We start from the raw sequence: 111,828 nt of genomic DNA on the forward strand, positions 1-111,828 counted from the left end.
CCTTCTGGTTGCCGGCCTGCGCCGAGCCTCCAAACAGCAAGCCGGCGGCAAGCAGCGCGCTCGCCACCCACGGGAACAACATCACCGGGTTCACTTGCCCAGCTTGCCCTTGATGAAGGCGACCATGCCGTCGACCGGCACGCTGGTGGCGGCTTCGTCGCGGCGGCCCTGGTATTCCAGGTTGCCTTCCTTGAGGCCACGCTCGCCGATCACGACACGGTGCGGCACGCCGATCAGTTCCCAGTCGGCGAACATCGCGCCCGGACGCAGGCCACGGTCGTCGACGATCACGTCCACGCCGGCCGCCTGCAGCTCGGCGTACAGCTTCTCGGTCTGTTCCTTGACCATCTCGCTGCGGTCCAGGCCCATCGGGCACAGCACCAGCTCGAAGGGAGCGATCGAATCCGGCCAGATGATGCCCTTGTCGTCGTAGTTCTGCTCGATCGCCGCGCCCAGGATGCGGGTCACGCCGATGCCGTAGCAGCCCATCTGCAGCGGGGCCGGCTTGCCGGCTTCGTCGAGGAAGGTGGCGCCCATCGCTTCCGAGTAGGCGGTACCGAGCTGGAACACGTGGCCCACTTCGATGCCGCGCTCGATCGCCAGCACGCCCTTGCCGTCCGGCGAAGCGTCGCCTTCGACCACGTTGCGCAGGTCGGCAACGAGCGGCTCGGCGCAGTCGCGGCCCCAGTTGGCGCCCGTGTAGTGATAATCCGCTTCGTTGGCGCCACAGACGAAATCGGCCATGTTGGCGACGCTGCGGTCGGCCACGACGGTGACCGGGAGCTTGGTGCCGACCGGACCGAGGTAGCCCGGCACGGTGCCATACACCTCCTGGATCTCCGCTTCGGTCGAGAAGCGGAATTCCTTCAGGCCCGGCACCTTGTTGACCTTGATCTCGTTCAGTTCATGGTCGGCGCGCAGCAGCAGCAGGAAGTAAGTCTTCTTGCCTTCGTTCTCGACGGTCAGGGCGATGCTCTTGACGTGCTGCTGCAGCGGAATGCTCAGGAGTTCGGCCACGGCTTCACACTTGGTCTTGCCGGGCGTGGAGGTCTTGGTCAGCTGCTGGGTCGCCGCGCCACGCTCGCCGCCGGCCAGCGCTTCGGCCGCTTCGATGTTGGCCGCGTAATCCGAGGTCGGGCAGTACACCAGCGCGTCTTCGCCGGTGCTGGCGATGACGTGGAATTCATGCGAGCCGGTGCCGCCGATGGCGCCGTTGTCGGCCGCCACCGCGCGAAACTTCAGGCCGAAGCGGGTGAAGATCTTGGTGTAGGCGTCGAACATGGTCGCGTAGGACTTCTGCATGCCTTCGACGTCGCGGTCGAAGGAATACGCATCCTTCATGGTGAACTCGCGGCCGCGCATCAGGCCGAAGCGCGGACGGCGCTCGTCGCGGAACTTGGTCTGGATGTGATAGAAGTTGATCGGCAACTGGCGGTAGGACTTCAGCTCGCTGCGCACGACGTCGGTCACGACTTCTTCGGACGTCGGCTGGATGGCGAACTCACGGCCATGACGGTCTTTGACGCGCATCAACTCCGGGCCCATCTTGTCCCAGCGGCCCGTCTCTTGCCACAGCTCTGCCGGCTGCACCAGCGGCATCAGCAGTTCGATCGCGCCCGCCTTATTCATTTCTTCGCGGATGATGTTCTCGACCTTGCGGATGATCCGCAGGCCGGTCGGCATGTAGGTGTAGATGCCCGAACCGAGGCGTTTGATCATCCCGGCGCGCATCATCAGCTGGTGGCTGACGATTTCGGCGTCGGAAGGCGCTTCTTTAAGCGTTGAAATAAAAAATCGTGAGGCGCGCATATCCGTGAATTCTTTTTAAAAAGAGAGAGTTATAATCGACCTAATTTTAAAGGATTAGCTGGCTGATGCGTCCAATCTTTCTACAAATGGGTCCGGAACACGCAGCACCCTCCTTGTCGGCAACTCGCCGGCAAGCTGGCAATGGCAATTTGTGGGTAAAAATATAAGGATCGTACGGCCGGCAGAAAGTTTCGAGGTGCACTTATGCTCGATCGTGAAGGGTTCCGCCCCAACGTCGGCATCATCCTGCTGAACGCCAACAACGAGGTGTGGTGGGGCAAGCGGGTGCGCGAGCACTCGTGGCAGTTTCCGCAAGGGGGTATCAAATACGGCGAGACGCCGGAGCAGGCAATGTATCGCGAGCTCGAGGAAGAAATCGGCTTGCGCCAGGAGCACGTCAAGATCGTGGGCCGCACCCGCGACTGGCTGCGCTATGAAGTGCCCGACCACTTCATCAAGCGCGAGATCCGCGGCCACTACCGTGGCCAGAAGCAGATCTGGTTCCTGCTGCGCATGATGGCGCGCGATAACGACGTCAACCTGCGCCTGACCGACCATCCCGAGTTCGATGCCTGGCGCTGGCACGACTACTGGGTGCCGCTGGACGTGGTCATCGAGTTCAAGCGCGATGTCTACCAGCGCGCGCTGCAGGAGCTGTCGCGCTTCCTCACCTGGCCGGCCAAGGGCCAGCACGGCGAGCGCCGCCACAGCGCGCGCTACCTGCGCCAGCCGCACGGCCGCACGCAGGGAGGTGGCGGCAAGGCGCAGCAGCAAGCGCAGCAACCGGCGCTCGCCACGGCCACGTCGACGCGTCCGGCCACGCCGGACTCGCTGGTGCTGGTGCCGGACGAATAAGGGCGCGGCGCCGCCCTTCCCCTGCGCCGCACGCCGGCGCAGGGCCCCCTTTATGCCTGCCGAATTGTCAAATGCGGATTGCGCCATGACAATGTCGGCATGACGCTTCTCTCCCGCCTGTTCGCCTGCAGCGTGCTGCTCGCCACCCTCCCTACCCATGCGGCCGCCGAATCCGAGGCAAAGGCTTGCAAGTACGTCAACGTCGCCACCGTCCCGCTGCGCTACACCGGGCCATCGCTCGAGATCACGATGGAAGGCTCGCTCAACGGCACGCCGGCCAGGCTGCTGGTCGATACGGGGGCCGACTTCACGGTCCTGACCCGGACCGGCACCGAGCCACGCGACATGAGCCTGTGGAACACCGGCAGCATCGCCTCCGGCATCGGTGGCTTCAGCCGGGTCTACAACACCCGCTTCAAGGAATTCCGGGCCGGCCCGGCCAGCGCGAAGAACGGCACCCTCAGGGTGCTGCACGATTTCGGTTACGCGCCCTCGTACGACGGCATCCTCGGCTCGCCCTTCCTGCTGCAGGCCGACCTCGAGTTCGTGCTGGCGGAGAAGACGATCCGCTTCTTCCGGCCGGTCGACTGCCGCGACCAGTTCCTGGCTTACTGGGACCCGGACGCCACCGTCATCCCCTTCGACTACAGCGACAGCAGGGCGCCCAATCCCCGCTTCACGGTCCTGTTGAACGGCAAAAAGCTGAGAGCCATGATCGACAGCGGCGCGGGAACCACCTCGGTCACGCTGGCCGCCGCCAAACGCGTCGGCCTCAAGCTCGACGCACCGGGCGTCGAACGCGCGGGTTACCGCACCGGCGTGGGCGAGGCCCAGGTAGAAAGCTGGGTGGCCATCTTCGACACTTTGCAACTGGGCGCCGAGACCATCCGCAACGCGCGGGTCGCCGTCACCAATACCCTGCATCATGATGTGGACATGCTGCTCGGCGCGGACTTCCTGCGTTCGCACCGGGTCCTGTTCGCCATGAGCCAGGAAAAGCTCTACATCAGCTACCTCGGCGGCGATCCGCTCGGCCAGCGGCGCGGCATCGAGCCCTGGATGCTGCAGGAGGCGGAAGGCGGGAACACCGATGCCCAGATGATGCTGGCGGCCTTCTACCGCGCCGGCTACGGCGTGGCGCGCGATCCGGCCCAGGCCAAGAGCTGGTTCGACCGCGCCGTGGCGGGCAACAACCCGGCAGCCAACTTCAGTGTCGGGCGCAGCCACCTGTCGCAGCGCCGCTACGCGGAGGCCGCACGCCATCTGCGCCTGGGCCTGGAACAACTTCCGGGCGACCGCAACGCGGCCCTGTTGCTCTACCTGGCCCGCCTGCACCTGGGGGAAGGCGATGCCGCCAAGGCCGACCTGCAGAAGGCGTTCGCGCGCGACGACAAGGACCAGTGGCCGAATCCGATCGCGCGCCACTTCCTGGGCAAGGTGAGCGAGGAAGAGCTGCTCGAGGAAGCGCGCGACGACAAGCTGCGCGCCAAGGGCCAGGTGTGCCTCGCCAAGACCATGATGGCCGAGCGTGCGACGGCCATGGGCGACAGCGCCAAGGCGCAGTCGCTGCTGTTCCACCGTCCGGAATGCGGGCCGTCGGCGGCGCCGCGCCCGGCCGCCCCGCCCCCACCAGCAGCGACGCAAGAAGCCACCTGAAGCAGGCCGGGACGGGAAGCGCTAGAATACCGGCTTCCCGCCTTTCTTCATTCCCTTCCCGATCATGTTTACTCCGTCTTCACACGACGTGCGCCGCTTTTTCTGCGAAGCCCTGCGCAAGCAGCGCAACGGCGAGATCCTGACCCCGATGGACGCCATCGCGGCCGACTGGATCGTGCAACACCCGGAATACCACGCCGAACTCGACGACGTGGAAGCCGCGATCGCGCGCGACTACTCGGTCGAGGGCGGCAAGCCGAACCCCTTCCTGCACCTGTCGATGCACCTGTCGATTGCCGAACAGGTGTCGATCGACCAGCCGCGCGGCATCAAGGCCGCGCACGACGCGCTGGTCGCCAGGCGCGGCGAGCACGACGCCCACCACGAGATCATGGAATGCCTCGGCGAGATGATCTGGGCCTCGCAGCGCAACGGCATGCCGCCGGATACCGAGGCCTATATCGAATGCGTGCGCCAGCGCGCCTCGCGCTAGTTCAGCCGAGCTTGTCGTCCGCCACCCGGTAGCGCGGGTCTTCCAGCAGGTTTACTTCGATCATGTCCTGCGCCTTCTCCAGCACTTCGCGGCAGTCGGGGCTGAGGTGGCGCAGGTGGAGGCGCTTGCCCAGCGCGCGGTAGCGCTCGGCCAGGGCGTCGATGGCCTGGATCGCCGAATGGTCTGCCACGCGCGCGCGGCGGAATTCGATCACCACGTCCTGCGGATCGTCCTTCGGCGTGAACAGGGCCTGGAACCCGGTCACCGAGGCGAAGAACAGCGTGCCTTCCAGGTCGTAGACCTTCCAGCCGTGTTCATCGACGCTTGTTGCGACGCGGATCTGCTTCGCATGCTGCCAGGCGAACACCAGGGCCGAAACGATCACCCCGGCCAGCACCGCCACCGCCAGGTCGAAGGCCAGCGTGATGCCGGCCACCAGCACGATGACCAGCGCATCGGCGCGCGGCACCTTGCCGAACAGGCGGAACGTGCCCCACTCGAAGGTCTTTTCGCAGACCACGAACATCACGCCGATCAGGGCCGCGAGCGGGATCTGCTCGATCCACGTCGACCCCACCAGGATGAAGGAGAGCAGGAACAGCGACGCCACGACGCCCGACAGGCGCCCGGTACCGCCGCTGTTCACGTTGATCATGCTCTGGCCGATCAGGGCGCAGCCGCCCATGCCGCCAAACAGGCCGGTGAGTACGTTGGCCGCACCCAGCGCCATGCATTCGCGGTTCGGCTGGCCGCGCGTGTCGGTGATCTCGTCGATCAGGGTCAGCGTCAGGAGCGACTCGATCAGGCCGACGCCGGCCAGCACCAGGGCATAGGGGAAGACGATGCGCAGGGTGTCCAGGTTCCACGGCACATCCGGCAGCGCGAAGCCGGGCAGGCCGCCCGCGATCGAGCCGAGGTCGCCCACGGTCTTGGTGTCGATGCCCAGCAGCGCGCAGCCGGCGCTGCTCGCCAGGATGCCGACCAGGGTGGCCGGCACCGCTTTTGTCAGGCGCGGCGTGAGGTAGATGACGGCCATGGTGGCGGCGGCGATGGCCAGCATCGTGGCCAGCTCCGCGCCGCCCATCCATTGCGGCACGCCGTCCGGCCCTGGCGTCTTGAAGTGGCCGAACTGGGCCACGAAGATCACCAGCGCCAGGCCGTTCACAAAACCCAGCATGACCGGATGCGGCACCATGCGGATGAACTTGCCGAGCCGTGCAAGCGCAAACACCAGCTGCAGCACGCCCATCAGCACCACCGCCGCGAACAGGTACTGCGCGCCATGCTGCACCACCAGCGCCGTCATCACCACCGCCAGCGAACCGGCTGCGGCCGAGATCATGCCGGGGCGGCCGCCGAAGCTCGATGTGATGAGGGAGACCAGCACCGCCGCGTACAGGCCGGTGAGCGGCGAGACCTGGGCGACCAGGGCAAAGGCGATGGCTTCGGGGACGAGGGCAAGGGCGACCGTCAGGCCGCTGAGCAGGTTGGTCTTGATGTGGGATGGGGACAGCACGGGAGCTCCAGGCAAAAAACAACATCCCCCCGCCGGTTGCCCGGTCGGGGGGATGCGCAGTTTACCAGCTCGGGCTGGAAACGTTCGGGATGTGTTACTTGCTGACCACCAGGTTCGACGGCAGGCTGCCCAGGTAGGCGCCGATGTCGGCCATGTCGCGGTTCGACAGCGGCTGCACCTGGCCGGCCATGATCGGATTGGCGCGGCCGTTGGAACCGGCGCCGCGCTTGTAGGCGCGCAGGGCGTGGGCCAGGTACTCGGGATGCTGGCCGGCCAGCTTCGGATAGGTCGGGTCGATCGGCTTGTTGTAGTCGGCGCCGTGGCAGGATGCGCAGTTGTACTTCTTGACCAGGGCCTCGCCTTTCGCGACGTCGGCCGCGGAAGCATTCAGGCAGAAAGCACCGACGACCAGTGCGGAAACCAGTTTTTTCATCGTCCGTTCCTCAGCGTTTGGCGGTGGCAGGGGTCTGCTGCGCGTAGTAGGCAGCGACGTCGGCGATGTCCTGGTCGCTCAGCGACTTGGCGATGCCCATCATCGACGGGTTCTTGCGCTCGCCCTTGCGGTAGGCCTTCAGCGCGCTCTCGATGTACTTGGCGGACTGGCCGCCGATCATCGGAACCGGGAAGACTTCGGGGAAGCCGGCCTTGTAGCCGGGAATGCCGTGGCAGCCAATGCACATTTCGATCTTGGCCGGTGCTGCTTTCGGATTGCCGACAACTTCCGCCGCGGCGGCAGGGACGGCGCTGGCGGCAAACGCTGCCAATACCAGTAGTGCTAAAGATGTTTTCATGGGTGTGGCTCGTTAGTTGTAATTCGAATACCGCAAACGCACAAAAAGTTAGCAAATGGACTACCAACCTGTCGATTCTATCTGAAGAGTTGTCACCAGTCTACAAACGCACGCAGCTTCCCGGCGCCCCGTTCCGGCTGCGGTTCTGACGTATACTCGACTTCCTCGATCCCTCGACATAGAACGCCCATGCACGCATCCCCCCGCTTCGAAGGCAGCGACAACTACGTCGCCACCGCCGACCTGAAACTGGCCGTCAACGCCGCCCTGACGCTCGGCCGCCCGCTCCTGATCAAGGGCGAACCGGGCACCGGCAAGACCATGCTGGCCGAAGAGGTAGCTGCGGCACTCGACATGCCGCTGCTGCAGTGGCACGTGAAGTCGACCACCAAGGCCCAGCAGGGCCTGTACGAATACGACGCGGTGTCGCGCCTGCGCGACTCGCAGCTGGGCGACGAGCGCGTGCGCGACATCCACAACTACATCGTCAAGGGCGTGCTGTGGCAGGCGTTTACGGCGCCGGAACCGGTGGTGCTGCTGATCGACGAGATCGACAAGGCCGACATCGAGTTCCCGAACGACCTGCTGCGCGAACTGGACCGCATGGAGTTCTACGTCTACGAGACGCGCGAGATGGTGGTGGCCAAGCACCGTCCGCTGGTGATCATCACCTCGAACAACGAAAAGGAACTGCCGGACGCTTTCCTGCGCCGCTGCTTCTTCCACTACATTAAATTCCCGGACCGCGACACGATGGCCGACATCGTCAAGGTCCACTTCCCGACCCTGAAGCAGGATTTGCTGGCTGCCGCGCTGCAGAGCTTCTACGAGCTGCGCGAAGTCGCCGGCATCAAGAAGAAGCCCTCGACCTCGGAATTCCTCGACTGGCTCAAGCTGCTGCTGGCCGAAGACATCCCGGCCGAAGCCCTGCGCAGCAAGGATACCAAGGCCATCGTGCCGCCGCTGCACGGCGCGCTGCTCAAGAACGAGCAGGACGTGCACCTGTTCGAGCGCCTGGTCTACATGTCGAGGACCAACCGATGATCAAGCTTGTTCCAGTGACGCTCGAGTTCAACGGGCTGCGCCTGGAACCGCTGGCGCCGCACCACGAAGAGGGCCTGCGCGCCGCCGCCCTCGACGGCGAACTGTGGAAGCTGCGCGTAACCAGCGTGCCGGAACCGCACAATGCGCTGCAGTACATCGGCACTGCGCTCGACACCCGCGACCGCGTCGCCTTTGCCGTGATCGACACCCGTAGCGGCAAGCTGCTCGGCAGCACCAGCTACCACGACATACTCCCTGGCATCAAGCGCGTCGAGATCGGCTACACCTGGTATGCCAAGAGCGTCCAGCGCACCCACGTGAACACCAGCTGCAAGCTAATCCTGCTGTCGCACGCCTTCGACACCCTCGGGGCAAGCGTGGTCGGCCTGCGCACCGACTGCGAGAACTTCGCATCGCAAGCCGCGATCGAAGGCCTGGGCGCGAAGAAGGATGGCGTCATCCGCCACCACGCCCTGCGCCGGGACGGCACGGTGCGCGACACGGTGATGTACAGCATCCTGCGCAGCGAGTGGCCGCCCATTAAAAGCGCCCTGCACGAGCGGCTGGAGCGCCACGGAAGCCGTCAATGCTGATCGATTTCTTCTATGCCCTGCGCGATGCCAAGGTCCCGGTCACGATCAAGGAATTCCTGACGCTGCTGGAGGCCATGCAGCGCCAGGTGATCCTGCCCTCGCTGGACGAGTTCTACTACCTCGCACGCCTGACCCTGGTGAAGGACGAGGCCCACTTCGACAAGTTCGACCGCGCCTTCGGTATGTATTTCAAGGGTGTCGACGCGGTGTTCGACGAGAAGGCCGAGATTCCGCTCGACTGGCTGCTCAAGCGCTTCGAGCGCGAGCTCACGCCGGAACAGCGCGCGGCGCTGGAGAAACTCGGCTACGACAAGCTGCAGCAGCGCCTGGAAGAGCTGCTGAAGGAACAGAAGGGCCGCCACGAAGGCGGCAACAAGTGGATCGGCACCGGCGGCACCTCCCCGTTCGGCAATGGCGGCACCAACCCGGAAGGCATCCGCATCGGCGGCCAGGGACGCAACCGCACGGCGGTGAAGGTATGGGAGCAGCGCAGCTACCGCGACTACGACGACGAGCGAGAACTCGGCACCCGCAACATCAAGGTGGCCCTGCGCCGCCTGCGCCGCTTCGCGCGTACCGGCGCGGCGGAAGAACTGGCGCTGGACGACACCATCCGCGCCACCGCCAGCAATGCGGGCTACCTCGACATCCGCATGCAGCCCGAGCGCAAGAACCGCATCAAGGTGGTGATGCTGCTGGACGTGGGCGGCTCGATGGACGACCACATCGAGCGCGTGGAGGAACTGTTCTCGGCCGCCAAGAGCGAGTTCAAGAACATGGAGTTCTACTACTTCCACAACTGCGTCTATGACTACCTGTGGAAGAACAACCACCGCCGCCACAGCGAGCGCTTCCCGACCTGGGACGTGCTGCGCAAGTATCCGCCCGACACCCGCCTGCTGTTCGTCGGCGACGCCACCATGAGCCCCTACGAGGTGCTCGCACCCGGCGGGTCGGTCGAGTACAACAACGAGGAAGCCGGGGCCGAATGGCTGGCCCGCTTCACCAGTGCCTTTCCCAAGTTTGCCTGGCTCAATCCCGAGCCGGAACACCTGTGGGAATACCGGCAATCGATCGCCGTCATCAAGCAGATCATGAATCACCGCATGTTCCCGATCACCCTCGAAGGGCTGGAACGGACCATGCGCCTGCTCTCCAAATAGGCCCCCTCCTACGTCAATCGTGCGCGCTGGACCCTCTTGTAGAATTGGCAAAAACACCACACTCTGCCGTTCGTAGGGTGGGCGGCTTTGCCGCCCACGCGGTGCCAACTGTCGCCGCGTGGGCGGAAGATCCGCCCACCCTACAACGACGATGACAAGGAGTTCCAATGCCCGACCTGCTGCCCATCCTGACCAGTCTCGCCTGGCCGCTCGCGCTGGCGGTCGCGTGGCTGGCTGGTGAATTCGGGCAGCGTTTCACGGGCCTGCCCCGCATCAGCTTCTATGGCCTGGTCGGTTTTGCACTGGGCAATTCGCAAATCGGCGTGCTGCCGGCGCCCAGTGCGGGTCCCGTATCGCTGCTGGCCGACGTCGCCTTCGGCCTGATCCTGTTCGAGCTGGGCTACCGCTTCAACCTGCGCTGGCTGCGCCACAATCCCTGGCTGGGGGTGGCCGGGCTGGCGGAAAGCCTGCTCACCTTCGTGCTGGTCTACCTGGTCGCGCTGGCCTTCGGCACTTCGCACATCATCGCGCTGATGATGGCGGCCCTGTCGATGGGCACCTCGCCCGCCACCATCGTCCGCGTCATCAACGAGCAGCGCAGTTCCGGCCAGGTGACCGAGCGCGTGCTGCACCTGACGGCGCAGAACTGCGTGCTGGCGGTGTTCGCCTTCAACGCCATCATCGGCTTCTGGATTTTCCGCACCTTCGACGCGGTGGGCGAGGCGCTGTGGCAAAGCCTCGTGGTGCTGGCCGGGTCGGCGCTGGTGGGGGCGGTCTTCGGGGTGGCCGTGCCGGCCCTGCTGCGCGCCATCCACAACCCGCGCCAGGACGCCACCGTCGCGTTTGCGCTTGCCATCGTGCTGCTGGTGGCGATCTGCGACGCCGGCACCCTCTCGCCCTACATCGCCACCCTGTTCTTCGGCCTCACCGCGCGCCACCGCCGCGTTGCCTTCAGCCAGGCGCAGCGCAACTTCGGCGCGCTGGGCGAGGTGCTGACCGTGCTGCTGTTCATCTACGCCGCCTCGACGCTCGACTGGCGCCAGATCGCCACCGGCAGCGCGCTGGCCGTGATCGTGGTGCTGGTGCGCCAGGTGGCAAAAACCGCCGGCGTCACGGCTTTCGCCCACCTGTCCGGCGTCTCGTGGCGCAAGGGCGCCCTCACCGGGCTGGGCCTGGCGCCGCTATCGGTGTTCGTGATCCTGCTGATCGAACACGCGCGCCACGCGGGCGTGCACGTGGTGGAAGAATTGCGCGCCATGGCCGCGGTGACGATGCTGCTGGAAGTGTTCGGCCCCGTGATCATCCAGCGCGTGCTGGTGTGGGCGCGCGAGTCGTCCGTCGACGCACCGGAGGCTACCCATGCCGCTTGAAGCCTTCAACGCCTCGCAGCCGCTCACCTTCGGCGTCGAGCTGGAGCTGCAGCTGGTCAGCCTGTCGGACTTCGACCTGACCGCGGCCGCACCCGACCTGCTGCACCTGTTAAAACGCAAGCCCTTCCCCGGCAATGTCACGCCCGAGATCACGGAGAGCATGATCGAGATTAACTCGAGCGTGCATTCATCCTACGGGCCCTTGCTCGCCGAGCTGAGGGAAATCCGCGACACCCTGGTGGCGGCCGGCGACATCCTCAACATCGGCATCGCCGGCGGCGGCACCCATCCCTTCCAGCACTGGTCGGAACAGAAAATCACGCCCAAGCCACGCTACGAATACCTGTCGCAGCTGTACGGCTACCTGGCCAAGCAGTTCACGGTGTTCGGCCAGCACGTGCACATCGGCTGCGCCAACGGCGACGACGCGCTTTACCTGCTGCACGCGCTGAACCGCTACCTGCCGCACTTCATCGCGCTATCCGCATCGTCACCCTTCGTGCAGGGGCACGACAGCGGCTTCGACTCGGCGCGCCTGAATTCCGTGTTCGCCTTCCCGATGAGCGGCCGCGCACCCTTCGTGCTGACCTGGCAGGAGTTCACTGACGTGTACTTCGCCAAGATGGAGCGCACCAAAATCATCAAGAGCATGAAGGATTTTTATTGGGACCTGCGCCCCAAGCCGGAGTACGGCACCATCGAGCTGCGCGTGTGCGATACGCCGCTGACGGTGGAGCGGGCGGCGGCGCTGGCGGCCTACCTGCAGGCCTTGTGCCGGCACCTGCTCACACGCGTGGACGAGCTGCCCGTCGAGGACGACTACCTGGTCTACAACTACAACCGCTTCCAGGCCTGCCGCTTCGGCCTGGAAGGATCGATCACGCATCCGAAGACCTATGCGAACGTGCCGATGCGCGAAGACATCCTGGCCACGCTCGAGAAGATGATGCCGCACGCCGAGGCACTGGGGAGCAGCGAGGCGCTGCAGCACCTGGCCGACGCCGCGCGCGAGGGCAGCGACGCCGCGCGCCTGCGCCGCCACTTCGAGCGCGAAGGCAGTGTCGAGGGCATGGTCAACGGCGCCATCCAGCAGTTCCGCGGCGAGCGCCGCATGCGCCTGGTGCGCTAGCCGTGCACTGAGCGGGCGTCCGGCGGCGCCTCGTCACGCTCAAGCATGCCGTAGTCGCGCAGTACCTGGGCTACCCGTAGCCGGTAGCCGCGGAACACGCCGGCGCGGCCACGCGCCTGCGCCATGCGGTGCGACTCCAGATTGCGCCAGCGCGTCACCGCCTCTTCGTCGCGCCAGAATGAAAGCGACAGGATGCGGCCCGGGCGTGACAAGGATTCAAAGCGCTCCACCGACACGAAGCCATCGATGGCTTCCAGCTGCGCACGCAGGCCGGCGGCAATGTCGAGGTATTCCTGGCGATGCGCCGGCTCCGGCTCGACTTCAAAGATCACGGCGATCATGCTGTGCCTCCTTTCCCAACGTGCCCTCCACCACCTCGGTAAACGTGCGCCATTCGCGCAGGATGAAGCGCTGTTCCTGCGCCAGCGCGAAGTTGGCGCGCGCCTCCGGGTCCGTCTTCAGGCGCGTGCGGTAGGCCTCGTAGGCGGCCAGGCTGTCGAAGGCGACCAGTCCCCATGCTTCGTCGTTGGTCCCCTCGTGCGGCAGGAAGTAGCCGAGCAGGTGTCCACCCAGGCGCGGAATGATGCGGCCCCAGTTCTCGCTGTAGCGCCGGAAGTTCTCGCGTTGGAAGGGATCGATCTGGTAGCGGATGAAACAGGTGATGGTCATGCGAACTCCTCGTGTGATGGATGTGGCCATTCTGGCCGTTTGCATGGGGCGATGCTTCGGCTAAGATCGAAGCATGGGACCGAACATCACCACCATTGCCGCACTCGTCGGCGACAACGCGCGCGGCCAGGCGCTTAGCGCACTCATGGCCGGCCGCGCGCTCACCGCCACCGAACTGGCCGACGCCGCCGGCGTCACCCGCCAGACCATCAGCACCCACCTGGGCCAGCTGGTCGAGGCCGGGCTGCTCGCGGTCGAGAAGCAGGGACGGCACCGCTACTTCCGCATCGCCGATGCCGAGGTCGCGCACATGCTGGAAACCCTGATGGGGGCAGCCGCCCTGAAGCGTCCCGTACACGTGGGCCCACGCGAGCCGGCGCTGCGCAAGGCGCGCGTCTGCTATGACCACCTGGCGGGCGAGCTCGGAGTGCTGGTCTACGAAAGGCTGGCGCAGCGCGGCGCCTTTGCCCTGGGGCCGGAGGGGATCGTCCTCACGCCCCAGGGGCGCGACGTTCTTGCGCAGCTCGGCCTGGACCCTGTCCTGCCCGCCGGACGCCGCCCCTTCTGCCGCACCTGCCTGGACTGGAGCGAACGGCGCCACCACCTGGCCGGCGTGCTCGGCGCGACGCTGCTCGATCGCTTCGAGCAGCTCGGGTGGGCGAAGCGGGTGCCCGAGTCGCGGGTAATGGCGTTCAGTGAGGCCGGCGAAGCGAAACTGCGGGAGTGGTTGGGCGAAGGCGATCGCCCCTAGCTTGTTGACATGTCCAGTGTTCATGCGTACGCTCAACCTGCTTACTAAATCGTTACAGTAAATCGTTGTAGAGCACCATCGACCGGAGAAAAAGATGAATCAGGCAGTTCCCTCCAGCACGCTGGACATGCTGAAGACCGTCAGCACCGCCACCCTCACCTCGCTGCTGTACAAGCGTGGCTTTCGCAATGTGTTCATCCAGGGAGCCCGGCCCCTGAAGCCGGGACAGCGCCTGGCCGGCCCGGCCTTCACCTTGCGCTATATCCCCTCACGCGAGGACCTGGACGGCATCGAAGTCTTCCGCGACCCGCGCCATCCACAGCGCGTGGCGGTCGAAGAGATCCCTGCCGGCGCAGTGCTCGTGATGGATTGCCGCGGCGATGTGTCGGTGGCCTCGGCCGGGAGCATCCTGGCCACGCGCATGCAGGTGCGCGGTGCGGCCGGCATCGTCACCGATGGCGGTTTGCGCGACGCCTCCGGCATCGCCAAACTGGATATGCCGGCCTGGTGCGCAGGCGCGTCGGCGCCGACCAATCTGATCCGGCACCACGCGCTGGACATCAATGCACCGATCGGCTGCGGCGGCGTGCCGGTCTATCCGGGCGATATCATGGTCGGCGACGACGATGGCGTGGTCTGTATCCCCGCCCATCTCGCTGAGGAAATCGCGCGCGACGCGGTCGAGATGGAACGCTTCGAAGACTTCGTGCTGGAAGAAGTGGAAAGCGGCGCCTCGATCATCGGCCTGTATCCGGCCACGAATCCCGAAACCCGGGTCCGCTACGAAGCCTGGCTCGCGCGTCGCGCCGCCGACTAAACTGGATCCCAGTCAGGGACGCGTGACCATTGATACGTGGGCGCTTGCCTACCTGCGATCCTGGTGCGCCGGGAGACGGGCTGCAATGAGCGTCCAGAGGCCTTCAGAAAGAAGTGCTTGGGCCATGGCATCACTGCGTCTGCGAACACGGCCGCTATCTTCATGCTCGGACTGAGCCCATGTACGTCCGCTATCGACCCGAAGCGAACGTTTCGCAGCAATGGCATCAGCCCTCCTAGGATCCGCTTTCCCACGGAAATCGAGCATGGGCAAATACTTGGTGTCATTTTAACAACACATCAAGGACGCTCCAAAAGTGTGGCGTAAATGTTTTGATAGACTGTGTCTAGCTGGAAATCGGGTCGTGTCGTCCTTGACAGTGTCGTGATTTCCGTTTTGATACCAGCGTCAGAGCACTTGACGATAGGAGGGCTTCATCATGCTACGGTGGCTTGAAAACTTGATTTCTCAAAACGCTCTTACGCCTGAGAAACACGCAAAACGGTCGCTCAACGAGCTGCGCATGGAGCTGTATCAATCCGAGCAACATTTGCTGGAAATGCAGTTGCGTGCAGATTACTACAGGGCTCGTATCGTTTTTCTTGAAGAAGTAACAAGGAAGGGAATCGAGCAGGTATCTGACCAGCGCAAAGGTCTACAGGAAGTCTCTCAGGCACTACGGCCGGGACTCAAGCTCACGGCAGCGCAATAGCGCCGGATTCGCAGCAGGACAAGGCCATGCGGCAGATTCAGCTCTGTCGTTCATCTCGCTCTTGGCACGGCTCGGTGTACGAGCTAGTTGCCATCAGGGTAAGTAACCGTTTTTTCAGGAGCTCCTGGACATGCTGGCCGGCGAGCCCTCGCCAGCGCGTCAGCGACCCTCCATGGCAACATGCTGGGTCTGAGTCCCCAGCCCGTCCATAGCCAGCCGCAGCACGTCGCCCTGCTTCAGATAGCGCGGCGGTTTGAGGCCCATGCCGACGCCTCCCGGCGTGCCGCTGACGATCACATCGCCCGGCAGCAAAGTCATGAACTGGCTCACGTAGGACACTAATTCGGCGACGCTGAAGATCATGTCCGAGGTTGAGCTGGCCTGCATCACCTCGCCATTGACGCTCAGCTCCATGCTAAGCGCGTGCGGGTCTGGAATCTCGTCGGCCGTGACCAGCCAGGGACCGATGGGGCCGAAGCTGTCGAAACTTTTCCCCTTGTTCCATTGGCCCATTCGGAAGTTCTGCCAGTGCCGCTCGGAGACATCGTTGGCCAGGCAATAGCCGGCCACATGATCCAGCGCCGCCGCGACCGGCACGCTGCGGGTGGTCGTGCCGATCACGATGCCCATTTCGATTTCCCAGTCGGTGTGCTCGGAACCGGGAGGCATCACGATGTCGTCGTTGGCACCGCTCAGCGAGGTGATGGCCTTGGTGAAGACGATCGGTTCGGCGGGAATCGCCTGCCCCGATTCCTCGGCATGCTTGCGATAATTGAGGGCGATCCCGATGAACTGGCGGATCCCGGCAACCGGCACCCCGATGCGCGTGGCGGGATCGATCGCGGGCAGCCGCGTCAGGTCGACCGCCGCCAGCGCCGCCAGGCGCTCCGGCGCCAGCCATTCCGGCGTCAGGTCCGGCACCAGCGAAGCGAGACTGCGGATCGTCCCCTGGGCATCGATGGCCGCAGGGATTTCGGCGCCAGGGGCGCCAACCCGACATAGCTTCATTGCTTGTTCCCTTCCCTTGCTTGATCCTGACCGAGCGCGATCAGCTTGAACCGCCCCTGGAAGGGGTAGTCCTTGCCCTCGAAGCGGGCGATGCTGGTCTGTTTCGGGTCGAAGCTCGTGCTGTTATTCAACAGCAGCAGCCACTCCATGCCGCTGGCAAATGCCAGATGCACCGCATCGATGTCGCCCGTGCGGGCGTGCTGGATGCGCTTGACCCGGCTGTCGGCATCGCTGGTCATCTCGCTGACCGGATCGTGGCCGCCATGCGGCTCGAGCACGCTCACGTAGGCCGCCTGGCGCGCCGCGGGGATGCGCAGGATGAAGGCATTCTCGTTACGCAGGTTAAAGTTTGGATCGTTCGCGCCGATCTGGGTGAACAGCACCTGCATCCCCGGCTCGGCCAGCGTGCTGAGCGTATAGAAACGGCCATTCTCGCCCAGCCAGGTGACCTGGCTCAGCGGCGCTGCCGCTTCGGCGCGCGCCTTCAGCCACAGGTACTGGTAGCCGTTGCGCTTGCCCAGCGGCGCCAGGCTCTGGGTGGCAGTGTCCAGCGCAAAGTTGGTCTTGATCAGATGTCCCTTGTAGTGCAGCGGCAGGTCGAACTGATGGTTCTTGCTTGAGTCCACCTTCAGGATGTCGACCACGATCGGCTGGCGCAGCCTCGCATCGCGCAGCTGCGCCATGGTGCGCACAAAACTCACCCCCGGATAGGCATCCCCGACCCGCGCGGCCGAGATCTTGAGCCCGTCCTTGTCGGAAAAATACAGCAGCTCGGGATGGTGAGCCTCGGCCACATCCAGTTTGCCGCCATAGTGGCTGCCTTCGTCGACCACCAGGGTATTGTGGGCAACGGTCTGATTGGCGTAACTCTTGTTTTCCGGCAGGTAGCGGCCACCGAATTTCGCTTCGATGTTCAGGAAGCGCGCCGCCCCGTAGTCGGACACGATTTCGGCGCCCTTGTCGTAGAACAGCCAGTTCAGCTTGTCGAAATGGCCGTGCCCCATGCCTTGGGCGGTGGCCTTGAACACCAGCGCCTGGTCCGGCTCGCGCATCACCACCAGGCCGCCTTCGTCTCCCTTGGCGCCGTCGCGGAATACGCGGGAAGCGAAGCGGTAGGGTTTGTCCCGGCGCGCATCAAGCCCCTGCGCGACGCGCATGCCGTCGCCGGTCAGGATCACCCGGTCCTGACGCCTGGCGACATCTAACAGGCCGGCGTCGCCCGTGGCCGAATAGGCGATGGCGACGCCGGTCACCAGCTCGATGGTGTCGATGCCCTTGTCCTTGATCGCGTCGTTGATCGGGAAGAACAGCTTGTTGTAGCTGAGCTGGATCGTCGTGTCGATCGCCTTCAGGATGATGCCGTCGCGGTAGGAAAAGATTTTGCGCTGCGGCTCCCTGGTCTCGATGGCCTTGGCGAAGGTGACAAAAGGCAGCAGCGCGTAGCGCTGGTAGTACGGCCCCTCCGTGTAATAGCCGTCGGGCGAAAACAGCTCGTCCAGCTGGCGCAGGAAGCCGCCCTTGCCCGACTTGTCCGAGCCGTACAGGGCTTTTTCCACCCAATCGCGCTCGCCCAGCACATAGCCGGTCATGCCCACCGCGGTGGTGGCCCAGGTCGCATGGTTGTGGATGGTGTTGAAGGTATGGGGCGAGCCTTCCGACAGGAACAGCGCGACCGGACGCAGGATGCCGTCCTCGATCTTGCGCCGCTCCCCTTCCCGCAAGACAGGCAGGACCGCGTCATAGGCCTGGATCGTGTACACCAGCCACACCGATTCGTTCAGGTTCTGCCAGAACAGGCGCCCTGCCGAAATCACGGAATCCGTCTTGCGCTGCGGGTGCAGCGGCAGCGTCGGATACAGCTCGGCATACATGGACAGCATGTCGCGCACGAAATGCGCATATTTCACTTCACCGGTAAGCTGGTAGATCACCGCCGCGTCGTACATGAGCTGCGCATTGTTGCGGTGGATCTCGTGGGTGACGCCGCCGCCGGCATCAACCGGAATCGGCACCTGCTTCGGCAGGGCGATCTTGCGGTCGACCTCGGCCTTCTGCTGCTGGTAGGTACGCTGGAAACGCCCCGGACGTGCGATCTCGGCGCGCATCCGGGTCACTTCCGGCGCCGTCATGACCAGCGCCGGATGCGCGGCTGGGCGTGCCTGTGCGCAGTAAGCCGGACTGGCAAGGCCGAATCCCAGGATGGCCATCATCCCCATCCCGCCAAGTAATTTCCTGTGCATCGACATCATCAATTCCTTCGCGCTTCCTGGTTGTCGAGGACTCGTACGGTGCTGGCGCCCTTGGCGTGCAGCTCGCTCGCCTTGAGTGCCGCGACCTTCCGGTAGGTATTGCCGCGCAATTCGGTATCGGGGTCGCCCACGGTATGCTCGACAACGATGCCGGCGCTGTCGGCGAATTCATTGGCCGCGATGCGGGTGCGCTGCACGCCATGCAGGTAGAGCGCCGCCGCGCGCTTGTTGCGCTTGCCTTGCCCGACGCGGTCGACGACGTTGCGCGTAAACGCGAGGCGCGGGCCGAAGGTGCTTTCATCGGTCCCGCCGCGGTAGAGGCTGACCAGCGCGCCCTCGATCTGGGTGAAGCGGTTAGCGTCGAGCGCCAGGGCCTCGGCGTTGTAGTTGCCCAGGTCGTCACGCTCCTTGTCCAGCCTCAGCAGGTCGCCGCTGATCTTGCTGAAGCGCGAGCCCGTGATGCGGATCTCTTCGGCCAGGCTGCGGTCGCCCGCGTCGAACAAGTGATGCGAGTGGTTGACGTCCAGGTTCCTGACCTCGACGTTCTCGAGCACCAGGCGGTAGCTCACCTGCATTCCGCTCTTTTGCGTGCGGATCAGGATGTTGCCGGCCGAATCGGGGCTGGCGCTGCCATCGATCTGCAACCCGGCCAGCTTGAGGGAGCCGCCATTGCGGATCTCGAACAGCGTGTTGCGCTCGGGGAGCAGCACCACACTGCCGGCCTGCTGCGCTTCGATGCTCAGCACCTTGTCGATGACCAGCAGCCTGGCGACCGGGTAGCGGCCGGGCGCCAGCACCAGGCGGTCGCCATTGCCTGCTTGTGCCAGCGCATGCGCCAGGGCGTCTTCGCGCGCGCCATCCACGGCGATCTGCCTGCCGGAGTCGAAGGCCACCTGCGGCTCGCGTTTCGGGTACCAGGCCGGCCCGGTCTGCGCCTTGGCGATCGGGCGCAGCGAAGCGCTGGCGCCGCGCTGGCGCAAGGCTTCGTCCTGCGGCATCAAGAGGCCGGCGCTATTCCTCTTCAGCGCCGGCGCCGCGCGCTCGAAGCCGGCGGGCAGCTCGGCGTCCACACCCTGCACGACATTGCCGGCGAAACGGATGCCGCGCATGTCGTCATAGAACACGACGTTCGCCTTGCCGGTCCGGTGCAGGACCAGGTTGTCCTCCATGCGGCTGTTGGCAGGCGGCGCATTGCGCTCCGCGTCCTTGCCGGCGCCGAACTGCAGGTGGTCGACGTCGATGAAGCTGTTGTTGTGGATGTGGGCATTGAGCACCTGGCTGTAGCGGTTGAGCGGCGCATCCACGGTGCCGTTCATGATCGCAAAGCCGCTGCCGAAACGGGTGCCGGTCAAGCCTTCCAGGTAATTGTTGCGCACGGTCTGGTCGCGGTTGATAACGCGGATGCCGCCGGTGTTCTCGACGCCATTTCCGAAGAAGACGTTGCCCTCGACCAGGTTGCCATTGCCGTGCCTGAGCGTCAGCGTGCCGCGCGATTCGAAGAACACATTGTTGCGGATGATGTTGCGGCCGGACTTGATGGAAATGATCTCGACTTCGCCATCGCAGCGATCGAAATAGTTCTCCTCGATCAGGGTATGGGAATCGGTCAGGGAATAGGTGCTGGTGCCCACCCGCAGGGTTTCTCCGCCATTCGATCCGAGGATGGGACGCGGACCGAAATAGTTATGGTCGATCCGGTGGTGGTTCTGCTGGCTGTCCTCGCCCTCGAGGCGTACCGCCATCGTCACCCCCTGGTTGCGCTTGCCGGCCAGGTAACTGTGATCGAAGCGATTGTGCTTGCCCGACAGGGACACCCAGTAGTCGACGGCATCGCGGTCGGGATTGTTGAAGTTGTCGATGACCACCTCGGTCACCCGCGAGTGGTTCGCCACCTGTTTGGCGTTGCGCTGGAAGGAAATCACTTCCTGCGTGGGTGTATAACCATTCCTGAACACCAGGCCCGATACCACCAGGTGCTGGCCGGCCAGGCGCAGGTTGGAGCGCCCGGACAGGATCACCTTGCCCGGCGTTTCGGCGCGCAGCGTGATGGGCTTGCCCGCCCTGCCCTCGGCAAAGAAGCCGACCTCGAAATCCTGCCAGGTGCCGTTCTTGAGGACGATCGCGTCGCCCGGCGCCAGCCGCTTCAGGGCCGCGTCGAAGGCGCCCTTGTCCTTGACCACGACATCCTTGGCCGACAAACCAGGACTCAGCAATACACCGATCGTCAGGGCGCCCAGCGCCTTCGAGAAGTTCATGATTGATCTCCTTTCCGGACCGGCTGCACCGTGCCGCCCAGCCACAGCGATACGAACACCAGCGGCACCAGCAGCGCACCCAGCACGAAGAAGGGAGCGTAGTTGCCCTCTGCCGTCAGGGCCGGCACCAGCTGCATGCAGGCGATCACGCCCAGCACCGCGGCGGTGCCGCTAATGCCGGCCAGCGAGCCGACCGTCTTGCCGGAAAAGAAATCGCTCGGCAGGGTCTGGATGTTCGTGATCGCCGCCTGGAAGCCGAACAGGATCACGGCGATCGACAGCACCGCCAGCAGGGGCGTGGCGGCGACCGCGCTGAGCAGCAGGGACGGCAGCATCAGCGCCAGCCCCAGGCCGATCACCGACTTGCGCGCCCGGTTCACGCTCCAGCCGCGGGCCAGCAGGCGGCCGCACAGCCAACCGCCCGCCAGCGCGCCGATCGCGGCGCCCACGAAGGGCACCCAGGCAAACAGGCCAATCTGCTTGACGTCGAAGCCGAAGCGCTCGTTCAGGTACAGCGGCAGCCAGGCCACGAACAGCCACCAGACGGGATCGATGAAGAAGCGCGCGGCGATCACGCCCCAGCTCTCGCGGTGGCGCAGCAGCTGCCCGAGCGTAGGCACGTATTCCGCCTGTTTCTCCTCAGCGCGGACCTGCCCGCTCAGGATGTATTGGCGTTCTTCCTCGCTGATCCAGGGATGGGCGCCGGGACCGGACTTGTAGATGATCAGCCAGGGCACGATCCAGATGAAGCCAAGCGCCGCGATCAGGATGAAGGTGGCTTTCCAGCCCACATAGGCGTACAGAACGGCGACCAACGGCGGCGCGACGATGGAACCGAGCGAGGCGCCGGCGCCGAAGATGCCCTGCGCCAGCGCGCGCTCCTTGATCGGGAACCATTCGGCCGCGGCCTTGGTGGCGCCCGGCCAGTTGCCTGCCTCGCCCACACCCAGCAGCACGCGGAACAGCCCGAACGACAGCGCCGAGCGGGCCACGCAGTGCAGGCCGATCGAGATCGACCACACCACGATCGACAGGATGAAACCGACGCGTGTGCCGAGTGCGTCGAACAGCTTGCCGAACAGGGTCTGTCCGACCGCATAGCCGACCAGGAACACGGTCACGATATTGGCGTAATCCTGCTTGTCCATGCCGAGCTCGTCGGCAATACCCGGCCACATCACCGCCAGGGCGGAGCGGTCGATGTAGTTGATGATCGTCGCGGCCGCCACCAGCATCATGACCAGCCAGCGCAAGCCTTTCATTGTTTTCATGCCTGTCTCCGTATTGTTGTCCTTGATGGCCGGTCTTAGCCGGCATCGAGCTGCGCGCGGTTCGGCAAGCCTTCGCAATCGCCGCGGAACTGCACCACGCGCGCGCCGACCGCATTGCCGCGTGCGGCCGCCGCAGCCAGCGGCAGCCCGTCGAGCAGCGCGCTGATGACGCCGACGGCAAAGCCGTCGCCGGCGCCGACGGTATCCACCACGCGCTCGACGCGGCGGCCCGGCGCGATGCCGCGCTCGGTGGCGCTGGCGTAGTAGGCGCCCTCCGGCCCCAGCTTGACCACCACCTGGCTCGCCCCGCGCTCCAGGTAAAAGTCGGCGATGCCTTCGGCATGCCTGCAGCCGGTGAGAAGCTTGCCTTCGGCCAGGCCGGGCAGGACGAGGTCGGCATGCGAGGCCAGTTCGTTGAGGGTCGTGACCATCGCCGCCTGGCTGGGCCAGAGGCGCGGCCGCAAGTTGGGATCGAAGCTGACGGGGCGGCCGGCGCCGCGTGCCTGCGCGGCCAGCGCAAATACCAGATCGCGGCAGCTGCCGGACAAGGCCGGCGAAATGCCGGTGAGGTGCAGCAGCCTGGCCTCGCGCACCAGGCCGGCCGGCATGTCGTCCAGCGACATATGGCTGGCGGCGGAACCGCGCCGGAAGTACTCGATCTGCGGGTCGCTGCCGTCGAGGGCCATCGACTTCAGCATGAAACCGGTCGGGTAGCGGGCATCCGTTTGTACATGACGCAGGTCGATGCCTTCCGCCGCCATGAAGTCGAGCAGGTTGCGCCCCAGGCTGTCCGCACCCAGCCGGCTGATGTAGCCGACCTTGAAGCCCAGCCGGGCCAGGCCGACCGACACGTTGAGCTCGGCTCCGGCGGTGGCCCGCTCGAAGCGGCGGACCTGGTCCAGCGGGAGCGCTTCGCAGGCCATCAGCAAAGCCATGGCTTCGCCGACGGTGAGCACGTCGAGCTCGGGATGATCGCTTGCTGGGGTGACTGCTCCGTTCATGGCGTCCGCTCCGTTTCAAAATTTTGGCAACAGCCGGCCTGCGGCGCCGCGGCAACGGCGCCGTCCGACTACTACCGCAGGGTTACTGGAGTGCTTAGTACAGGCCGAGACCGCCGTTCACCTGGATGATCTCGCCGGCCAGGAAGGCGGCGCGCTCGGAGGCCAGGAACACCACGACGTTGGCGACGTCGTCGGGCTGGCCTTCGCGGCGGGCCGGCGTGCGCTCGGCGATGGCAGCCCGGTTGGCCGGCGTGTTGAAGGTGTCGTGGAAGCGGGTGGCGATCAGGCCCGGGGCCACGCCGTTGACGCGCACGCCGTTCGGCCCGACTTCCTTGGCCAGCGCGCGGGTGAAGGTGGCCACCGCCGCTTTCGAAGAGGCATAGTGCGCCGAGCCGGGACCGCCGCCGTCGAAGGCCGCCAGCGAGGACATGGTCACGATCACGCCCTGCTTGCGCGGCTCCATGCGCTTGAGCGCCGCCTGGCAGATCAGGAAGGTCGAGGTCAGGTTCAGGTTCATGGCCTCGTTCCACAGCGACAGTGGCATCTCCGCGACGCGGCAGCGCTGGATCAGGCCGCCGATGTTCGCGAACAGGACGTCGATGTCGCCGATCGCACCTTCGGCTTCCGCATACACCTGCTCGGCGACCTCGGCACCGGTCAGGTCGGCCTTGATCGCCTGTGCGCGCCGGCCCATGGCGCGGATCTGTGTGACCACCTCGTTCGCTTCGTCGCTGCTGCTCCAGTAGGTCAGCACCACGTCCGCGCCGGCTTGTGCCAGCGCCAGCGACGTGGCCTTGCCGATGCCCGATGCACCTCCCATGACGAGTGCGCGTTTGCCGATGAGTTCCATTTTGCTCTTTCTTAAAATTGTGAATGCGGTCGTGTCAATGCTTGGGGGCGGCTGTGGAGCGCCGGACGATCAGCTCCGGTGCGAACAGCTCGCCCGACTGTGCGGCGTGCGGCGCCAGGATGCGCTGGACTGCCGCATCGGCCATGGCCTGGATGGGCTGGCGCAAGGTGGTCAGCGGTGGATCGTGCGCCGCCGAGAAGAAAATATCGTCAATGCCGATCAGCGAAAAATCTTCCGGAATCTTTATGCCCAGCTGCTTCAGGCCGACCCCGATGCCGATCGCCATCATGTCGTTGATGGCGATCGCTGCCGTCGGCGCACCGGGCGCACCCAGGATGCGGCTCGCGGCGACCCGGCCCATCTCGAACAGCTGGGTATCGCCGTGCGGGTCGCTCGGCGCGTCCGATGGATCGGCCAGCACCACGTCGCCCGCGATGCCGGCGCGCGCCACCGCCTGCTGGAAACCGCGTACGCGTTCCTGACGGTTGAGCGTGAACGGCGGCGGCGTGACCAGGGCGATGCTGCGATGGCCGAGTGCCGCCAGGTGGGCCACCGCCATGGCCGTCGCGGCGGCGTTGTCGACCGAGATGGTGCCGATGCCGGTGTGTTGCTGGTCGGTCGGCTTGATGTCGAAGGCCACCACGGGGCAGCGCTCGGTCATCGATGCGAGGTGCTCGGTATCGTTCAGGGCCGAGCCGGTAATGATGCCCTGCACGCCATAGGACAGCAGGTCGGCCATCACCGCCCGTTCGCGCTGCGGGTCGCGGAAGGTGCTGAAGGTCATGACATGGCATTGGTAGCGGGCGGCGGCAGCCTCGACTGCGCATGCCAGCGACCCGAAGAACTGGTTCGCCAGGGACGGCACCAGCAGGCCGACCATCGCGGCGACGCCGGTCTTGAGCTGGCGCGCCGCATTGTTGGGCCGGTAGCCCAGCTGCTTGATCGCATTCGCGATCTTCTGCCGGGTATCCGGCCGCATCTGCTCCATGCGGTTATTCAGGAAATTCGAGATGCTGGAGGCCGACACGCCTGCCAGCCTTGCCACATCCTGAATCTTGGGTTCGCCCATGAGGTTCTGATCTTTCTGTAATTTGCTGTACAACTTGTTATAAATGCCACGCTTTACTACATCGTTACAGTATTCACTCGTATTTGCAATCAATACTGGGCAAGTAAGTACTGCAACGATTTAGTGCATCGATTTAGCCAGCTTACCCTAATCCGGGTTGAAGTCAACAGCAATTTGCAGAATCGGGAAGAACACCAGGAGGCGCAGGCCGGCGGGGCGGCCTGCGCAGTGTTGGAGCTTAGAACTCGTAGGACACGCGTCCGACCACGGTACGGCCCACCGGGCTGGCCATACCGCTGGCGTAGCCTTCGTTGCGGTAGTTGGCAACCGGCGGATCGCGATCCAGCAGGTTGTTGATGCCCACCACGACCTTCAGCTTGCGATAGCCGGCGTAGGTCAGCGACCAGTTGTAGACGCGGTAGGAGTCGATGCGGTGGTAGAACTGGGAATCGGCGTTGCGGTCCTCGAAGCTCTGCTTGTACTGCTCGTTCAGCGTGGAGCTCCAGGCGCCTTTCGGGCTGGTCCATTTCACCGAGGCGCCATACTTCCAGCGGAAGTTCATCACGTTCGCATCCAGCGGCCCGAACTTGTTGACGCTCGAGATCCACTCGCCGCCGTCTTCGACCTGGGTGTCGAAGCGGTGCAGGTAGGTGCCGTCCAGCTGGACGCCGAAGCGTCCATAGCTCGTGCGCGGGAAGGTATAGGTGGCCGTGACGTCGATGCCGTCGGTGCGCAGTCCGCCCAGGTTGTTGCGGCGGTCGTCGACCCACAGCAGGTTGCGGTTGGCGTCACGGATGAACAGGTTGGCGTAGGCGGGGTTGGTGAAGATCGCGTTCTGCGCCAGCTGGCCGATCGCGTCACGCAGCTTGACGTTGAAGTAGTCGAGCGAGACCAGGAGGTTGCGGGTCGGCGTGAACACGGCGCCCAGATTGATGGTGGTCGAGCGCTCGGGACCGACGTCCGGGTTGGCGCCCGTGTTGATCGGCTGGCGCGCCGCGCAGACGCGGGTCGTGTTGTAGCCTGGCAGTGCGGTGCCGCCGGTGCTGGCGCCCGGCGCTCCGCCCGGGCACAGCACCGGGTCGTTGTAGGAATCGCTGGTCAGGCCGGTCGGGCCGTTGACCGCGCCGAAGTAGCGCTCGCTCAGGGTCGGCGCCCGGAAGCCCGTGCCGACGGCGCCGCGCAGCATGACCATGTCGCTGGCCTTGTAGCGGAAGCTGAGCTTGGGATTGGTGGTGGAGCCGAAGTCGCTGTAGTGGTCGGTGCGCACCGCCACGTTGACATTCAACGCCTTGGTCAGCGGGATCTCGAGTTCGGCGTAAGCCGCCACCACGTTGCGCGAGGCGCGTTCGTTGACGGCCGCGGTGGTGCCGGTCTGGCCGCCGGATTGCACGACCGTGTCCGGAATCGAGTGATAGGCGGAATCGTGATAGGCGTTCGCACCCAGCGCCAGCATCATCGGGCCGCCGGCCATGTCCATCAGCTCGCGGCTGCCGCTCAGGTCGAATCCGTGCAGGCGGTTCAGGCCCGAGTCGGCGGTCTGGCCGTTGGTCGAGATGCTGTCGAGGTAGGCGCGGCCCTCCTCGTTCTGCAGGCCGAACGGGTTCAGCTTGCCGTTGGCGACACCGGCCAGCAGGCCGTAGCTGTTCACGAAGCCGGAGCGGAAGCTGACGTGCGACCGGTACAGGGCGCTCCACAGGCTGGCCTTGTAGTCCCATGCGCCCAGCCGGCCGTCGAGGTCGATGTTCGCGCGCGCGGTCTCGGTGTCGTAGTTCAAGACCGTGGGACCGAGGTCGCCGATCAGCGACCATGCCAGGGTCAGGGTCTGGTTGGTAATGCCAGGCATGGCCGGCACGATGCCCTTGCCAGGATAGTAAGGGCTGGTCGGGCCGATGGTCAGCGCCGGGAAGTTCGGGATCGAGGCGGCGATGCCGTAGGTGGGATTCTTTACCGGACGGTTGTAGATCTTCGAATACAGCAGCGAGGCCGAGACCTGGTGATCGGCGTTGATCGCCAGGGTGCCCTTGCTGAACACCGACGCCTGCTGGCCTTCCTTGGTCAGGGTCAGGTTGTTGGCGTTGAACAGGGAGTAGCAGGTATTGTTGGTGCCCGGCGTGGTGTAGGGCGGCAGGCAGCCGCTCGCGTAATAGGGATTGCCGGTGATGGTGAGGTTGCCGACCCGGGTCGAGCCGTTGGCGGCCGTGACGTTGGCCGGTACCGAATTGGTGCCCCGGGTCGCCCTGAACGGCGCAAAGCCGGCGGCCTGGCGCCGCGCGTCCGTCGTCAGGTCGGGACGGGCGCTCTGCGGCAGTTCGTTCTGGTGATTGAAGTCCGCGGTGACATACACGTTCCAGCCGTCCTTGGCGAGGTCGCCCTTGCCGGCGATGAAGCTCGCGCCCTTGGACTGGCCGCCGCCGCTCTTGTCCGGCGAAGTGCCCTTGAGGGTCACCGAGGCGCCGGTATAGGATTTCTTGGTGACGAAGTTCATCACGCCGCCGATCGCGTCGCTGCCGTAGATGGACGAGGCGCCGTCGCGCAGCACTTCGGTGCGGTCGAGCGCGCTGACCGGAATAACGTTCGGGTTGATGGAGGAGTCATTGACCCGCTTGCCGTCGATCAGGACCAGGGTGCGCGAGCTGCCGATGCCGCGCATGTTGGCGCTGTTGCCGTTGCCGGCGGTGGTATTCGGCTGGTAGACCGACGCGGTCGACATCGACATCAGGATGTCGTCGATGGTCAGCATGCCCTGGGCGATCCAGTCCTCGGCCTTGACGACCGTGACCGGCAAGGCCTGGTCCGCGACCGCGCGCTTGAAACTCGTCCCCGTCACTTCGACCTTGGCCATCGAGGAATCGGACGATTCGGACGGCGCCTGCTGCGCCTGGGCCGCGCCGGCCATGGCGAGCAGGGCCAGGGCGACCGCCGACGCGATCGGACGTTGGGCATGGAAAAACATCTTTGAACTTTTATTCACAGCATTGTCTCCGAGAGTTTTTTTTACTAAAAGTGGAATACCGAATCCGGGCGCCGGCGGCTCGCACGGACGAGCCGCCGCCCACACGCCCTACTTGCGTTCGAACTTCGTTTCGCTGAAGCTGATCAGGCTGCTACCGATGCCATTTCTTTGGAAATAGGCATCCCAGGTGGCCGGCTTGGTGCTCATGGCGCCGGTGTCGGGGTCGCGTGCCTGCAGGTAGTCGCCGAACTTGAAATAGATCTTGCGGTGGTCGCCCATGACCCGGGTGAGCGGCGTCTGCAGGGCGCCATGCCGGTCGGACTTGACGCTGACGCGGGCGTTGCCGCCGTCGAAGCGGACATCGAGTGCGAAGCGCTCGCCCGACCTGACGGTCCCGAGTGCGGTAGAGACATCCTTGCCGCTGGTATCGCGGATCCGCGCGACGACGTCGAAGACGCCATTGTTTGCCTTGCCGTCAAGCAGAGCCGGCTCGGCAATATCCTGCACATACAGCTTGACGATGGTCTCGATGCCTTCGACGTGGTATTGCGCCACGATGGTCCTGGCGCCAGCCGGCAGCGTCGGGGTGACCAGCGCCGAAAAATGTTCGTGGGTCTGTTCGATCGGCAGGCGGCTCGCGCGGCTGATCTTCAGTTCATTGCGGTAGCCATGGCCATTTGGGGTCGCGTGTTTCGAGGTGAAGGCACTGAAATTCAGCGTGCCGTCATAGGGCGTCGAATACGGCGAACCACCCTCCAGCTCGAACAGGCTGGCCAGGGTGTCGCGAGGGGTGAAGCCCGCACCCGACGACGCTGCCGGCGCGCCGGCGTGACTGGGTTGCGCCAGGGCGGCCAGCAAGCCGACGCAGATGATCGGCGCGGCCGCCAGGCCGATGGCGAGCGAACGCAAGCGCTGAGGTGTTGTCATGCCAGGTCTCCAGGATTGTTTTTTGTTCTTACTCGCCGCGGCATTCGGTCTGCTAAACAGAAGCGACATCGCATACCCACGACGGTCTAAAACGATTTACAGCATCTTTACAGAAAACGATTTCTCGCCCTTGCCAATCTTGAATTTCTCGCAACGGCGACTGCCGAGCTCGGTAAATTTTAGACCATTATGCAGGAAAGAGGTAAACGATTTACTACAACGATTTAGTAAAGACTATCAGAAAAAAGATGTCAGTCAACAATTTTTGCGGGGATTATGGCTGGCACATAACAGGCGTTGCTGGCTGCCACGGGAGACGGCGCTGCGAGCGCCAGGATTGGCCTGTGTGCGGGGAACAGATTGGCGAGGCCGGACGGCCTCCTGCGACATCGACAAAGCGGCGCCGCGGCGCCGCGTGAACCGGATCAGTTGGCAGCGACCGGCCTGGCGCCCCACTGCCCTTTCATGAAACGCGCGAGCAGCGGCTGCTTGGGCGGCTGAGGGCGCGGCATCGTTTCATCCACCAGCAGCGCCCAGCGCTCGGCCAACTGCTCGCAGGTGGCGCGCAGCACCGGGTCCACGTCCGGCAGGCGCGACAGTGCGCACAGGTGGCGCTCGATGACCGAGGCCAGCTTCACGCAAGGCTGTTCGCCGTCGACGCGCGCGGTGTAATGCGACATCAGGTGCAACAGCGACGCCACCAGCAGGGTGTCCTGGCTGCGCGGCGCCGGCGCCGGGTCTGCGAATGAAATGGTCATGCACGCCCTCCTCATGGATACTCGAATGAATGAGAATGATTCTCATTCATTATTCACCGATGAAGGGACGAACGCAAGTGTTTTCGCTAGGCCTAGAGCCGCGTCTCGCGCGCCGCGCGCAGGAACTCGTCGAGCACCGGCGTGCAGTCAAGCAACTCGGTGCCGCCGGCGCGGTGGAACTCGGGGTGCCACTGCAGGCCCATGACGAAGTCGGCGCGCTCGTAGCGGATCGCCTCGACGATGCCATCCGGCTCGGAATAGGCCTCGACCCGGATGTCACGCCCCAGTTCCTTGACGGCTTGGTGGTGAATCGAATTGACGATCGGCTGGTTCACATGGCCGAACATCTTGCCGAGCGAGGAGCCGGCCGGGAAGCGGATCGCGTGGCGGTGCGCGTCGTAGATGTCCTGCACGTGGGCCAGCGCATCCGGTACGTTGGTGACGACGTCCTGGTACAGGGTGCCGCCGAAGGCGACATTGATCAGCTGGCAGCCGCGGCACACACCCAGCACCGGCTTGCCGGCGTCGACGAATTCATGCAGCAGCTCGAGCTCGTAGACGTCGCGCGCGCGGTCGCCGCTCCACTCGGGCCGGGTCGGCACCTCGGAATAGGTCTGGGGCGCCACGTCCGCCCCGCCCTGCAGCACCAGTCCGTCGAGGTGGCGCGCATAGTGGCGCAAGGTGATATTACTGGGATGGAACATGCCATTCGTATTCACGGTCGGGATCATGAACACCAGCACGTCGCGCGACATCACCCACTGGGCGATCGATTCTTCCAGGTACTGCAGGTTCTTGCTGAGCAGGCCCCTGGCGCCCGGTTCCGGATGAAAGATACGCGCCGACACCCCGATGTGCAGGGTACGGTTCATGAAATCGCGGTTGAAGCGCTCGCGCAGCGCACGCCAGCGCGAACTCAGCACCCGCCCGGCCAACGCGAACGCCGTATCGCCATCGCGCTGGTACTTGGCGTAGCCGCGCATGGTCTGGCCCTGGGTCGCACGCCGGTCGGGAATACGGGCAGGCGTCTCGGGACGCTTGTCGACCGGAGGACCGGGAGCCTCTTCGGGTGGTTGTCGTTGTTGTTCCGCCATGCATGCCAATATAGCTCTGCCAGAGCCGCGCACGATTTGAAGTTGTTACAAAAATCTTATCGTTCGCTACAGCTCATCCGTACAACACCCGGCCTTGCACGGATCCCGGTTTTGGATAATACTGTATATAATCACAGTATATTTAGTGCGGTAGCGCCAGTAATTTCTGGAAGGTAGCAAGCAGGTGCCGGTCCGCCACCGGTTTGTCGAGCAGGCCGCGCACGCCGGCATCACGGGCGCGCAGGCTGTCGTATTTGAAGGATTGCCCAACAAGAAACAGCACGGCGGTACGCCCGGCTCCTTCCTGAGACTTGATAGCGCTGCTCAGGCTGTATGGTTCGATGCCGGTCGCGCAAGTATTGATCATGACCAGCGACACCGGCGTCTCGTCGCACAGGCGTACCGCGGCGCGGCCGCTGTCGGTCCACTCGATCGAGCGGCTGGCAGGCCCTACAGTGTTGGCAAATGTATTACTGACAACACGAGCGACGTGGTCGCGAAAAGCGCCGCCCTTGTCGATGATGAGCACCGCGCCGTCGGGCGGGCCCTGGCGCAGGCGTTGATAGTAGGCCGGCGCCTCGGTATCCGGCGCCAGCCTGGGCCTTCGTCGCCGTTCAGGCAGGCTGCGTTCGCCACTGGCGGCCAGGGCGGCGAGCGCCTTTACCCGGGTGTCGAGCAGTTCGGCAAGGAGCTGGTAAAGACGGGCGGGGTCGACCGGACGCGGCAGAGTGCGATACTTGCTGGCGCCGTCGCCGCCGATCATGAGGATGGCCTGGGGGGCGCCGGGCGGCAGGCAGGCCAGGCGAGCCAGGGCGGCCGGGTTGCTGCCATCGGCAATATAGAGATCGGGTTCTTGCAAACTGTCGTCGTGCAGGCAAAAATACGACGCCCCCGGCAACGGGGCTTGCGCCAGCAGGTTCTCCAGCTGGGCGCATTCGGGCGGCGCGAACCCGACCAGGCGGACAGTGAACGGATATCTGGTTGGCATCTTCTCCAGCCTTTCCTTGGGGCCGCCCTTTGGCATCTCCCGGGCCACATCCTCTTAATCTAGCACAAGGGTGCGGAGTAACAAGTACGTTTGGCATCGCAAAAAGGCCAAATTTTTCCGCGCGACAAGATAGAATGCGCAAGCATTGAATTAACGAATATCAGCATGGCGACCAAGAAACCCGCATCCGACTACAGCGAATCATCCATCCGCGTCCTCAAGGGACTCGAGCCAGTGAAACAGCGTCCGGGCATGTACACCCGGACCGAAAACCCGCTGCACATCATCCAGGAAGTGATCGACAACGCCTCCGACGAGGCGCTGGGCGGACACTGCAAGAACATCGCCGTCACCCTGAACACGGACGGCTCGGTCACAGTCGAAGACGATGGCCGCGGTATTCCGGTTGGACTCCATCCGGAAGAAAACGTGCCGACCGTCGAGATCGTCTTCACCCGCCTGCACGCGGGCGGCAAGTTCGACAAGGGCTCGGGCGGCGCCTATGCCTTCTCGGGCGGCCTGCACGGCGTTGGCGTATCGGTGACCAATGCGCTGTCGACGCGCCTGGAGATCACCGTCTGGCGCAAGGACGACGAAGGCAATGGTGTCCACGAGCTGGCTTTCGAGAATGGCGACCTGGTCGAGCCCCTGAGCTCGCGTCCGGCCGAGCGCGGCGGCAAGAAGAACGGCACCCGCGTCACCGCCCGCCCCGATCCGAAGTATTTCGACTCGCCGAACATCCCGCTCGGCGACATGCAGCGCCTGCTGCGCTCGAAGGCCGTGCTGCTGCCGGGCGTGACCGTCACGCTGACCAATGCAAAAACCGGCGACGTCCAGACCTGGCGCTATGACGAAGGCCTGCGCGGCTACCTGACCGAAGCCCTGGCCCAGACCTCGGGCGGCCAGACCGTGATCCCGCTGTTCGAAGGCGCCCAGTACGCAGCCGCGGGCGACGAAGGCTTCGCCGAAGGCGAAGGCGCGGCCTGGGTAGTGGCCTGGACCGAGGAAGGCGGCGTGGTGCGCGAATCCTACGTCAACCTGATCCCGACCGTCAGCGGCGGCACCCACGAATCCGGCCTGCGCGACGGCCTGTTCGGCGCAGTGAAGAACTTCGTCGAGATGCACTCGCTGCTGCCGAAAGGCGTCAAGCTGCTGCCGGAAGACGTGTTCGCGCGCGTTTCCTTCGTGCTGTCGGCGAAAGTGCTGGACCCGCAGTTCCAGGGCCAGACCAAGGAACGCCTGAACTCGCGCGACGCCGTCAAGCTGGTGTCGACCTTCACCAAGCCGCCGCTCGAGCTGTGGCTGAACCAGCACGTCGAATACGGCAAGAAGCTGGCCGAACTCGTCATCAAGCAGGCGCAATCCCGCCTGCGTTCGCTGCAGAAGGTCGAGAAGAAGAAGTCCTCGGGCGTGGCCGTGTTGCCGGGCAAGCTGACCGATTGCGAATCGTCGGACATCACCCGCAACGAGCTGTTCCTGGTCGAGGGCGACTCGGCGGGCGGTTCCGCCAAGATGGGCCGCGACAAGGAATTCCAGGCCATCCTGCCGCTGCGCGGCAAGGTGCTGAACTCCTGGGAGACCGAGCGCGACCGCCTGTTCGCGAACAACGAAATCCACGACATCGCGGTGGCGATCGGCGTCGACCCGCACGGCGTGGACGACAATCCCGACCTGACCGGCCTGCGCTACGGGAAGATCTGCATCCTGTCCGATGCGGACGTGGACGGCTCGCACATCCAGGTGCTGCTGCTGACGCTGTTCTTCAAGCACTTCCCTGCCCTGTTCAGGAATGGCCACATCTGCGTGGCACGCCCGCCGCTGTACCGCGTCGACGTGCCGGCGCGCGGCAAGAAGCCGCTGCAGAAGCTGTACGCGCTGGACGACGGTGAACTGCTGGCCATCGAGGACAAGCTGAAGAAGGAAGGCCTGAAGGAAGGCAGCTGGAGCATCTCGCGCTTCAAGGGCCTGGGCGAGATGAACGCGGAACAGCTGTGGGAAACCACCATGAACCCGGACACCCGCCGCCTGCTGCCGGTGGCCTTCGGCCAGTACAGCCTGCCCGAATCGGCATCGCGTTTCAACATGCTGATGGGGAAAGGCGAAGCCGCCGCCCGTCGCGCCTGGCTCGAAGAACACGGTAACGAGACCGAAGCGGATATCTGATACGAACGACTATGACTCAAGCAAGCCTTTTTGAACAAACCAACCCAGCGGGCGGCGGTGGCGGCGACGACGACGTCGAAAAGCTCACCCTGTCCACCTTCGCCGAGCGCGCCTACCTCGACTACGCCGTCTCGGTGGTCAAGGGCCGCGCCCTGCCCGACGTCTCGGACGGCCAGAAGCCGGTCCAGCGCCGCATCCTGTTCTCGATGCACGAACTGGGCCTGGGCCACACCGCCAAGCCCCGTAAATCCGCGACCGTGGTCGGCGACGTGCTCGGTAAACTGCACCCGCACGGCGACCAGTCGGTGTACGACGCGCTGGTGCGCATGGCCCAGGACTTCTCGCTGCGCTATCCGCTGATCGACGGCCAGGGCAACTTCGGCTCGCGCGACGGCGACGGCGCGGCGGCAATGCGTTACACCGAAGCGCGCCTGACGCCGGTGTCGCGCCTGCTGCTCGACGAGATCGACATGGGCACGGTGGATTTCCAGCCGAACTACGACGGCTCGACCACCGAACCGCGCCAGCTGCCGGCGCGCCTGCCGATGGTGCTGCTCAACGGCGCCTCCGGCATCGCGGTCGGCATGGCCACCGAAATCCCTTCGCACAACCTGCGCGAAGTGGCGACGGCGGCGGTCAGCCTGATCCGCAACCCGAAAATGACCCACGCCGAGCTGATGACCATCATCACCGGTCCGGACTTCCCGGGCGGCGGCCAGATCATCACCCCGGCCTCGAACATCGCCGACATGTACGCGACCGGCCGCGGCTCGCTCAAGGTGCGTGCGCGCTGGAAGATCGAAGAGCTGGCGCGCGGCCAGTGGCAGGCGGTGGTCACCGAACTGCCGCCAGGCACCTCCGCCCAGCGCGTGCTGGAAGAGATCGAAGAACTGACCAACCCGAAGGTCAAGGCCGGCAAGAAGGCCCTGCTGCCGGAGCAGCTGGCGCTGAAGCAGACCATCCTGGGCGCGCTCGACACCGTGCGCGACGAATCAGGCCGCGAGGCCGCGGTGCGCATCGTGTTCGAACCGAAGTCGAAGAACCAGGACCAGAACGAGTTCATGCTGATGCTGCTCGCGCATACCTCGCTCGAGACCTCCAGCCCGATGAACCTGGTGATGATCGGCGGCGACGGCCGTCCGCGCCAGAAGGGCCTGACGGACATCCTGCAGGAATGGATCGACTTCCGCTTCGTGACCGTGCGCCGTCGTACCGAATTCAGGCTGGGCAAGGTCAACGACCGAATCCACATCCTGGAGGGCCGCGAGACCGTCCTGCTGAACATCGACGAAGTCATCGCCATCATCCGTCATTCGGACGAGCCGAAGGCCGCGCTGATCGACCGCTTCCGCCTGTCGGACCGCCAGGCCGAGGACATCCTAGAGATCCGCCTGCGCCAGCTGGCGCGCCTGGAAGCGATCAAGATCCAGCAGGAGCTGTCGGAACTGCGGAGCGAAAAGGAAAAGCTCGAGGACATCCTCGAGAACCCGTCCTCGATGAAGCGCCTGATCATCCGCGAGATCGAGCAGGACGCCAAGCAGTACGGCGACGATCGCCGCACCCTGATCGAGGAAGCCGAGCGCGCCGTGGCCGAGCAGAAGATCATCGACGAGCCGGTGACGGTGATCGTGTCCGAAAAAGGCTGGGTGCGCGCGCGCACCGGCACCGGCCACGACCCGGCCCAGTTCACCTTCAAGGCCGGCGACTCGCTGCTGCAGGCCTTCGAGTGCCGCACGGTCGATTCCCTGATCGGCATCGGCAGCAACGGCAAGTCCTTCTCGGTGCCGGTGGCGGCGCTGCCGGGAGCGCGCGGCGACGGCGTGCCGATCACCACCCTGGTCGACCTGTCGGGCGGCGTGCGCATCCTGCACTACTTCGCGGGCAACCCGGACACGCGCCTGCTCCTTAGCACCTCGAACGGCTTCGGCTTCATCGCCAAGGCCGGCGACATGATCAGCCGACTCAAGGGCGGCAAGTCCTTCATCACGCTGGACGACGGCGCCGAGCCGCTGCCGCCGCGGGTCGTGCTCGACACCGCCGGCGCGATTGCCTGCCTGTCCGAAAAGGGCCGCGTGCTGGTGTTCGGCATCGACGAAATGAAGGTGCTGACCAACGGCGGCCGCGGCGTGACCCTGATGGAGCTCGATCCGAAGGAAACCCTGCTGGCGGCGCAGCCGATCACCCAGAAGGGCGTGAACGTGATCGGCACCTGGGCCGGTTCGAAACCGCGCACGGTGGAGCTGTTCGCCTCCGGCCTGGAGCCGCACTTCGGCAAGCGGGCGCGCAAGGGCAAGCCGCTGTCGGCGAAGCTCAAGGCGCAGGACCTCGCGATGCGGTCGACCGAAACGAGCACCTGACCCGTAGGGTGGGCGGGGTAGTGCAGGCCAGTGGCCTGCACTACGAACGCCCACGCGGCTGATTCAAAGGCTTGACCGCGTGGGCGGAAATCCGCCCACCCTACAAAAGCAAAAACGCCGGCGCGAAGCCGGCGTTTTCATTTGCAGCAGTGCTGCTTAGTGCTTCGCAGCCGCCTTGTGCACATCGGCAGTCGCTTCGGCACGCACCTGCTCGGTCTTGGCTGCCGCAGTCGCCTTGTCGGCCGCAGCGTCGACCTGGGTCTTGAGCACCTTCTCGTCGGCCTTGATCATCTTCTTGTCGGCCTTCAGGTTCGCGTCGGCGATCTTGTTCTCGGCCTTGGCAACTGCCTTGGCGCGGTCTTCCGGATCGGCCTTGGCGACTTTCTCGGCCGCGTTGGCGTGGGCTTTCACGGCGTCGGCGTGGGCTTCGGCTTTCTTCTCGTTGGCCTTGGCCACCGCCTTGTTGACCTTCTCGTCGGCTTTTGCTGCCGTCTTCACTTCCTTGGCTTCGGCCTTGACGATGTCCTTCTCGGCCTTGGCTTCGGCTTTGGCGACCTCCTTGGTGGCGGCCGGAGTGGTGGTGGTCTGGGCGCTGGCAGCGGTGGCGAACAGGCCGGCGATGAGGGTGGCGATCAGTTTGTTCATGATGATTCCTTTCCGGTGAGTGGTCATGGCAGCCTGATTTGCTGCCTTATGTTGTTGTCTTGCTGTGAGTCCAGAATACGGACTCTCCCCCCACCGGGTCTGTTAGCCAGCCCACTTAGACCTTTGACATTTTGTAAGCAAACTTTACTGTCGAGCTGACCCTGCATACAGATCGATGATGTCGCTGATCCCGTCCCGGCACACCGGGCAGAAGGCTTCGCTGCGGTCGAACATCAGGCATTGCATGGCGGGGCGGTAGTAGCCGCTGGCCTCATAATTCGCACCTTCGAAGGCGCCGACGTCGTGGCGATGCGGTTTTCCCGCAAACAGCGCCTCGGTCGCCTTCAGGTCGTCGCGGAACAGCGCATTCATCTCCGACTCCGGCCGGTTGGCCGCACGCAGCGCCGCCCTCTTCTTCTGGTAGGCGCGCGAGGCTTCTTCGTACTCCGCCTTCGGCCATGGCGTCGGTAGCGGCGTGCCCGCCTTCACGTGGCGCTTCCATTTGATGTTGGCAGGGTCGCGCAACGCGGTCACGTTTGGCTCCCACGGCTCCATGCGCGTGCTCGCCGCCGCATAGGCGACCGGCGAGGTGTAGTACTCGTCCGCCAGACCCGCGAAGTGGTGGCCGAATTCGTGCACGAACAGGTAGTTGGCCCAGGCATTGCCGGCCGCCGCGGTGCTGAACTGGCCGAAGATGCCGCCGCCGCCATAGGTTTCGTTGTTGACCAGGATTTCGATGAACTCATAGGGCGCGTGCTGGGCGATGTCGCGCAGCGCGCGGTTGTCCAGCGTGAGCACGTAACGTTCGCTGCCGAAGATGTCGTAGCGCGTGCCGAGCGGCGAGGCGCGGTGCACGCCGGTGGAAGGACGGCTGATGCCGGATTCGTTCGTCGGTAGCGCCAGCGCCCAGACGTTGAAATCCTTCGCGCGCTCCTTGAAAGGCGAGACCGTAAACAGGTGTTGCGCGAGGCGGCGCGCATCCGCCTCGAACTTCTTCATCTCGGCGCCGGTGTAGCCATCGCCCAGGATCAGCAGGTCGACCTTGTCGGGCGAGGCGCCGTTCACAATCACCGGGATCGGTTTCGCCGGCAGGTCGGGCTGCTTCTTCACGACCTCCGGCGCGTCGGTATCGACCTCGACGCTCCAGGCCACCGAGAACTGATTCCGCTCGTCGCGCTTGAGGATGCGCACGCGCACCGGGCGGTCGGGCTTGGGAAAGCGCACCGACTCCTGGAAGCTGCGGCTGATCCTGTTCGCCTCATCGGTGGTGCGCCACTCGCCGAAGACGGTCGAGAAGCCGCGCGAGTACAGCAGGTCGCCGGTCTTTGCATCCACCACCTCGACCCGGTTCTGGCCGCGGTTGGTCTCGTCGAGATTGCGCGCGGTGCTGCCGGGCCATGGCAGCGGCTCGATCACGACGCGCTCCAGCGCGTATCCGTCGGATAGCGCATTGCCGCTGTGGGCGTAGTCGAGGCGGACGGTAGCCGGCTGGGCTGCGTGGGCAAGGCTTGCGGCCAGCGCCAGCGCGCAGGTGACCACTCTGAAGGCGAAGGAGATCATGGATGGTCCTCGTACGGTAGATCATCCATTGTAATGCCGGCCGGCGGCGTTTCGGAACAGCCGAAGCTCCTCAGTTGGCGGCGTCGATGCGGCCGGCGCCGCCCGAACCGCCGGCCACGCTCTCGACCTGCCGGTACTGGTACAAGGGCCGCTGCACCACGATCGGCCGGATGTCGAGCCGCATGTTGTAGACCGAGTACTGCTCGGTGAAGATCGACTGGTAGCCGACGCTGTCGCCGGTGCGGGTGAGCTTGAACTCGAAGCCGAGGTCGGGCTGCACGCCGTTCGGGCTGTCGAGCGAGAGCCCGATGGCTTCCGGCTGGTCGCTGTCGATCAGCTTGGCCATCAGGTCGACCACGGTGCTGTTGCCGAGGATGTCGGCCGAGAACAGCGGCTCGCGGTAGTACGGCCGCGCCGGATCGACGCGATTCTCCGCCTTGTCGGGCGCGGGCGTGAAGGTCTGGGTCTGGAGGTTGAAGCGGTCGCCGTTGTCCAGGTAGCTGAGGCGCACGTTGCTGATGTTGAGCGGACCGTCGCGCGGCTCGGCCTTCGACAGATCGACCAGCAGCGCGCCGCGGTAGCCGATGACTTCGACTTCGCGGTTCGGTCCCACCACCATGGCCGTGTTCTCATCGATGCCGAGGCCGATCTTGTAGCCCTTCTTGAGCATCGCCGGCACCATGCGCGCGAAGCGGCCGCGCACCAAGAGGTGCTGGTCGATGAACACGTCGTCACCGATGAAGCCCAGGCCCGGCGCGATTTCCTTGCCCTCGTCGAGGCCGAGCTTCATGGTCGCGAGCACCGGCTTGGGGTGGCCGAACATGGTGCTGCTCATGATGGCGGCGCCGGCGCTGGAACCGGCCAGCATGCCGCCGCGCCGGTACATGTCCCACAGGGCGTCGAGCATGCGGGTATTGCTGCCGTCCGCGCGCCGCAGCGCGCGCGTGATGCGGCCCTGGTCGCCGCCGGCAAAGAAGGCCCCGCCGGCCGAACGCACCGCCGCGGCCAGCGCCGGATCGTCGGCCGCGGCCTGGTAGTCGATGCCGGACAGGCGCACCGCGACCGGCACGAAGAAAGCCTTGGCGCCGTACTGGTTGAATCGGTCTACGAGGAACTTGCCGGTCTTTTCAGGGCTGGCCGAGGCCGACGCGAACACGGCGATGCGCGCACCCTTGCCGCCCGCCAGCTGGACCATGCGTTCCCATACCGTGGAATTGTCGGCACGCAAGGCGCCGCCGATGATGACGAGCGAACCCTTGGGCTGGGCCGCCACGGGAGCCGCAGCTGCCAGCGGATGGCCGGCCAGCAGGGCCAGGGCGAACGCCAGGCAGGCGGCAAATCGGACGACGGGGTGGACGACGGCGCGCGGCATACGACTTCCTCTCGATTGAGACTATCGTAAGCCTGATTCCAGATGCCCGTCGCCGTGTTGAGTCTGCTCAGGACAAATATATGTTCGGAAAGTAGCGCTCCATCAGGGTGGCCGGCTGCTGGGGCGCGGTGAATCCGAAGCGTTCGTACAGGCTGTGCGCATCGCTGGTGGCCAGCGTGAAACGGCGCAGTTTCTGCAGGCTGGGGTGGCGCAGCACCACCCCGATCAACTGCTTGCCATAACCGTGGCCGCGGTATTCCGGCACCACGAACACATCCACCAGGTTGGCGAAGGTCGCAAAGTCGGTGATGACACGCGCGAAGGCGATCTGGCGCCCGTCGAGGTAACCGCCGAAGCACAGCGAATTCTCGATGGCGCGCTCGACCACCGGCCGCGAAATGCCGACCGCCCAGGTCGACTGCTCGCTGAGGAAGCGGTAGATCATCGGGATGTCCAGCCGCGACTGGTCGGTACTGACCTGGAAGCTTGAATCGTTGGTAATCATGGAAGCGGTGAATCTGGCTTAAAAACCAATTTTAGCGCCCTTTGATTGATGTATTAGTTTCAATTGGACAGGGCGCAAGGGCTGGAGCGGATGGCGGCTCAGCCGTTACGCAGGTAGCGCTCCGGCAACTGCAGCTTTGCGTCCTCGGCGCGCCAGATCAGGCTGAGTACATACCAGCGCTTGCCGTCGTGGATCAGCTGGATGCTGTTGATGCCGCGCATGAAGGGTTTGGCGTCGTCCTTGGCATGACGCGCTTCATAGGTGCTGAACACGTGGGCGATCTGGCCGAAGACTTCCTGGGTGCGCGCCTTCTCCGTTTCGAAGAAACCCATGGTGGCGAAGGCTTTGGTGTTGCGGGCGATGTAGTCTTCCGGGCTCATGGCGCGCAGGACGTAGCTGCCATCCGGGCGCATGCCGACCGCGCCCATTCGTCCTTCCGGTGCGAACAGGGAACGCATGCGGTCCCAGTCGCGCGGCGCGCCAGCCGGGCCGGAGATCACGTCGTACAGGGCGGCGATGATGGCGTCGATCGAGGCAACGTCGGCCGGGCGCGCCGCCGGCATGCTGGGCGCCGCCGGTGCGGGCGGCGGCGCGATCGCGGTAGGCGTGGCCTGCGCCGCAGGTACTACCGGCGCCGCCTGCTGGGCCAATGCCGCCGGCGCCGTGAATGCCAATACAAGGCCGAGCTGGGCCAAACGAGTCATGCGTCCCCCTGAGATTCTTGTTGTTGAATGAGTCGCCACATCATCACGCATTTCCCGGCGCTTGTCACCCACCATGGGTGGGGCCGGGTGAGGTCGGCACGCGTCCTTTATAATCGGGGGATACCAAAAGGGATCCCACCATGACCGATCAATTCTCCAAGAAGGCCGAAGCCTGGTCTGCGCGCTTCACCGAACCTGTCTCCGACCTCGTCAAGCGCTATACCGCCTCCGTGTTCTTCGACAAGCGCCTGGCGCCCTTCGACATCCAGGGCTCGCTGGCCCACGCCGAAATGCTGGCGGCGCAAGGCATCATCAGCGAGCAGGACCGTGCCGAGATCGAGCGCGGCATGGCGCAGATCAAGGGCGAGATCGAGGCCGGCAGCTTCGAATGGCTGCTCGACCTGGAAGACGTGCACCTGAACATCGAGAAGCGCCTGACCGAGCTGGTGGGTGACGCCGGCAAGCGCCTGCATACGGGCCGCTCCAGGAATGACCAGGTCGCGACCGACATCCGCCTGTATGTGCGCGCGGCGATCGACGACATCCTGGGCCTGCTCGCGAGCCTGCGCGGCGCACTGACCGATCTGGCCGAGCGCCATGCCGACACGATCATGCCGGGCTTTACCCACCTGCAGGTTGCCCAGCCGATCACCTTTGGACACCACATGCTGGCCTACGTCGAGATGTTCGGCCGCGATGCCGAGCGCATGCAGGACGCACGCCGCCGCGTGAACCGCCTGCCGCTGGGCGCTGCCGCCCTGGCCGGCACCACCTTCCCGATCGACCGCCTGCGTGTAGCGAAAACCCTGGGCTTCGAGGACGTGTGCCACAACTCGCTGGACGCCGTGTCCGACCGCGATTTTGCGATCGAGTTCACCGCAGCGGCATCCCTGATCATGATGCACGTCTCGCGCTTCTCGGAAGAGCTGGTCATGTGGATCAGCCCGCGCATCGGCTTCATCGACATCGCCGACCGCTTCTGCACCGGCTCGTCGATCATGCCGCAGAAAAAGAACCCGGACGTGCCGGAACTGGCGCGCGGCAAGACCGGCCGCGTCTACGGCCACCTGAACGGCCTGCTGACCCTGATGAAAGGCCAGCCGCTGGCCTACAACAAGGACAACCAGGAAGACAAGGAACCGCTGTTCGATACCATCGACACCGTCACCGACACCCTGCGCATCTTTGCCGACATGGCAGGCGGCATCACGGTCAAGGCCGAGAACATGCGTGCGGCCGCGTTGCAGGGTTACGCCACGGCGACCGACCTGGCCGACTACCTGGTCAAGAAGGGCCTGCCCTTCCGCGACGCGCACGAAGCGGTGGCGCACGCGGTGCGCGCCTGCGATGTTGCCGGCTGCGACCTGTCGGAGATGCCGCTGGAAAAGCTGCGCGAGTTCTCGCCGCTGATCGAGCAGGATGTGTTTGCCGTCTTGAGCCTGGAAGGTTCGGTGGCGGCGCGCGATCACGTGGGTGGGACGGCGCCGAAGCAGGTGCGCAAGGCGATCGAACGCGTGCGCAAGCAGCTCGCAGGATGATTCCCGTAGGGTGGGCGGCTTCGCCGCCCACGCGGTCCACGTCCGCCAGCACGATCGCGACATATCGTATTTCGGCGATCACCGCGTGGGCGGCGAAGCGTGATCCGGTCCACTGGACCAGATCACCCCTACGTATGGAAGTGATCAACCGCTTCGTTTGTCGCGACTGCGCTGCTTTGCCTCCTTCATCAACACCTTCCACTTCCCGCGCTCTGCAATCCGCTCCAGCGCCGTCTGCTCCGCCCTTCTGACCTCGCGCAAGAGCTTGCGGTAGTTCTGCAGCCGGTCCGCATCCACCACCCCACGCACCGCACACCCCGGCTCGCTTTCATGGCGGCAATCGCGAAACTGGCATCCCTCCGCCAGCGCGGCGATGTCGTTGAACGACATCCCGAGTTCCTCCTCGTCCGCATCCGGCTGCCAGGCGCGCAGCCCCGGCGTGTCGATGATGCAGGCGCCGCCAGGACAGCGGTGCAGCGAGCGCGAGGTCGTCGTGTGGCGCCCACGGTCGTCGCCATGCCGGGTGCCGCCGGTGGCCTGGGCGGCGCCGGTCAGCGCATTGGTGAGGGTCGACTTGCCCACGCCCGAGGAACCCAGCAGCACCAGGGTCTGCCCTCTTCCCAGCCAGGGCGCCAGCACGCCGGCATCCATCTGCTCAGACGGAATCAGGTGCAGCAGGGGGACGTCGTCCGGAATGCGCTGGCGCAATTGGGCCATCCGCTCTTCCACGTCGGTGCCGATGTCGGGCTTGGTCAGGACCATGACGGGTTCCACACCGCTCGCCCGCACCACGGCGATGTAGCGCTCCATGCGGCGCGGATTGAAGTCATTGTCCAGGCCCATCAGCAGCAAGGCCGTGTCGACATTGCTGGCCAGGACTTGTCGGCCCGAGGGCGTACGCCGCGCCAGCTGGGTGAAGGGCTCGAGGGTATGGTCGAGCCAGTACTCGCCCAGGCCGTGGGTGACCAGTACCCAGTCGCCCACGACGGAGTGGCCTGCGTTCACGAAGCGCGGACTGCGTGCAGGAAAGGATTCGCGGCCGTCGTCCAGTATCAGGACGTCGCGCTGGACGGAGGTGACGCGGGCAAGGCGGTGTTGCGGCAGTGCAGCCGCGAGTTGCGAAACGAAATGCTGCTTGAAACCGATCCCGTGGAGGGTCGGAAAATCGATGTCGATCATGACGATGTGTGTTCCATTCGAATGTCGCAACAGGCGTGCGCAGGCAGCCGCGGCAATGGCGGCAGGGTCAGGGAATGGAAGGTCGGCGCACTAACGCGCCTGGATCATCGTCGTGACGAAGGGTGCGCTAGGGGACCGACCGGAGGGCGGTATCAGGCTGGTTCATTTGGCGTCTCCTCGGATCGGTTGAAAGGACTTGTAGTCTGGCAGCAGGCTGTCGCAGCGTCAAGGTGAGCGAAGCCATTGCGGCTTTTGCGCTATGCTGGATCCCCCCTTTCCGACTACGAGAATGTTTCCGTGACACCGACCAATCCTTCCGTCCTGCCCTCGCGCGAATACGCCGCCTTCCTGTTCGACATGGACGGCACCATCCTGACCTCGATCAAGTCCGCCGAGCGGGTGTGGAGCGCCTGGGCAACGCGGCACGGTCTCGACCCGGTGAGCTTCGTACCGACCGTGCACGGCAAGCGTACGGAAGACACGATTCGTGCGATCGGCCTGCCCGGTGTCGACCCGGTGGCCGAGGCGCTGGGCATCGCGCTGGCCGAGATCGAGGACGTGGGCGACATCGAGGAAATTGCCGGCGTCGGCCGCTTCCTGGCCAGCCTGCCGACCGACCGCTGGGCTATCGTCACCTCGGCCTCGCGCGCCCTGGCAACGGCGCGCATCGCAGCCGCCGGCCTGCCCCTCCCGCCGCTGCTGGTATCGGCCGACGACGTCAAGCGCGGCAAGCCGAATCCGGATCCCTTCCTGCTGGGTGCGCAAAAGCTTGGGGTTTCTCCACAGGATTGCCTGGTGTTCGAGGACACGACGATCGGCCTCGCTGCGGCCGAGGCAGCGGGCATGGACAGCATCGTCGTGACGGCCACGCATACGCATCCGGTCGAAACGCGCTCCGCTCCGGTGGCGGACTATCTCGACCTCGTTGCTGTGCGCAAAGAAGGTGGGCTATTGAAAGTGCAGCGCAAGATCGGGCACTGAAGGCAGACGCCTTGTACTGACGCGGACGATACCCACATGACAGGTATCGACATACACCATGGAGGTGCGCATGCACCGCTATCGCAACACGAGTGGCGAATCCGGCGTGATCGCCTATGACATCGACAAGGACTCGATCACCATCCAGTTCACCGGCGGTGACCGCTATCTCTACACCGAGCGTAGCGCTGGCGCCGAGAACATTGCCAGGATGCAGGAACTGGCCCGTGAGGGCCGCGGGCTGTCGACCTTCGTCAGCCAGCACATCCGCAGCCGCTATGCGCGCAAGCTGAACTAAGCAAGATCAGTCGCGCGGCGGATAAGGCGTACCGTCCTTGTGCGAATACGAATCGGTGGCGCCATCGTAGTGCAGGTCGATGTCCGGGTAGGTCGCCGTATCCTGCTCGATGCGCGAACCGACGCACAGGAATACGCCCGGACCCCAGCTGCGGTTGATCAAATGGTGGCCGTTTGGCTTTCCGCCCGGGAAGGTCGCGCAGTCGCCTGCGCGCATCAGCGTTTCCCCTTCGTCGGTAATCAGTACTAATTCTCCTGACACCACCATCACGAACTCATCCTCGTGCGAGTGCCAGTGGCGCTGCGACGAGGCCGCGCCCGGCTGCAGTTCAACCAGGTTGACGCCGAACTGGGTCAGGCCGCCGGCATCGCCAAGGGCCTGCTTCGTGCGTCCATCCACCAGCTCGGCGAACTGTTCGGGGTAGCGGGTGCCACCCACCACGGGAATGCTGCTCAGATCCAGTCTCGACATGCGTAAGTCTCCAAGGAAATTATCGGAGACGGCGATGCCGTTTCCGTGCGGCTAGCCGCGTTTCTGTACCAATGTCAGGATATCGTAACTCGCCACGAGTTCGTCGTTTTGATTCGTCACCTGGACATCCCACGCCACCACACCCTGGCCCCGGCCCTGCTCGTCCGTGCGGTTGCGGTCGACCTTGCGCTTGCAGGTGAGGCGCGCGCGGATGGTGTCGCCGATCGCCACCGGCGCCACGAAGCGCAGGTTATCGAGGCCATAGTTGGCCAGCACCGGACCCGGCGCCGGCGACACGAACAGGCCCGCCGCCGCCGACAGCACGAAGTAGCCGTGCGCGATGCGCTTGCCGAACTGGGTGTCCTTGGCCGCGATCTCGTCGAAGTGCATGTAGAAGTAGTCGCCCGAGACGCCGCCGAAGTTGACGATGTCCGCTTCGCTCACGGTGCGGCGGTGGGTCAGCAGCGAGTGGCCCACTTCCAGGTCTTCGAACCAGCGGCGGAACGGGTGGATATCCGTTTCCTTGACCGCGCCGCCACGCACGTATTCGCCGGTGACGGCAGTCAGCATGGTCGGCGAACCCTGTACCGCGGCGCGCTGCAGGAAGTGTTTCACGGCGCGGATGCCGCCCAGCTCTTCGCCGCCACCGGCGCGGCCCGGGCCGCCGTGCTTCAGCTGCGGCAGCGGCGAGCCGTGGCCGGTGGAGTCGACCGCCGACTCACGCTCGAGAATGTGCACGCGCCCGTGCGAGGCGGCGGCGATCGGCACCGCGTGGGCGGCGATGGCCGGGTCCCTGGTCACCAGCGTGGTCACCAGGCTGCCCTTGCCGCGCGCTGCCAGGTGCAGGGCTTCGTCGATGTCGCGGTAGGTCATCATCGTGCTGACCGGGCCGAAGGCTTCGATATCGTGCACGGCATCGTTGACCATCGCGTTACGGCACAGGAGCAGGGTCGGCGCGAAGAAGGCGCCGTTGGCACAGCCGTCGCCGACCGGATTGAAGCCGTCGCGGGCGCTGAACAAGACTTCGTTGCCGCGCGCGAGCATCTCGACGCGTTCGCTCACGTCGCGGTGCTGGTCCATCGAGGCCAGCGCTCCCATGCGCACGCCTTCGACCTTCGGGTTGCCGACGGTGATCTTCGCCAGGCGCTCGCGCAGGCGCGCGCCCACGGCCTCGGCATGCTGCTCGGGCACGATGACGCGGCGGATCGCGGTGCACTTCTGGCCGGCCTTGCCGGTCATCTCGCGCGCGACTTCTTTCACGAACAGGTCGAATTCCGGATCGTCGGGCGTGACGTCCGGCGCCAGGATGGCGCAGTTCAGCGAGTCCGCTTCGGCGGTGAAGGGCACTGCTTCGCGGATCAGGTTCTGGTTCGCCTTCAGCTTGGCGGCGGTGTCGGCCGAACCGGTGAAGGTGACGGCATCGGAACCACCCAGGCGGTCGAGCAGGTCGCCGGTCGAGCCGATCACCAGCTGCAGCGCGCCTTCCGGCACCAGGCCGGAGTCCATCATCATCTTGACGGTGGCGTGGGTCAGGTAGCTGGTGGCGGTGGCCGGCTTGACGATGCAGGGCATCGCGGCCAGGAAGCTCGGCGCGAATTTTTCCAGCATGCCCCAGATCGGGAAGTTGAAGGCATTGATGTGCACCGCCAGGCCGCCCTTCGGCACCAGGATGTGGGTGCCGGCAAAGCCGCCGCGCTTGCCCAGTGCCATGGCCGGGCCTTCGTGCAGCACGTTCGACGAAGGCAGCTCGCGCGAGCCCATGCTGGCGTAGGCGAACAGGGTGCCGATGCCGCCTTCGACGTCGACCCAGCTGTCCGGGCGGGTGGCGCCGGTCAGGTGCGAGATCTCGTACAGCTCTTCCTTGCGCTCCATCATGTACAGGGCCAAGGCCTTCAGGCGCTGGGCGCGCTTCTGGAAATCCAGCGCCATCAGCGCCGGGACGCCGGTCTTGCGCGCATAGGTGACGGCTTCGTCGAAGTCGATCTTCTCGGCATGGGTGTGGAAGATCAGCTCGTTGTTCAGCGCGCTGTGCAGCGGGGTATGCGCCTCAGCGCCGTGCCAGCGGCCGGCGATCAGGCTTTGCAGGGTTGCGATGTTGCCCATGTTCTTGTCTCCGTTCAGTTATCTCTTCAAGTCTCTCTTCAGGAATCCGCAGCCGACGATTCCCCGCACCGCCTACCAACGTCATCCCGGCGAAAGCCGGGATCCAAGTTCGTCGAGCTCTGTTACCGCATCCGCGAAGCGCTATCCGTTCGCACACAGAATTGGGTACCGGCCTTCGCCGGTACGACGGGCTAGGGGTGCAATCACACTCTCGGTTTGTGCCGGCCTTCCGGATCGAACTCGATGCCCTTGCGGTCCGGTTCCACTTCCGTCAGCGCTTCGACCTCGCGCATCGTCTGCAGCGAACGCACATTCAGCTCGTGGTACTGGCGCGTCCCGAAACTCTTCCACTTCACGTCTTCGTCCGTGAGCTCACGCATGATCCTGGCCGGCGTGCCCATCACCATGCTGCGCGGCGGGATGATCATCCCCGCCTTCACGAAGCTCATCGCCGCGACGATCGATTCTTCTCCGACCACGGCCTTGTCCATCACGACCGCATTCATGCCCACCATGGCGTTGCGCTTGATGCGGCAGCCGTGCAGCACCGCGCCATGACCGATGTGGCCATCGATTTCGACCACGGTGTCCTCTCCGGGAAAGCCGTGCATCACGCAGGTATCCTGCAGGTTGGCGCCCTCTTCCAGGATCAGGCGGCCGAAGTCGCCGCGCATCGAGGCCAGCGGGCCGATGTAGCAGCGCGGGCCGACGATCACGTCCCCGATCAGGACCGCGCTCGGATGCACGTAGGCGGTGGGATGCACCACCGGCCGCACGCCGTTGATCTCGTACACTTTGACCATGCTTACACCCGCTCGACGATCAGCGCGATGCCCTGGCCGACGCCGATGCACATGGTGCACAGGGCGTAGCGGCCCTTGATGCGGTGCAGCTGGTTCACCGCAGTGGTCACCAGGCGCGCACCGGACGCACCCAGCGGGTGGCCGAGCGCGATCGCGCCGCCGTTCGGGTTCACGTGCGCGGCGTCGTCCGGCAGGCCGAGGTCGCGCATCACGGCCAGGCCCTGGGCGGCAAAGGCTTCGTTCAATTCGATGACGTCCATCTGGTCAAGGCGCAGGCCGGTCTGCAGCAGCAGCTTCTTCACGGCCGGCGACGGTCCGAAGCCCATGATGCGCGGCGCCAGGCCGGCCGTGGCCATGCCGATCACGCGCGCGCGCGGGGTCAGTCCGTTGCGCACGGCCGTGGTCGCCGACGCCAGCAGCAGTGCGCAGGCGCCGTCGTTCAGGCTCGATGCGTTACCGGCGCTGACCGTTCCGTCGGGCAGCACCACGCCCTTGAGCTTGGCCAGGGCTTCGATGCTGGTGTCCGCGCGTGGCTGCTCGTCGGTGTCGAACACGCGCGAGTCTCCTTTCTTGCCGTGAATGGTCACGGGGACGATCTCGTCCTTGAAGAAGCCTTCGGCATGGGCACGGGCCCAGCGCTGCTGGCTGCGCAGCGCGAACGCATCCTGGTCCGCGCGCTTGATGTTGAATTCCACCGCCACGTTCTCGGCCGTCTCCGGCATCGAGTCGATGCCGTACTTCGCCTTCATGAGCGGGTTGACGAAACGCCAGCCGAGGGTGGTGTCTTCGATTTTCGCCGCACGTGAGAAGGCGCTGTCGGCCTTGGCCATCACGAACGGTGCGCGGGTCATGCTCTCGACGCCGCCGGCGATGATCAGGTTCGCTTCGCCGGCGCGGATCGCGCGTGCGGCGGTACCGACAGCGTCCATGCCGGAACCGCACAGGCGGTTGATGGTATTGGCCGGCACTTCCGGCGGCAGCCCGGCCAGCAACGCGGCCATGCGGCCGACGTTGCGGTTGTCTTCGCCGGCCTGGTTGGCGCAGCCGTAGAACAGGTCGTCCACGGCGCCCCAGTCCACGTCCTTGTTGCGGGCGATCAGTGCGGCGATGGGCAGTGCGCCCAGGTCGTCGGCGCGCACGCTCGACAGCGAGCCGCCGTAGCGGCCGAAGGGGGTGCGGATCGCGTCGCAGATGAAGGCGTCAGTCATGGTGTCTCCTCAGTATTCAGTTTTTGGGGCGCTTGTCGACCACGCGCCGGGCCTTGCCGGTCAGCGTGCGCTCGATCCCGCCGGGCGGGTTCAGGGTCACGCGCGTGGTGACGCCCACATGGGTCTTGATGTTGTGCTGGAGCTCGCGGCAGAGCAGGTCCACGTCGTTTGGGGACAGCGCGCCGTCGCGCAGTTCGCCCAGCACTTCCAGCGTGTCGAGATGACCGTCGCGCGCCACCACCAGCTGGTATTGCGGCGCCAGCGCCGGCATCTTCAGGACGATCTCTTCGATCTGGCTCGGGAACACGTTCACGCCGCGGATGATCAGCATGTCGTCCGAGCGGCCCGTGATGCGGCCCATGCGACGCATCGAGCGCGAGGTCGGCGGCAGCAAACGGGTCAGGTCGCGCGTGCGGTAGCGGATGATCGGCAGCGCTTCCTTGCTGAGCGAGGTGAACACCAGTTCGCCCTCCTCGCCGTCCGGCAGGACTTCGCCGGTGTCGGGATCGATGATCTCGGGGTAGAAATGGTCTTCCCAGATCACCGGACCATCCTTGCTCTCGATGCATTCGCTGGCCACGCCCGGTCCCATCACTTCGGAGAGACCATAGATGTCGACCGCGTCGATGCCGGCGCGGGTTTCGATCTCGCGGCGCATGGCGTCGGTCCAGGGCTCGGCGCCGAAGATGCCGACCTTCAGCGAGGACGTCGCTGGGTCGATCCCCTGGCGCGTGAACTCCTCGACGATGTTCAGCATGTACGAGGGCGTGACCATGATGATCGAGGGCTTGAAGTCCTGGATCAGCTGGACCTGCTTCTCGGTCTGGCCGCCGGACATCGGGATCACCGTGCAGCCAAGCTTTTCGGCGCCGTAGTGCGCGCCCAGGCCGCCGGTGAACAGGCCGTAGCCATACGAGATGTGCACCATGTCGCCGGGACGGCCGCCTGCGGCGCGGATCGAGCGTGCAACCACGCCGGCCCAGGTGTCGATATCGCGCCGGGTGTAGCCGACCACGGTCGCCTTGCCGGTGGTGCCGCTCGAGGCGTGGATGCGCACCACCTGCTCGCGCGGCACGGCAAACAGGCCGAAGGGGTAGTTGTCGCGCAGGGTCTTCTTGTCGGTGAAGGGGAACTTCGCCAGGTCACTCAGGGACTTCAGGTCTTCCGGATGCACGCCGGCGGCATCGAACGCGGCGCGGTAGTGCGGCACGTTCTCGTAGGCGTGGTGCAGCGACCACTTCAGGCGCTCCAGTTGCAGGGCCTGTAGTTCGTCGCGGCTGGCGCGTTCGATCGGCTCCAGTTCGCCCGGGGCTGGTGTGCGTTGTACCATCTCGACCTCCTATCGTCTTGCTGAAAGCTTTACTGCCCGACCTCGGCCACCATGCCGCTCACGCGGTGCGACTTCCCGCGGAACAGCGCCACCGTGCGCCCTTCCTGGTTGCTCACCTTGATGTCGTACACGCCGGTTTTACCCTGCAGCGCCTGCTCCACCGCTTCCGCCACCAGCACGTCGCCTTCGCGTCCGGGCGCCAGGTAGTCGATGGTGCAGCCGGCGCCCACGGTATTGAAGTTGTGCGAGTTGCAGGCAAAGGCGAAGGCGCTGTCGGCCAGCATGAAGATGTAGCCGCCGTGGCAGGTCGCGTGCCCGTTGAGCATGTCGCCGCGCACGCGCATCGACATGCGCGCGTAGCCGGGACGGATCTCGTCCAGCGTCATGCCCAAGGCCTGGCTGGCCGGATCGCGCTCGTACATGGTCTTCCCGGCCAGCTCGGCCAGCGCCTGCGGATCGCTATGCATGGAACGTCGCTCCGTGCGGATTGGCGGCGATCTTCCGGCGCAGCAGCGGCGACACCCGATAGCGGTCTTCGCCATAGCTCGTCGCCAAGTTGGCCAGCACGGCGACGATATGCTCCAGGCCGACGCTGTCGGCCCAGGCCAGCGGACCGCGCGGGTAGTTGACGCCCTTCCGCATCGCAATGTCGACAGCAAGCGCGCTGCACACGCCCTGGTTGACCGCGTCCGCCGCTTCGTTGGCCAGCATGGCGACCGTGCGCATCACGGCCATGCCGGGCACATCGTCCAGGCGGGTGACGGCAAAGCCGGCGGCCTGGAACATGCCGACGACCGCGTTGTAGGCATCCATGCTGCACTGGTCGGCGCGCGCCAGCGCAATGCGGGTGGCGCCGGCGGCGTCCAGCAGCAGGTCGTAGACGACGGTGTCGTCGTGCCAGGCTTCAGCCGCGCGCTCGGTCGCCGTACGGCCATCGGTCAGGTAAACGGCAGCGCCTCCACACAGGAAGCCGGGGGTGGCATCCAGGGTTTCCTCGCGCGCCATGTCGAAGCCGGCCGCGGCGATGCGCGCGGCCAGGGGGTCGAGCTGCCCGGATTCGCTGCCGATGAGGGCGACCGATTCCGGACGCGGCTGCAGGCTTTCCGTCTGCGGTGCAGGCTTCTCGACGCCCTCGCCGTAGCGGTAGAAGCCGCGGCCCGTCTTGCGGCCCAGGAAGCCGGCGTTGACCAGTTCCTGCTGCAGGATCGAGGGGGTGAAGCGCGGATCGCCGAAGTAGGCGTTGTAGACCGAGTTCGTCACCGAGAAGTTGACGTCATGGCCGATCAGGTCCATCAGCTCGAAGGGACCCATGCGGAAGCCGCCACAGTCGCGCAGCACGGCGTCGATGGTGGCCGGTTCGGCGGCCTGTTCCAGCAGCAGGCGCAGCGCTTCCGCGTAGTACGGACGGGCGACGCGGTTCACGATGAAGCCGGGCGTCGACTTCGCGTGCACCGGGTTCTTGCCCCAGGCTTCGGCGGTAGCGTAGACCGTGTCGGCGACTTCCTTGCTGGTTGCAATGCCACTGATGACTTCGACCAGCGCCATCAGGGGCACCGGATTGAAGAAGTGCATGCCGACCAGCCGTTCCGGATGGCGCAGGGGCGCCGCGATCGCAGTGACCGAGATCGACGAGGTGTTGGTGGCCAGGATGCAGTCCTCACCGACGATACCTTCCAGTTCGGTGAACAGCGCGCGCTTGGCATCCAGGTTCTCGACGATGGCTTCGACCACCAGCGCGGCGCCCGCCGTTTCCTGCAGCGACGCGATGCGCTTGAGGCGCGCGCGTGCCTCGTCGGCAGCGGTGGCGTCCATGCGGCCCTTTTCGACCAGCTTGGCGTAGGTCTTGCCGATCTCCGTGATGGCCTTGTCGGCCGCTTCGGTGCGCGTATCGAACAGCAGCACCTGGTGGCCGGCGCTGGCCGCGACCTGGGCGATGCCCGAGCCCATGGCGCCGCTGCCGACGACCGCGACGATGCTGCCCTTGTCCAGTGCCGCCATCTTATTCTCCCTTGAAGTGCGCAGGGCGCTTGGCGATGAAGGCGGCGACGCCTTCGCGGTAGTCGTGGCTGTAGCCCAGTTCGCGCATCATCTCGCCTTCCAGCTTCAGCTGTTCCGGCAGGGTGTTGGCCCAGCTGGCCTGCAGTGCCTTCTTGGTGAAGGCAAGACCCTTGGTCGGGGCGGCGGCGAAGTGCTCGGCCATGGCCATGGCCTGGTCCATCAGGGCTTCGTCCGGGACGCAGGCCCAGATCAGGCCCCACTGCTCGGCCTTCTCGGCGCTGAGCTTCTCGCCCAGCATGGCCAGGCCCGTGGCGCGTGCGTGGCCGATCAGGCGCGGCAGGTGCCAGGTGCCGCCGGTGTCGGGGATCAGGCCTAGCTTGCAGAAGGCTTCGATGAAGCTGGCCGACTTCGCGGCCAGCACGATGTCGCAGGCCAGGGCCAGGTTGGCGCCGGCGCCGGCGGCCACGCCGTTCACCGCGCAGATGACGGGCATCGGCAGCGTCTTCAGGGTCATGACCAGCGGGGCGTAGAACTTCTCGACCGACTCGCCCAGGTCCACGCCCGGGGCGCCCGGTTCGACGGCGCGGTCGGACAGGTCCTGGCCGGCGCAGAAGCCGCGGCCGGCGCCGGTCAGCACCAGCACGCGCACGGATTTGTCGGCCTGCAGCTTATCCAGCGCGTCACGCACTTCGAGGTGCATGGCCTGGGTGAAGCTGTTCAGGCGATCAGGGCGGTTCAGCGTCAGGAGGGCGATGCCCTTGTCGATCTTGAACTGGATGGATTCGTAGGTCATGGGTGTCTCCGTTTTTTATTGTTGTCCGTTGAGTCGTCGTCCCGGCGCAGGCCGGGACCCAAGTTCGTTGCTGAGCCGCGAAAGTCAAATTGGGTTCCGGCCTACGCCGGAAGTCGTAGGCGCCAGTGGCGCGTACGACGGTTTTGCGTGCGGTGGTGCTAACAGCGTTGCGGTCGTGCCTATTCAGCGATGTCGAAGTCAACGACCACCTTGTCGGTGATCGGGAAGCTCTGGCAACTGAGCACAAACCCGCGCGCCACTTCGTAGTCTTCGAGCGCGTAGTTCACATCCATCTCCACCTGCCCGTCGAGCACCTTACAGCGGCAGGTGGAGCACACGCCGCCCTTGCACGAGTAGCGCATGTCGATGCCGGCGCGCAGGCCGGCGTCGAGGATGGACTCTTTATCTTTGTCCATCGTGAAGCTGGCCGCGTTGCCGTCCATGATGACGGTGACTTCGGTCTGGTGCTGCTGCCCCACTTCCACCTTGCGCGGCTTGTGCTCGTGCTTGGGGATGCTGGCGGCGAACAGCTCGATGCGGATCTTTTCCTTTGCCAGCCCGGCCGCCTGCAGCGAACGCGAGACGCCGTGCATCATGTCTTCCGGGCCGCAGATGAAGGCGATGTCGATATCCCTGATGTCGATCCAGTGCTTGAGGAAGTGACCGCACTTTTCTTCCGTAATGCGGCCGTTGAACAGTTCGATGTCCTGCTGCTCGCGGCTCATCACATACACCAGCTTGAGCCGGTCCATGTAGGTGTCCTTGAGTTCGCTCAGTTCGTCGCGGAAGATCACGCTCGACGAGGCGCGGTTGCCGTACACGATGGTGAAGCGGCTCTTCGGCTCGGCCTTGAGCGTAGTCTTCACGATCGACAGGATCGGCGTGATGCCGCTACCGGCCGCAAACGCCAGGTAATGACGTTCGCTCGTCGGATCGAGCGGCACGTTGAAGTGCCCCATCGGCGGCATCACTTCCAGCGTGGCGCCTGGCTTCAAGGCTTCATTGGCCCAGGTCGAGAACAGGCCGCCGCCGACCCGCTTGATCGCCACGCGCAGGCTCTCGTCCTGCACCGCCGAGCAGATTGAATACGAACGGCGCACGTCCTCGCCGTCGATCATCGCGCGCAAGGTCAGATGTTGGCCCTGCTGGTAGGCGAACTGCGGTTTCAGTTCCGGCGGCACGTCGAAGGTGACGGCGATGGCGTCGCGGGTTTCGTGCTTCACCTTCGCCACGGTCAGTGGATAGAATTTGCTCATCTTAGTGACACTTGAAGTAGTCGAAAGGCTCGCGGCAGTCGAGGCACTTGTACAGCGCCTTGCACGGGGTCGAGCCGAATTCGCTGGTCAGTTGGGTATGGGGCGAGCCGCAGTGCGGGCAAGAGACTTCCGGCGCGGCGCGGCGGCGGATGCCGGCGTGCAGGCCGCTGATGTCGATCGCCTGCTGCACGGGCGGCGCGATGCCGTAGCCCTTGAGGGCAGCCTTGCCGGTCTCGCTCATCCAGTCGGTGGTCCAGGCAGGCGCCAGGCGAGTGAGGATGCGGACGTCTTCCAGGCCGTGCGACAGCAAGGCTTCTTTCACCGCATCGGCAATGACCTGCATTGCGGGGCAGCCCGAGTACGTGGGCGTGATCGTCACCACGCAGGCGTCGCCATCAAAGGCGACGTCGCGGATGATGCCGAGGTCCACCACCGAGATGACCGGGATCTCCGGATCGGCAACTTCGCCGAGCCAGCTCCAGACCTGCTCAAGGCTGACGCCCACGGTGCTCATTACCACTGCGCTCCCGGGTAGGCGCGCTGCAGGAACTGCATCTCGGCCAGGATGTAGCCGAGGCGCTCGCTGTGGCGGCCCTGCTTGCCGCCGCGCTGCATGTACGCTTCCGGCGAAGGCATGGTGAGGGTCGCCTCAGTGAATACTTCGGCCATGTGGTCGAGGCACATCTGGCGCAGCGGCTCGATGGCCGGCGCCACGCCCTGCTCCACCATCGCATTGTCGACCGCGTCATAGATGAACATCTCGCCGCTGTACATCCACAACTCGTCCAGTGCGGTCTGCATCTTCGCGTGGCTGACGTCGGTGCCGTCGCCCAGGCGCACCACCAGGTCGCCCGAGCGGCGCAGGTGGTAAGTGACTTCCTTGATCGACTTCTGTGCGATCTCGGCGATGCGCGCATCGCTCGAGCGGGTCAGGCCGTCCATCAGGAAGTAGTGCCAGGTATCGAACAGGAACTGGCGCACCATGACCTCGGCGTAGCTGCCGTTCGGCTGCTCCACCAGCAGGCAGTTGCGGTAGTCGTGGGCGTCGCGGTGGAAGGCCAGGCGGTCTTCGTCGCGGCCCTTGCCTTCCAGCTCGCCGGCATAGGTCAGCCACATGCGGGTCTGGCCCAGCAGGTCGAGGGCGACGTTCGACAGCGCCATGTCTTCTTCCAGCGCCGGGCCCTTGCCGCACAGCTGGCACAGCTGCTGCGACAGGATCAGGGCGTTGTCGCCCTGGCGCAGCAGGTATTCAATCTTGGCATCCACGGCGAGGCTCACAGGTTCTTGACTTCTTCCGGCATCGGGAAGAAGGTCGGGTGGCGGTAGACCTTGCTGTTGGCCGGCTCGAACAGGGCTTCCTTGTCGCTCGGGCTGCTGGCCACGATGTCCTGGGCGCGCACGACCCAGATCGACACGCCTTCGTTGCGGCGGGTGTAGACGTCGCGTGCGTTATTGATCGCCATCTCGGCGTCGGGTGCGTGCAGGCTGCCCACATGCTTGTGGGCCAGGCCGTGCTGGCTGCGGATGAAGACTTCCCACAGCGGCCATTCTTTGCTCATTCTTATCTCCGTCATTCTTGTGCGGTCATGCGTAAGCTGGTTGAACGCGCGGTCGGCAGAGCGTGATCTGGTCCACTGGACCAGATCACCCCTACGCGGCGGCCTTGCGGGCGGCTTTCTTGTCAGCGTGGGCGACCAGCGCGTCGCGGAACCATTCGCCGTCCTCATACGCTTTCACGCGGGTGCGCAGGCGCTCGCGGTTGCAGGGGCCGTTGCCCTTCAGGACGTTGTGGAACTCGCTCCAGTCGATCTCGCCGAAATCGTAGGAGCCGCGCTCCTCGTTCCATTTCAGGTCCGGATCGGGGATGGTCAGGCCCAGGTATTCGGCCTGGGGCACGGTCTGGTCGACCATGCGCTGGCGCAGCTCGTCGTTCGAGAACAGCTTGATGCGCCAGGCGGTCGACTGCGCACTGTTCACGGACTCGGCGTCCGACGGACCGAACATCATCAGGGACGGCCACCACCAGCGGTTCAGCGCATCCTGCGCCATCGCCTTCTGCTCCGGCGTGCCTTTTGCCAGGGCCATCATGATGTCGTAGCCCTGGCGTGCGTGGAAGGACTCTTCCTTGCAGACGCGGATCATGGCGCGCGCGTACGGACCGTAGGAGCAGCGGCAGAGCGGGATCTGGTTGATGATGGCCGAGCCATCGACCAGCCAGCCGATCGCGCCCATGTCGGCCCAGCTCAGGGTCGGGTAGTTGAAGATGCTCGAGTACTTCGCCTTCCCCGCATGCAGGGCCTGCAGCAGTTCGTCGCGCGACACGCCGAGCGTTTCGGCGGCGCTGTACAGGTACAGGCCGTGGCCGGCCTCGTCCTGGATCTTGGCCAGCAGGACCGACTTGCGCTGCAGCGTCGGGGCGCGCGTGACCCAGTTCCCTTCCGGGAGCTGGCCGACGATCTCGCTGTGCGCGTGCTGCGAGATCTGGCGGATTAGGGTCTTGCGGTAGGCCTCGGGCATCCAGTCCTTCGGCTCGATCTTGATGCCGGCGTCGATGCGCGCCTGGAACGCCGCTTCTTCGGCATTCATGTCTTCTTCGGTACGGACTTTCTTGAGTCCGGTCTCCACCATCTGTGCGTACATGCTGGTCTCCGTTGCAAACCTCTCCAAACCATAATACGATACAAAAAATCGGATGTACACCAAAATTTTGAATCATATTGCGACCTTATCAACATGACACGACTCACCAGCGGCGAGTGGATCGACCACTTCCTGACGAACGACCCGCCGCGCCATAAATCGCTGGTGATGACCCTATGCGGCGACGCCATCGCCCCGCACGGCGGCGCTTTCTGGCTGGGCAGCATGATCGAGCTGCTGGGTCCCCTGGGCGTGTCGGACCGCCTGGTGCGCACCAGCGTGTTCCGCCTGGTACAGGAAGGCTGGCTGGTGGCCAGCCGCGAGGGCCGCCGCAGCCGCTACGCGCTCGAGCCCAGGGCCCTGCCCCGCTTTGAGCGGGCCAACCGCCGCATCTATGCGCCGCCGGGCCTGCACTGGGACGGGCACTGGACCTTTGTTCTGGCGCCCAACGGCAGCATCGACGGCGACCTGCGCGCCCTGCTGCGCAAGGAGCTGGAATGGGAAGGCTTTGCGATGCTGGCCACCGGCGTGATGGCGCACCCGGCGCCGCAGCAGGACACCCTGCGCGAGATCCTGGCGCGCGCGGGCGCCGAAGGAAAAGTGTTTGTGTGCGATGCGGCCGAACTGCCCGGCGTCGGCTCGCGCCCGCTGCCGGAGCTGGTGGGCGACGCCTGGGACCTGTCCGCTGTCGTCGGCGCCTACCGCCAGTTCATCGACCGCTTCACGCCGCTCCTGGCCCAGCTGAAGGGGGGCCAGGAGGTCGCGCCGCAGGACGCCTTTGCCATCCGCACCCTGCTGATCCACGCCTACCGCCGGGTGCAGCTGCACGACCCGATGCTGCCGCTCGAACTGCTGCCCGCCCCGTGGCCGGGCACCGATGCCTACCAGCTGGCGCGCGACATCTACCGGCTGACCTGGCGCCAGGCCGAGGCGCACGTGATGGCCATGCTGGGCAAGGAAGATGACAGCACGCCCCCGGCCGAGGCCAGCTTCTTTGAGCGCTTCGGCGGCCTGGCCTGAGCATTGCGGTATCATCTGCGTCTTTCACCAACAGCTTTCAAACAGCTTTCAACCAGGACATACCATGTCTATCAAGATCAGCAGCCAGTTCGACGCTGGCGCCATCGAGGTCGTGAACGCCACCAGCGCGAACGCCATCGACCTGAACATCCGCAAGGATTCGCACGCCGACATCATCCAGTGGTTCTACTTCCGCCTGCAGGGCGCGCAAGGCCAGGCCTGCACCATCCGCTTCCTGAACGCCGGCCAGGCCGCCTATCCGGCCGGCTGGGAAGGCTACCAGGCAATGGCGAGCTACGACCGCATCAACTGGTTCCGCGTGCCGACCTCGTATGACGGCAAGGTCTTGAGCATCGAGCACACCCCGGGCATGGACAGCGTCTACTACGCCTACTTCGAACCGTATTCCTGGGAACGCCACCTGGAACTGCTCGACCGCGCCCAGATGTCCGAGCACGTGCGCATGCTGGACCTCGGCAACACGGTCGACGGCCGCGACCTGAACATGCTGGTCATCGGCGAACCTTCGCCCGAGAAGAAGAAGGTGTGGGTGATCGCTCGCCAGCACCCGGGCGAAACCATGGCCGAGTGGTTCGTGGAAGGCATGCTCGACGCCCTGCTCGACCCGGCGCATCCGTTCGGACGCCAGCTGCTCAAGGAAACCGTGTTCTACGTGGTCCCGAATATGAACCCGGACGGCTCGGTGCGCGGCAACCTGCGCACCAACGCGGCCGGCGCCAACCTGAACCGCGAGTGGATAAACCCCTCGCTGGAGCGCAGCCCGGAAGTGTTCCTGGTCCTGAAGAAGATGCACGAAACCGGCGTCGACCTGTGCCTGGACGTGCACGGCGACGAGGGCCTGCCCTACGTGTTCGTGGCCGGCAGCGAGTCGCTCCCGACCTGGACCGAAGCCCAGGCAGCCCAGCAGAAGCAGTTCATCGAAGACTTCAAGATCGCGAGCCCGGACTTCCAGGACGTGCACGGCTACGGCAAGACGCCGTTCACCGACGAGACCCTGACCATGGGGTCCTCGCACATCACCCACGCCTTCGGCTGCCTGTCCCTGACCCTGGAACTGCCGTTCAAGGACAACGCCAACGATCCTGACCCGCAGGTGGGCTGGGACGGCGCCCGCAGCGCGCGCCTCGGCGCCGCGGTGCTGCAGCCGGTGCTCAACGCCATCCGCGCACTGAAGGCATGAGCGTCTTTTCCGCTTCCGTATTCGACGCCACCGTCGTGTTCGAGGGCCAGGAGCTGTTCAAGGGCCAGGGCGCGGCACGGACCTGGGCCGAGAAGGTGGCAAAGGAGCTCGAAACCGAGGTGACGGTCGCGAAGATCGGCACGGGCTGGATCCTGAAGGCTACGGTCGACGGCGAGCCCGTCACCTGGGGCATCTACGGCCAGCGGCTCAGCCGCATCGAGCAGACCGGCTGAACCGGCCGAGACTCAGACCGCGACGCCGGGGTAGCGCGCCCGCGTTGCGGTTGCCGATTGCGCGACCAGCTGTTCGAGCACGTTCAGGTCGACGTCATCGAGGCACCGCAGGTACAGGCAGGCCTTGCCCATCTTGTGCCTGCCCAGGCGACCGAGCAATTCTTCCAGTTCCGGCTCCCCACAGGAGAGATACAGGCTGATGTCGCCCTTGCGTGACGAGAAGCCGGCGAGCGGGGCATCGCCCTCGCGGCCGCTGTCGTATCGGTAGTGGTAGCTGTCGAAGCCGACGATGCTGTCGCCCCACATCACGGGCGGCTTGCCGGTCACCCGTTCCATCAAGGCGGCCAGCGCTTCGCAGTCTGCGCGCCGGCCCGCGTCGGGAATCGCATCGAGATAGGCGCGCACGCTGGCGCCGTTTGCCCTGGTCTTGTTCTCAGCCATGACGGCTCAGAGTTCGACGCCCAGGTGCTTGCCCACCCAGTTGCCGGCATCCCCGAGCGAATCGAAATGCAGCGTGGCAATGGTGGTCTTGTCGGCTGCCAGGAAGGTGACGTAGGCCTTGCGCGTGTCGCTGCCCGAGCTCAACAGGTCGGACGGTTGCGACAGCTCGACGGTGGCCACGAGGTCGAGGTTGAGCAGGACGCTCTTCTGACTGTTTTCCTTGTCGATACGAATGAACTTGCTCATGCTTTCCTCCGGCTCAGTTTCTTAAGTTCCGGCAACGACCATCTTCTCGATGAGGATCGAGCCGGTCGATTTGTTGCCACGAGAAAGGACATCGTTACCGATTGCCACGATTTGGGTGAACATCTCGCGCATATTGCCCGCGATGGTGATTTCTTCCACCGGATACTGGATCACGCCGTTCTCGACCCAATAGCCGGACGCGCCGCGCGAATAGTCGCCGGTGACGTAGTTGACGCCCTGGCCCATCAGTTCGGTGACGAGCAGGCCGGTGCCCATCTTGCGCAGCATGCCTTCGAAGTCGTCGGCGCGCTTCGTCTGCGAGGACACGAGGTCGAGGTTGTGCGAGCCGCCGGCGTTACCCGTGGTCTGCATACCCAGCTTGCGCGCCGAGTACGAGGACAGGAAGTAACCCTGCAGCACGCCGGCGTCGACCACCTTGCGGCGGCTGGTGCGCACGCCCTCTTCGTCGAAGGGGGCGGAGCCGACCGCGCCGATCAGGTGCGGGTCTTCGACGATGCTGATGTGCTCCGGGAACACCTGCTTGCCGAGGGTGTCGAGCAGGAAGCTCGACTTGCGGTACAGCGCGCCACCCGAGACGGCCTGCACGAAGGAGCCGAGCAGGCCGGCGGCCAACGGCGCCTCAAACAGCACCGGGCAGGTACGGGTGTCGAGCTTGCGCGCGTTCAGGCGCGCCAGCGCGCGCTCGGCGGCGTAGCGGCCGACCGCTTCCGGCTTGCCCAGCTTTTTCGGATCGCGCGCCGAGGTGTACCAGTCGTCGCGCTGCATGCGGTTGCCCTTGCCGGCGATCGGCGCCACCGAGATGGTGTGGCGCGAGAACGGGTAGCCGCCGATGAAACCGCGCGAGTTGGCGCCGACGAAGTGCGACTGCTGCACATAGACGCTCGAACCCTCGCTGTTGGTGATGCGCGGGTCGACCTCGAACGCTGCGTTCTCGCAGCGCTGGGCCAATTCGACGGCTTCCTCGGTGCTGATCTGCCAGGGATAGAACAGGCGCAGGTCGCGCGGGTTCAGTTCCAGCAGCTCGGCGTCCGGCAGGCCGGCGCAATCGTCTTCGGCGGTGAAGCGGGCGATGTTCCAGGCCGCTTCCACGGTGTCCTTCAGGGACTTGGTGGAAAAGTCCGAGGTGTTGGCATTGCCGCGCCGCTGGCCGTAGTAGACCGTGACGCCGATGCCCTTGTCCCGGTTCTGCTCGATCGTCTCGATCTTGCCTTTACGCACGGAAACCGACAGGCCGCTGCCTTCGCTGATTTCGACCGAGGCATCGGTGGCGCCCTGCTCTTTCGCGAACGCCAATACGTCGCGGGCGAGCTGTTTCAGCTGGTCCTGGGTATGGGAAAACGCAGAGGTGATCGCGGAGTCGTTCATGTCGTGTTTTTCGTAGCTCGCCCTAAAACAGTTATCATAGCAGCCGTTTACAGTTTTCACTGACAGGCCCCGAGCCAATCGGATCAATCCGAGTCAATCCATAGATTATGCCTAATCCAAACCGCGGCTCCGTGGGCTTCCAGTCCAACGAGTTCGATCAAGAATACGAACGTCCTTCCAAGTCCGAAGCCAAGCGCCAGTCGAACGAGCTGCAAAAGCTCGGCGAACAGCTGGTGGAGGCGCCCCGCGACCGCGTCAAGCGCGTCGAGATGCCGGAAGACGTCAAGGAAGCCATCCTCACCTGCCAGACCATCACCAACCACGAAGGCCGCCGCCGCGCGCTGCAGTTCGTGGGCAAGAAGATGCGCACGCTGGACGAGGCGGAAGTCGACGTCATCAAGCGCACCATCGACAGCTGGAAAGGCGCCTCCAAGGCCGAAACCGCGGCCCTGCACGCGCTCGAGCGCCGCCGCGAAAAACTCCTCGCCGACGACAAGGCCCTGACCCAGCTCCTGGAAGAGAACCCGGAACTGGACGGGCAGCACCTGCGCACCCTGATCCGCAACGCGCGCAAGGAACAGGCCGAGAACAAGCCGCCCAAGGCCTACCGCGAGATCTTCCAGATCCTGAAGGACCTGGGCAAGAAGTCGAAGCAGGCAGCCGCCGACGAAGACGAAGAACCGGTTGACGATGACTCCGACGACGAGTGATCAAACCCTGGTGATTGGGCTGGTGTCGGTTTCGGACCGCGCCAGCGGCGGCGTCTATGAGGACAAGGGCATTCCGGCGCTGTCCGACTGGCTTGCTTCGGCGATCACCACGCCATATCGTATCGAAACCCGTCTGATCCCCGACGAGCGCGCGGAGATCGAACGCACCCTGGTCGACCTGGTCGACAATGTGCGCTGCCATCTCGTCTTGACGACCGGCGGCACCGGCCCGGCGCGGCGCGACCTCACGCCCGAGGCCACGCTGGCCATCGGCACGAAAGAGATGCCAGGCTTCGGCGAACAGATGCGCCAGATCAGCCTGCGCTTCGTGCCGACCGCGATCCTGTCGCGCCAGACCGCCGTGATCCGCGAAACGCCTGATCACGCGGCCCTGGTCATGAACCTGCCGGGCCAGCCGAAATCGATCAAGGAAACGCTGGAAGGCCTGAAGGACGACGCGGGCAACACGGTGGTCGGCGGCATCTTCGCCGCAGTGCCCTACTGCATCGACCTGATCGGCGGCCCTTACATGGAAACCAACCCCGCGGTGAGCAAGACCTTCCGCCCGAAGTCGGCCTTGCGTCCTCCTGCCGCATAAAGGAAACCGAATGACCCAACTGCTGCAAAACATCGAGATCGAAACCGCGCCGAATCCGGAAGTGGCGGTCATCTGGCTGCACGGCCTGGGCGCCGACGGCAACGACTTCGTGCCGCTCGTGAACGAACTCGACTTGTCCGGCCTGCCCGGCATCCGCTTCGTGTTCCCGCATGCGAACACGATGCCGGTGACGATCAACGGCGGCTACGTGATGCGCGCCTGGTACGACATCACCGGCGCCGAGCTGACCCGCCGCGAAGACGAAGGCGGCCTGCGCGCTTCGCAGCGCGACGTCGAGGCGCTGATCGCACGCGAGAAAGCCCGCGGCATCCCGGCCTCGCGCATCATCCTGGCCGGCTTCTCGCAAGGCTGCGCGATGACCCTGCAGACCGGCATGCGCCATCCGGAAAAGCTGGCCGGCATGCTGTGCCTGTCCGGCTACCTGCCGCTGGCCACCGTGGTGGGCCAGGAGCGCAGCGAGGAGAGCCTGGGCACGCCGATCTTCATGGCCCACGGCACCCACGACAACGTGGTGCCTTTTGCGCGCGCACGCGAGTCGAAGGACGTGCTGGTGTCGCTGGGCTACAAGGTGGAGTGGCACGAGTACGCCATGCAGCATTCGCTGTGCCTGGAAGAGGTGCAGGACATCTCGAAGTGGATCAGGAAGGTGCTGGCGTAAGCGGGCACGCTGCCCATACTCCAGCCACCGCAGGTTGATCCGTCATCCCGGCGAAGGCGTGAACAATACCACCGGCATTGTTCACTCCAATTCCGTTGCGTCGCGTTAGCTGTGCTCGATGCCTTGGTAGTACGCATAAAACTTGGGTTCCGGCCTTCGCCGGAACGACGGTCTTGCGGCTAGCTGAATAAAACTACTGCTTCAACGCCGCCTCCACCGCATCCGCCAGCCGCGACACGATCTCCGACAGATCCGCCGCCGTCGCAATGAAGGGCGGCGCCAGCAGCACGTGGTCGCCGTACTGCCCGTCGATGGTCCCTCCCATCGGGTAGACCATCAGCCCGTTCTCCATTGCCTTGGCCTTGATCGCCGCATGCAGCTTGCGCTCCGGCGCGAAGGGCGTCTTGCTGGCGCGGTCCTGCACGAATTCCAGCGCCAGGAACAGTCCGCGGCCGCGGATGTCGCCCACGTGCTCGTGGGTCCCGAACACATCACCCAGCATGCGCCGCAGCGTCGCGCCGCGGCTGCGCACCCGCCCCAGTAGATCGTCGCGCTCGATCACCTTCTGCACTTCCAGCGCGGCGGCCGCCGCCACCGGGTGGCCGATGTAGGTGTGCCCGTGCTGGAACACGCCGCTGCCGCCGCGCAGGCAGTCGATGATGGTCTGGTGGGCCAGCACCGCGCCGATCGGCTGGTAGCCGGCGCCCAGGCCCTTGGCGATGGCGATGATGTCCGGCGCCACGCCGTCCTGCTCGATCGCATACATGCTGCCGGTGCGGCCCATCCCGCACATCACCTCGTCGGCGATGAACAGGATGCGGTAGCGGTCGCAGATATCGCGCACGCCCTGGAAGTAGCCGGGCGTGGGCGGGATCGCGCCGCCGGTCGCGCCCACCACCGGCTCGGCCACGAAAGCGATGATGTTGTCCGGCCCTGCTTCCAGGATCCGGGTTTCCAGTTCGTCCAGCAGGCCGGCGGTATAGTCGTCCACGCTCTGGTGGGCGGCACGGCCGCGGTATTCGTAGCAGGGCGCCACCCGCACCGTGTCCATCAGCAGCGGGGCAAAGGCCTTGCGGCGCCATTCGTTGCCGCCGACGGCCAGCGCGCCCAGGGTGTTGCCGTGGTAGCTCTGGCGGCGCGCCATGAACAGGCGGCGCTGCGGCTCGCCCGCCTCGACCCAGTACTGGCGCGCCAGCTTCAGCGCCGTCTCCATCGCTTCCGATCCGCCCGAGACCAGGTAGACGCCGCCGATGTCCTGCGGCGCGCCGGCAATCAGGCGGTCCGCCAGTTCCTCGGCCGCGTCGGTGGTGAAGAAGGCGGTGTGGGCATAGGCGCAGCGGTCGATCTGGCGGTGCATGGCCGCGATCACGTCCGGATGGCCATGGCCCAGCGAGGACACGGCCGCGCCGCCGCTGGCGTCGATGTAGACGCGGCCGGCCTTGTCGCGCATGCGGATGCCGTCGCCCGAGACCGCGGTCGGCGGCACCTGGCGCAGGTTGCGGTGGAGGATGTGACTCATTACGGCTCCCTTCGGAAGTGGAAGGATTTGACAATAAGCGTGCTGCGCGCCGGTTCTTTTGATTTTTGATGGACGCTGTGCAATTATTTACCAATTACAACAAATGCTGCCCCGCCATGAGCGACCGACTAGGACCGATTGCGCCGGAAGAGATGAGCGCCGCCCAACGCGCCGCGGCGCAGGCCATTATCGACGGTCCGCGCGGCGCGGTCTACGGGCCCTTCGTGCCGCTGCTGCGCAGCCCGGAACTGATGGAGTACGCCCAGCGCATGGGCGAATACCTGCGCTACCGCAGCGCGATCGGGGTCAGGTTGTCGGAGCTGGCGATCCTGGTCACGGCGCGCCAGTGGAACCAGCAGGTGGAATGGGCGATCCATGCGCCGATCGCAGCGCAGGTGGGGATTCCGTCCTCGGTGATCGACGCGATCGCCGAGCGGCGCCGGCCGGAGGACATGCTGGTGGACGAAGCGGTGGTGCACGACTTCTGCATCGAACTGCATGAGGGGAAGTCGGTGTCGGACCGGGTGTATGCGGACGCGCTCGCGCTGTTCGGCGAGCAGGGGGTGGTCGACCTGATGGGACTGAACGGGTATTACACCTTCCTGGCCATGGTGATGAATACGGCCAGGACGGCGGTGCCGGCGTCAAACGCGGCACCGCTGCCTGACTAGGGCTTACTTCGGGAAGGCCAGCACTTCCTGCTGCTGCTCGCCCAGGCCCGCGATCCCCAGGCGCAGCTTGTCGCCCTTCTTGAGGAAGCGCTGCGGCGAACGCCCCATCCCCACGCCCGGCGGGGTGCCGGTGGTGATGATGTCGCCCGGCTCAAGGGTCATGAAGCGCGACACGTAGCTGACGATGTGCGCCACCGTGAAGATCATCTTCGAGGTATTCCCGGTCTGCATACGCTTGCCGTTCAGTTCCAGGTAGAGGTCGAGGTCCTGCACGTCAAAGATCTCGTCGCGCGTGACCAGGAAGGGGCCGACCGGGCCGAAGGTGTCGCAGCCCTTGCCCTTGTCCCACTGCGAACCCATCTCGAACTGGAAGGCGCGCTCGGAGACGTCGTTGACCACGCAGTAGCCCGCCACGTACTTCAGCGCATCCTCTTCCTTCACATACTGCGCGCGCGCGCCGATCACCACGCCCAGCTCGACTTCCCAGTCGGTCTTCTTCGAGCCTTTCGGCAGCTGGATCGGGTCGTCCGCACCGGACAGGCAGCTGATGGCCTTGGTGAAGAAGATCGGTTCCTTCGGCACCGCGGCGCCCGTCTCGGCGGCGTGGTCGGCGTAGTTCATGCCGATGCCGATGAACTTGCCGACGCCCTTGACCGGCACGCCCAGGCGCGGATTGCCGCGGACCAGCGGCAGGGTCTTCCAGTCGACCTTGGCCAGCTTGCGCAGCGCCTTGTCGCCCAGCTGGGACGCGTCGATGTCGTCGATGATCCCGGACAGGTCGCGCAGGCGGCCCTCTTCGTCGAACAGGCCCGGCTTTTCCTTGCCCGGGCGGCCATAGCGCACCAATCTCATTGTCGTCTTTCCCTGTTGTGAACATGCCCGGCTGTGGGCAGGCGGCGATGATACCAAGGATCGGCGCCCCAGGTCACCGGGTGAGGAGATAGGCGCTGATGTCGAGCGCATCGCGTTCGCTCACGCCCATATTCGGCATGGCGGTATTCGGGTCGACCGATTGCGGATCGCGGATCCAGCGCACCAGGCCGGCCTGGTCGTTCGGCACCCCACCGGCCAGCACCTTGCGCCGCGCCATGTCTTCCAAAGGCCGGCCGACGTAGACCTTCGATCCGGGCACGCCGGGAATCATGTGGCAGGACTGGCAGGCGTACTGGGTCACGGCGACCTTGCCGCGCTCCGGGTCGCCCTGCACCCCGGCCGGAGGACGCTTGGGCGCGCAGCCGGCCAGCGCCAGTCCGAGCACGAAAACCGGGAGCGCCTTCATTTGGCAGCTCCCTGCGCGGTCGCGACGCGGTAGTCCTGCGCGCTCATGGTCGGCAACACCGTCACGAAGGCCACCACCGCCCAGATTTCGTCTTCGCGCAGGTGATATTCCCAGGCCGGCATGCCGCTCATCTTGATGCCGTGCTTCGTGATCCAGTACAGCTCGCGCGCCTCCCAGCGCTGGGTCGCGTCCACCAGCGGGCCGGGAATCGGCTGCATGCTCATGCCGATGCTCGACTGCGCGAACCCGGGCCCGCCATGGCATTGGGCGCACTTGTCGCGGTAGACCTGCGCGCCCAGGCGCAGCTGCTGCTCAGCGCCCAGCTGCGGCACGCGCACTTCCTGCGCGTGATTGCGCACCGAGTGCTTCATCCCCTCTTCCAGCACCGAGTACACGAAGGGGACGTGCTGGGCGGTGGCGCCGATGTTGTACCAGCCGCCGTACAGGAGCGCCAGGCCGGCAGCTCCCGCGGTGACGCCCGCTGCCACCAGCGTCAATACAGCGGTCTTCACGATCAGCCGGCGTCGGTTCGAAAGCATGACAGGGGTGCGTCCGATTGGAGTAGTTAAAAAAATTACATCATTGTTTGTGTATTATAAAAGCCACTACACAATTGCGATTTCCAAGCGTGCGCACCCGCCCTCTCTACGATTCCGTCAGCAAAAGCACACGACATGCCGGCCTGCTCCTGGCCTGCGCGGCGCTGCTTGCCGGATGCAAGGAAGCGCCGCGCTCGATCGTCCCCGGCGGCGACGTCGGGCAGGGCCTGCGCCTCGTGACCCAATACCAGTGCGGCGCCTGCCACGTGATCCCCGGGGTGCAGGGCGCCGCCGGAGACGCCGGTCCGGCGCTCGACTACATCGGGCGCCTCAGCTACATCGCGGGCGGCATCCCCAACCGGCCCGACAATATGGTGCGCTGGCTGCGCGTGCCGCACGCCGTCAAGCCCGGTACCGAGATGCCGCCGATGGGACTCACGGAACAGGAGGCGCGCCACATGGCGGCCTTCCTGTACACGCTCAGGTAGGCCGCGCATGGAGAACACGCTGCAATCGGTATTGCACCCGGGCGGCTGGGACGCCGCCATCATCAGCCAGTTCGCCTGGGTGATGTTCGGCGCCGGCGCCCTGATCTTCGTCGCCGTGATGGCGCTGCTGTACCTGAGCCTGCGGCGCCAGGAACGGCCGGCCGGCGCCCTGCTGTGGATCGGTGGCGGAGGCATCGCCTTCCCGGTGGTGGTCTTGAGCGCGCTGCTGGGCTGGAGCACCTGGCGCAGCGCCCAGCTGGCGCCGCAGTCCTCGCATGGGGCGCTGAGCATCTCGGTGACGGCGAAGATGTGGTGGTGGGAGGTGCGCTACCGCGACCCGGCCAGCGGGCTGGAAGTCGTCACCGCCAACGAGATCCACATCCCGACCGGGCGCGCGGTCCACCTGGGCCTGAACTCCGCCGACGTGATCCACAGCCTGTGGGTGCCTTCGCTCGCGGGCAAGCGCGACATGGTGCCGGGCCGCGTCACCAGCCTCACCCTGCGCGCCGACAAGCCCGGCATCTACCGCGGCCAGTGCGCCGAATACTGCGGCGCCCAGCATGCGAAGATGGCGCTGCACGTGGTGGCCTCGAGCCCGCAGGAGTTCGACGCCTGGCTGGCCCGCCAGGCGCGGCCGGCCCTGCCAGCGAACAGCCCGGTGCTGGAGCGCGGCCGCACTGCATTCCTCGAACAGCGCTGCCAGGCCTGCCACACCATCCGCGGCGTGGCCGAAGGCGCGCGCCTGGGGCCGGACCTGACCCACGTCGGCAGCCGCATGTACATCGGCGCCGGCCTGCTGCGCACCCACCGCGCCACCCTGCAGGGCTGGATCGCCGACCCGCAGGCGAGCAAACCAGGCGTGTTCATGCCGGGCTCCCCCGAGCTCGACGCCGAGACGCTGCGCGCGCTGTCCACCTACCTCGAGCACCTGAAATGACGCAGCTCCCTAATTCCCTGCCGCGCCCCGAAGGCGAATTCGAGCGCCTAAAGGAAGTCTGGCGCACGCCCACCGGCTGGCGCTTCTTCAAGTCGGTCAACAACACCAGCATCGGCCTGCTCTACATCGGCACCGCCCTGCTGTTCTTCATCCTGGCCGGCATCCTGGCGCTGGTGATGCGGGTCCAGCTGGCCGTGCCCGACAACACCCTGCTCTCGCCGAGCACCTACAACCAGGTCTTCACCATGCACGGCACGGTGATGATGTTCCTGTTCGCGATCCCGATCGTCGAGGCGATCGCGGTCTACCTGCTGCCCAACATGCTGGGCGCGCGCGACCTGCCCTTCCCGCGCCTGTCCGCCTATGCCTACTGGGCCTATGCATTCGGCGGCCTGGCCTTCTTCTGCACCATCTTCGTGGGGCTGGCGCCGGACGGCGGCTGGTTCATGTACCCGCCCTATACCGGCAACGCGTATTCGCCTGGACTGAACGCCGACTTCTGGCTGCTGGGGATCGGCTTCATCGAGATCTCGGCGATCGCCGGCGCGGTCGAGCTGATCGTCGGCATCCTGTTCACCCGCGCCCCCGGCATGACGCTGCGCCGCATGCCGGTCTACGCCTGGGCCATGCTGGTGGTGGCGGTGATGATCGTGTTCGCCTTCCCGGCCGTGATCGCCGGCACCGCCCTGCTGGAACTGGAGCGCGCCTTCGACTGGCCCTTCTTCATCGCCGAGCGCGGCGGCGACCCGATCCTGTGGCAGCACCTGTTCTGGTTCTTCGGCCACCCCGAGGTCTACATCATCTTCCTGCCGGCCGCCGGCATGGTCTCGACCATGATCCCGACCATCGCCGGCACCCCGCTGGTGGGTCGGCGCGCCATCATCGTGGCCCTGGTCGGCGTCGGCTTCTTCAGCTTCGGGCTATGGGCCCACCACATGTTCACGTCCGGCCTGGGCGTGCTGGAGATGAGCTTCGTCTCGGCGGCCAGCATGGCGGTCGCGATCCCGACCGGCATCCAGGTGTTTGCCTGGATCGCCACCCTGTGGAACGGGCGCGTGCGCATGACCTCGCCGGCGCTGTTCCTGATGGGCTTCATGTTCATCTTCGTGCTGGGCGGGCTGACCGGGGTGATGGTGGCAGTGATTCCCTTCGACTGGCAGGCGCACGACACCTACTTCATCGTGGCTCACCTGCACTATGTGCTGATCGGCGGGATGGTGTTCCCGGTGTTCGCCGCCATGTATTACTGGCTGCCGCTGGTCAAGGGACAGGCCCTGTCCGAGCGCATGGCGCGCTGGGTCTTCTGGCTGATGTTCGGGGGCTTCAACCTGGCCTTCTTCCCGATGCACATCACCGGCCTGTACGGCATGCCGCGCCGCGTGTATACCTACGACGCGCAGATGGGCTGGGACTTCCTGAACATGCTGTCCACGGTCGGCGCTTTCGTCTTCGCCTTCGGCGTGCTGCTGTTCATCGTCGACGCCGTGCGCACCCTGCGCCGGCCCGAAAAGGAAGTCGGCAACCCCTGGAATGCGCCGACCCTGGAATGGCTCACCTCGGAATCCTACGGCAACCGCAGCATCCCGCGCATCACCTCGACCAATCCGCTGTGGGACCAGCCGACGCTGTCGGAGGAAGTGGACCGCGGCCAGCACTACCTCCCGCAAACCGCCACCGGCCTGCGCGAGACCATCGCCACCAGCCCGGTCAAGGGCGAGCCGCGCTACCTGATGGTGCTGCCGGGCGACAGCTGGCTGCCCGTCATCGCCGCCCTCGGCACGGCGGGTTTCTTCCTGCTGCTGACGGTCAAGGCAATGCTGCTGGCCTGGATCTTCGGGCTGATGGCGGTGGGCGGCACCATCGCCTGGCTGTGGCAATCGGACCGCAAGCCGCCCATCCATGAGGCGCGCGTCGCCGACGACCTGGTGCTGCCGGTGAACGCGAAAACCACTTCCTCGCAGTCGTGGTGGGGCACGATGGTGATGCTGGTGGTCGACGCCTTCATCTTCGCCTCCTTCGGCTACGCCTACGTGCACATCTCGATGCGCCTGATGGTCTGCCCGCCGCCCGGCGCCGCGTTGCCGGAACTGCCCTGGCAGCTGGCCTCCGGCGGCCTGCTGCTGGCCAGTTCCATCCTGATGCTGCTGGCCGTCCGTGCGCTCGGCAAGCGGCGCCTGCCCTGGCTGGTGCTGATGGCGCTGGGCTGCACGGCGGCCTCCTTCCTGCTGGACCTGCGCGGGCACCAGTTCGCGGGCCTCGATCCGAGCGCCAGCGCCTGGGGCGCGGCAATCGGCGGCCTGCTCGGCTACCAGGGGCTGCACGTGGTGGTGCTGGCGATCGCCGGTCCCTACCTGGTTCTGCGGGCCTGGCGCGGTCACCTGGGTGAGCACAGCCGTGCCACGCTCGATAACGTCGCCCTGCTGTGGCACTACACGACCCTGCAGGGCATCGCCGGCATGGCGCTGGTGCGCATCCTTCCGCTGCTGATGGAGTAGCCATGCAAGATCACTTCTTCCGGCAGCTCCTGCGCGGCACCCTGCCCTTGCTGGTCTGGGCGGCGCACTTCACCTTCTGCTATCTGCTGGCGGCGGCGCAGTGCACGCCGGCCGCGATGCGCGCGGGTGGGCCGGACCGGGTGCTGCTCGGGATTGCCACCGCGCTGGCGCTGCTGGTGTGCGCATGGCTGCTGTGGCGCGAGCGCGGCATCCTGCGCAATGCCGGTAACGCCGGCTTGCTGGACTGGTCGGCGGCGCTGGGCGCCCTGCTGGCATTGGTGGGTATCCTGTGGACCGGGCTGCCGGTCCTGCTGGTCGCCGGCTGCGCTTGATTCACTGCGCCGGCGTCACGCGCCAGATGACATTGCCGACATCGTCCGCCACCAGGATGGCCCCAGCCTTGTCCACCGCCACGCCCACCGGCCGCCCGAGCGCCTCGCCCTTGTTATTCACGAAGCCGCCCAGGATCTCGATTGGCTTGCCGTCTGGCTGGCCGGCCTTGAACGGCACGTAGACGACCTTATAGCCCGACAGGGGCTTGCGGTTCCAGGAGCCGTGCTGGCCGATGATGGCGCCGCCCGCGAACCGGGGCAGCAGCGCGCCCGTATAAAAGGCCAGGCCCAGCGCCGCCACGTGCGCGCCGAGGGCGTAGTCGGGCACGATCGCCCTGGCGACCAGGTCGGGGCGCGGCGGCTTGACGCGCTCGTCCACATGCCTGCCGTAGTAGCTGTAAGGCCAGCCGTAGAAGCCGCCCTCCTTTACCGACGTGAGATAGTCCGGCACCAGGTCGCTGCCCAGTTCGTCGCGTTCGTTCACCACGGTCCACAGCATGCCGGTCTCCGGATTCCATGCCATGCCGTTCGGGTTGCGCAGGCCGGAAGCGAAAAGGCGGGTCCGTCCGCTGGCAATGTCGACCTCGAGGATGGCGGCGCGGTCGACCTCCTTGTCGATGCCGTTCTCGGCGACGTTGCTGTTCGAGCCTGACGTGGCGTACAGCCGGCGGCCGTCCGGGCTGGCGATGATGTTCTTGGTCCAGTGGTGGTTCAAGGGCCCTGCCGGCAGCGGCGCCACCGGCTGTCCACTGGCCGTGATCGCGGTATCGCCGCCACGATAGGGGAAGCGCAGGATGCCGTCGGTATTGGCCACGTACAGCATGTCGTCCACCAGGGCCATGCCGAAGGGCGAATTCAGCCCCTTGAGGAAGACCGACTTCGTTTCGGCCACGCCGTCGCCGTCGGCATCGCGCAGCAGCGTGATGCGGTTCGCGCTCGGCACGGCGGCGCCGGCCCTGGCCATCACCTTGCCCATCACGTAGCCGCGGATCCCCTTCTTGTCCTCGGGACGCTCGGGGGCATTGGTCTCGGCCACCAGCACGTCGCCGTTGGGCAGCACCAGCAGCCAGCGTGGGTGATCGAGCCCGTCGGCAAAGGCTTTCACCGCGAGGCCGCTTGCTGCGCTTGGCGCGCCGCCGGACGGCCAGCCCCTGGCGGGAGCAATGTCGACGGTGGGAATGATGCGTTTGACCGGGGACGCGAGGACCGGCGCGGGTCCGACGTCGGCGCCTGGCAACAGGGTGGAACGATCGCCGCAGGCGGCCAGCAGCAACAGCACGGCTCCGAGCGGATAAGGGCGCATGGTCTTCTCCTGTGGGCGAGCGGCGTCCGCGTTGCCAGATGCTAGCCAATCCGCGCATTGCGTGCCGCCCGTTAGCGCAGCGAAGACCCGGGCCTCAAGAAGGCGCCGCCAATGCCTCGTCCACGCCGGCAACTTCCGCACGGCGCTCGCGCCGGCGCCGCAGCACGAAGCCGACCAGCCCGGGCAGCTGCACCGCCACCAGCACGGCGAACGCGGCGCGGTAGGCGATCGCCGGCGCATGGCCGCCCGCATCCGGTGTCCACAGCCCGACCAGCAGGCCGAAGCCCGCCTGCACCACGAAGGCGCCGATGAAGATCAGGAGGTTCAGGCAGGTGGCCGCGCGCCCGGTCAATTCGCGCGGCATCGACTGGGCGATGATGGCGTACTCGATGCCCGTGATCGTCCCCACCAGCGTGAACAGCACCGACAGCAGCTGGAAGCTCGGTTGGTAGTTGACGATGAAGGCCGCCTGCACCAGCAGGAAGACGCCGATGCCGGCCGCCGCCACGTCGAGCGGATCGATACCGCGCCGCCCTGCCCATTCGGTGATCGTGCCCACCGCGATGGCGCCGAAGATCACCGCGGCCATGCCCATGTAGAGCAGGTAGGCCACCGCATCGTCCGGGAAGCGCGCGACGTCGGTCAGCCAACGCCCAATCCACAGGCCCTGGATGCCGAAGAACACCGCATGCGGGATCAGCACCAGCGACGCCGTGGTGCGAAACACCGGCGCCCGGAACACCCCGCGCAGGGCTTCGCCGAGCGGGCCGCGCCTGGGCGTCGCCGCGGTATCGCGCGGGTAGAGCAGCGCGATCAGGAGTCCGGAACAGGCGGTGAGCCCGGCCAGGATCGCGAACAGGCCGCGCCAGTCGGTGTACTCGAGCGCCAGGCGCACCGGCATGGTGGCGGTGGCCGCCCCCAGCCCGCCAACGGCGATCAGGTAGCCGTGCACCGAAGGCAGCTTGCTGGGCGCGATCCAGGTGGACACCGCTTTCACCGCCGCCATGAAGCAGCCGCCTAGGCCGAATCCCATGACGGCGCGCGCCACCAGCAGCTGGGGGAAGCCGGTCCCGCGCGAAAACAGCAGGGCGCCGAGCGCGCCGACCAGCATCATTGCCAGCTGCACCCGGCGCGGTCCCCAGCGGTCGAGGGCGATCCCGACCGGCAGCTGGACAAGGGCGAAGGCAAAGAAGAAGGCGCTGGTGAGCAGCCCCAGTTCCCCCGGCGTGAGCGCGAGCGCGCCGACCAGGTGCGAGGCCAGTACCGCGTTCGCATTGCGCAGCAGCGAGGACAGGTAGTGTCCCAGCGCGAAGGGCAGGAACACGTAGAAAAAAACCGCCACGCCGGTCAGGCGTGGCGAAGTGGCGGGCGCCTGCATAGGAGGGGAAAAAGCGGTCCGCAGTGCCGGCTCAGGCAGCGTCCTGGGCGGCGCCCTCGCCTTCACCGTGCAGCTGGCCGGCCGGCACCAGCGGGATGACGCGTCCGCCGGGTCCCTTGAGCGGGCCGCCGCTCTCCTGCTCGAAGAAGAACTTGTCGCGCCCGAAGGCGGGCTTCAGGTGGTCGAGCCAGGTGGCGTCCGGATCGTACCTGGCGAAGAAGGGACGGCGCACCCATTCGGGATTCCTCGCCTGCAGGAACTGCAGCGCGAACAGCTTCTCGCCGTTGATCGTGACCACGCCGTCGATCACCACCTTGCCCGGGAACGCGCTCATCGAAGGACCGCGTACGGTGCGCGACAGGCCCGACACCATCGAATAGGCTTCCTGGAAGATCTGGTGGGCGCGCGCCAGCGGCAGCGAGAAGTAGTCGCGCGGGCCGGTGTCGCGCTCGACGAACATGTAGTACGGGATGGCGCCCAAGCGCACGCCCGTGGTCCACAGCTCGGCCCAGCTCTTCGGGTCTTCGTTGATGTGGCGGATCAGCGGCCCCTGCATGCGCAGCGTGGCGCCGGTGCCGACGATGCGCTTGACCGCCTGCTGCGCGATCGGATGACGCAGCTCGACCGCATGGTTGTAGTGGCCCATGATGGCCAGGTTCTTCCCGGACCGGACGACTTTCTCGAACAGGCGCAGCAGGTCGTCGCTGTCCTTGTCCGACACGAAGCGTTGCGGCCAATAGGCCACCGACTTGGTGCCGATGCGGATGTTCTGGATGTGGGCCAGGTTCGGCTCGAGCAGCGGCTCGATGAATTCGGCCAGCGAACGGGTGTTCATGATCATCGGGTCGCCGCCGGTGATCAGGACGTCGGTGACGTCGGTGTGGCTCTCCAGGTAGGACACCAGTTCGCCGCACTCGCGCGCATCGAACTTCATGTCGTCCATGCCGACGAACTGCGGCCAGCGGAAGCAGAAGGTGCAGTAAGCGTGGCAGGTCTGGCCCGAGCTCGGGAAGAACAGCACGGTTTCCTTGTACTTGTGCTGCAGGCCCTTGAGCGGCGCATCGTTCACGCGCGGGACGTTGTGCGTCATCTGGCCAGCCGGGTGCGGGTTCATGCGCATCCGGATGCCGTGCACCAGCTTCGCGATCGCCGCCTCGTCCTTCTTGTACAGCACCAGGTCGCGCAGCTGCTCGTACTCGCTGGCGGGCAGCATGTCGCGGTGCGGAAAGGTGAGACGGTAGATCGGATCGTCCGGCACCTTGTCCCAGTCGATCAGCTCCTCCAGCACATAGGCATTGACCCGGAACGGCAGCACATGGGAAACCACTTGCACCGCTTCCTGCAACTCCGGCGTCAGCCATTGCCACTGGCGCGCCAGGTGGATGCTCTGCCGGGTATAGGGCTTGAACTTGGAGGGCGTCGATTCGGTCATGATCACGGGAGTTCTCCAGGAAACGAAAGATGGGGATACCGGCGAGGACAAACTTGCATATGCAACGTTGCCGGGAAGAATTCATCTTACGTTCCGGAAATTCCGGAGAATTGCCGTCAATCAATCAGAATGGTCCGATAGCGGGAGCTAGCACAAGGGAAGCGCAGAACGGGACAATTGCCGGTCACGGCTGCCCTACTTCGCCGTACGCCTGCGCATCCACTCGGCAAAATGCCTGCCGACCAGCAGGTCGCCCTCGTAACTCAGGTGATTGTCGTCGCGGTACATCAGGCGCCCGTCGACCATGGCGTGGCAGCGCTCCTTGTCGCACACGGCCTGCGCCGCATCGAACCAGAAGAACTGCTGCGGGAATTCGCGGCTGAAGTCGTCCAGGATGCCGAGCTGGTGTTCGACCTGCTCTTCCCAGTCGGCGCGCGGGATCGCGCACGGCACCCGGGTCGCCGACGATGCCACCCCGGCACGCTTGATGCACGAACGCGGATCGAAGCCCATTTTCGGCACGTCGCTCATGAAGATCACCTGCTTGCCGGCCGCGGTGAAGCGGCGGAAGGTCTCGCGCGCCGCCTCCAGCACGAAGCGCTGGTGCGGATGCCGCCACAGGCGCAGGTGGGTCGAGAACACCACGGTTTTTACCGAGGGCATGGCGAGCGCAAGGTCGAGCATTGGCCCAGTCGCCTCCTGGTAGGGGTCGCCCCGGGTGGGGATGCCCCAGTAAGGATGGCGGGTCGACAGCAGCAGCAGGTTTTCGCCCACGCTGCTGTAGTACTTCTTCAGGCCGGCCACCACGTGGAAAGCGTGGCTGTCGCCGACCAGCACCACGGTCGGATCCCGGTCCGGGTCGGCCAGCTGGCAGTACTCGTAGTCGGTGTCGAAACCAAAGCGCTTGCGGCAGGCCGCGGCGCTGGCGCGGTCCTCGACCACCACCAGCGCCTTGTGGTTGGCGATGTTGTCCTGGATCGGCCGGCGCGCCGGCAGTCCTTCGTTCAGGTAGATATAGGCGCCGCTGCCGGCGCATGCCAGCATCAGCGCACACAGCGCGGCGACGCGGCCCCAGGCGCCGCCCTTGCCTCCGTCGGCGCGCAGCGGACGCTCCACCACGCGCCAGGTCAGCCAGGCCAGCAGCAGCGCGAGCAGCACCAGGCCGGCGCGGATCTGCAGCGCGGGTTCGCGCGACTCGATGATCTGGGCAAAGGAGAGCAGCGGCCAGTGCCACAGGTAGAGCGGATAGCTGATCAGGCCGATGCCGACCAGCACGCGGTTCGACAGCACCACGCGGTTGAACCAGGCCTGCGGCCCGGCGCCGATCAGGCACAACGCGCCCGCCGCCGGCAGCAGCGCCAGCCAGCCGGGGAAGGGGCGCTCGCGCGTGACCAGCGCCAGCCCGGCGGCCAGCAGGGCAAGCCCAAGCCAGGCCAGCAGGTTCGGCCACGCCCCCGGCCACAGCGGATGGCGCCCGGCGCCCGGCGGGCGCATCTGCAGGCAGGCCAGGCTCGCGCCCAGCAGCAGTTCCCAGGCGCGGCTGGCCGGCGAATAGAAGGTGGCGCTGGGGTACTGCGCAATGCCGCCGATGTTGACGATGAAGGAGGCCAGCGCCAGCACGGCGGCCAGCGATAGCAGCTTGAGGCGCAGCCGCCAGCCCAGCAGCAGGACGACCGGCCACAGGATATAGAACTGTTCCTCGATGCCGAGCGACCACAGGTGCAGCAGCGGCTTGGTATGGGCGGCGGTATCGAAGTAGCCGACCTGGGCCCAGTAGAAGAAGTTGGCGGCAAAGCCGGCGCCGCCGACCACGTGCTTGCCGAGCTGCTCGTATTCGTCGGGGAACAGGGCGAACCAGCCGAAGGCCATGCAGCCCGCCAGCACCAGCAGCAGCGCCGGGAACAGGCGGCGCACCCGGCGCGCGTAGAAGGCGGCAAAGCTGAAATTGCCCCCGTCCAGCTCGCGCAGGAGGATGCTCGAGATCAGGAAGCCGGAGATGACGAAGAAGATGTCGACACCGATGAAGCCGCCCCTCAGCAGCGACGGAAAGGCGTGGAACAGCACCACCGCCAGCACGGCGAGCGCGCGCAGTCCATCGATGTCGCGGCGGTAGGCCAGGTGGGGCGATGCCTGTGCCGACGGATCACCAAGGGAAACCGGTTTTTCTATCTTCATGCCAGCTCATCAACAAAGCTGACAATTCTAAATGACCGGCTTGCTGCAAAACAAAGCTTTTGTTCAAAAACGTTCGGCACATGCGACGTGCATGCGTGTCCGAGTCAGGATCGACTGACGCCAACGCGCAACCTTCCTACGCTGCTGCGCAATGCGATTGCGCCATCGCAATTAGCGCCCTCCCCACCCCGGTACATTTGCCAATGCACTTTAGCAATATTGGTCCCAGAACATTCCACTCGAGGAGTCAACATGAAACTGTTTGCCGCAGCCCTGTGCCTGGCCATCGCCGCCGCCCCCGCCCTCGCCAACGCCCCGACCGAGAAGGACGCCATCGCGATGGTCGAACGCGGGGTCGCCCTGGTCAAGGCCAAGGGCAAGGATGAGATGATGAAGCGCATCAACGCCAAGGACGCCGACTACGTCCAGGGCGAGCTCTACATGGACATCCGCGACCTGAAGACCGGCATCGTGCTGGCCCATCCCTACAACCCCTCGATCGTCGGCAAGGACCTGACCGACGTGCCGGATGCGAACGGCAAGAAGTACCGCCGCGAGATCATCGAGCTGGCCGCCGCCAAGGGCAAGGGCTGGGTCGACTACCAGTACAAGAATCCGACCAGCGGCAAGATCGAGCCGAAGACCACCTTCATCCAGCGCGTCGACGACGTGGTGCTGGAAGTCGGCATCTACAAGAAGTAAATCCCTTATTCCACGCCCGGAGTCAACATGCTGAACAAATTGCGGATCGGCCCGAAACTCCTGCTGGCCCCGGGCCTGGTGCTGGTGCTGCTGACCTTGTTGTCTGCGGCCGCCTATTACGGCATGGTGCGCCAGAACGCCTCGCTCGAGCACATGGTGCAGGTGCGCGCCGCGCGCCTGCAGGCCGTGGCCGACGTGGCGGGCGAGGCGCGCTTTGCACATGCCAACATCTACCAGCTGCTGGCCTGGGTGAACGGCAGCTTCGCCGCCAACCGCCTGGCCGCGCTGACCGCCGACATCCACAAGAAGCATGCCGGCATCAAGACCCGCCTGGACGAACTGTCCCGGCTGGCCGAGCCGAGCGAGCGCGCGCCGATCGAGAACTCGCTGGCGGCCCTGTCCAGCTACCGCAAGATGGTGAACGAAACCATCGAGCTGGCCCAAGTCGACCAGTCGATCGCCACCAACTCCATGCAGAAGGCCGAGAAGCAGTTCGTCGCCCTCGACACCGGCCTGCAGAACCTGGCGGCGCTGGAGAAGAAGCTGAGCGTGGAAGCCCACGCCGCCGCCAAGGCCGAATTCCGTTCGCTCGGGATCACCATGGCCGGCCTGGTGCTGCTGTCGATCGGGCTGTCGCTGGTGGTGACGATGCTGGTGAGGCGCGCCATGCTGACCGACATCCGCTCGATCGCCACCGTCGTCAACGAGCTGGCCGATGGCCGCCTGCGTCCTTCCGGCACGCCGGGCAGCGGGCGCGACGAAATCGCGGACACCTCGCGCGCGCTCGACCACAGCATCAAGCGCCTGACCGGCGCCCTGCACAGCATCCTCGGCGCGGTGCGCTCGATCGACACCGCCTCGCAGGAAATCGCCAGCGGCAACCTCGACCTGTCGACCCGCACCGAGCTGCAGGCCGGCTCGCTCGAGCAGACCGCCAGCACGATGGAAGAACTGACCACCGCGGTCAAGGAAAACGCCAACAACGCGCAGTTGGCGTCCACCCTCGCGGCCGAGGCGGCGCAGTTGGCCTCGAACGGCGGCCAGGCCGTGGGGCGCGCCGTAGCGACCATGGAATCGATCCAGGCCAGCTCGCGCAAGATCGTCGAGATCACCGGGGTCATCGACGGCATCTCGTTCCAGACCAACCTGCTGGCCCTGAACGCGGCGGTGGAAGCGGCGCGCGCCGGCGAGCAGGGACGCGGCTTTGCCGTGGTGGCGGCCGAAGTGCGCACGCTGGCGCAGCGCTCGGCGGCGGCGGCGCGCGAGATCAAGGGCCTGATCGCGGACTCGGTCAAGATCATCGAGGACGGCAGCGCCTCGGTGAGCGAGGCCGGCGCCAGCATGGGCGACATCGTCGCCTCGGTACGCCAGGTGAACGACATCATCGGCCGCATCAGCATCGCCAGCACCGAGCAGGCCAACGGCATCGCCGAAGTGAACCAGGCGGTGGGACAGATGGACGGCATGACCCAGCAGAACGCGGCCCTGGTGGAACAGGCGGCGGCGGCGGCCGAAAGCCTGCACGAGCAGACCGTCAACCTGGCCAGGGCCGTGTCGATCTTCAAGCTGGAAGGCGAGGAGATTCCGGCGATCGAGCAGGAACAGGCGGCGCCGGAAGAAGACGGCGAGGATGCGGGCTTCCACGGCCTGCAGGAACGGCGCGCAAGCGCAAGCCCGATGCGCGGGCGCCCGATCGCGGCCCTGCCCGTGGCTGAACGCGCACGCCGGCGGCGTGCCTGATCAGCGGAACGGCCGGCTGACGAAGCGCGAGCCGGCCAGCCCGAAACGCCAGGGCACGTCCATCGCCTTCGAGATCCCGATGCGCGGCCCGGCCACCACCTCCAGCCCCGGACTACCCGGCAGCAGCTCGAACGGTGGCTGCGACAGCGGCATGCCGTTGTTGGCGCGGGTCACGCCCAGCGCCTGGCACAGTTTGCCCGGGCCGGAGCACAGCAGCCACTCGTCGTCCGCGTCGCGGCGCCGGCGCATCTCATCCAACCCTGCCAGCGGTTCCAGTGCGCGGATCAGGACCCCGGCCCCATGACCCTCTTCGCGGCACACGAAGTTCAGGCACCAGTGGATGCCATAGGAGCGGTAGACGTAGGCGTGGGCGGGCGGTCCGAACATCGAGGCATTGCGCTCGGTCGGACCGGAAAAGGCGTGCGAGGCCGGATCCTCGCGGTCATAGGCTTCCGTCTCGACGATCCGTCCGCCGACGCCGTTCACCAGGACTGTCACGCCGATCAGCTGGCGCGCGACGATCTCCGCCGGCTGAGTGAAATCGATACCTGCTATTGTCGAAATGGCCATGGCCGGATTCTAGCGCGGGTCGTTTTGCGGTGTCGCTTTGGTGAAATAGATACAAAAAATGATTTGATTGACAAAGCTTCGGAATTGCCTTGCTGCAATAAAATGGGGTCTGAGGTATAGTGGCACGGTTGTTCGCATTCCTCCCGCAATTCCTCCTGCCCGCGCCCATGAATACCGTCGCCGATCCCGTTCCGCAACTCGACCAGGTCGATGCCCTGATCAAGTCGATCCGCATCCCGCCCCGGCCGAGCCTGCTCGCCGACATGCAGCGCGAACTGGCTTCGGAAGATCCGTCGCCGGAAGCGATCGGCAAGATCGTGGCGAGCGACGTCGGCATGTCCGGCGCCCTGCTGAAGCTGGCCAATTCCTCGATCTACGGCGGGCGGCGCAAGGCCAAGTCGGTCGAGCAGGCGATCCTGTTCCTCGGCATTAACCAGGTCGCAGCCCTGATGACCGGCCTGCTGGCGCGCCAGGCGATCCCCACCAACAGCGCGGCGCTGGCCAGCTTCTGGGACATCAGTACCCGGCGCGCCCAGGCCATGGTGTTCCTGTCGCGCCGCCTGCGCATCGGCGAGCCGGACGTGGCCCACACCTTCGGCCTGTTCTGCGACACCGGCGTGCCGCTGCTGATGGACCGCTTCGCCGACTACGCCGCGACCTACGCAGCCGCCTCGCTGGAAGCCGAGCGTCCGTTCACCGCGCTGGAAGACGAGCGCCACTCGACCTCGCACGCCGCGGTCGGTTGCCTGCTGGCGCGCAACTGGGGCCTGTCGGGCGACGTCGGCTGGGCCATCCTGCACCACCACGATTTCGCGGTGCTCGAGGACGCCTCCACCGCGGGCGCCGTGCGCTCGCTGGTCGCCCTGTCGGTGCTGGCCGAAAGCGCCATCTGCCGCTACCAGGGCCATGCCGAGTCGCTCGAGTGGAACAAGGGCGGCGCCAGGGCCTGCGCCTACCTCGGCCTGTCCGACGAAGAGACGGCCGAGCTGCTGGACGAACTGGTCGAAGCCTTCCACGAAGAGTGACAGCATTTTTGACATCGCTCCGGTAGAGGCAGATACTGCGTGCTGTAAGTACGAGTGCCCCTGGAGTGAGTCATGAAACGCATCGCCATCCTGTTGTCCCTGTCCCTGCTGGCCGGCTGCGCCAGCGTGCAGCCGCCTGCTGCCCCGACACCCCTGTTCGCCGATGCGCGTTTTGCGCCGCCTTCCGAACAAGTCGGCGCCGACGACCTGTTTACGCTCAGCCCGGCAATGCGCTCCTACCTGAACAGCCAGGCCTTCGGCCGGCAGCTGCGCCAGCACGGCCAGCGCCAGGGCCTGGTGCATGCGCTGTACAGCAAGAATGACCTGATGCTCGAGTACGAATCCGCGCGCACCCGCACCGCCGCGCAGACCTTCGCCGACCGCTCCGGCAACTGCCTGTCGCTGGTGATCATGACCGCCGCCTTCGCCAAGGAACTGGGCATGCCGATCCGCTTTCGCAGCGTCGACGTGGACAGCACCTGGAGCCGTACGGCGGGTCTCTACCTGGCCAGCGCCCACGTCAACATCAGCATCGGCAGCCGCCGCGAGGCCGGCATGCGCAGCACCGACCAGGACGACATGCTGCTGGTCGACTTCATCCCGCAGAGCGAAGCGCAGCGCATCCGCGCACGCGAGCTGGAGGAAGAAGAAATCGTCGCCCTCTACCTGAACAACCGCGCGGCCGAGATGCTGGTGCACGAGCGCCTCGACGACGCCTACTGGTGGGCCCGGGCGGCAGTCGACAAGCGTCCCGGCATGGTCCCGGCCCTGAACACCCTGGCCGTGATCTACGACCGCCACGGCGACCGCGCGCTGGCCGAGCAGACCTATCGCGCGGCGCTCGAACGCGAGCCGGAAAACGTGATGGTGCTGCGCAACCTGCAGCCGGTGCTGGCCGCCCAGGGCAAGCATGCGGAAGCGCAGGCACTGGCGCAGCGCATCGCCGCCATCGAGCCCTTCCCGCCCTACCACTACTTCGACAAGGGCATGGTCGCGCTGCGCGAGGGCGACTACGGCAAGGCGCGCGAGCTGTTCGAGCGCGAGGTCAAGCGCGCCCCCTACAACGACGAGTTCCGCTTCTGGCTCGGCGTCTCGCACCTGAAGCTGGGCGACATCAAGGACGCGCGCGAGCAGATCGCCAAGGCCCTCGACACCAGCACCCGCCAGGAAATGCGCCAGGTGTATTCGGCCAAGCTGGCGCACCTGCGGCGCACCGGCACGGCGACCGGCACCCTGATCCGCTGAGGCACCCGATCCGCCGCGCTTGACAGCCGGCGGATAAAGGGCAAGAATACGATTAACTAATTAGTTAATTAAAGAATGAACTCAAACTTGGACAAGACTTTCGAAGCACTGGCTTCGCTGCCGCGCCGCAAGATCCTCGCCCTGCTGTCGAATGTCGAACTGACGACTTCCGAACTGGCCGAGCGGCTGGGGATCAGCGCGCCGGCCATCTCGCGCCACCTGTCGGTGCTGGAAAACGCGGCCCTGGTCACGAGCGAGCGGCGCGGGCAATTCGTGTACTACACGCTCAAGCCCGACAGCCTGGTCAACCAGCTGTCCGGCTTCATGTTCGAACTGTGCCCGACAGCCGGGCCCCTGAAGCGCGAATCGAAGGCAATCGCGGCAAAGCGCAAGACAAACTGACATCCGGAGGCGGCAATGGCAGATCGGCAGGCGGCAGGCGGTAACGTGTTCGCAGGAAGGGTGCGCTGGGAGCCGGTGCGCTCGCTGTGGTGGACCGGGACGACGGGCGTGGCCATCGTCGGCGGCGCCCTGACCTTCAGCTGGACGGCGCTGGCGGTCTTCCTCGCCACGACCGCAACCGTGCTGCTGTTCGGGCATTCGCTCGGCAGCCACCGCAAACTGATCCACGACAGCTTCGCCTGTCCGCGCTGGCTCGAATACCTGCTGGTCTACCTGGGCGTGCAGGTCGGCCTGTCCGGGCCGCTGGGACTGGTGCGCCAGCACGACCTGCGCGATCATGCGCAGCGCCAGCCCGACTGCCATCCCTTCCTGCGCCACGGCGCCTCATTCTGGCAGGACGCCTGGTGGCAGCTGCACTGCCGCCTCGAACTGGACGACCCGCCGCAGCTGGAACCGGCACCAGGCATTGCCGCCGACCGCTTCTACCGCTTCCTGGAACGTAGCTGGATGCTGCAGCAGGTCCCGCCGGCGCTGCTGCTGTATCTTGCAGGCGGCTGGGCCTTCGTCATCTGGGGCGGCTGCGCCCGCATCGCGGCCGGCGTCACCGGCCACTGGCTGATCGGCCACTTCGCCCATAACCACGGCGCCATGCACCACAGCGTGGACGGCGCGGCGGTACAGGGCCGCAACGTCAGGCTGGCTTCGCTGCTGACCATGGGCGAATCCTGGCACAACAACCACCATGCGTTTCCCGGCTCGGCGCGCCTCGGCCTGTATCCGGGCGAATGGGATCCCGGCTGGTGGGTGCTGGTGCTGCTGCGCCGGCTCGGCCTGGTGTGGCGCATCCGGCTGCCGCATGGCTGCCCGGATAGGCCCGAATTACGTCGGCTGGACGATGTACCCTGCGTGGCGGCGCCGGTGCCGCAATCCCTGGCCGACATGGTTCGCAACAGCGTGGCTGTCGCTGCCGCACTGTTCACGCAGGCTGCTCCCGCAAGCTTGGATGGACCATGCGCGACCATGTCAGTGTCCTGCATGCGCAGGCTGGCCGGGCCCAGGGCCGTGGTGACGCGCAACCCGGCGCAACCGAGACTGCGGCTGAGGCTCGGCTTCGCCAGCGTGGTCGGCCTGCCCGCGTTCCTGCTGGCCATCGGCAGCCGCAACGCCTGTTCCGCGGTCGTGGCGGTCTTGCTCCTGCCCGCTGCGGTGCTGGCGGAATCCCTGCGCGGCCAGCTAGCCTGGTCCGAATAAGGAGGACTGGGCCGGCGCCGAGTTGCCCGCGGGTGCAGGCTCGGACAGCTGGCGCCAGACGGCGAGCTTCTGCTCGAAGCTCATCGCCATGTGCGCCGGAGAGCTCGACGGCAGCACGACGGTGCGATAGCCGGCCGCCGCGAACTGAGGCGCGAACTTGCCGGATGCCTGGCCGTTGAAACCGACCGTCTCCAGTTGCGGGCACAGCGCGCGTAAGCGCTCGAAATCGTTGGCGGCCGGGTTGCGGATGGCGGAGTCCAGGCTGCCTTCGCGCTCGCAGCCGGCCAGCACATCCCACAGGCCGAAGCGGTGCGCCAGCAGGCGCGGCAGGCGCTCCTCATACGGCAGGCTGGCCAGGTCTTCCCCGATCACGGCCGAGATCAGCGGCCAGAACTGGTTGCGGGGATGCGCATAGTAGCGCTGCGCCGCCAGCGAGGCTGCACCGGGAAAGCTGCCGAGGACGAGCACGCGGGTGCTTGGTGCGATCACCGGCGCCAGGCCGGTCAGGGAAGGTGTGGAAGTCGCCATGACGCGATTGTAGCCGGGCGAAAAAAAAGCGGCGAGCACATAGTACCCGCCGCAAAGGGCAAAACGCCTGGAGAGGTGAACTACAGGTACTACTTCATGGCGACGGTGTTGCTGTCGATGCGGCCCGCGTCCCAGCCCCCGCCCAGAGAGCGGATCAGGGCCACGGTCGTCACCGCGCGGTTGCCGCGCAGCTGGACCGCGGTGCGTTCGACCGCGGCCAGGTTGCGCTGCGCGTCGAGCAGTTCGAGATAGCTGGAGCGGCCAGCGTCATACAGCTTCTGCGCCAGGTCGGCCGAGCGGCGCGCCGCTACCAGCGCCGCGTCGATCTGCTCGGCCTGGCCGGACAGGATGCGCAGGCCGGCCAGGTTGTCCTCGACCTCGGCAAAGGCCGTCAGCACGCTCTGGCGGTAGCTGCCCACCGATTCTTCCAGCACCGCTTCGCTGCGTTCGACATTGGCGCGGTTGCGGCCGCCGTCGATCAGCGGCATCGAGGTGAGCAGGCCCAGGACCCAGGAGCGGCTGCTCCACTTGAACACTTCCGAGAAGGCGCCGCCGACGCCGCCGCCGGCCGCGCTGATGGTCAAGGCCGGGAACATCGCGCCACGCGCCACGCCGATGCGGGCATTCGAGGCTTCCATCGCACGCTGCGCAGCGACGATATCCGGACGACGCTCGAGCAGCGAAGACGGCAGGCCGGCCGGGATGGCCGGCAGCAGGGTCGCATCCAGCAGCGGGCTGGGGCCGGCCACGTAGTTGGCCGCCGGTTTGCCCAGCAGGACCGCGAGCGCATGCTCGGCGGTCGCGCGCTGGCGCTGCAGGCCGATGGCTTCCGCACGCGCCGTCGCCAGCTCGGTACGGGCCCGCGACAGGTCGAATTCGCCAATGTCCCCAAGGTCGAAGCGGCGCTGGGTGACTTTCACGCTTTCCTCGCGCAGGCGCACGGTCTGGCCCACGGTATCCAGCTCGGCGTCCAGGGCGCGCAGGCGGAAGTAGGTTTGCGCCACGTCCGCCTGCAGGGCCAGCAGCACCGAGCGGTAATTCGCTTCAAGCGTCGCCGCATCGCTGCGCGCCGCCGACACGCCCGCCGCCACGCGGCCAAACAGGTCGACCTCGTAGCTGGCCGTGAGATTGGCCGTATAGCTCGTCACCGCCTGGGTCGGCGACCCCTGCGGCAGGCCGGATTCCAGTGCCGACGGGCGGGCGCGCTGGGCGCCGATGCCGACGCCGATTTGCGGCACGCGATCCGCAGCTGCAATGCCGGCGATCGCCCTCGCCTGCTTGACGCGGGCGGCGGCCACCGACAGGTTGGCGTTGTTGGCGCTCGCTTCCTCGACCAGGACGGTCAGCGCCGGATCCTGGAAGGCGAGCCACCACTGGCCGCGCGGCTGCTGCTCGGCCGGCTGGGCCGGCTTCCAGCGCGAACCTTCGATACCCGCGACTTCAGTCGCAGGCGCCACCTGCAGGTTGCGGAAGGCAGTCGGGGTCTCGACCGCCGGCTGTTTGAAGTCCGGGGTGGCGCAGGCAGTCAGCAGCAAGGCTGCCAACAGTGGGGCCACGCCCCTTGCGATCATGCTCTTCATCTCAGTGCACTCCTTCCAGGTCCAGGACCGGGGCCTTTGCTTTGGCCACCGGTGCTTTTTTCTCGAAACGCTTTGCCACACTGCGCAGCAGGACGTAGAACAGCGGCGTCAGGAACAGGCCGAAGAAGGTCACGCCCAGCATGCCGGCGAACACGGCCACACCCATTGCGTGGCGCATTTCGGCGCCGGCGCCGGTCGAGAACACCAGCGGCAGCACACCCATGATGAAGGCGATCGAGGTCATCAGGATCGGACGCAGGCGCAGGCGGGAAGCTTCCAGCGCGGCCTCGACGATGCTGCGGCCGTGGTCTTCCAGCTCGCGGGCGAATTCCACGATCAGGATCGCGTTCTTGGAGGCCAGGCCAACCAGCACGAACAGGGCGATCTGGGTGAAGATGTTGTTGTCGCCACCCGAGAGCTTGACGCCCACCAGCGCGCACAGGATCGACATCGGCACGATCAGGATCACCGCCAGCGGCAGGGTCCAGCTCTCGTACTGGGCGGCCAGCACCAGGAACACCAGCAGCACGCACAGCGGGAACACGTAGATCATGGTGTTACCGGCCAGGATCTCCTGGTAGGTCAGCTCGGTCCATTCATAGGCGATCCCTTTCGGCAGGGTTTCCTTGGCCAGCTGCTCCATGATGGCCTGGGCCTGGCCCGAGGACACGCCCGGCGCTGCGCCGCCATTCAGGTCGGCCGCCACGTAGTTGTTGTAGCGCTGGACGCGGTCCGGACCATAGCTGTCCTTCACCTGCATCAGGGACGACAGCGGGATCATCTCGCCCTTGTCGTTGCGGACCTTCAGCTGCGCGATCTGCTCGGGCTGCGAGCGGAACTGCGCGTCGGCCTGCACCCGCACCTGGTAGGTGCGGCCGAACTGGTTGAAGTCGTTCACGTACAGCGAACCCAGGTTCACCTGCAAGGTCTGGTAGATGGTCGACAGCGGCACGCCGAGCTGCTTGGCTTTCACCCGGTCGACGTCCGCGAACAGCTGCGGCACATTGATCTGGTAGCTCGAGAACACACCCGCCAGCTGCGGCGTGCCCCAGGCCTTGGCCTGCAGCGCCTGCGTGGCCTTGTACAGTTCGTCGTAGCCGAGGTTGCCGCGGTCTTCCAGCATCAGCTTGAAGCCGCCGGTGGTGCCCAGGCCATTCACCGGGGGTGGCGGCAGCACCATCACGAAGGCATCCTTGACCTCGCCCATGCGCTTGTTGATTTCGGCGGCGATGGCTTCGGCCGACTGCTCCGGGTGGCCCTTGCGCTCGCTGAAGGGTTTCAGGCCCGTGAACACGATGCCGGCGTTCGGCGCATTGGTGAAGCCGTTGATCGACAGGCCCGGGAAGGCGATCGAAGATTCCACGCCCGGGATTTCCTTGGCAATGGTCGACATCTTGCGGATCACTTCATCGGTGCGGTCGAGCGAGGCGGCGTCCGGCAGCTGGGCGAAACCGATCAGGTAGCCCTTGTCCTGGGCCGGCACGAAGCCCGGCGGCACCACACGGAACATGAAGACCGCGGCCACGCCCAGCGCCAGGTAGACGCCCAGCGTCGCAGCTTTGCGGCGCAGCACCGTCTTCACGCCACCTTCGTAGCTGTGCGAGGCACGGCCGAAGAAGCGGTTGAAGCCGGCGAAGAAGCGGCCCAGCACCTTGTCCATGGCGCGGGTCAGTGCATCCTTCGGCGCGTCGTGCGCTTTCAGGAGCGCGGCCGACATGGCCGGGGCCAGCGTCAAGGAAACGAAGGCCGAGATCACGGTCGAGATCGCGATGGTCAGGGCGAACTGGCGGTAGAACTGGCCGGTCAGGCCCGAGACGAAGGCGATCGGCACGAACACGGCGCACAGCACCAGGGCGATCGCGATGATCGGACCCGAGACTTCCTTCATGGCCTGGATGGTCGCGTCATGCGGCGACAAACCATTGCCGATGTTGCGCTCGACGTTTTCCACCACCACGATGGCGTCGTCGACCACGATACCGATCGCCAGCACCAGGCCGAAGAGCGACAGTGTGTTGATCGAGAAGCCGAACATCAGCATCACGGCGAAGGTGCCGACCACCGACACCGGCACTGCCAGCAGCGGGATGATCGAGGCGCGCCAGGTCTGCAGGAACACGATCACGACCAGGGCCACCAGCACCACGGCTTCCAGCAGGGTCTTGATCACCGAGTCGATCGACTCGCGCACGAACTGGGTCGGGTCATACACGATGCTGTACTCGACGCCTTCCGGGAAGTCTTTCGAAAGCTCTTCCATCTTGGCGCGCACGTCGCTCGACAGCTGCAGCGCGTTCGCGTTCGGCGCCTCGAAGATCGGGATCGCGACCGCCGACTTGTTGTTCAGCAGCGAACGCAGCGCATAGGAGCTGGAACCCATCTCCAGGCGCGCCACGTCCTTCAGGCGCGTGACGGCGCCGTCCTCGCCGGCCTTGACCACGATCTCGCCAAACTCCTCGACGCTCGAGAGGCGCCCCTGGGTGTTGACGGTCAGCTGGAACTCGGCGTCCTTGGAAGGACCCTGGCCGACGACGCCGGCCGCGACCTGCACGTTCTGCTCGCGGATGCTGGATACCACGTCGCCCGCGGTCAGGTTGCGTGCGGCGACCTTTTGCGGATCGAGCCAGACCCGCATGGCGTAGTCGCCCGAGCCGAACAGCTGGACTTCGCCCATGCCGTTCAGGCGCGCCAGCTGGTCCTTGATGTTCAGCACCGCGTAGTTGCGCAGGTACAGGTCGTCATAGCGGCCGTCCGGCGAATTCAGGTGCACCACCATGGTCAGGTTCGGCGAGCTTTTCACCGTGGTGACGCCGATCTGGCGCACCTCCTCGGGCAGGCGCGGCAGCGCGCGCTGCACCCGGTTCTGCACCTGGCTCTCGGCGCGGTCGATATCGGTACCGATCGCGAAGGTCAGGGTCAGTGCCAGGGCGCCGTCCGAGGTGTTCTGGGAGCTCATGTAGAGCATGTCCTCGATGCCGTTGATCTGCTCTTCCAGCGGCGCGGCCACGGTTTCGGCGATCACCTTCGGGTTCGCGCCCGGATACTGGGCGCGCACCACGACTGACGGCGGCACCACCTCCGGGTACTCGGACACCGGCAGCTTGAAGATCGAGATCAGGCCGCCGACGAAGACGATCACCGACAGCACGACCGCGAAGATCGGCTTGTCGACGAAGAAGCGGGAGAAATTCATGTTCTTACTCCTTGCCAGCAGTATTCAGCGCCAGCTTGGCGCCGTCCTTGGCCGCCACAGCCGGGGCGTCCATCGGCACGATCTGCGGCGTGACCGGGGCGCCCGGACGCACGCGCTGCAGGCCATTGACGACGATCTTTTCACCGGCCTTCAGGCCGCTGCGCACCACACGCATGCCGTCCACCACCGGCCCCAGGGTGACCGGGCGGTATTCGGCCTTGCCGTCGGCGCCCACCACCACCACGTACTTGCGGCTCTGGTCGGTGCCCACTGCACGGTCGTTGATCACGATCGCCTGGTTGGCCACGCCGCTGCCCACCTGCACGCGGGCGAACAGGCCGGGGGCCAGCGAACGGTCCGGATTGGCCAGGGTGGCGCGCATGCGCACGCTGCCGGTACGGGCGTCTAACTGGTTGTCGACGAATTCCAGCTTGCCTTCGTGCGGGAAGCCTTCTTCGTTGGCCAGGCCGACTTTCACCACGGCCGGCTGGGCGCGCTGGGCGCGGGCGCCGACGCGCAGGTAGGTCTGTTCGTCGCCGTCGAAGCTGGCGTAGATGCGGTCCGTCGACACCACCGAGGTCAGCACGGCGCTGGCGTCGACCAGGTTGCCGAGGGTGATTTCCGCTTTCGACACGCGGCCGTCGATCGGCGCGGTGATGCGGGTGTAAGACAGGTTCAGGCGCGCCGCTTCATACTGGGCCTGGGCGGCGCGGGCGCTGGCGTCCAGTTCCTTTTGGGCCGCGGCCTTTTCGTCGAATTCGCGCTGGGCGATGGCCTTGTCCGCCAGCAGGCGCTCGGCGCGCTGCAGTTCCAGGCGCGCCAGGTCGGCGCGGGCTCTGGCCGCGTTGGCGCTGGCGCCGGCGCGGTCGGCTTCGGCCTGGTAGGGACGCGGATCGATCACGAACAGCACCTCGCCCTTCTTCACTTCGGCGCCCGGCTTGAAGTTGACGGCGGTGATGTAGCCGCTCACACGCGGACGGATCTCGACGGTTTCCACGGCTTCCAGGCGGCCCGAGAATTCCTGGGATTCAAGCACCGGCTTTTCGATGACCACGGCGGCGGAGACCGGCGGTCCGGCCGGCGCGGCTGCTGCCGCCTCGGTCTTGCTATTGGCGTCGGAGCAGCCGGCGAGGACGGCGCCTGCCAGGCCGGCGGCGGCCAGCAGGCCGACGAGCGATTTCACTTTGCCCATGCTTCTTTGTTGGTTAGTCATGATCAACCTTTCTTATTGAGGAGACAAAAACATCCCTACCGCAGCCGGGTACGAGCCGAATGCGAGGAAAAAGGGGGCCCTGTCCGCGCCCTGGGGGCGGATTGCCGATTCGTTACAGGTAAGGAGACCGCTTTGTTGCGGTCAGGGCGCCGGCGTCAACAGCGCATCGGGCGCAGGTGGTGCATCTTCATGGCTCACCTCTTTCGTAGACGGTCCCTCACGTCGCCCGGGGCGACGGATTTTGGGAAAAACAGGGCCTCCCCGCGCCTTCGCGGGCACGGTGTTCAGGGAGGAACGGTATCGGGTACTGGTGCTGGCCGGTCAGCGGTCCAGTAGTGCAAGGAAGCTGGAAATCTCGGACAGGGCGTGCGCCTTGCATGCACATTCATTGCGCCCGTCCGGGTCCTGCAGGGGAGCTGGCGGCATGCGCCGCACCGTGGTGCGCACGCCGGCGTTGATCAGTTTTGCGCCGTATTGTTCGGCCTCGTCGCACAATGGGTCGTCCTCGGCGGAGAGGATCAGGGCCGGCGGCAGGTTCTTCAGCCGGGTCGAGCGCAGCGGCGAGGCGTACGGGTGCGAGCGGTCGGCCGCGTGCGGCAGGTAGCCGCGGTAGGCGGCGGCGCAGTCGCTTGTGACCTTTTCGCGGTCAGGGCACTGGTTCATCTGGCGCATCGAGCAGGTCGACAGGCCCGGGTCCAGCATCGGCATGATCAGGATCTGGCCGGCCAGCTTGGGGGCGGCGCGGTCGCGCGCCATCAGGGCGCAGACGGCCGCCAGGTTGGCGCCGGCTTCGATTCCCATCACCACCAGCTTCTTGCCGGACCAGCCCAGCTTCGCCTTGTGCTTGGTGGCCCACAGCACCACGGCGTGCGCGTCCTCCACCGCGGCGGGGAACGGGCTGACCGTCGCCAGGGTGTAGTTCGAGGCCAGCACGGCGCGCTCCGTGTTGCACTGGGCCAGGTGGCGCAGGAATTCGTCCGCTTCCTGCAGGTCGCCCGAGACGAAGCCGCCGCCATGGAAGAACACGATCAGGGTGTCGCGTTTTGCGACGTCTCCCGAGGTGTACAGGCGTGCGGCCAAGGCGCCCTGCGCGCCGGCGACTTCCAGCTCGCGCACCTCGACGCCGGCGTCGACCACCTGTTCCAGCACCGCGCTCATTGGCGGCCTCCTTCGGGCATGGCAGCCCAACGGCTCGCTTGCGCGTCCGCGCATTCCTCGCAACGCATTTCGACCTCCATCGAGAGCGCCTTCAGGCCGCGCGCTTCCGCGCCGGCAGCCTGCGAATAGGCGTCGGTCCCCAGCAGGCCTGCAAGCGCTACCCCGCTCAGGGCGACTGCTACCGTGGTGAAGATTCCGTCCCGAATACTCATGGCCAGCTCCGTGAAGTGTGTTTACTTTTTGTTGCGATGCACACACTATAGCCATGGACTACAATCAGATAAAGATGTCAATAACGAATTGATTGTTCAGAACACCGAACAATCGAAGAATCCAGAATGAAAGGACCATGATGAACAAGCTCCAGGCCATGGAAGTTTTCATCCAGGTCGTCGACTGCGGCAGCTTCACCAAGGCGGCCGAGATGCTCAACCTGCCGAAGGCGACCGTCTCGACCCTGGTCCAGACGCTCGAGTCGACGCTCTCGGTCAAGCTGCTGCACCGCACGACGCGCCAGGTGATGATCACCTCGGACGGCGCCGCGTATTACGAGCGCTGCGTACAGATCCTGTCGGACGTGCGCGACGCCGAGGAATCGCTGTCGCGCCACCGCCTGAGTCCCAGCGGCCGGCTGCGCGTGGATACGCCCACCGGCCTGGCGACCGAGATCCTGATCCCCGCCCTGCCTGCCTTTTTCGAACGCTATCCCGACATCACCCTGGAACTGGGCAGCACCGACCGCCCGGTCGACCTGGTCGAGGAAGGGGTCGACTGCGCGGTACGCGGCGGGGAGCTGATCGACCCGAACCTGATCGCGCGCCGCATCGGCGTGATCAACTTCGTTACCTGCGCCTCGCCCGCCTACCTGGAGCGCCACGGCGTTCCCGAGCACCCGCGCGACCTGGTGCGGCACCGCTGCGTGAACTACTTCTCGGCCAAGACCGGCAAGGTCTACAAATGGGATTTCACGCGCGACGGCGAACGCATCGAAGTCGACCTGCCCGGCGCGATCGCGCTGAACGATTCCACCGCCTACGTGCAGGCCGGGCTGGCGGGCCTGGGCGTCATCATGATGACGGACTACCTGCTGGTGGAGCACCTCAAGACGGGACGCATGGTGCAGATCCTGCCCGAGTGGAGCATCGACCAGCTGCCGGTGCACATCGTGTATCCGCAGAACCGCCACCTGTCGGCCAAGGTGCGCGTGTTCGTCGAATGGATCTCGGAGCTGTTCGCCGGGCACCCGAACCTGCGCCTGCAAGCGCCGCGCCTGGCAGTTCAACCGGAGCTGGAGACGGTGTAGAATCGGCCAAAACGACAGAGCCACCGGAGACAAACATGGACCACAGCTCGCAGCCGCGCAACATCGACATCCTCTTGGCGCGCTACGCCGAAAGCCACCGCAACCACACCAACGAGATCATCCACTTCGTGTGCATCCCGTTGATCGTCCTGAGCCTGCTGGGCATCCTGTGGGCGCTGCATCCGGTAGTGGCGATTGCCGTGACGCTTGCTTCGCTCTACTACTACGCGAAGCTGTCGCGCGGCTTTGCGCTCGGCATGGGCGTGATGAGCGCCGTGATGCTGGGGATCCTGGCCCTGCTGCCGGAGATGACGGTACTGCCGGTGTCGATCGCGATCTTCGTGGTGGCCTGGATCGGCCAGTTCATCGGCCACAAGATCGAAGGCAAGAAGCCCTCCTTCTTCGACGACCTGCGCTTCCTGCTGATTGGCCCGCTGTTCGTGCTGTCCTTCCTGTACCGCCGCATGAATGTCGCTTACTAGTAGGGTGGTCGGCTCTGCCGACCGCGCGGTGATAGTTGGCGAATGAAACGCCGCTTCGGCTGCTCTGGCGACAGTCGAACGCGCGGTCGGCGAAGCCGACCACCCTACCCTGCAACAAACGCGCGAAGCACGTATACTCGCGCGATGCCCTCTTCCGTCCTGTTCACCGTCGCCTCGCTGATCTGGGGTTCGACCTTCTTCGCGATCACCCTGCAGCTCGGTGACGTGCCGCCCGCCGTCTCGGTCGCGTACCGCTTCTTCCTGGCCGCCGCCACCCTGTTCCTCATCTGCCTGCTGCGGCGCGACCGCCTGCGCCTGCCGCTGCGCACCCACGGCTGGATGGCGCTGCAGGGCATACTGACCTTCTGCATCTCCTACCTGTGCACCTATCAATCCGAGCAGTATGTGGTCTCGGGCCTGGTGGCGGTGGTGTTTGCGCTGATGGTGTTCTGGACGCCGCTGCTCAGCAGCCTGTTCTTCGGCACCACCATCAGCCGCCGCACGGTCGGCTGCGGCGTGGTGGCGATCGCTGGTGTCGCCCTGCTGTTCTGGCATTCGATCGGCACCGCCTGGCGCGACTTCCAGGCCGGCGGCAGCCCCACCTTCATCGCCGGCGTGGTGCTGGCGCTGGCCGCGACCATCGCCAGCTCGGCAGGCAGCATCGTGGTCAGCAAGGTCAAGGAACAATGCGAGAACCTGCCGCTCACCATGGCCTGGTCGATGCTGTGGGGCGCCTCGCTCGTCACGGTCTGGTCGCTGGCCCACGGCGACCGTTTCGTGCTGCCGTCCAGCCCCACCTACTGGGCCGGCCTGGTCTACCTGTCGATCTTCGGCTCGGTGATCGCCTTCTTCGCCTACTTTACCCTGATCGGCCGCATCGGCGCGCAGAAGACCGTGTACATCGGCGTCATCACGCCGGTGCTGTCGGTGCTCCTGTCGATCAAGCTCGAAGGCTACCGCCCCGGCGCGATCGAATTCGCCGGCATGGTCCTGTGCCTGGCAAGCGTGGCCTGGGCCCTGCGCGCGCCCGCAGCCAAACCCGTGCAATCCGCAAACCTGAACAATCCACTCGAAACACCATGACCACTTTCTCGATCCGCCCCGCCACCCCACTCGACGTCGCCCACATCCACTCCATGATCGTGGAGCTGGCCGTGTTCGAAAAACTCGAGCACCTGGTGGTGGCCACCGAAGCCCTGCTGCATGAAGGCCTGTTCGGCGTGCGCCCTTCGTGCGAAGCCATCATCGGCGAGGAGAATGGCGAAGTGGTCTGCTTTGCGCTGTTCTTCCATAACTTCTCGACCTTCCTGACGAAGAAAGGCCTGTATCTGGAAGACCTGTACGTGCGCCAGTCGCATCGCGGCAAAGGCTATGGCACGAAGATGCTGACCCGCCTCGCGCAAATCGCGGTCGAGCGCAATTGCGGCCGCTTCGAGTGGTCGGTGCTGGACTGGAACGAACCGGCCATCGGTTTCTACAAGCAGATGGGCGCGGAGATCCTGCCCGACTGGCGCATCTGCCGCGTCACCGGCGATACCCTCACGGCACTGGCCGAACGCCGCGCCTGAACGAAACGCCGCAGCAGACAAAGAAAAACCCACGGGGCCTGGAGGCGCCGTGGGCGAACCCATTTTGTCAAATGGGGAGGGGAGATGGTGAATCACACGCTTACACTATAGGTGTGGATTCTTAATGATCAATTAAGCCTTACATTCGGTTACCCTTGTTACGAAGCTTGTTTCGCCTGTCCTTGGGGTCATCATTCCCGAGTTGGAATTTCGCGGTTTGACGCCAGTCAAGCTGAACCGATTCAGGCCGGAGCTGGTTGCGTAGGCGTCACACGGAGAGATGGGCGGCACGCACGATGCCGCCGTTGACGACACTGCGGCAGGGATTGAAACCGATGGCATAGGCCAGGTCGGCCGGCCGCGCGATGTCCCACAGCGCCAGGTCGGCGCACTTGCCCACTTCCAGGGTGCCGATTTCCTCCTGCAGACCGAGTGCGCGCGCAGCGTGCGCTGTGGCGCCCAGCAAGGCTTCCTGCGGCGTCAGGCGCCACAGGGTGCAAGCCATGTTCATGGCCAGCAGCAGGGAAGTCATCGGCGAGGTGCCGGGATTGCAGTCGGTGGCCACCGCCATCGCGACCTTGGCCTCGCGCAGCGCGGCGATCGGCGGCTGCACGGTCTCGCGCAAAAAGTAATAGGCGCCGGGCAGCAGCACGGCCACCGTGCCGGCGCGCGCCATCGCGTCGATGCCGGCCTGGCTCAGGTGTTCCAGATGGTCGGCCGACAGGCCGCCAAAACGCGCCACCAGTTGCGCGCCCTGCTGGTCCGACAGCTGCTCGGCATGCAGCTTGACGGGCAGGCCAAGCCTGCGCGCGGCCAGGAACATCCGTTCGGTCTGCGCATTGCTAAAGCCGATCCGTTCGCAGAAAGCGTCGACCGCATCGACCAGACCTTCTTGCGCAAGCCGCGGCAGCATGTCCTCGCACAGGGCATCGACATAGTCGTCGGCGCGGCCCGCGAATTCCGGCGGCAGCGCATGGGCGCCGAGGAAGGTGGTGGCGACCCGCACCGGCAGGCGCTGCCCGACCTGGCGCGCCGCGCGCAGCATGCGCGCCTCGGACGCCAGGTCCAGTCCATAGCCCGACTTGATCTCGAGCGTGGTCACACCCTCGGACAAGAGACGCGCCACGCGCGGCAGGCTTTGCGCCAGGAGCGTGTCGACGTCGGCCTCGCGCGTGGCGCGCACGGTGGACATGATGCCGCCGCCCTGGCGCGCGATGTCCTCGTAGCTGGCGCCGTTCAGGCGCGCTTCCCATTCGTTGCTGCGATTGCCGGCGTGGACGATGTGGGTGTGGCAGTCGACCAGGCCAGGCGTCATCCAGGCGCCGCCGCAGTCGTGCTGCGCCATGGCCGGCGGCGCATCGGCACGGGGGCCGAGCCAGGCGATGCGGCCATCCTTCACGGCCAGCGCGGCGTCCCCTATCTCGCCGTAGCCGTCCACCATCGTCGCCAGGTGCACGTTGGTGAACAGCAGGTCCGCCGTGTCACTCATAGGATTCTTCGTCCTCTTCGTCCCCGTGGTACCAGACGTCCACGATGTAGATCATGCCCTGCCCCGCTTCCAGCTTCCAGCGCGAGCCGGATTCCAGCACCACGGCGTCGTAGCGCACCATCCCGATGCGCTCCTTTTCGTTGGACAGCTCGAGGGTATCGCCCTCCGCCAGGAACAGCACGGTGATGTCGGCGCGCGCGACGAATGTGGCAGCTGCGGTGGAATCGCCCGACAGCCGGCGGCGACCGAAGGTGTGGTAGCAGATGTCGCTGCGAGTCATGACATTGAAGTCGGTGCTGCCGCCGCGGCTGAGCTTTGCCGTCACGGCCGAGCTGCCGTCGAAGGCCACCACCGGATCGCCGCCGGTGATGAGCACCGGGTCGCCGTCGATGTCGAGCGTCATGCCATGCCCCTCGACCAGCGCCAGCGTGCGGTCGACACCGGGGAACAGCGAGAAAGCGCCATCCTTTTCGATGGTGGCCAGGCTGACGCGCCACTCGAAGTCCTCGAAGCCGGCGTCCGGCGGTCCGATGGCGATTTCGGTCGTGCTGCCGCCGCCGTTCTTCCAGGGCACCGGCGACAGGCTTGCGAACGGGATCAGTACGGTCATTGGCTCACCTCACGTAATTGGGTCATGGCCTGGCGATAGCGCTGCGTGATCGCGTCCTGCGCCACGTGGCGTCCACCCTGCACCACCCAGCGCCCGCCGCACAGCACGTCGCGCACCAGGTTGTCGTTACCGCAGAACAGGAAGCGGCCCAGGACATCCGCATCCTGCGCGCCGTCCAGGTTCGGATGGCTCCCGTCCAGCACCAGCAGGTCGGCGCGCATGCCTTCCGCAAGGAGACCCACCTTGCGCCCGGTCGCCTGGGCGCCGCCACGCAGGGCGGCCTGCCACAGGTACTGGCCGACGTCGCGCTGCGCCGGGGTAAAGGCCACGTTGCGGCGCTGGTGCAGCAGGCGCTGGCCGTACTCCAGCCAGCGCAATTCCTCGACCGGGCTTTGCGACACGTGGCTGTCGCTGCCGACGCCGAAGCGTCCGCCCGCCGCGATGAAGGACTGCAGCGGGAACAGGCCGTCGCCCAGGTTCGCCTCGGTGGTCGGGCACAGTCCCGCGACGGCGCCGCTGCGCGCGAGCGCCTGCACTTCCTCGTCGTTCAGGTGGGTCGCGTGCACCAGGCACCAGCGCTCGTCCACGCTGAGCTGTTCCATCAGGTATTCGACCGGGCGTCGGCTAGAAAACTTGATGCTCTGCTCGACCTCGGCCTGCTGCTCGGCGATGTGGATGTGCAGCGGCCGTCCGGCCGGCAGGCTGGCCGCCAGCTCGCGCACCTGGTCGATGGTGGCTGCGCGCAGCGAATGCGGGGCGGCGCCCACTTCCAGCTGGCCGCCGCGCAGGGGCGACAGCGCCTCGACGATGGCGAGGATGTCGTCGACGCCGGTGCGGAAGCGCCGCTGCTCGGGACGCAGGGGCTGCTCGCCGAAGCCGGCATGGCTGTACAGCACCGGTAGCAGGGTCAGGCCCATGCCGGTCGCGTGACCGGCAGCGGCGACCCGTTCGGCGGTTTCGGCCGGACGCGCATAGGTCTCGCCATTCGGGCCGCGCTGCAGGTAGTGGAATTCGCACAGCGAGGTATAGCCGTGGCGCAGGCATTCCGCGAACAGCTGGGCCGCAATGGCCTCGATCTGCTCCGGCGTGATGCGCGCGGCGAAGCGGTACATCAGGTCGCGCCAGGTCCAGAAGCTGTCCGGTCCATCGCCGGCGCGCTCGGTCAGGCCACCCAGCGCGCGCTGGAACGCGTGCGAGTGCAGGTTGACCATCCCCGGCAGCACGTAGTCGGTGCGCGGCACGGCGAGCGGTGGCGCGGCCTGCGCCTGCACCCGGGTCAGGTCGCCGTGCGCATCCCATTCGAGCAGCACGTCGCGTTGCCAGCCGTCCGGCAAGAGGGCGTGACGTGCGAACAGGGCTCTCATGCGCGCACCCAGTTCACAGCCGCTGCGATCATGTCTTTCAGCAGCGGCTGCACTTGCCTTGCCACGTCGGGACGATACTCGAAGGGTGCCTGTTCGTTCATGTACAGGCACTGGCACATCTCGAGCTGGATCGCATGCACGCCCTGCTCCGGCTGGCCGTACTTGCGCGTGATGTGGCCGCCCTTGAAGCGGCCGTTGACGGCGATGCTGAACCGCTCCTGGGCGCGGGCCACGCCCACCACCGCCTGTTCCAGGCCCGGGTCGCAGGACTTGCCGTCGGCGGTGCCGAAGTTCAGGTCCGGCAGGCGGCCTTCGAAGAAGCGCGGCACGATCGAAGCGATGGAGTGCGCATCCCACAGCGCCACGCGGCCATACTGCCGCTTCAGGCGGTCCAGCTCCGTGCGCAGCTGCTCGTGATAAGGCATCCAGTAGCGCTCCAGGCGGCGCCGCACTTCCGCCTCCTCAGGGATCTTGCCGGGCAGGTAGAGGCTTTCGCGGCCGAAGGTATCGACCGGGCACAGGCCGGTGGTGTCCATGCCCGGATACAGGTTGGTGTTTTCCGGCGGGCGGTTCAGGTCGATCAGGTAGCGCGACCAGCGCGCCGAGATGGTCGATACTCCCATCTCTTCCAGGAAGCCGTACAGTTCGGGCAGGTGCCAGTCGGTGTCGGCGCGCGCACTGGCGCAGGGTGCCATCGCGCTTGCCACCTCGTCCGGGATGTCGGTGCCCGCGTGGGGCATCGACACGAGGATGGGGAGACTGCCTGCCTTGAACCGGAAATCCATGTCCTCTCCTGTTGATTGCTTACGGGTGCAGTACGGTGAACAGTTCCTTGCACGAGGCCGACAGTTCGCCGTTCACGACCATCAGGCGCGCGGCCTCGATGTCGGGAGCGAAGAAGCGGTCGGCGTCGTAGGGCGCCACCCGCGCACGCAGTTGGGCATGCACGTGCTCGAGATGGTCCGAACTCGTCAAGGGACGGTGGAACTCGATGCCCTGCGCCGCCGCCAGCAGTTCGATGCCCACGATCACGGACGTATTGTGCGCCATCTGATCCAGACGGCGCGCCGCGAAGGTCGCCATGCTGACGTGGTCTTCCTGGTTCGCCGAGGTCGGCAGGCTGTCGACACTGGCCGGATGGGCCAGCGATTTATTCTCCGAAGCCAGCGCGGCAGCCGTCACGTGGGCGATCATGAAGCCCGAATTCAGGCCCGGCTCCTTGACCAGGAAGGCTGGCAGGCCCGACAGGTTGGCGTCGATCAGCAGCGCGATGCGGCGCTCCGACAGCGCGCCGACCTCGGCGATGGCCAGGGCCAGGGTGTCGGCGGCAAAGGCAACCGGCTCGGCGTGGAAGTTACCGCCTGAGATGATCGCTCCATCCTCGGGGAACAGCAGCGGGTTGTCGGTGACGGCGTTCGCTTCGATCAGCAGGGTGCGGCCGGCATTGGCGATCAGGTCCATCGCCGCGCCCATCACCTGCGGCTGGCAGCGCAGGCTGTACGGGTCCTGCACGCGCTCGTCGCCCACCAGGTGCGAGGCGCGGATGGCGCTGCCCGCCACCAGTTCGCGGTAGATCTTCGCGGCCGCGATCTGGCCCGGCTGGCCGCGCACCGCGTGGATGCGCGCATCGAACGGCGCATCGCTGCCGCGCGCCGCGTCGACCGACAGGGAGCCCGCCACCATGCCCGCTTCCAAGACGCGCTCGGCCATGAACAGGCCGTGCAGCGCCAGGGCGGTCGAGACCTGGGTGCCGTTGATCAGGGCCAGGCCTTCCTTGGCGGCCAGGGTCACCGGCTCGATGCCGGCGGCGCCCAAGGCCTGCTTCGCGTCCATCAGCTCTCCACGATAACGCACCGGGCCGACGCCCAGCATGGCCAGGGTCATGTGGGCCAGCGGCGCCAGGTCGCCCGAGGCGCCGACCGAACCCTGCGACGGGATCGCCGGCATGATGCCCGCGTTGTACAGGGCAATCAGAGTCTCGATGATCAGGGGGCGCACGCCCGAGTAGCCGCGCGCCAGGCTGCCGATCTTGGTCAGCACGATCAGGCGCACGATGTTGTCCGCGATGAGTTCACCGGTGCCCACCGCATGCGACAGGATCAGGTTGCGCTGCAGCGCTTCCAGCTGGTCGTTCGGGATGTGGGCCTTGGCCAGGATGCCGAAGCCGGTGTTGATGCCGTAGGCCGGATCACCCTTGGCAGTGATGTCCTGGACCAGGGCGCAGGAGGCTTGCACGGCCTGCCAGGCTTCCGGCGCCAGCTGCAGGGGCACGTGGGCGGCCCAGACGGCGCGCAGGTCGGCCAGACGCAATTCGCCTGGTTGCAGAGTGAGAGTATGGTGCGAGTCGTTCATTGTGTTGCCTTACTTGATCATCGGGAGGTTCAGGCCATTGCGTTTGGCCGTCTCGATTGCGCTGTCATAGCCGGCATCAGCGTGACGCATCACGCCCGAGCCGCTGTCGTTGACCAGCACGCGCGCCAGGCGCTTGGCCGCAGCCTCGGTACCGTCGGCCACGATGACCACGCCCGAGTGCTGCGAATAGCCCATGCCCACGCCGCCGCCATGGTGCAGCGAGACCCAGGTGGCGCCGCCGGCGGTGTTCAGCAGGGCGTTCAGGAGCGGCCAGTCCGAGACCGCGTCGGTACCGTCGCGCATCGCTTCGGTCTCGCGGTTCGGGCTCGCCACCGAGCCGGTGTCGAGGTGGTCGCGTCCGATCACGATCGGCGCTTTCAGCTCGCCCGTGCGCACCATCTCGTTGAAGGCCAGGCCCGCCAGGTGGCGCTCGCCCAGGCCCAGCCAGCAGATGCGCGCTGGCAGGCCCTGGAAGGCAATGCGGTCGCGCGCCATGTCGAGCCAGCGGTGCACCCGCGCGTGCTGCGGGAACAGCTCCTTGATCTTGGCGTCGGTTTTATAGATGTCTTCCGGATCGCCCGACAGCGCCACCCAGCGGAACGGGCCGCGGCCCTCGCAGAACTGGGGACGGATGTAAGCCGGCACGAAGCCGGGGAAGTCGAAGGCGTTGTCGACGCCCTCGTCCTTGGCCACCTGGCGGATATTGTTGCCGTAGTCGACGGCATACGATCCCATGGCCTTGAAGTCGAGGATGGCGCGTACGTGCACGGCGCAGGAAGCGGCGGCTGCAGCCTTCAGGCGTGCATGTTGCGAAGGGTCCTGCTGGGCGGCCTTCCACTCTTCCACGGTCCAGCCGGAAGGCAGGTAGCCGTTGATCAGGTCGTGGGCGGAGGTCTGGTCGGTCACCAGGTCCGGCACCAGGCCGCCCGCCTGGGCGCGGCGCACCAGCTCCGGCAGCACGTCGGCCGCATTGCCGAGCAGGCCGATGGACACGGCTTCGCGCTTGGCGGTGTGTTCCTTGATCATGGCCAGCGCTTCGTCGATGTCTTTCGCCTGCTTGTCGAGGTAGCGGGTGCGCAGGCGGAAGTCGATGCTGCTCTGCTGGCACTCGATGTTCAGCGACACCGCGCCGGCAAAGGTCGCGGCCAGCGGCTGGGCGCCGCCCATGCCGCCCAGGCCGGCGGTGAGGATCCAGCGGCCAGCCATGTCGCCGCCGAAGTGCTGGCGGCCGGCTTCGGCGAAGGTCTCGTAGGTGCCCTGCACGATGCCCTGGGTGCCGATATAGATCCAGCTGCCGGCGGTCATCTGGCCGTACATGAACAGGCCCTTGCGGTCGAGTTCATTGAAGTGTTCCCAGTTGGCCCACTTGGGCACCAGGTTGGAGTTCGCCAGCAGCACGCGAGGCGCGTCGGCATGGGTCTGGAACACGCCGACCGGCTTGCCGGACTGGATGAGCAGGGTCTGGTCGTCTTCCAGCTCGCGCAGCGAGGCGAGGATCTGGTCGAAGCATTCCCAGTTGCGCGCGGCACGCCCGATGCCGCCGTAGACCACCAGCGCCTGCGGGTTCTCGGCCACCTCATTGTCGAGGTTATTCTGGATCATGCGGTAGGCCGCTTCGGTCAGCCAGCTCTTGCAACTAAGCTGGCTGCCGCGCGGGGCGCGGATGACGCGCGAAGGGTCGAAACGGGGGTCGTGGGGCATCGGAGAATTCATGGCGGCTCCTGGGTTGGAATCAGCGATGAGTCTAGGTTGTCTATACAACCAAGTCAATCCATTTATTCGATAACCTTGATGCCCTTGTAGGGTGGGCGGATCTCCCGCCTACGCGTTCAGCCAGTAGGGAAACAGACGCTGCATCTGCTTATAAGGAAGTTGAACGCGTGGGCGGCAAAGCCGCCCACCCTACGGTATACCTCAGCTCATCTTTTACTTCTTGAACACCTGCTTGCCGCCCACCCAGGTCTCCAGCACGCCGGTCTTGAAGATGTCGTAGGTCGGCATGCGGAACAGGTCGCGGTCGATCACGATGAAGTCGGCGTGCTTGCCCGGCTCCAGCGAACCAAGGCTGTTTTCCTGGTGGCCGCTGTAGGCGGCGTCCAGGGTGAAGCAGCGGAAGGCTTCTTTCAGCGACATCGCCTGGTTCGGGTACCAGCCCGCCACCGGCTGGCCGGCGTGGTCCATGCGGGTCACGGCGGCGTGGATGCCGAAGAAGGGATTCGGCGACTCCACCGGGAAGTCCGAGCCGCAGGCGATGCGCGAACCCTGGTGCAGGAAGCTGCGCCAGGCGTAGGCGCCCTTGATGCGTTCCGGGCCGACGCGGGTCTCGGCCATGTTCTTGTCCGAGGTGGCGTGGGTCGGCTGCATCGAGGGGATGATGCCGAGCGTCTTGAAGCGCGGGATGTCCTGCGGCGTCACCACCTGGGCGTGCTCGATGCGGTGGCGCTGGGCTTCGCTCCTGGTCGCCTTCAGCTCCTTCTGGTAGATGTCGAGGATCTGCTTGTTGCCGGCGTCACCGATCGCGTGCACGTTGACCTGGTAGCCCTTGCGCATGGCCTTGGTCATCATCGTGTCCATCTGCGCGCTCTTGAAGAACAGCAGGCCGTGCGAATGCGGCTCGTCGCTGTAGGGCTTGATCAGGGCGGCGCCGCGGCTGCCCAGCGCGCCGTCCGAGTACAGCTTCACCGCGCGCAGCGCGTACATGCCGTCGCCGTAGTCCTTCAGCGGGCCGTTCTTGGCCAGCTGGTCGAAGTCTTCGCCGGTGCCGCCGATCATGGCGTAGACGCGCGCGCTCAGCTTCTTTTTATCCGCGTAGTCGCGGTACAGGCGGTCCTCCGCCACACCGATGCCGGCGTCGTGCACGGCGGTGAGGCCGACGCGCGCCAGTTCCTGCAGCGAGCGGTCGAGCACCATGCGGCCCTCCGCTTCGGTCTGGGCCGGCATGACCTTGGTCACCAGTTCCTGCGCCGCGTCGACCAGTACGCCGGTGGCGTCGCCGTTCGCGTCGCGCATGATCTTGCCGCCGGCCGGGTCAGGCGTCGACTTGGTGATGCCGGCCAGCGCCAGCGTGCGGCTATTGGCCCAGCCGGCATGGCCATCGACGCGCTCCAGCCAGACCGGGCGATCCGATACCACAGCGTCCAGTTCCTGCGCGGTCGGGAAGCGGCCCAGCTTCCAGTTCTCCTGGTTCCAGCCGCGGCCGCGGATCCAGGCGTGATTGGCGTTGGCCTTGGCGTAGCTGGCGATGGCCTTGGTCGCGTCAAGCAGCGAGGTGGTGCCGGACAGGTCGAGCTGGGTCAGCTGCTGGCCCAGGCCGAACACGTGGCCGTGCGCGTCGATCAGGCCCGGCAGCACGGTGCGGCCACCCATGTCCACCTGGCGTGCGCCCTTGGCCTTGGCCGTCACCTCCGCATTGCTGCCGACAGCGGTGATGCGTCCGCGGTCGTCGAAAGCCAATGCGCTGAACTGCACCAGGTCGCCCTTGGCGTTCAGGGTGTAGCCGTTGGCATTGGTGATGACGGTGTCGGCATGGGCCGACGACAGGACGCCGAGGCCGGCGAGGACGATCAGTGAAGACAGGGGGATCTGGCGCGCACGCATGTGTTCTATTCTCCGTGTTGTATAGACGTCTGCGCCTTGTGGGCGCAGCACGGAGCAGTGTATAGAAAATCAAGGTACGGGCATAGCCAGCCGTTCTACCCCGCGTCGTGGAAGATGATGCCGAGGGTGTGCCGGGTGCCGCGCCGCAGCCGGCTCACGCCATGGCGCATCGCGACGCGGTAGACGCCGCGCGTGCCCTGCACCGGCCGCTGGTTGACGGCGAAGACCACCGCATCGCCCTGCCCCAGGGGCACCACCTCGGCGCGCGACTGCATGCGCGGGCGCTGCTCGGTCAGGACGAATTCGCCGCCTTCGAAATCCTCGCCGGGCCGCGACAGCAGCACCGCCACCTGCAGCGGGAACACCAGCTCGCCATATAAATCCTGGTGCAGGCAGTTGTAGTCGCCTTCGCGGTAGCGCAGCAGCAGCGGCGTCGGCTTGACCTGGCCGGCCGCGTGGCAGCGCGCCAGGTAGTCCTCGTGCGTGTCGGGGAAGCGCGTGTCGATCCCGAGCGCGGCCTGCCAGCGGTTGGCGATCGCGGCCAGCGGTGGATACAGGCCGGCGCGCAGCGCCGCCAGCGGTGCCGGCAAGGGATAGGCGAAGTACTGGTACTCGCCGCGCCCGAAGCCGTGCCGTTCCATGACCACGCGGCTGCGAAACAGCGCCGGTCGGTCGTAGAGCGCGGCCGCGGCTGCGCAATCCTGCGGCGCCAGCAGGCCAGGGATGAGGGCGCAGCCATAGGCGTCGAGATCCGCGCTAACACCCTCCCAGTCGATCACTGCCCTGCCTCGCGATCCAGCAGCGTGCGCTTCCTCTCGATGCCCCAGCGGTAGCCGGACAACGCCCCGTCCGTGCGCACCACGCGGTGGCAGGGAATCGCCACCGCCACCGGATTGGCCGCGCAGGCGCCGGCCACTGCGCGCGCAGCGCTCGGCATGCCGAGCCGTTCGGCCAGTTCGCTGTAGCTGACCGTCCTGCCGGCGGGAATCGCGCGCAGCGCTTCCCATACGCGGCGCTGGAAGGCGGTGCCGCGCACGTCGAGCGGCAGGTCCAGGCCCAGGCCGGGCGCCTCGACGAAACCGATCACCTGCGCCACCGTGCGCTCGTACTCCGGCTCGGCGCCCACCAGTTCGGCCTGCGGGAAGCGTTCCTGTAAATCCTGCACCAGCGGTTCCGGTTCGTCGCCGATCAGGATCGCGCAGATCCCCTTGTCGGTGCTGGCGACCAGGATCGCGCCCAGCGAGCAGCCGGCCACCGCGAAACGGATGGTCTCGCCCTGCCCACCGGCGCGGTAGCGCCCCGGCGTCATGCCCAGCAGTCCGGTACTGGCGTCGTAGAAGCGCCCGCTCGAGCCGAAGCCGGCGTCGTACAGCGCGTCGGTCACGCTGGGCGCTTGCGCCAGGCCCTGCTGCAGGCGCGCGGCGCGGCGCGCGCTGGCATAGGCCTTGGGCGTGATGCCGGTGTGCGCCTTGAAGATGCGGTGGAAGTGGAAGCGGCTCATGCCCACGGCCTGGGCCAGGCTGTCGAGGTCCGGCGCGTCCTCGCTGTCCTCGATCAGGCGGCAGGCCTGGGCCACCGCGGCGGCTTGGCGTTCGGCCAGCGAAGGCTGGTCCGGTTTGCAGCGCAGGCAGGCGCGAAAGCCGGCCGCCTGCGCCTCGAGCGGGCTGGCATGGAAGGCGACGTTGGCGCGCAGCGCCCCGCGCGAGGGGCAGGACGGGCGGCAGTAGACGCCTGTGCTGCGCACGGAATAATAGAACTGGCCGTCGGCGTCGCGGTCGCGGCGCTGCACGGCGGCCCAGCGCGCCTCGTCGGTGTTGTAGATGGTGGTCATGGCTGTCATGGCGAACTCCCGGTTCGGTCGGAATGTGCGTAGCCTAAGCGCCTGTCCGCCGCAGGGAACTCCGGGTCTTGCTTTCAAATTGCGATGATAAAATCCGGTGTCCGCGGCCACGTGCCGCTTCACGCTTCCCCGGAGAGTAGTTTGGAAGAACCCATCGCGCAAGACAGCACCCCCATTTTCCAGCGCATCAAGGATTACCTGGTCGGGGAGATCGCCTCCGGCCGCTGGAAGGAAGGCGACCTGGTGCCGTCCGAGCAAGCGCTGGTGCGCCAGTTCGGCGTCTCGCGCATGACCGTCAACCGCGCCGTGCGCGAGCTCACCGCCGAGCAGGTGCTGGTGCGGCGCCAGGGCTCGGGCACCTACGTGGCGCCGCAGAAGTACCAGGCGACCCTGGTCGAGATCCGCAACATCGCCGACGAGATCCGCGCCCGCGGCCGCGCCCACCGCAGCCATTTGCGCCTGCTGCGCGAGGAGCCGGCGCCGAGCGAGGAACTGGCCGCCGAATTCGAGCTGGCGGCAGGCAGCCGGCTCTACCACTCGGTCATCGTCCACTTCGAGAACGACGTGCCGATCCAGGTCGAAGACCGCTGGGTCAACCCGGCCTGCGCACCGCATTACCTCGAGCAGGACTTCGGCAGCATCACGCCCAACGAGCACCTGATGGCGGCCGCGCCGCTGCAGGGCGCCACGTATGGCATCGAAGCCCAGCCGGCGCCACCGGAAGTCGCAGCGATGCTCGGCATCGGCGAAGGCCTGCCCTGCCTGGTGCTGCACCGCCTTACCACCTCGGGCGGACGGATCGCCTCGGTGGCCACGATGTGGCATCCAGGCCACTTGGCGCGCTTTACGGGCAGCGTTTGACACTGACAGTCGTTCAATAACGCCACCTGACCGGAAAACTTCGCCATAATGGCTTCCTTCCAGACGCCGCCAAGTTTTCCCGCATGAAGCCACCCGACCCGTCCGCACCGCACAGCGCACCCAGGCGCGTGCTGCTGCTCGACGACGACCGCTTCATGCTCAACGTGCTGTGCGACATGCTGGACATGCTCGACAAGGGTGGCGCCGGCGGTCCTTTCGACGTGCTGGCCGAGATCGACGCCCGCCGCGCGCTCGACCTGCTGCCGCGGCACGCGCCCGAACTCGTGATCTGCGACCTGGCCATGCCGGACATGGACGGCATCGAGTTCCTGCAGGCCGCAGCCGTGCAAGGCTTCAGCGGCCGGGTGATCGTGCTGTCGGCCCTGGAAGACGGGGTGCGCGATGCCGCCACCGAGCTGGCGCGCGCCCTTGGATTGCAGGTGGCGGGAGCCTTCCGCAAGCCGCTCGCGATCGAACAATTGCGCCTCGCGGTGCAATGTTGAGATTTTGTACAAACCGACCCACACTTTTTGAAAAAATGGGGTATTATTCGGCACATCCCCGCCTGACACCCCCTTGCTGTTTTTCCATATTGAATTTTGCACACAGTGCCTCCACCATTGTGTAGCAGCTAGTTATTCAATTAGCAGTACGCGACGGCCGGGACCACGCAGGTTCGGCCCAGGCCGCCAGGCGTTAATTGATCCTTACCTCTTTTGAGGAACATATGAGCGAAAATATCAAACACATCACCGATGCAAACTTCGATACCGAAGTGCTCAAGTCCGAGCACCCGGTCCTGGTCGACTTCTGGGCCGAGTGGTGCGGTCCGTGCAAGATGATTGCACCGATCCTGGAAGAAGTGGCCCAGCAATACGAAGGCAAGCTGGTGGTGGCCAAGGTCGACGTCGACGCCAACCAGGCCGTGCCGGCCCAGTTCGGCATCCGCGGCATCCCGACCCTGATCCTGTTCAAGAACGGTGCCCCGGCCGCGCAAAAGGTCGGCGCCATGGCCAAGGGCCAGCTGGTTCAGTTTATCGACAGCAATATCTGAGACTGATACCATGAGCGACGGCAGCGCGCCCGCGCTGTCGTCATCGTCGGGAAGCGGACCGGCTCCGGTGCTTCCAATATTTAAATAACCCACGTAGTTCCCTCCCCTACCTTTACTTTCCCGTCACGGGACACCCACACAAACATGCATTTATCTGAACTGAAGGCAATGCACGTCTCCGCGCTGCTGGAGATGGCCATCGGCCTCGACATCGACAACGCAGCCCGCCTGCGCAAACAGGAACTGATGTTCGCCATCCTGAAGAAACGCGCCAAGCAGGGCGAACAGATCTTCGGCGACGGCGCCCTCGAAGTCCTGCCGGACGGCTTCGGCTTCCTGCGCTCGCCGGACGCGAGCTACATGGCTTCGACCGACGACATCTACATCTCGCCGTCTCAGATCCGCCGGTTCAACTTGCATACGGGTGACTCGATCGAAGGGGAAGTGCGCACGCCGAAGGATGGCGAGCGCTACTTCGCACTGGTCAAGGTGGACAAGGTCAACGGCGAATCGCCGGAAGCCTCGAAGCACCGCATCCTGTTCGAAAACCTGACCCCGCTGCACCCGAACGAGCCGCTGCGCCTGGAGCGCGACATGAACGGCGCCGAGAACATCACCGGCCGTATCGTCGACCTGATCTCGCCGATCGGCAAGGGCCAGCGCGGCCTGCTGGTGGCCTCGCCGAAGTCGGGCAAGTCGGTCATGTTGCAGCACATCGCCCACGCGATCACCGCCAACCACCCGGACGTGACCCTGATCGTCCTGCTGATCGACGAACGTCCGGAAGAAGTGACCGAGATGCAGCGTTCGGTGCGCGGCGAAGTGGTCGCCTCGACCTTCGACGAACCGGCTACCCGCCACGTGCAGGTCGCCGAGATGGTGCTGGAAAAGGCCAAGCGCCTGGTCGAGATGAAGAAGGACGTCGTGATCCTGCTGGACTCGATCACCCGCCTGGCGCGCGCCTACAACACCGTGATCCCGGCCTCGGGCAAGGTGCTGACCGGCGGTGTCGACGCCAACGCCCTGCAGCGTCCGAAGCGCTTCTTCGGCGCCGCCCGTAACGTCGAGGAAGGCGGCTCGCTGACCATCGTCGCGACCGCGCTGATCGAGACCGGCTCGCGCATGGACGACGTGATCTACGAGGAATTCAAGGGCACCGGCAACATGGAAGTGCACCTCGAGCGCCGCCTGGCCGAGAAGCGCGTCTACCCGGCGATCAACCTGAACAAGTCGGGCACCCGCCGTGAAGAACTCCTGATCAAGCCGGACCAGCTGCAGAAGATCTGGATCCTGCGTAAGCTGCTGTACTCGATGGACGAGATCGAAGCGATGGAGTTCATCCTCGACAAGATGCGCGCGACTAAGAACAATGTCGAGTTCTTTGACATGATGCGCCGCGGCGGTTAAAACCGACGCAGCGAGTTGCGTAAATGGGGCGGCCTGCGGGCCGCCTTTTTGTTTGGTTGTTTGCGCTTGCGTCTCAGCAGCGCCACTATTTGTTAGCTTAAAAACCGTCATCCCCGCGAAGGCGGGGATCCAAGTTCGTTGCGTACCACTTAGGTCACGCGCAAGCCCCGGCTAACAAAATTGGGTTCCCGCCTGCGCGGGAACGACGTACTTAGGCTAGCAATGGAACAACGCCCTGCACCGCCAGCATTGCCTCCTACCCCGTTTCACTCTATAATCTCCGGTTCAGTCCAACCCCTGGCAAGTGATCGGCAATCGGGTCAAGAAGCAGGACGACCGACGAAGTGCCGTTTGGCTACCAACTTATTGAAAGCAAAACCATGAAGACCGATACCCATCCAGATTACCGCGAAGTGGTGTTCCACGACCTGTCCTGCGATTTCAAGTTCATCACCCGCTCGACCATCGCTACCCGCGACACCATCAACTTCGAAGGCAAAGACTACCCGCTGGTCAAGATCGAAGTTTCGGCTGAAT

Annotated in this window: 107 protein-coding genes (2 of these 107 running past the window's edge); 42 read left to right on the top strand and 65 right to left on the bottom strand. The window is 65.8% G+C overall.

Annotated features, from left to right (window positions below; all coding sequences use genetic code 11):
* Both LK542_RS14065 and LK542_RS14070 read right to left on the bottom strand, forming a co-directional pair.
* Positions 1-82, bottom strand: partial view of a lytic transglycosylase domain-containing protein gene (locus LK542_RS14065; protein ID WP_227812532.1) — the 5' end (the start) only. Its footprint begins 533 nt before the window's first position; 82 of the gene's 615 nt are visible here — the first part of the coding sequence; the start codon lies at positions 80-82; the stop codon falls past the left edge of the window.
* An 8-nt stretch (positions 83-90) separates the two neighbouring features.
* Positions 91-1,809, bottom strand: coding sequence for a proline--tRNA ligase (locus LK542_RS14070; protein ID WP_227812371.1), 1,719 nt, complete (start codon positions 1,807-1,809; stop codon positions 91-93).
* A 204-nt stretch (positions 1,810-2,013) separates the two neighbouring features.
* Between LK542_RS14070 and LK542_RS14075 the strand changes: the two genes are divergently transcribed.
* The 3 genes from LK542_RS14075 to LK542_RS14085 all read left to right on the top strand — a co-directional run bounded on the left by LK542_RS14075 (position 2,014) and on the right by LK542_RS14085 (position 4,813).
* Complete coding sequence (locus LK542_RS14075; protein WP_227812372.1) at positions 2,014-2,664, top strand: RNA pyrophosphohydrolase; 651 nt, start codon at positions 2,014-2,016, stop codon at positions 2,662-2,664.
* A gap of 99 nt (positions 2,665-2,763) precedes the next feature.
* Positions 2,764-4,320: a retroviral-like aspartic protease family protein gene (locus tag LK542_RS14080; protein WP_227812373.1), complete on the top strand. Its 1,557-nt coding sequence runs from the start codon at positions 2,764-2,766 to the stop codon at positions 4,318-4,320.
* A 64-nt stretch (positions 4,321-4,384) separates the two neighbouring features.
* Positions 4,385-4,813 carry a DUF1841 family protein gene (locus tag LK542_RS14085; RefSeq protein ID WP_227812374.1) on the top strand — a complete coding sequence of 143 codons (429 nt, stop codon included), beginning with the start codon at positions 4,385-4,387 and terminating at the stop codon, positions 4,811-4,813.
* 1 nt (position 4,814) lies between these two features.
* Here LK542_RS14085 and LK542_RS14090 read toward each other — a convergent pair whose 3' ends face one another.
* The 3 genes from LK542_RS14090 to LK542_RS14100 form a co-directional block, all read right to left on the bottom strand.
* On the bottom strand, positions 4,815-6,329 hold the full coding sequence (locus LK542_RS14090; RefSeq protein ID WP_227812375.1) for a SulP family inorganic anion transporter: 1,515 nt from the start codon (positions 6,327-6,329) through the stop codon (positions 4,815-4,817).
* A 94-nt stretch (positions 6,330-6,423) separates the two neighbouring features.
* Positions 6,424-6,762 (bottom strand): cytochrome c, encoded by a 339-nt coding sequence (locus tag LK542_RS14095; protein WP_227801730.1) that lies wholly within the window; start codon positions 6,760-6,762, stop codon positions 6,424-6,426.
* Between the two features lie 10 nt (positions 6,763-6,772).
* Positions 6,773-7,120 (bottom strand): cytochrome c, encoded by a 348-nt coding sequence (locus LK542_RS14100; protein ID WP_227812376.1) that lies wholly within the window; start codon positions 7,118-7,120, stop codon positions 6,773-6,775.
* Positions 7,121-7,309: 189 nt separating this feature from the next.
* On the opposite strand from LK542_RS14100, the gene LK542_RS14105 reads away from it, so the two are divergent.
* The 5 genes from LK542_RS14105 to LK542_RS14125 all read left to right on the top strand — a co-directional run bounded on the left by LK542_RS14105 (position 7,310) and on the right by LK542_RS14125 (position 12,419).
* Positions 7,310-8,164 carry a MoxR family ATPase gene (locus LK542_RS14105; protein ID WP_227812377.1) on the top strand — a complete coding sequence of 285 codons (855 nt, stop codon included), beginning with the start codon at positions 7,310-7,312 and terminating at the stop codon, positions 8,162-8,164.
* Positions 8,161-8,757, top strand: a complete 597-nt coding sequence (locus LK542_RS14110) for a GNAT family N-acetyltransferase (protein ID WP_227812378.1) — start codon at positions 8,161-8,163, stop codon at positions 8,755-8,757. Before LK542_RS14105 ends, LK542_RS14110 begins: the two co-directional genes overlap by 4 nt.
* Positions 8,751-9,920 (top strand): VWA domain-containing protein, encoded by a 1,170-nt coding sequence (locus tag LK542_RS14115; RefSeq protein WP_227812379.1) that lies wholly within the window; start codon positions 8,751-8,753, stop codon positions 9,918-9,920. The genes LK542_RS14110 and LK542_RS14115 overlap by 7 nt, the downstream gene beginning before the upstream one ends.
* A 167-nt stretch (positions 9,921-10,087) precedes the next feature.
* A complete protein-coding gene (locus tag LK542_RS14120; RefSeq protein ID WP_227812380.1) occupies positions 10,088-11,290 on the top strand; it encodes a cation:proton antiporter in 1,203 nt (400 codons plus the stop codon).
* Positions 11,280-12,419: a YbdK family carboxylate-amine ligase gene (locus LK542_RS14125; protein ID WP_227812381.1), complete on the top strand. Its 1,140-nt coding sequence runs from the start codon at positions 11,280-11,282 to the stop codon at positions 12,417-12,419. Before LK542_RS14120 ends, LK542_RS14125 begins: the two co-directional genes overlap by 11 nt.
* Here LK542_RS14125 and LK542_RS14130 read toward each other — a convergent pair.
* Complete coding sequence (locus LK542_RS14130) at positions 12,416-12,760, bottom strand: antibiotic biosynthesis monooxygenase (RefSeq protein ID WP_227812382.1); 345 nt, start codon at positions 12,758-12,760, stop codon at positions 12,416-12,418. The two genes, LK542_RS14125 and LK542_RS14130, sit on opposite strands and share 4 nt — an antisense overlap.
* Positions 12,741-13,088 carry an NIPSNAP family protein gene (locus tag LK542_RS14135; protein ID WP_227812383.1) on the bottom strand — a complete coding sequence of 116 codons (348 nt, stop codon included), beginning with the start codon at positions 13,086-13,088 and terminating at the stop codon, positions 12,741-12,743. Before LK542_RS14135 ends, LK542_RS14130 begins: the two co-directional genes overlap by 20 nt.
* A 73-nt stretch (positions 13,089-13,161) precedes the next feature.
* Here LK542_RS14135 and LK542_RS14140 point away from each other — a divergent pair, with 73 nt between their 5' ends.
* The 3 genes from LK542_RS14140 to LK542_RS14150 all read left to right on the top strand — a co-directional run bounded on the left by LK542_RS14140 (position 13,162) and on the right by LK542_RS14150 (position 15,368).
* Entirely contained in the window at positions 13,162-13,839 is a 678-nt protein-coding gene (locus LK542_RS14140) for a helix-turn-helix transcriptional regulator (RefSeq protein WP_227812384.1), read from the top strand.
* A 94-nt stretch (positions 13,840-13,933) separates the two neighbouring features.
* Positions 13,934-14,656, top strand: coding sequence for a ribonuclease activity regulator RraA (locus LK542_RS14145; protein WP_227812385.1), 723 nt, complete (start codon positions 13,934-13,936; stop codon positions 14,654-14,656).
* Positions 14,657-15,095: 439 nt separating this feature from the next.
* A complete protein-coding gene (locus LK542_RS14150) occupies positions 15,096-15,368 on the top strand; it encodes a hypothetical protein (RefSeq protein ID WP_227801743.1) in 273 nt (90 codons plus the stop codon).
* A 159-nt stretch (positions 15,369-15,527) separates the two neighbouring features.
* Here LK542_RS14150 and LK542_RS14155 read toward each other — a convergent pair whose 3' ends face one another.
* The 12 genes from LK542_RS14155 to LK542_RS14210 all read right to left on the bottom strand — a co-directional run bounded on the left by LK542_RS14155 (position 15,528) and on the right by LK542_RS14210 (position 31,827).
* Complete coding sequence (locus tag LK542_RS14155) at positions 15,528-16,376, bottom strand: fumarylacetoacetate hydrolase family protein (protein ID WP_227801744.1); 849 nt, start codon at positions 16,374-16,376, stop codon at positions 15,528-15,530.
* Positions 16,373-18,586 (bottom strand): alginate lyase family protein, encoded by a 2,214-nt coding sequence (locus LK542_RS14160; RefSeq protein WP_227812386.1) that lies wholly within the window; start codon positions 18,584-18,586, stop codon positions 16,373-16,375. Before LK542_RS14160 ends, LK542_RS14155 begins: the two co-directional genes overlap by 4 nt.
* Before the next feature lie 38 nt (positions 18,587-18,624).
* Complete coding sequence (locus LK542_RS14165) at positions 18,625-20,880, bottom strand: chondroitinase-B domain-containing protein (protein ID WP_227812387.1); 2,256 nt, start codon at positions 20,878-20,880, stop codon at positions 18,625-18,627.
* A complete protein-coding gene (locus LK542_RS14170) occupies positions 20,877-22,151 on the bottom strand; it encodes an MFS transporter (RefSeq protein ID WP_227812388.1) in 1,275 nt (424 codons plus the stop codon). Before LK542_RS14170 ends, LK542_RS14165 begins: the two co-directional genes overlap by 4 nt.
* Positions 22,152-22,186: 35 nt before the next feature.
* Positions 22,187-23,152 carry a sugar kinase gene (locus LK542_RS14175; RefSeq protein WP_227812389.1) on the bottom strand — a complete coding sequence of 322 codons (966 nt, stop codon included), beginning with the start codon at positions 23,150-23,152 and terminating at the stop codon, positions 22,187-22,189.
* A 94-nt stretch (positions 23,153-23,246) separates the two neighbouring features.
* Complete coding sequence (locus LK542_RS14180; RefSeq protein ID WP_227812390.1) at positions 23,247-24,002, bottom strand: SDR family NAD(P)-dependent oxidoreductase; 756 nt, start codon at positions 24,000-24,002, stop codon at positions 23,247-23,249.
* Between the two features lie 34 nt (positions 24,003-24,036).
* The gene (locus tag LK542_RS14185) at positions 24,037-25,071 is read right to left on the bottom strand and encodes a LacI family DNA-binding transcriptional regulator (protein WP_227801750.1); all 1,035 of its coding nucleotides are present in this window, start codon (positions 25,069-25,071) and stop codon (positions 24,037-24,039) included.
* 238 nt (positions 25,072-25,309) lie between these two features.
* Positions 25,310-28,024, bottom strand: a complete 2,715-nt coding sequence (locus LK542_RS14190) for a TonB-dependent siderophore receptor (RefSeq protein WP_227812391.1) — start codon at positions 28,022-28,024, stop codon at positions 25,310-25,312.
* Positions 28,025-28,132: 108 nt separating this feature from the next.
* A complete protein-coding gene (locus tag LK542_RS14195) occupies positions 28,133-28,951 on the bottom strand; it encodes a polysaccharide lyase family 7 protein (RefSeq protein ID WP_227812392.1) in 819 nt (272 codons plus the stop codon).
* A 425-nt stretch (positions 28,952-29,376) separates the two neighbouring features.
* On the bottom strand, positions 29,377-29,709 hold the full coding sequence (locus LK542_RS14200) for a hypothetical protein (RefSeq protein WP_227812393.1): 333 nt from the start codon (positions 29,707-29,709) through the stop codon (positions 29,377-29,379).
* Between the two features lie 92 nt (positions 29,710-29,801).
* Positions 29,802-30,803: a gamma-glutamyl-gamma-aminobutyrate hydrolase family protein gene (locus LK542_RS14205; RefSeq protein ID WP_227812394.1), complete on the bottom strand. Its 1,002-nt coding sequence runs from the start codon at positions 30,801-30,803 to the stop codon at positions 29,802-29,804.
* A gap of 142 nt (positions 30,804-30,945) precedes the next feature.
* Positions 30,946-31,827, bottom strand: a complete 882-nt coding sequence (locus tag LK542_RS14210; protein WP_227812395.1) for a two-component system response regulator — start codon at positions 31,825-31,827, stop codon at positions 30,946-30,948.
* Positions 31,828-31,956: 129 nt separating this feature from the next.
* On the opposite strand from LK542_RS14210, the gene LK542_RS14215 reads away from it, so the two are divergent.
* The gene (locus LK542_RS14215) at positions 31,957-33,954 is read left to right on the top strand and encodes a DNA topoisomerase IV subunit B (protein ID WP_227812396.1); all 1,998 of its coding nucleotides are present in this window, start codon (positions 31,957-31,959) and stop codon (positions 33,952-33,954) included.
* Between the two features lie 11 nt (positions 33,955-33,965).
* Positions 33,966-36,311 (top strand): DNA topoisomerase IV subunit A, encoded by a 2,346-nt coding sequence (parC, locus tag LK542_RS14220; RefSeq protein ID WP_227812397.1) that lies wholly within the window; start codon positions 33,966-33,968, stop codon positions 36,309-36,311.
* A 156-nt stretch (positions 36,312-36,467) separates the two neighbouring features.
* Here the strand turns inward: parC and LK542_RS14225 are convergent, their stop codons facing one another.
* From LK542_RS14225 to LK542_RS14245, 5 genes are all read right to left on the bottom strand, one after another.
* Entirely contained in the window at positions 36,468-36,956 is a 489-nt protein-coding gene (locus tag LK542_RS14225; protein ID WP_227801762.1) for a hypothetical protein, read from the bottom strand.
* Positions 36,957-37,100: 144 nt separating this feature from the next.
* Entirely contained in the window at positions 37,101-38,516 is a 1,416-nt protein-coding gene (locus LK542_RS14230) for an IgA Peptidase M64 (RefSeq protein WP_227812398.1), read from the bottom strand.
* Positions 38,517-38,586: 70 nt separating this feature from the next.
* Positions 38,587-39,888, bottom strand: coding sequence for a cyanophycinase (locus LK542_RS14235; protein ID WP_227812399.1), 1,302 nt, complete (start codon positions 39,886-39,888; stop codon positions 38,587-38,589).
* 67 nt (positions 39,889-39,955) lie between these two features.
* Positions 39,956-40,393: a GNAT family N-acetyltransferase gene (locus LK542_RS14240; RefSeq protein ID WP_227801765.1), complete on the bottom strand. Its 438-nt coding sequence runs from the start codon at positions 40,391-40,393 to the stop codon at positions 39,956-39,958.
* 98 nt (positions 40,394-40,491) lie between these two features.
* A complete protein-coding gene (locus LK542_RS14245; RefSeq protein ID WP_227812400.1) occupies positions 40,492-41,097 on the bottom strand; it encodes a hypothetical protein in 606 nt (201 codons plus the stop codon).
* Positions 41,098-41,237: 140 nt separating this feature from the next.
* On the opposite strand from LK542_RS14245, the gene argH reads away from it, so the two are divergent.
* Positions 41,238-42,635: an argininosuccinate lyase gene (gene argH / locus LK542_RS14250; protein ID WP_227812401.1), complete on the top strand. Its 1,398-nt coding sequence runs from the start codon at positions 41,238-41,240 to the stop codon at positions 42,633-42,635.
* 144 nt (positions 42,636-42,779) lie between these two features.
* Here the strand turns inward: argH and rsgA are convergent, their stop codons facing one another.
* A complete protein-coding gene (gene rsgA, locus LK542_RS14255; protein WP_227812402.1) occupies positions 42,780-43,814 on the bottom strand; it encodes a ribosome small subunit-dependent GTPase A in 1,035 nt (344 codons plus the stop codon).
* A 297-nt stretch (positions 43,815-44,111) separates the two neighbouring features.
* Between rsgA and LK542_RS14260 the strand changes: the two genes are divergently transcribed.
* Together LK542_RS14260 and LK542_RS14265 are read left to right on the top strand one after the other, a co-directional pair.
* A complete protein-coding gene (locus tag LK542_RS14260) occupies positions 44,112-44,795 on the top strand; it encodes an HAD-IA family hydrolase (protein ID WP_227812403.1) in 684 nt (227 codons plus the stop codon).
* A gap of 70 nt (positions 44,796-44,865) precedes the next feature.
* Entirely contained in the window at positions 44,866-45,093 is a 228-nt protein-coding gene (locus LK542_RS14265; protein WP_159701130.1) for a hypothetical protein, read from the top strand.
* Between the two features lie 6 nt (positions 45,094-45,099).
* Here LK542_RS14265 and LK542_RS14270 read toward each other — a convergent pair whose 3' ends face one another.
* From LK542_RS14270 to paaA, 13 genes are all read right to left on the bottom strand, one after another.
* The gene (locus LK542_RS14270; RefSeq protein WP_227801771.1) at positions 45,100-45,564 is read right to left on the bottom strand and encodes a cupin domain-containing protein; all 465 of its coding nucleotides are present in this window, start codon (positions 45,562-45,564) and stop codon (positions 45,100-45,102) included.
* A gap of 51 nt (positions 45,565-45,615) precedes the next feature.
* Complete coding sequence (gene paaZ, locus LK542_RS14275; RefSeq protein WP_227812404.1) at positions 45,616-47,667, bottom strand: phenylacetic acid degradation bifunctional protein PaaZ; 2,052 nt, start codon at positions 47,665-47,667, stop codon at positions 45,616-45,618.
* A gap of 203 nt (positions 47,668-47,870) precedes the next feature.
* Positions 47,871-48,470, bottom strand: a complete 600-nt coding sequence (gene paaY / locus LK542_RS14280; RefSeq protein WP_227812405.1) for a phenylacetic acid degradation protein PaaY — start codon at positions 48,468-48,470, stop codon at positions 47,871-47,873.
* A 2-nt stretch (positions 48,471-48,472) separates the two neighbouring features.
* On the bottom strand, positions 48,473-49,678 hold the full coding sequence (gene pcaF, locus LK542_RS14285) for a 3-oxoadipyl-CoA thiolase (RefSeq protein WP_227812406.1): 1,206 nt from the start codon (positions 49,676-49,678) through the stop codon (positions 48,473-48,475).
* 16 nt (positions 49,679-49,694) lie between these two features.
* Positions 49,695-51,008, bottom strand: coding sequence for a phenylacetate--CoA ligase PaaK (gene paaK, locus LK542_RS14290; protein ID WP_227812407.1), 1,314 nt, complete (start codon positions 51,006-51,008; stop codon positions 49,695-49,697).
* Between the two features lie 29 nt (positions 51,009-51,037).
* Positions 51,038-51,475 carry a hydroxyphenylacetyl-CoA thioesterase PaaI gene (gene paaI / locus LK542_RS14295; protein ID WP_227801777.1) on the bottom strand — a complete coding sequence of 146 codons (438 nt, stop codon included), beginning with the start codon at positions 51,473-51,475 and terminating at the stop codon, positions 51,038-51,040.
* Positions 51,468-53,006: a 3-hydroxyacyl-CoA dehydrogenase PaaH gene (paaH, locus tag LK542_RS14300; protein ID WP_227812408.1), complete on the bottom strand. Its 1,539-nt coding sequence runs from the start codon at positions 53,004-53,006 to the stop codon at positions 51,468-51,470. The genes paaI and paaH overlap by 8 nt, the downstream gene beginning before the upstream one ends.
* A gap of 1 nt (position 53,007) precedes the next feature.
* Positions 53,008-53,799, bottom strand: a complete 792-nt coding sequence (paaG, locus tag LK542_RS14305; protein ID WP_227812409.1) for a 2-(1,2-epoxy-1,2-dihydrophenyl)acetyl-CoA isomerase PaaG — start codon at positions 53,797-53,799, stop codon at positions 53,008-53,010.
* A 179-nt stretch (positions 53,800-53,978) separates the two neighbouring features.
* Positions 53,979-55,055 carry a 1,2-phenylacetyl-CoA epoxidase subunit PaaE gene (gene paaE / locus LK542_RS14310; protein ID WP_227812410.1) on the bottom strand — a complete coding sequence of 359 codons (1,077 nt, stop codon included), beginning with the start codon at positions 55,053-55,055 and terminating at the stop codon, positions 53,979-53,981.
* A 1-nt stretch (position 55,056) separates the two neighbouring features.
* A complete protein-coding gene (gene paaD, locus LK542_RS14315) occupies positions 55,057-55,569 on the bottom strand; it encodes a 1,2-phenylacetyl-CoA epoxidase subunit PaaD (RefSeq protein WP_227812411.1) in 513 nt (170 codons plus the stop codon).
* Positions 55,569-56,321 (bottom strand): 1,2-phenylacetyl-CoA epoxidase subunit PaaC, encoded by a 753-nt coding sequence (gene paaC / locus LK542_RS14320; protein WP_227812412.1) that lies wholly within the window; start codon positions 56,319-56,321, stop codon positions 55,569-55,571. The genes paaD and paaC overlap by 1 nt, the downstream gene beginning before the upstream one ends.
* 8 nt (positions 56,322-56,329) lie before the next feature.
* Positions 56,330-56,614: a 1,2-phenylacetyl-CoA epoxidase subunit PaaB gene (gene paaB / locus LK542_RS14325; RefSeq protein WP_159701094.1), complete on the bottom strand. Its 285-nt coding sequence runs from the start codon at positions 56,612-56,614 to the stop codon at positions 56,330-56,332.
* 91 nt (positions 56,615-56,705) lie between these two features.
* Positions 56,706-57,695 carry a 1,2-phenylacetyl-CoA epoxidase subunit PaaA gene (paaA, locus tag LK542_RS14330; protein ID WP_227812413.1) on the bottom strand — a complete coding sequence of 330 codons (990 nt, stop codon included), beginning with the start codon at positions 57,693-57,695 and terminating at the stop codon, positions 56,706-56,708.
* A 93-nt stretch (positions 57,696-57,788) separates the two neighbouring features.
* On the opposite strand from paaA, the gene paaX reads away from it, so the two are divergent.
* The 3 genes from paaX (at position 57,789) to LK542_RS14345 (ending at position 60,149) form a co-directional block, all read left to right on the top strand.
* On the top strand, positions 57,789-58,715 hold the full coding sequence (paaX, locus tag LK542_RS14335; protein ID WP_227812414.1) for a phenylacetic acid degradation operon negative regulatory protein PaaX: 927 nt from the start codon (positions 57,789-57,791) through the stop codon (positions 58,713-58,715).
* A 64-nt stretch (positions 58,716-58,779) separates the two neighbouring features.
* The gene (locus LK542_RS14340) at positions 58,780-59,916 is read left to right on the top strand and encodes a M14-type cytosolic carboxypeptidase (RefSeq protein WP_227812415.1); all 1,137 of its coding nucleotides are present in this window, start codon (positions 58,780-58,782) and stop codon (positions 59,914-59,916) included.
* Complete coding sequence (locus tag LK542_RS14345) at positions 59,913-60,149, top strand: hypothetical protein (RefSeq protein ID WP_227812416.1); 237 nt, start codon at positions 59,913-59,915, stop codon at positions 60,147-60,149. Before LK542_RS14340 ends, LK542_RS14345 begins: the two co-directional genes overlap by 4 nt.
* Positions 60,150-60,161: 12 nt before the next feature.
* Here LK542_RS14345 and LK542_RS14350 read toward each other — a convergent pair whose 3' ends face one another.
* The 3 genes from LK542_RS14350 to pmbA are packed head-to-tail and all read right to left on the bottom strand — an operon-like array spanning position 60,162 to position 62,222.
* Entirely contained in the window at positions 60,162-60,590 is a 429-nt protein-coding gene (locus LK542_RS14350; RefSeq protein ID WP_227812417.1) for a DUF1801 domain-containing protein, read from the bottom strand.
* Positions 60,591-60,596: 6 nt separating this feature from the next.
* Positions 60,597-60,836 (bottom strand): hypothetical protein, encoded by a 240-nt coding sequence (locus tag LK542_RS14355; protein ID WP_227801793.1) that lies wholly within the window; start codon positions 60,834-60,836, stop codon positions 60,597-60,599.
* 21 nt (positions 60,837-60,857) lie between these two features.
* Positions 60,858-62,222 (bottom strand): metalloprotease PmbA, encoded by a 1,365-nt coding sequence (gene pmbA / locus LK542_RS14360; protein WP_227812418.1) that lies wholly within the window; start codon positions 62,220-62,222, stop codon positions 60,858-60,860.
* A 107-nt stretch (positions 62,223-62,329) separates the two neighbouring features.
* On the opposite strand from pmbA, the gene yjgA reads away from it, so the two are divergent.
* The 3 genes from yjgA to LK542_RS14375 are packed head-to-tail and all read left to right on the top strand — an operon-like array spanning position 62,330 to position 64,209.
* The gene (gene yjgA, locus LK542_RS14365) at positions 62,330-62,932 is read left to right on the top strand and encodes a ribosome biogenesis factor YjgA (protein ID WP_227812419.1); all 603 of its coding nucleotides are present in this window, start codon (positions 62,330-62,332) and stop codon (positions 62,930-62,932) included.
* Positions 62,913-63,530, top strand: a complete 618-nt coding sequence (gene mog / locus LK542_RS14370; protein WP_227812420.1) for a molybdopterin adenylyltransferase — start codon at positions 62,913-62,915, stop codon at positions 63,528-63,530. The genes yjgA and mog overlap by 20 nt, the downstream gene beginning before the upstream one ends.
* A 10-nt stretch (positions 63,531-63,540) precedes the next feature.
* Positions 63,541-64,209: an alpha/beta hydrolase gene (locus tag LK542_RS14375; RefSeq protein WP_227812421.1), complete on the top strand. Its 669-nt coding sequence runs from the start codon at positions 63,541-63,543 to the stop codon at positions 64,207-64,209.
* Between the two features lie 193 nt (positions 64,210-64,402).
* On the opposite strand, the gene LK542_RS14380 is transcribed toward LK542_RS14375, so the two are convergent.
* Positions 64,403-65,728 (bottom strand): aspartate aminotransferase family protein, encoded by a 1,326-nt coding sequence (locus LK542_RS14380; RefSeq protein ID WP_227812422.1) that lies wholly within the window; start codon positions 65,726-65,728, stop codon positions 64,403-64,405.
* 116 nt (positions 65,729-65,844) lie between these two features.
* Between LK542_RS14380 and LK542_RS14385 the strand changes: the two genes are divergently transcribed.
* A complete protein-coding gene (locus LK542_RS14385) occupies positions 65,845-66,399 on the top strand; it encodes a carboxymuconolactone decarboxylase family protein (RefSeq protein WP_227812423.1) in 555 nt (184 codons plus the stop codon).
* Between the two features lie 3 nt (positions 66,400-66,402).
* On the opposite strand, the gene LK542_RS14390 is transcribed toward LK542_RS14385, so the two are convergent.
* From LK542_RS14390 to LK542_RS14400, 3 genes are all read right to left on the bottom strand, one after another.
* Positions 66,403-67,251, bottom strand: coding sequence for a fumarylacetoacetate hydrolase family protein (locus LK542_RS14390; RefSeq protein ID WP_227812424.1), 849 nt, complete (start codon positions 67,249-67,251; stop codon positions 66,403-66,405).
* 73 nt (positions 67,252-67,324) lie between these two features.
* Positions 67,325-67,678 (bottom strand): c-type cytochrome, encoded by a 354-nt coding sequence (locus LK542_RS14395; protein WP_227812425.1) that lies wholly within the window; start codon positions 67,676-67,678, stop codon positions 67,325-67,327.
* On the bottom strand, positions 67,675-68,217 hold the full coding sequence (locus LK542_RS14400) for a cytochrome c (RefSeq protein ID WP_227812426.1): 543 nt from the start codon (positions 68,215-68,217) through the stop codon (positions 67,675-67,677). The genes LK542_RS14395 and LK542_RS14400 overlap by 4 nt, the downstream gene beginning before the upstream one ends.
* Before the next feature lie 89 nt (positions 68,218-68,306).
* Between LK542_RS14400 and LK542_RS14405 the strand changes: the two genes are divergently transcribed.
* From LK542_RS14405 to LK542_RS14420, 4 genes are read left to right on the top strand one after another with little or no spacing between them, the layout of a single operon-like run.
* Positions 68,307-68,705 carry a c-type cytochrome gene (locus LK542_RS14405; protein ID WP_227812427.1) on the top strand — a complete coding sequence of 133 codons (399 nt, stop codon included), beginning with the start codon at positions 68,307-68,309 and terminating at the stop codon, positions 68,703-68,705.
* Positions 68,706-68,712: 7 nt separating this feature from the next.
* Complete coding sequence (locus tag LK542_RS14410) at positions 68,713-69,642, top strand: c-type cytochrome (RefSeq protein WP_227812428.1); 930 nt, start codon at positions 68,713-68,715, stop codon at positions 69,640-69,642.
* Positions 69,639-72,137, top strand: coding sequence for a cytochrome c oxidase subunit I (ctaD, locus tag LK542_RS14415; RefSeq protein ID WP_227812429.1), 2,499 nt, complete (start codon positions 69,639-69,641; stop codon positions 72,135-72,137). Before LK542_RS14410 ends, ctaD begins: the two co-directional genes overlap by 4 nt.
* A gap of 2 nt (positions 72,138-72,139) precedes the next feature.
* Positions 72,140-72,469, top strand: a complete 330-nt coding sequence (locus LK542_RS14420; protein WP_227812430.1) for a hypothetical protein — start codon at positions 72,140-72,142, stop codon at positions 72,467-72,469.
* Between the two features lies 1 nt (position 72,470).
* On the opposite strand, the gene LK542_RS14425 is transcribed toward LK542_RS14420, so the two are convergent.
* From LK542_RS14425 to LK542_RS14440, 4 genes are all read right to left on the bottom strand, one after another.
* The gene (locus tag LK542_RS14425; RefSeq protein ID WP_227812431.1) at positions 72,471-73,772 is read right to left on the bottom strand and encodes a sorbosone dehydrogenase family protein; all 1,302 of its coding nucleotides are present in this window, start codon (positions 73,770-73,772) and stop codon (positions 72,471-72,473) included.
* Positions 73,773-73,866: 94 nt separating this feature from the next.
* Positions 73,867-75,150, bottom strand: a complete 1,284-nt coding sequence (locus LK542_RS14430; protein WP_227812432.1) for an MFS transporter — start codon at positions 75,148-75,150, stop codon at positions 73,867-73,869.
* A gap of 31 nt (positions 75,151-75,181) precedes the next feature.
* On the bottom strand, positions 75,182-76,582 hold the full coding sequence (locus LK542_RS14435; protein WP_227812533.1) for a KamA family radical SAM protein: 1,401 nt from the start codon (positions 76,580-76,582) through the stop codon (positions 75,182-75,184).
* Positions 76,583-76,777: 195 nt separating this feature from the next.
* Complete coding sequence (locus LK542_RS14440; RefSeq protein WP_227812433.1) at positions 76,778-78,757, bottom strand: acyltransferase family protein; 1,980 nt, start codon at positions 78,755-78,757, stop codon at positions 76,778-76,780.
* Between the two features lie 252 nt (positions 78,758-79,009).
* Here LK542_RS14440 and LK542_RS14445 point away from each other — a divergent pair, with 252 nt between their 5' ends.
* Positions 79,010-79,459 (top strand): cache domain-containing protein, encoded by a 450-nt coding sequence (locus LK542_RS14445; RefSeq protein ID WP_227812434.1) that lies wholly within the window; start codon positions 79,010-79,012, stop codon positions 79,457-79,459.
* A gap of 27 nt (positions 79,460-79,486) precedes the next feature.
* On the top strand, positions 79,487-81,199 hold the full coding sequence (locus LK542_RS14450; RefSeq protein WP_227812435.1) for a methyl-accepting chemotaxis protein: 1,713 nt from the start codon (positions 79,487-79,489) through the stop codon (positions 81,197-81,199).
* Here LK542_RS14450 and LK542_RS14455 read toward each other — a convergent pair whose 3' ends face one another.
* Positions 81,200-81,769, bottom strand: a complete 570-nt coding sequence (locus LK542_RS14455; RefSeq protein ID WP_227801818.1) for a DNA-3-methyladenine glycosylase — start codon at positions 81,767-81,769, stop codon at positions 81,200-81,202.
* A gap of 167 nt (positions 81,770-81,936) precedes the next feature.
* Between LK542_RS14455 and LK542_RS14460 the strand changes: the two genes are divergently transcribed.
* The 4 genes from LK542_RS14460 (at position 81,937) to LK542_RS14475 (ending at position 85,692) form a co-directional block, all read left to right on the top strand.
* A complete protein-coding gene (locus LK542_RS14460; RefSeq protein ID WP_227801820.1) occupies positions 81,937-82,794 on the top strand; it encodes an HDOD domain-containing protein in 858 nt (285 codons plus the stop codon).
* Positions 82,795-82,866: 72 nt separating this feature from the next.
* Positions 82,867-84,039, top strand: coding sequence for a tetratricopeptide repeat protein (locus LK542_RS14465; RefSeq protein WP_227812436.1), 1,173 nt, complete (start codon positions 82,867-82,869; stop codon positions 84,037-84,039).
* Between the two features lie 87 nt (positions 84,040-84,126).
* Positions 84,127-84,441: a helix-turn-helix transcriptional regulator gene (locus LK542_RS14470; RefSeq protein ID WP_227812437.1), complete on the top strand. Its 315-nt coding sequence runs from the start codon at positions 84,127-84,129 to the stop codon at positions 84,439-84,441.
* Positions 84,442-84,456: 15 nt separating this feature from the next.
* Positions 84,457-85,692, top strand: a complete 1,236-nt coding sequence (locus LK542_RS14475) for an acyl-CoA desaturase (protein WP_227812438.1) — start codon at positions 84,457-84,459, stop codon at positions 85,690-85,692.
* Here LK542_RS14475 and LK542_RS14480 read toward each other — a convergent pair.
* From LK542_RS14480 to LK542_RS14505, 6 genes are all read right to left on the bottom strand, one after another.
* Entirely contained in the window at positions 85,675-86,220 is a 546-nt protein-coding gene (locus LK542_RS14480; protein WP_227812439.1) for a DNA-deoxyinosine glycosylase, read from the bottom strand. The genes LK542_RS14475 and LK542_RS14480 overlap by 18 nt on opposite strands.
* A gap of 89 nt (positions 86,221-86,309) precedes the next feature.
* Positions 86,310-87,800 carry an efflux transporter outer membrane subunit gene (locus LK542_RS14485; protein ID WP_227812440.1) on the bottom strand — a complete coding sequence of 497 codons (1,491 nt, stop codon included), beginning with the start codon at positions 87,798-87,800 and terminating at the stop codon, positions 86,310-86,312.
* A gap of 1 nt (position 87,801) precedes the next feature.
* Positions 87,802-90,993, bottom strand: coding sequence for an efflux RND transporter permease subunit (locus LK542_RS14490; protein WP_227812441.1), 3,192 nt, complete (start codon positions 90,991-90,993; stop codon positions 87,802-87,804).
* 4 nt (positions 90,994-90,997) lie between these two features.
* The gene (locus LK542_RS14495) at positions 90,998-92,185 is read right to left on the bottom strand and encodes an efflux RND transporter periplasmic adaptor subunit (protein ID WP_227812442.1); all 1,188 of its coding nucleotides are present in this window, start codon (positions 92,183-92,185) and stop codon (positions 90,998-91,000) included.
* A gap of 342 nt (positions 92,186-92,527) precedes the next feature.
* Positions 92,528-93,364 carry an alpha/beta hydrolase gene (locus tag LK542_RS14500; RefSeq protein WP_227801831.1) on the bottom strand — a complete coding sequence of 279 codons (837 nt, stop codon included), beginning with the start codon at positions 93,362-93,364 and terminating at the stop codon, positions 92,528-92,530.
* Entirely contained in the window at positions 93,361-93,576 is a 216-nt protein-coding gene (locus LK542_RS14505; protein WP_227801832.1) for a hypothetical protein, read from the bottom strand. The genes LK542_RS14500 and LK542_RS14505 overlap by 4 nt, the downstream gene beginning before the upstream one ends.
* A gap of 140 nt (positions 93,577-93,716) precedes the next feature.
* On the opposite strand from LK542_RS14505, the gene LK542_RS14510 reads away from it, so the two are divergent.
* From LK542_RS14510 to LK542_RS14525, 4 genes are all read left to right on the top strand, one after another.
* Positions 93,717-94,667, top strand: a complete 951-nt coding sequence (locus LK542_RS14510) for a LysR family transcriptional regulator (RefSeq protein WP_227812534.1) — start codon at positions 93,717-93,719, stop codon at positions 94,665-94,667.
* A gap of 35 nt (positions 94,668-94,702) precedes the next feature.
* Positions 94,703-95,149 carry a DUF962 domain-containing protein gene (locus LK542_RS14515; protein ID WP_227812443.1) on the top strand — a complete coding sequence of 149 codons (447 nt, stop codon included), beginning with the start codon at positions 94,703-94,705 and terminating at the stop codon, positions 95,147-95,149.
* Between the two features lie 144 nt (positions 95,150-95,293).
* Positions 95,294-96,232 (top strand): DMT family transporter, encoded by a 939-nt coding sequence (locus LK542_RS14520; RefSeq protein ID WP_227801834.1) that lies wholly within the window; start codon positions 95,294-95,296, stop codon positions 96,230-96,232.
* Positions 96,229-96,717, top strand: a complete 489-nt coding sequence (locus tag LK542_RS14525; protein WP_227812444.1) for a GNAT family N-acetyltransferase — start codon at positions 96,229-96,231, stop codon at positions 96,715-96,717. The genes LK542_RS14520 and LK542_RS14525 overlap by 4 nt, the downstream gene beginning before the upstream one ends.
* 268 nt (positions 96,718-96,985) lie before the next feature.
* On the opposite strand, the gene hutI is transcribed toward LK542_RS14525, so the two are convergent.
* The 9 genes from hutI to ada form a co-directional block, all read right to left on the bottom strand.
* A complete protein-coding gene (gene hutI, locus LK542_RS14530) occupies positions 96,986-98,206 on the bottom strand; it encodes an imidazolonepropionase (RefSeq protein ID WP_227812445.1) in 1,221 nt (406 codons plus the stop codon).
* On the bottom strand, positions 98,199-98,816 hold the full coding sequence (locus LK542_RS14535; RefSeq protein ID WP_227812446.1) for a HutD family protein: 618 nt from the start codon (positions 98,814-98,816) through the stop codon (positions 98,199-98,201). Before LK542_RS14535 ends, hutI begins: the two co-directional genes overlap by 8 nt.
* Positions 98,813-100,180: a formimidoylglutamate deiminase gene (locus LK542_RS14540; RefSeq protein WP_227812447.1), complete on the bottom strand. Its 1,368-nt coding sequence runs from the start codon at positions 100,178-100,180 to the stop codon at positions 98,813-98,815. Before LK542_RS14540 ends, LK542_RS14535 begins: the two co-directional genes overlap by 4 nt.
* The gene (hutG, locus tag LK542_RS14545; protein ID WP_227812448.1) at positions 100,177-100,965 is read right to left on the bottom strand and encodes an N-formylglutamate deformylase; all 789 of its coding nucleotides are present in this window, start codon (positions 100,963-100,965) and stop codon (positions 100,177-100,179) included. The genes LK542_RS14540 and hutG overlap by 4 nt, the downstream gene beginning before the upstream one ends.
* Before the next feature lie 19 nt (positions 100,966-100,984).
* Positions 100,985-102,532, bottom strand: a complete 1,548-nt coding sequence (hutH, locus tag LK542_RS14550; protein WP_227801841.1) for a histidine ammonia-lyase — start codon at positions 102,530-102,532, stop codon at positions 100,985-100,987.
* Positions 102,533-102,541: 9 nt separating this feature from the next.
* Positions 102,542-104,245 carry a urocanate hydratase gene (hutU, locus tag LK542_RS14555; protein ID WP_227812449.1) on the bottom strand — a complete coding sequence of 568 codons (1,704 nt, stop codon included), beginning with the start codon at positions 104,243-104,245 and terminating at the stop codon, positions 102,542-102,544.
* A gap of 213 nt (positions 104,246-104,458) precedes the next feature.
* The gene (locus tag LK542_RS14560) at positions 104,459-106,129 is read right to left on the bottom strand and encodes an amidohydrolase (protein ID WP_227801844.1); all 1,671 of its coding nucleotides are present in this window, start codon (positions 106,127-106,129) and stop codon (positions 104,459-104,461) included.
* 95 nt (positions 106,130-106,224) lie between these two features.
* On the bottom strand, positions 106,225-106,908 hold the full coding sequence (locus tag LK542_RS14565; protein ID WP_374040144.1) for a 2OG-Fe(II) oxygenase: 684 nt from the start codon (positions 106,906-106,908) through the stop codon (positions 106,225-106,227).
* Entirely contained in the window at positions 106,905-107,969 is a 1,065-nt protein-coding gene (ada, locus tag LK542_RS14570; protein ID WP_374040145.1) for a bifunctional DNA-binding transcriptional regulator/O6-methylguanine-DNA methyltransferase Ada, read from the bottom strand. Before ada ends, LK542_RS14565 begins: the two co-directional genes overlap by 4 nt.
* A 141-nt stretch (positions 107,970-108,110) precedes the next feature.
* On the opposite strand from ada, the gene hutC reads away from it, so the two are divergent.
* The 5 genes from hutC to LK542_RS14595 all read left to right on the top strand — a co-directional run.
* Positions 108,111-108,830: a histidine utilization repressor gene (hutC, locus tag LK542_RS14575; protein ID WP_227801846.1), complete on the top strand. Its 720-nt coding sequence runs from the start codon at positions 108,111-108,113 to the stop codon at positions 108,828-108,830.
* Between the two features lie 83 nt (positions 108,831-108,913).
* The gene (locus tag LK542_RS14580) at positions 108,914-109,333 is read left to right on the top strand and encodes a response regulator (RefSeq protein WP_227801847.1); all 420 of its coding nucleotides are present in this window, start codon (positions 108,914-108,916) and stop codon (positions 109,331-109,333) included.
* Between the two features lie 224 nt (positions 109,334-109,557).
* Positions 109,558-109,884 (top strand): thioredoxin TrxA, encoded by a 327-nt coding sequence (gene trxA, locus LK542_RS14585; RefSeq protein ID WP_227812450.1) that lies wholly within the window; start codon positions 109,558-109,560, stop codon positions 109,882-109,884.
* Between the two features lie 144 nt (positions 109,885-110,028).
* A complete protein-coding gene (rho, locus tag LK542_RS14590; RefSeq protein ID WP_005665081.1) occupies positions 110,029-111,291 on the top strand; it encodes a transcription termination factor Rho in 1,263 nt (420 codons plus the stop codon).
* A 380-nt stretch (positions 111,292-111,671) separates the two neighbouring features.
* Positions 111,672-111,828, top strand: partial view of a type B 50S ribosomal protein L31 gene (locus tag LK542_RS14595; protein WP_227801849.1) — the 5' portion only. 113 nt of this gene lie beyond the right edge of the window; the window shows 157 of its 270 coding nt (coding positions 1-157); its start codon is at positions 111,672-111,674; its stop codon lies off the right edge, out of view.

It is taken from the genome of Massilia sp. IC2-477 (assembly GCF_020707265.1).
In the GTDB taxonomy this organism is placed as follows: Bacteria; Pseudomonadota; Gammaproteobacteria; order Burkholderiales; family Burkholderiaceae_D; genus Telluria.

What these genes read in the sequence shown, in the direction of transcription:
- LK542_RS14245 (WP_227812400.1), bottom strand. Translation starts at nt 41,097, where the DNA reads ATGACTCGTTTGGCCCAGCTCGGCCTTGTATTGGCATTCACGGCGCCG.
- LK542_RS14120 (WP_227812380.1), top strand. Translation starts at nt 10,088, where the DNA reads ATGCCCGACCTGCTGCCCATCCTGACCAGTCTCGCCTGGCCGCTCGCG.
- ctaD (WP_227812429.1), top strand. Translation starts at nt 69,639, where the DNA reads ATGACGCAGCTCCCTAATTCCCTGCCGCGCCCCGAAGGCGAATTCGAG.
- LK542_RS14355 (WP_227801793.1), bottom strand. Translation starts at nt 60,836, where the DNA reads ATGAGCAAGTTCATTCGTATCGACAAGGAAAACAGTCAGAAGAGCGTC.
- LK542_RS14230 (WP_227812398.1), bottom strand. Translation starts at nt 38,516, where the DNA reads ATGATCTCCTTCGCCTTCAGAGTGGTCACCTGCGCGCTGGCGCTGGCC.
- LK542_RS14175 (WP_227812389.1), bottom strand. Translation starts at nt 23,152, where the DNA reads ATGAACGGAGCAGTCACCCCAGCAAGCGATCATCCCGAGCTCGACGTG.
- LK542_RS14140 (WP_227812384.1), top strand. Translation starts at nt 13,162, where the DNA reads ATGGGACCGAACATCACCACCATTGCCGCACTCGTCGGCGACAACGCG.
- paaX (WP_227812414.1), top strand. Translation starts at nt 57,789, where the DNA reads ATGACACGACTCACCAGCGGCGAGTGGATCGACCACTTCCTGACGAAC.
- paaH (WP_227812408.1), bottom strand. Translation starts at nt 53,006, where the DNA reads ATGGCGGCACTGGACAAGGGCAGCATCGTCGCGGTCGTCGGCAGCGGC.
- LK542_RS14270 (WP_227801771.1), bottom strand. Translation starts at nt 45,564, where the DNA reads ATGTCGAGACTGGATCTGAGCAGCATTCCCGTGGTGGGTGGCACCCGC.
- LK542_RS14070 (WP_227812371.1), bottom strand. Translation starts at nt 1,809, where the DNA reads ATGCGCGCCTCACGATTTTTTATTTCAACGCTTAAAGAAGCGCCTTCC.
- LK542_RS14150 (WP_227801743.1), top strand. Translation starts at nt 15,096, where the DNA reads ATGCTACGGTGGCTTGAAAACTTGATTTCTCAAAACGCTCTTACGCCT.
- paaA (WP_227812413.1), bottom strand. Translation starts at nt 57,695, where the DNA reads ATGTACGCACAGATGGTGGAGACCGGACTCAAGAAAGTCCGTACCGAA.
- hutH (WP_227801841.1), bottom strand. Translation starts at nt 102,532, where the DNA reads ATGAACGACTCGCACCATACTCTCACTCTGCAACCAGGCGAATTGCGT.
- LK542_RS14515 (WP_227812443.1), top strand. Translation starts at nt 94,703, where the DNA reads ATGGACCACAGCTCGCAGCCGCGCAACATCGACATCCTCTTGGCGCGC.
- trxA (WP_227812450.1), top strand. Translation starts at nt 109,558, where the DNA reads ATGAGCGAAAATATCAAACACATCACCGATGCAAACTTCGATACCGAA.
- LK542_RS14540 (WP_227812447.1), bottom strand. Translation starts at nt 100,180, where the DNA reads ATGAGAGCCCTGTTCGCACGTCACGCCCTCTTGCCGGACGGCTGGCAA.
- LK542_RS14195 (WP_227812392.1), bottom strand. Translation starts at nt 28,951, where the DNA reads ATGACAACACCTCAGCGCTTGCGTTCGCTCGCCATCGGCCTGGCGGCC.
- LK542_RS14485 (WP_227812440.1), bottom strand. Translation starts at nt 87,800, where the DNA reads ATGAAGAGCATGATCGCAAGGGGCGTGGCCCCACTGTTGGCAGCCTTG.
- LK542_RS14340 (WP_227812415.1), top strand. Translation starts at nt 58,780, where the DNA reads ATGTCTATCAAGATCAGCAGCCAGTTCGACGCTGGCGCCATCGAGGTC.
- mog (WP_227812420.1), top strand. Translation starts at nt 62,913, where the DNA reads ATGACTCCGACGACGAGTGATCAAACCCTGGTGATTGGGCTGGTGTCG.
- paaB (WP_159701094.1), bottom strand. Translation starts at nt 56,614, where the DNA reads ATGAGCAAAGAATGGCCGCTGTGGGAAGTCTTCATCCGCAGCCAGCAC.
- LK542_RS14215 (WP_227812396.1), top strand. Translation starts at nt 31,957, where the DNA reads ATGGCGACCAAGAAACCCGCATCCGACTACAGCGAATCATCCATCCGC.
- LK542_RS14420 (WP_227812430.1), top strand. Translation starts at nt 72,140, where the DNA reads ATGCAAGATCACTTCTTCCGGCAGCTCCTGCGCGGCACCCTGCCCTTG.
- LK542_RS14375 (WP_227812421.1), top strand. Translation starts at nt 63,541, where the DNA reads ATGACCCAACTGCTGCAAAACATCGAGATCGAAACCGCGCCGAATCCG.
- rho (WP_005665081.1), top strand. Translation starts at nt 110,029, where the DNA reads ATGCATTTATCTGAACTGAAGGCAATGCACGTCTCCGCGCTGCTGGAG.
- LK542_RS14450 (WP_227812435.1), top strand. Translation starts at nt 79,487, where the DNA reads ATGCTGAACAAATTGCGGATCGGCCCGAAACTCCTGCTGGCCCCGGGC.
- LK542_RS14130 (WP_227812382.1), bottom strand. Translation starts at nt 12,760, where the DNA reads ATGATCGCCGTGATCTTTGAAGTCGAGCCGGAGCCGGCGCATCGCCAG.
- paaD (WP_227812411.1), bottom strand. Translation starts at nt 55,569, where the DNA reads ATGAGCACCGTGGGCGTCAGCCTTGAGCAGGTCTGGAGCTGGCTCGGC.
- paaZ (WP_227812404.1), bottom strand. Translation starts at nt 47,667, where the DNA reads ATGGGCAACATCGCAACCCTGCAAAGCCTGATCGCCGGCCGCTGGCAC.
- rsgA (WP_227812402.1), bottom strand. Translation starts at nt 43,814, where the DNA reads ATGATCGACATCGATTTTCCGACCCTCCACGGGATCGGTTTCAAGCAG.
- LK542_RS14560 (WP_227801844.1), bottom strand. Translation starts at nt 106,129, where the DNA reads ATGCGTGCGCGCCAGATCCCCCTGTCTTCACTGATCGTCCTCGCCGGC.
- LK542_RS14345 (WP_227812416.1), top strand. Translation starts at nt 59,913, where the DNA reads ATGAGCGTCTTTTCCGCTTCCGTATTCGACGCCACCGTCGTGTTCGAG.
- LK542_RS14170 (WP_227812388.1), bottom strand. Translation starts at nt 22,151, where the DNA reads ATGAAAACAATGAAAGGCTTGCGCTGGCTGGTCATGATGCTGGTGGCG.
- LK542_RS14225 (WP_227801762.1), bottom strand. Translation starts at nt 36,956, where the DNA reads ATGAACAAACTGATCGCCACCCTCATCGCCGGCCTGTTCGCCACCGCT.
- paaY (WP_227812405.1), bottom strand. Translation starts at nt 48,470, where the DNA reads ATGGTCAAAGTGTACGAGATCAACGGCGTGCGGCCGGTGGTGCATCCC.
- hutU (WP_227812449.1), bottom strand. Translation starts at nt 104,245, where the DNA reads ATGAATTCTCCGATGCCCCACGACCCCCGTTTCGACCCTTCGCGCGTC.
- pcaF (WP_227812406.1), bottom strand. Translation starts at nt 49,678, where the DNA reads ATGACTGACGCCTTCATCTGCGACGCGATCCGCACCCCCTTCGGCCGC.
- LK542_RS14460 (WP_227801820.1), top strand. Translation starts at nt 81,937, where the DNA reads ATGAATACCGTCGCCGATCCCGTTCCGCAACTCGACCAGGTCGATGCC.
- LK542_RS14240 (WP_227801765.1), bottom strand. Translation starts at nt 40,393, where the DNA reads ATGATTACCAACGATTCAAGCTTCCAGGTCAGTACCGACCAGTCGCGG.
- hutG (WP_227812448.1), bottom strand. Translation starts at nt 100,965, where the DNA reads ATGGATTTCCGGTTCAAGGCAGGCAGTCTCCCCATCCTCGTGTCGATG.
- parC (WP_227812397.1), top strand. Translation starts at nt 33,966, where the DNA reads ATGACTCAAGCAAGCCTTTTTGAACAAACCAACCCAGCGGGCGGCGGT.
- yjgA (WP_227812419.1), top strand. Translation starts at nt 62,330, where the DNA reads ATGCCTAATCCAAACCGCGGCTCCGTGGGCTTCCAGTCCAACGAGTTC.
- LK542_RS14155 (WP_227801744.1), bottom strand. Translation starts at nt 16,376, where the DNA reads ATGAAGCTATGTCGGGTTGGCGCCCCTGGCGCCGAAATCCCTGCGGCC.
- LK542_RS14495 (WP_227812442.1), bottom strand. Translation starts at nt 92,185, where the DNA reads ATGGGCAAAGTGAAATCGCTCGTCGGCCTGCTGGCCGCCGCCGGCCTG.
- LK542_RS14185 (WP_227801750.1), bottom strand. Translation starts at nt 25,071, where the DNA reads ATGGGCGAACCCAAGATTCAGGATGTGGCAAGGCTGGCAGGCGTGTCG.
- LK542_RS14085 (WP_227812374.1), top strand. Translation starts at nt 4,385, where the DNA reads ATGTTTACTCCGTCTTCACACGACGTGCGCCGCTTTTTCTGCGAAGCC.
- LK542_RS14410 (WP_227812428.1), top strand. Translation starts at nt 68,713, where the DNA reads ATGGAGAACACGCTGCAATCGGTATTGCACCCGGGCGGCTGGGACGCC.
- LK542_RS14205 (WP_227812394.1), bottom strand. Translation starts at nt 30,803, where the DNA reads ATGGCGGAACAACAACGACAACCACCCGAAGAGGCTCCCGGTCCTCCG.
- LK542_RS14190 (WP_227812391.1), bottom strand. Translation starts at nt 28,024, where the DNA reads ATGTTTTTCCATGCCCAACGTCCGATCGCGTCGGCGGTCGCCCTGGCC.
- LK542_RS14110 (WP_227812378.1), top strand. Translation starts at nt 8,161, where the DNA reads ATGATCAAGCTTGTTCCAGTGACGCTCGAGTTCAACGGGCTGCGCCTG.
- LK542_RS14505 (WP_227801832.1), bottom strand. Translation starts at nt 93,576, where the DNA reads ATGAGTATTCGGGACGGAATCTTCACCACGGTAGCAGTCGCCCTGAGC.
- LK542_RS14580 (WP_227801847.1), top strand. Translation starts at nt 108,914, where the DNA reads ATGAAGCCACCCGACCCGTCCGCACCGCACAGCGCACCCAGGCGCGTG.
- LK542_RS14265 (WP_159701130.1), top strand. Translation starts at nt 44,866, where the DNA reads ATGCACCGCTATCGCAACACGAGTGGCGAATCCGGCGTGATCGCCTAT.
- paaG (WP_227812409.1), bottom strand. Translation starts at nt 53,799, where the DNA reads ATGACCTACGAATCCATCCAGTTCAAGATCGACAAGGGCATCGCCCTC.
- LK542_RS14100 (WP_227812376.1), bottom strand. Translation starts at nt 7,120, where the DNA reads ATGAAAACATCTTTAGCACTACTGGTATTGGCAGCGTTTGCCGCCAGC.
- LK542_RS14395 (WP_227812425.1), bottom strand. Translation starts at nt 67,678, where the DNA reads ATGAAGGCGCTCCCGGTTTTCGTGCTCGGACTGGCGCTGGCCGGCTGC.
- LK542_RS14490 (WP_227812441.1), bottom strand. Translation starts at nt 90,993, where the DNA reads ATGAATTTCTCCCGCTTCTTCGTCGACAAGCCGATCTTCGCGGTCGTG.
- LK542_RS14105 (WP_227812377.1), top strand. Translation starts at nt 7,310, where the DNA reads ATGCACGCATCCCCCCGCTTCGAAGGCAGCGACAACTACGTCGCCACC.
- LK542_RS14075 (WP_227812372.1), top strand. Translation starts at nt 2,014, where the DNA reads ATGCTCGATCGTGAAGGGTTCCGCCCCAACGTCGGCATCATCCTGCTG.
- LK542_RS14475 (WP_227812438.1), top strand. Translation starts at nt 84,457, where the DNA reads ATGGCAGATCGGCAGGCGGCAGGCGGTAACGTGTTCGCAGGAAGGGTG.
- LK542_RS14500 (WP_227801831.1), bottom strand. Translation starts at nt 93,364, where the DNA reads ATGAGCGCGGTGCTGGAACAGGTGGTCGACGCCGGCGTCGAGGTGCGC.
- LK542_RS14115 (WP_227812379.1), top strand. Translation starts at nt 8,751, where the DNA reads ATGCTGATCGATTTCTTCTATGCCCTGCGCGATGCCAAGGTCCCGGTC.
- paaK (WP_227812407.1), bottom strand. Translation starts at nt 51,008, where the DNA reads ATGGTACAACGCACACCAGCCCCGGGCGAACTGGAGCCGATCGAACGC.
- LK542_RS14535 (WP_227812446.1), bottom strand. Translation starts at nt 98,816, where the DNA reads ATGACCGTACTGATCCCGTTCGCAAGCCTGTCGCCGGTGCCCTGGAAG.
- paaI (WP_227801777.1), bottom strand. Translation starts at nt 51,475, where the DNA reads ATGCATAGCGATCCGCAGGCGCTGGCCGAGCTGGCCGGGAAGACCATG.
- LK542_RS14440 (WP_227812433.1), bottom strand. Translation starts at nt 78,757, where the DNA reads ATGAAGATAGAAAAACCGGTTTCCCTTGGTGATCCGTCGGCACAGGCA.
- LK542_RS14350 (WP_227812417.1), bottom strand. Translation starts at nt 60,590, where the DNA reads ATGGCTGAGAACAAGACCAGGGCAAACGGCGCCAGCGTGCGCGCCTAT.
- pmbA (WP_227812418.1), bottom strand. Translation starts at nt 62,222, where the DNA reads ATGAACGACTCCGCGATCACCTCTGCGTTTTCCCATACCCAGGACCAG.
- LK542_RS14480 (WP_227812439.1), bottom strand. Translation starts at nt 86,220, where the DNA reads ATGGCGACTTCCACACCTTCCCTGACCGGCCTGGCGCCGGTGATCGCA.
- LK542_RS14400 (WP_227812426.1), bottom strand. Translation starts at nt 68,217, where the DNA reads ATGCTTTCGAACCGACGCCGGCTGATCGTGAAGACCGCTGTATTGACG.
- LK542_RS14135 (WP_227812383.1), bottom strand. Translation starts at nt 13,088, where the DNA reads ATGACCATCACCTGTTTCATCCGCTACCAGATCGATCCCTTCCAACGC.
- LK542_RS14430 (WP_227812432.1), bottom strand. Translation starts at nt 75,150, where the DNA reads ATGCAGGCGCCCGCCACTTCGCCACGCCTGACCGGCGTGGCGGTTTTT.
- LK542_RS14465 (WP_227812436.1), top strand. Translation starts at nt 82,867, where the DNA reads ATGAAACGCATCGCCATCCTGTTGTCCCTGTCCCTGCTGGCCGGCTGC.
- LK542_RS14210 (WP_227812395.1), bottom strand. Translation starts at nt 31,827, where the DNA reads ATGCCAAAGGGCGGCCCCAAGGAAAGGCTGGAGAAGATGCCAACCAGA.
- LK542_RS14160 (WP_227812386.1), bottom strand. Translation starts at nt 18,586, where the DNA reads ATGATGGCCATCCTGGGATTCGGCCTTGCCAGTCCGGCTTACTGCGCA.
- LK542_RS14180 (WP_227812390.1), bottom strand. Translation starts at nt 24,002, where the DNA reads ATGGAACTCATCGGCAAACGCGCACTCGTCATGGGAGGTGCATCGGGC.
- LK542_RS14435 (WP_227812533.1), bottom strand. Translation starts at nt 76,582, where the DNA reads ATGACCGAATCGACGCCCTCCAAGTTCAAGCCCTATACCCGGCAGAGC.
- LK542_RS14095 (WP_227801730.1), bottom strand. Translation starts at nt 6,762, where the DNA reads ATGAAAAAACTGGTTTCCGCACTGGTCGTCGGTGCTTTCTGCCTGAAT.
- hutI (WP_227812445.1), bottom strand. Translation starts at nt 98,206, where the DNA reads ATGAGTGACACGGCGGACCTGCTGTTCACCAACGTGCACCTGGCGACG.
- ada (WP_374040145.1), bottom strand. Translation starts at nt 107,969, where the DNA reads ATGACAGCCATGACCACCATCTACAACACCGACGAGGCGCGCTGGGCC.
- paaE (WP_227812410.1), bottom strand. Translation starts at nt 55,055, where the DNA reads ATGAGCAAATTCTATCCACTGACCGTGGCGAAGGTGAAGCACGAAACC.
- LK542_RS14455 (WP_227801818.1), bottom strand. Translation starts at nt 81,769, where the DNA reads ATGGCCATTTCGACAATAGCAGGTATCGATTTCACTCAGCCGGCGGAG.
- LK542_RS14390 (WP_227812424.1), bottom strand. Translation starts at nt 67,251, where the DNA reads ATGAGATTGGTGCGCTATGGCCGCCCGGGCAAGGAAAAGCCGGGCCTG.
- LK542_RS14525 (WP_227812444.1), top strand. Translation starts at nt 96,229, where the DNA reads ATGACCACTTTCTCGATCCGCCCCGCCACCCCACTCGACGTCGCCCAC.
- LK542_RS14145 (WP_227812385.1), top strand. Translation starts at nt 13,934, where the DNA reads ATGAATCAGGCAGTTCCCTCCAGCACGCTGGACATGCTGAAGACCGTC.
- LK542_RS14425 (WP_227812431.1), bottom strand. Translation starts at nt 73,772, where the DNA reads ATGCGCCCTTATCCGCTCGGAGCCGTGCTGTTGCTGCTGGCCGCCTGC.
- LK542_RS14125 (WP_227812381.1), top strand. Translation starts at nt 11,280, where the DNA reads ATGCCGCTTGAAGCCTTCAACGCCTCGCAGCCGCTCACCTTCGGCGTC.
- LK542_RS14235 (WP_227812399.1), bottom strand. Translation starts at nt 39,888, where the DNA reads ATGCCGCGCGCCGTCGTCCACCCCGTCGTCCGATTTGCCGCCTGCCTG.
- LK542_RS14165 (WP_227812387.1), bottom strand. Translation starts at nt 20,880, where the DNA reads ATGAACTTCTCGAAGGCGCTGGGCGCCCTGACGATCGGTGTATTGCTG.
- LK542_RS14200 (WP_227812393.1), bottom strand. Translation starts at nt 29,709, where the DNA reads ATGACCATTTCATTCGCAGACCCGGCGCCGGCGCCGCGCAGCCAGGAC.
- argH (WP_227812401.1), top strand. Translation starts at nt 41,238, where the DNA reads ATGACCGATCAATTCTCCAAGAAGGCCGAAGCCTGGTCTGCGCGCTTC.
- LK542_RS14380 (WP_227812422.1), bottom strand. Translation starts at nt 65,728, where the DNA reads ATGAGTCACATCCTCCACCGCAACCTGCGCCAGGTGCCGCCGACCGCG.
- LK542_RS14385 (WP_227812423.1), top strand. Translation starts at nt 65,845, where the DNA reads ATGAGCGACCGACTAGGACCGATTGCGCCGGAAGAGATGAGCGCCGCC.
- LK542_RS14080 (WP_227812373.1), top strand. Translation starts at nt 2,764, where the DNA reads ATGACGCTTCTCTCCCGCCTGTTCGCCTGCAGCGTGCTGCTCGCCACC.
- LK542_RS14520 (WP_227801834.1), top strand. Translation starts at nt 95,294, where the DNA reads ATGCCCTCTTCCGTCCTGTTCACCGTCGCCTCGCTGATCTGGGGTTCG.
- LK542_RS14510 (WP_227812534.1), top strand. Translation starts at nt 93,717, where the DNA reads ATGAACAAGCTCCAGGCCATGGAAGTTTTCATCCAGGTCGTCGACTGC.
- LK542_RS14445 (WP_227812434.1), top strand. Translation starts at nt 79,010, where the DNA reads ATGAAACTGTTTGCCGCAGCCCTGTGCCTGGCCATCGCCGCCGCCCCC.